Below are 115,343 nucleotides of genomic sequence, written 5' to 3'. Positions count from 1 at the left end.
CATAAATGTTAACCAGTTGTAAATAAGAAAAAGCTCTATTTACATATGCTTGTGCCAATATTGATTCTTTCTCTTGTTCAGACCCTCTTTCACTATCTAAAACACCATTAATTACAACATTTGAATAGTATATGGCTAGATACAGGGAATTCCAATCAGTATCACTTGGAGCATCATTGAATATTTCATCTTGCCACGTATACGAATTCTTCCAGATATTATTGGATAAGCTAGTGGCAAAAGACTCTGTAAATTCAGTATCCTCTGAAGATATGCTATACATACCACCGGCAAAGGAAGTAACTTCATAATTATTTACTAAACCATGATAGTCTGAGGTATATTTTAGTACGCGATTATTGCCTACAGGTTCAACTTCTACATAATCTCGACATCCAATTACGGATACCATAAGAATGGTACTATAAATTATTTTTTGTAAAATTTTCATATGATTTTTTTAGAAACTACAACTTAATTGAAAAGTATATGAACGCTGTGGTGGCAACGTATTGTAATTATTTGTGGACAAATAAATAGGGTCAATATCAAGTTTATTCTTTGTCCAGATAAGTCCAATATTTCGGGCAGCGATGTTTAAGTTTATAGATTTTATAAAATTATTTTTTAACCATTTGCTAGGTATATTGTATCCCAGCGATAGTTGCTGCAAACGAATATTATCTGCTGGTAAAATATTAATATCTGATTGCTGATACCTACTTAAACTAGTATAATTTATATTTTGTAATCCGGGAACGTTTGTATTTAACTCATCTCCAGGCTTTCTCCACCTATCCGCAATAGTTTCATCTTTTCCTATTGCTCCATAATAAACCCCACTATTAGAAGGATAGTTTTGCAACACAGTATTACGAAATACATGACCAAAATAATAAGTAATCTGAACTCCTAAAGAAATTCCTTTATAGCTAAAGTTATTCATAAATCCACCAAAATAAGGTGCATTAACAGTGCCTACATATTTTAAATCTTCTTTTTCTATGTCATACACTCCTACTGAAGAGTCTATTGTATTTCCATCCTTATCATAAATTAAACTTTGACCTGTATCATCCAGACCTGCCCATTTATAAGCATAAATGCTTCCTAACGGCTTATTTAATATCTGACTTGTAGTTAATAACTGAGTAGCATTTGTAACTTCAAATCTAGTGTCAGTGATTTTATTGTTTGTATACGCAAAATTAAGAGAACTTCTCCATTTAAAGTCTTCACTATTTATGATAGAGCCATTTAAAGCTAGATCAACTCCATTACCTTCCATAGTCCCGGTATTATATTGAAGATAAGAAAACCCATAAGTAGGATTAAAAGGGAAAGTGCTTAAAATATCCTTAGTTTTTTTAGTATAAACATCAAAATTACCAGAAAGTCTTCCATGTAAAATGGAGAAATCTAGCCCTAAATTTAAAGTACTTGTAGTTTGCCACTTCAATTCGGAATTTGCTGGCAAACTTATAGATGCAATAGGTAGCTGCGTATTATCATCTTTATTATCTACTGCAATAATTGCATTTTTATTACCAAAGCCACCTGCCGGAGCCGCTCCAGATTTTCCATAACTTAATCTAAAAGAACTATTATCGATCCAATTAATATTTTCCATGAAATTTTCTTTACTTAAATCCCATTTACCTCCTATAGACCATAAAGGTGCAGCTCTATTGGATCTAGAGGCTCCCAGTAAATTATAATCATCCAGACGAAAACTTCCTGTTAAATAATAGCGACTATTAAAATTATAGGACAATAAACTATAATAGGACAAATACCTATCCCTATACTTTTTAATACTATTATTAGAACTTCCTATACGTGTTTTCCAACCATACATACTCTTATAAAAACCATTTTCATCAACATCTTCAGACGTATTCGTATCAACATCATAACCATACCAATTTCTTCCGGTTGCCTTTCTTCTCTCTTCCCTAATCTCAGCCCCAGCTAAAAAATCTATAGTATGTTTTTCCCAAAGTTTTTTATTAATATTAGTTTGAAGTCTCATACTTTGAGTTTCATTTTTTTGTCTTCCAGTATTTAAATAAGCTCCTTTAGGTATTTTAGGTTTTTCTAATTCACCAGTGATTGGATTTATAGAGTCAGCGGTAGATTCGTTTATAAGAATACGTGTATAATAACTTTCTAATTCATTTAAAGTATTAGTCTCATTAATAACTGAGGTATACATTCCTGATCCTTCTATATTCAACCAATCGGTAATAGTTGCTGTTAATTTAGCATTAATTCGAATGTTTTTACCTTCACTATTGACGTTTGAAAAATTTAACTCATCCAAATAATTGTATGTAAATGGCAAGTATCCTTTATTTTCAAAGGCTTTAGCTGTATCTTTACAAAAGATAAAATATTTATTTAGCCCATTCCCATTCTCGTCTACGATATAGTCATAAGGTCTTAGAGCAGTTTCTGACACATTAGAAAGAGCAGAATTAGCTGTTGTATTTTCTTGATATTTGGTAGACACATAATTAACACCTGTTTCCAGTTGAAGAAAATCCCTTAATTTAAATGTATTATTTATAGTTATATTATAAGAATTTGATCCATTCGACTTCATTGCTGCATCATCTTCATTATATCCTGCCGATATAAAATAGGTGTTTAAATTATTTCCGCCTGATACTGAAACATCGTATTGCTTGGTTACCGAATTCTGTAATAAATACTTATTAATTTGGCCTAAATTATTTCTACTTGAAAGATCTGCCAAAATATTATCTCTTTGACTTGCAGTAATTTCTCCTCTTTGAAATTGAAAAAAGGCATTTTGTAAAGCACTCGGATTTTTTCTAGATTTCCAATTACTACTATCGTCAATCAGAAAACCATTGGTTATTAAATCTGATTCAAAATCTACATATTGTTCAGCATTCATTACTCTTAATTTATCCAAATTTATTTTATCACCATATGTAATTGCTGAACTAATATTTACGGTTGGATCTGAAGGTTTTCCTTGTTTGGTAGTAATTACAATAACTCCATTTGCTGCCCTAGAACCCCAAATTGCAGCAGCCGAAGCATCTTTTAATACCGTAATACTTTTTATATCTTCAGGATTTAGATAACTTAGTATAGAGCTACCAGAAACGCTTCTTTTACTAAGCTTAAAATCTTCTAAAGGCATAGGAAAACCATCGATCACTATTAATGGTTTATCATTACCACTGTAACTGGTTATACCACGTATTTTCAAATTCCCCGTTCTAGGATCAACTTTAAGACCAGGTACTTTACCTTCTAAACGTTGATTAAGATCTACAGTTGGTATTTCCTCTATTTCTTCATTACCTATTACTGTTAAAGCTCCTGTAGAACGTTCTTTAGGAATTTTTGCATATCCATTAGAACCTACAAGATTTACCTGACCTAATTGAGTTATATCATCTTCTAAAACAACATTTAATTTTCTTTTTCCTTTTAATGCTATTTTTTGAGTTTTAAAGCCTAGGTATCTAAAAATAAGGGTATCATTAGGATAAACATCTATTTCGTAATCGCCATCCTCTGAAGTTATAATCCAATTATTTGTCCCTTTAATAAAAACATTGACACCTAGTAAAGGATTCTCATAAACATCTGTAACTCTTCCATTTAAACGATACATTTTTTGTTGCCTATCTTTTTTACGTTTTAGTATAACCTGATTATCGATAATACTATATCCAATAGTAGAGTTTTTAAATGCTTTATTTAATAAAGCTTCTAAAGGAGCCTCCATATTAATAGTAATGGGGTTAGCTGTTTGAGCAATATTATCACTATATAAGAAGACATAGTCACTTTTAGTTTCTAACTGATTTAGAAACTGAACTAAAGAAATGTTCTTTACATTTACCTCAATTAAAGGTTGAAATTGATTTGCAAATGAATTAGCAGTACAAACTTTTAATAAAAATAATACAAGAAAATATTTTAGGAATTGCATACGAAATCCCTTAGGGCACTTTTCCGAAACGAAAGTGCCACTATTATGGTTTTTATTCATAATTTTGTTATTAGGTTTTACGAGTAATTGTATTTTCAATTACAGCTTTAAGCAACCAAAAGATGTTGGCGCATCTTTTGGTTTTATTTAAAAAATAAAAAGAGAGTTGAAATCTAAATCATAAATCAATTATTTTTAGGGGTTTATATTTATTATTCTATTATAATAGTTTTATTTTCAGAATCTAAATAACAGTAATGGTCTGTTATTGTTGTAAGTGTTTTTGCTACATGCAAAATATTATCGTTCAAATAAAAAGATCCAGAATATTTTACATTTTTATTTATTTTTCCGCTTTTATAAAATTTTATATTGTAATACCTAGATAATTTATCTAAAATTTCTTCTAAAGGTTTACTTTTAAAATTAACATATCCTTTTTGCCAAGCCATAATATTAGCAACTTCTGCAGGCTTCACTTTTATAGTATCACTCCCTTTTAAATAGATTGCCTTGTTACCAGGTATTAAATCTTTTTGAATTTTTTTGCTTCTGAACAAACGCTTTTTTAAATGGCTAATTCTTACTTTACCTCTAGCTAAAGTTGTTTCTACAGTTTTATCTTCCGGATAAGCTCTAACATTAAACAGCGTTCCTAAAACTTCTACGCGACAATCTTTAGTTTTTACAAGAAAAGGCTGATTTTCCTTATGCTCAATATCAAAAATAGCTTCTCCTTCCAAAAAAACTTCTCTAAGATTTCCTCTAAACTTATTGGGATATATTAATTTTGAGCCTGCATTTAACCATACTTTAGAACCATCTGCCAATTGCAATTCAGCACGCTTACCAAATGGAACAGTTAACGTATTAAAAAGTATTTTATCTTCAGTTTTAATTTCTGAAACTTCTTTTTTTGCTAATAACTTCAAAGAACTACCTGATGAGTTATAGGCTATTGTTATACTATCCTCTAATTTTAATTTTTGACTATCCGACAAGGTTAGTTCAATTTTATTGCTTTTTAAATACGCTCCACTACTATTTGTTTTTACATAATTATCTAGAGTAGTTGAATTAGAACTATCAAAATAATTAAATAGCCCAATAGAAATTAAAAAAACAAGACTTGCTGCAACACCTAAAAATAGCTGTTTTTTTATTGCATTTCTTTTTTCCTTTTTTCGCAACAAATAAATATTATTAAGTGTATTATTCCTTAATTCTTGTTCTCTTTGTTGAGAAATGTTATCAAAATTAATATTCAAGTTTAAATTTTTTCAATCTCAATAGTATAGAGAAATAATTAGTATATGTATAGACAAAAAAAATTATTTTTTTTTAAAGTTTTTTTCTAATTTCTTTTAAAGACCTATAAATAAGGGTTCTTGCTGAACTTATCGATATCTCTAAAAGATCCGAAAGTTCTTCGTAAGATCGATTTTCGTTGAAGCGGAGGTATAAAGCTTTTCGTTGTTTTTCCGTAAGGGTTGTTAAGGTATAAGCTAGTTGAATTTTTTGCTCTGTAAGTGTTTCTTCTCCTATCATTTTTTCTTCAGAAGAAGGCTCTCTATCAACAAGCCGGTCTCGAAATTCTAAATTATAAACATTTTTGTTTTTTTGAATTTTCTTATAGACATCTCTACGCATTGCTGTAAATAAGTAATTTCTTAAGTTCGATATCGTACTTAATTTACTCCTATACTTATATAAATTTATAAAAACATCTTGTAAAGAATCTTCTACTAAACTTTTATCTGAAGTGTATTGTAGCGCAAAAGAAATTAACACAGAAGAATATTCATCATACAGCTTTTGGAAAGCATCTACTTTACCTTTTTTTATTTGCTGCCATAAAATATGATCTTTTTTCGCTTCACCCTTCATGAGTGATATATTAAGTTTATGTTAATTAGAGGCAAATCTAAAAATTTTAAAATTACGGTATGGCTTGAAAATTATTTTAATAAAAAATATTATTAAAATTATATTAATAATCAACTAAAATTAGTTAATTATTAATTTTAGTTGATTATTTTTCAAAAAATACATTTCAAACCTAAAATATAGAAGAAAATTAAATTACTAATTTAAAATGGTTTATTTCTTTGAGACTGTACAAATACCAATAAATTACCAAATTCGAATGTTACTTTAGCAACATCTTCGGTAATTGTGTTCCGCGTTCCAATCCTATCGGTTATTGCTAAATCTTCATTATATAATGGATATTTTACACCTTCAGAATATATATTTTTGGCTTCAGGAAATGGGAAAAGAGAAATTATTTCCCGTTTAAATCCGTGAATTTCAGTAAGCTTTTCAGCAAAAAAATAACAGCCAAAATCATCGAAACACCGTATGCTAATTTCATTATAATGATGAAGCATCGAATTCAAATTTCCTAAAAAATGATCTTGTTCTAAACCACTACATCCATAAACTGCTACACTTTTATATCCTTCTTCAATAATAATTCGTAAAGATTTCTCAAAATCGGTAGCATTTTGATCCGGTGTTTCTATAACCTTAACCGATATTGCTATTTTATGCTGATTAACCGAATCAAAATCACCCGAAACCACATTAGGTTGTATTTTCAAATCACTCAGCTTATCGTATGCACCATCGGTACAATATATCTTTTTAAAACTATCAAGATTAGGAACTTTTTTGGGGAATTGCCCATTTATAAATAAAACAACTTGAGCTTCTGTTTTATACGTTTCTCTGGTAAGCTTCATTTAATGGCGACCTTCTAATACTTTAGCTACATCCTTTAAACTATATCCTTTAGCTTTCAGTAAAATTAAATAGTGAAATAACAAATCGGCACTTTCATTTAAGAAAAGATTTTCATCATTATCTTTTGCTTCAATAACAACTTCAACGGCCTCTTCTCCCACTTTTTGGGCAATTTTATTCATCCCTTTATCAAAAAGAGATACTACATACGAGTTTTTGTCTTCGCGTAACTCAGGTTCCACTTCACTCATTTTTTTACGCTGTGCGATGACGCCTTCCAATTCTGATAAAAAACCATACGATGCTTCGTTATCTTCCGCCCAACAAGTATCAGTACCTTTGTGGCACGTTGGTCCTTGCGGATTTACCATCACTAAAAGCGTATCATTATCGCAATCATTTTTAATAGAAACAAGGTTTAAAAAATTACCACTTTCTTCACCTTTGGTCCATAATCGCTTTTTTGTACGACTGTAAAAAGTAACTTTTTTGGTCTCGTTGGTTTTTAAATATGCTTCCTCATTCATATATCCAAGCATCAACACTTTTTTAGTAACTGAATCCTGAACTATCGCTGGTACTAATCCGTCGTTATTTTTATCAAAATCGATATTCATTATTGTATTTTTTATTGAATCTTTTTTCTGCTATTATATTTTTCCTCGCAAATTAATTTGAATCCTTCTTTTTTTAAAAATCAAAAGAAAAGCAATTAACTACACAAACAATTTACGGCTTTACGTCTCGTTTATAAAATTTAAAAAATTATAACCTAACCGGAATTCCTTGTTTTACGAGTTCTTTTTTAAGATCAGGAATTTCTATTTCTTTAAAATGAAAAATACTTGCTGCTAATGCTGCATCTGCCTTTCCATCTTCAAAAGCATCTACAAAATGCTGAATATTTCCTGCTCCTCCTGAAGCAATTATCGGAATATTTAGATCGTCAGATAATTTTGCTAGTGCAATATTAGCAAAACCATTTTTAGTACCATCATTATTCATAGAGGTAAACAAAATTTCTCCCGCACCACGCTTCTCGACTTCTTTTGCCCATTCAAATAAATCCAATTCCGTTGGCTCTTTACCACCTACCAAATGAACGATCCACTGCCCCATCACCTGTTTTGCATCGATAGCTACGGTGATACATTGAGCACCAAATTTTTGAGAAAGCTCATTAATTAAATCCGGATTTTTTACTGCGGAAGAGTTTATAGATATCTTATCGGCTCCATTTTTAAGCAAAATATCGACATCTTCTACAGAAGAAATTCCTCCGCCCACTGTAAATGGAATATTTACTTTTTCAGCAACTCGTAATACCAAATTCGCTAAAGTTCTACGACGTTCCTCTGTAGCTGAAATATCTAGAAAAACAAGTTCATCTGCTCCGGTTTCTGCATATTTTGCTGCCAACTCTACCGGATCACCCGCATCCCGTAAATCAACAAAATTGACTCCTTTTACAGTTCTTCCGTTTTTTATATCCAGGCAGGGTATTATTCTTTTTGTTAGCATTTTTTTAATTTTCTAGTGTAGGGTTTAAAGTTCTCAGCATTTTTCTTATCCAAAAATTGAGTATTTAAAGTAAATATCGCCGTATTTCTCTTTATTTTAGCTCTTTAAATTATCAAATTAGGACATTTTTCAAATTTTTCTATTCTCTCATAGCAATCAGTTCTAATTACTGTTTTGCATTCAGAATATAATTCTCTAATTGTTTTAGAGTAATTCGGCCCTCGTAAATAGCTTTTCCGATAATCGTGCCTTCGCATCCTAAATCAGAAAGTTCTAATAATTCATCGAATTTCGATATTCCCCCAGAAGCAATCAATTTAATTTCAGGGTTTTCAGCTAAGATACGATCATACAAATCGAAAGCTGGCCCCTGCAACATTCCATCTTTAGAAATATCGGTACAGATCACGTATTCCACGCCTCCTTTTTGATATTCTGTAATAAAAGGAATTAATTCTTTCTCTGATTCTTCCTGCCAGCCACTTACGGCCACCTTCTCATCATTGGCATCGGCTCCCAAAATAATCTTTCCCGGACCAAATTTATCCAGCCAGCTTTTAAAAGTTTCGGGGTCTTTTACCGCAATGCTTCCACCGGTAATTTGTTTTGCACCGCATTCAAAAGCAATTTCTAAATCTTTATCGGTTTTAAGTCCGCCACCAAAATCGATCTTTAGATTAGTTTTAGAAGCAATAGTTTCTAAGATTTTATGATTTACGATGTGCTTTGATTTTGCACCATCAAGATCTACTAAATGTAAATATTCGATACCATGAGCTTCAAAAGATTTTGCAACCTCTAGTGGATTCTCATTGTATATTTTTTTGGTATTATAATCACCTTTAGAAAGTCTTACACACTTCCCGTCTATTATGTCTATAGCTGGTATTAAACGCATTTTTATTTTCTGTTTTTTAGCTGTCAGCTTTTAATTCAAAATTCAGCATTCAAAATTTTGAATCATTACTCACTAATCTTTTTTCTATATTCTAACTTCTAAAGCGAAATGATCTGTTTTATAGATTCTAACTCTCTAACTTCAAAAAGTTATCTAAAATCTTTTCCCCGGCCTTGCTACTTTTTTCCGGGTGAAATTGGACTCCATAAAAGTTATTCTTTTTAATAGCTGATGTATATTCTACTCCGTATTCCGTAGAACAAATTGTTTCTTCGCATTCTTTTACATAAAAACTATGCACCAGATAAACATATTCCTTTTCATTTACTCCTTCAAACAAATCTGATTTCAAATCATAAATCTGATTCCAGCCAATTTGCGGCACTTTCACAGAATTATCGAACTTAACCACTTTAGCATCGAAAATCGACAATCCTGTGGTGTCTCCTTCTTCACAGTACTCGCACATCAGTTGCATTCCAAGGCAAATTCCTAAAACCGGTTCTGTTAACTGCGGAATTACTTTATCCAGTCCGGTAGACTTCAACATCTTCATGGCGCTACTCGCCTCTCCCACTCCTGGAAAAATTACTTTATCGGCTGCTTTAATTTCCGCTGCATCATCAGTTAAAACGGCATCGTAACCTAAACGTTTTATGGCAAATTTGATACTTTGAATATTTCCTGCGCCATAATCTATAATTGCTATTTTCATTTCTGTAGTAGTTAGTGGTTAGAATTGAGTTTGGTTTTTAACTACTCAATTCTTCTAAAGCATTCCTTTAGTTGACGGTAAAATCATTTTCTCGGTATCTCTTTTTACAGCCATTTTTATCGCTTTAGCAAAGGCTTTAAAGATTGCTTCGATTTTATGATGCTCGTTAGTGCCTTCCGCTTTTACGTTCAGATTAGCTTTGGCGCCATCAGTAAAAGACTTAAAGAAATGATAGAACATTTCTGTTGGCATTTTCCCAACCATTTCACGCTTAAAATCGGCTTCCCAAACCAGCCAGTTTCGTCCTCCAAAATCAATTGCAACCTGCGCTAAACAATCGTCCATTGGCAGGCAAAAACCATATCTTTCAATTCCCAATTTATTACCTAAAGCTTTTGCGTAGACTTCACCTAAAGCAATTGCGGTATCTTCTATGGTATGATGCTCATCAACGTCAAGATCGCCATCCACTTTCACCTCTAAATCCATTTGTCCGTGACGCGCGATCTGATCTAACATATGATCGAAAAAGGCGATTCCTGTTGAGATTTCAGCTTTTCCTGTTCCATCAAGATTTAGTTTAATCTTAATATCAGTTTCGTTAGTTTTTCTTGCAATTTCGGCGGTACGATCTTTCAGTTTTAAAAACTCATAAATAGTCTTCCAGCTTGAGGTTTTTAATGCAATCGTTTCTTTCAGTTTTGAAATATCATTTTTTAATTCGTCTGTCGCTAAATCTTCGTGGGTATCGATAAAAATCCCTTTTCCGCCGAAATTATAGGCAAATTCAATATCCGTCATACGATCTCCAATCATAATCGAATTGGTCATATCATAAGCTTCAGAATTCAGGTATTTTCTTTCCAACAAGCCTGTATTTGGTTTTCGTGTAGGCTCATTATCCTTTGCAAAAGTTCTATCGATCAAGATATCGCTGAATTTAATACCCTCATTTTCGAAAGTTTTCACCACAAAATTCTGAATTGGCCAAAATTGATCTTCAGGATAAACTTCGGTTCCTAAACCATCCTGATTGGTCACCATTACCAATTCGTAATCTAATTCTTTGGCAATTTTCGACAAATAAAACAAAGCTTCCGGATAAAACTCCAGTTTTTCTAATTTGTCAACCTGATAATCTTCCGGTTCCAAAATAATCGTTCCGTCACGATCTATAAATAAAACTTTTTGCATTTTAATTAGGTTAGGCTCTTTAAAGCAGCAATTAATTTTTGATTTTCTTGAGTGGTTCCTACGGTTAAACGCAGGGTATTTTCACAAAGTGGTTGTGTAGTTCTATTTCTAATTACAATTCCTTTTTCGATCAATTGATGGTATCTGGTCGTAGCATCATCGACTTTCACTAAAATGAAATTCGCATCTGAAGGGTAAATTTTCTCAACATAAGAAACTTCCTGCAACACCTTAAAAAGTTCGTCTCTACCTTCTAAAATATCAGCAACTTCGGTCTTTACATTTTCAACATCCAGAATTCGGTTTAAAGCACGTTGCTGCGTTAATTCATTGACATTATATGGAGGTTTGATTTTCTTTAAAATCTCGATAATTTCTTCGGAAGCACAACAGATTCCCAAACGAATTCCTGCCATGCCGTAAGCTTTAGAAAGAGTTTGTGTAATCACCAAATTTGGATATTCCTGAAGCCTGTTTAACCAGCTTTCTTTTCCTGAAAAATCAATGTACGCCTCGTCTATAATTACCAGTCCGTTGAATTTTTGAAGTAATTCTTCTACTTTTTCTTCTGAAAATGTATTTCCCGTAGGATTGTTTGGCGAACAAAGGAAAAGCAATTTAGAATTAGCATCAGATTTATCTAATATCGCTGAAACCTGAGGCTCAAAATCCTCAGAAAGTAGCACTTCCCTATTCTCGATATTATTGATTTCTGAAAGCACTTTATACATTCCATACGTTGGTGGAAGCGTGATCACATTATCTTTTCCCGGTTCACAAAATGCCCTGAACAACAAATCCAAAACCTCATCACTGCCATTCCCCAACAGAATTTGCTCTGGCTTTATCCCTTTAATTTTTGCGAGTTCATCCTTTACGTTACGTTGATGTGGGTCGGGATAGCGATTTACATCGGTTTGATAAGGATTTTCATTCGCATCCAGAAAAACCATCTCGGTTCCTGTAGCTTTGTATTCATCGCGAGCGGAAGAATAAGGTTTCAATTTCTTCACGTTCTCACGAACAAGGGTTTGTATATTAGTTTTAGTTGGCATTTTTTTAGCTTTCAGCTGTCAGCTTTTAGGCTTTAGCTATTTTAATCATTATTCTCAATATTCTTTTCTTTTTTCCATTGCCGAAAAAAGAAACAAAAAAGTCTAGGCTTACGAAACTTGATCTAAATTCTTCATTCCGAAGCTAAATTTTAGAAACTCGCTACGCTCAAACAGCCTAAAATTTAAACGCTTCTCTCATTTCGAATTTTACGACCAATTTTCGATAGGCCGTTTTTTCAATTTAAATTTGCTATAAACGTTTATCTATTAATGGTTTTCGGCTTTTTTCATTCAAAAATCAACATTTAGCATTCAAAATAAGTCCTAATTCCTGACTCTTGTTTCTTAAGTCTCTTCTCTATTCTCTATAGTCTATAATAGTCTAATAGCAAATCATTCAATCTAAGTGTCACTGCATTTTTATGTGCTTGTAAACCTTCTGCTTCTGCCATTAATTCAATAGCAGGGCCTATACTTTTTATTCCTTCTTCTGAAATTTGCTGAAATGTCATACTCTTCATAAAACTATCCAGATTTACACCACTATATTGTTTGGCATAACCATTAGTCGGTAACGTATGATTAGTTCCTGAAGCGTAATCTCCGGCACTTTCAGGTGTGTAATTACCAATGAACACCGAACCTGCATTGATAATTCCTTCCGTATAAAAATCGTTATTTTCTGTAGAAACTATAAAGTGTTCAGGGCCATATTCGTTAATTAAATCAAGTGAGATTTCATCATTCTCTACATAAATTAATTTTGAATTCTCAATAGCCTTTTCAGCAATAGATTTTCTTGGTAATTTTTCAAGTTGACTTTCTACTTCTACTTCTACTTCATCCAAAAATGCTTTTGAAGTCGATACTAAAATTACCTGGCTATCAGCGCCATGTTCAGCCTGACTCAACAAATCTGAAGCTACGTAAGCGGCATTAGCCGAATCGTCTGCCACTACCAATAATTCTGAAGGACCCGCTGGCATATCAATCGAAACATTATGGCGAGTTGCCAATTGTTTTGCTACCGTTACAAACTGATTTCCAGGGCCAAAAATTTTATACACTTTAGGAACTGTTTCGGTCCCAAAAGTCAACGCTGCAATCGCCTGAATCCCTCCAATCTTATTGATTTTTGTTACTCCGCATAAATTAGCCGTGTATAAAATTGCAGGATGAACTTTGCCTTCTTTGTTGGGAGGCGTGCAAAGCACAATTTCTTTACAACCTGCAATTGCCGCGGGTACTGCTAACATTAAGATTGTTGAAAATAAGGGCGCACTTCCGCCGGGAATATATAATCCGATTTTTTGAATCGGTCTTTTTTCCTGCCAACATTTTACGCCACTAGTAGTTTCTACTTCAACTTTGGTAGTTTTCTGAGCGGCATGAAATTTTTCAATATTCTTTTTTGCTAAAAGAATGGCCGATTTTAATTCTTCTGATATTTCAGCCTCAGCTTTTTTTATTTCTTCTGAAGTTACTAAAGTGTTTTCAAGCTTAATACCATCAAACATATCGGTGTATTTTGCTACTGCATCATCTCCTTTAGCTTTAACTTCAGCAAAAATTTGGTTTACCGTGTCTTCAATATCATCTACCGTTTTAGTCGGGCGTTTTAAAACAACTTCCCATTCCGGTTTTGAAGGGTTATATATTTTGTTCATTTTTTTAAGTTTACGGTTTACAGTGTTGGTTTTATAAATCAGCTTTGAGTTTTATGATTTCGAGCGTAGGGAAAAGAAGTATAAAAATTTGATCATCAATCATTAAAAATCAACATTTAAAATTTAAACTATCGTCTTTTCTATATTCTAACTTCTAGCAGCGAAGCGATCTAAAATCTAATTCTAAAGCACCATTTTTTCAATTGGCACCACTAGTAAACCTTCGGCACCTAATTTTTTCAATTCATCGATAACATCCCAAAAACGTTCTTCGTTAATCACGGTGTGAATAGAACTCCATCCTTTTTCTGCCAATGGCAATACCGTTGGAGAGCGCATTCCCGGTAACAAATTAATAATGTCGTCTAACTTGTCGTTAGGGGCATTCAATAAAATATATTTTGAAGTTCTGGCATTTAAAACCGATTTCAATCTAAACTGTAACTGATCTAATATCTGCTGGCGCTCTTCAGAAATCTTTGGAGAAATCGCTAATATCGCCTCGCTTTTTAGCATTACTTCAGCTTCTTTCAAATTGTTTTTAAAAAGCGTGCTTCCGCTAGAAACAATATCACAAATCGCATCGGCCAGTCCGATATTTGGAGCAATTTCAACAGAACCATTAATGATGTGCAAATCGGCCGTGATTCCTTTTTCTGCTAAATATTCTTTAACCGTATTTGGATAACTAGTGGCTATTTTCTTTCCTTCCAGATCCTGAATCCCGTTATATTTTACCGATTTTGGAACGGCAAGGGAAACCCGACATTTAGAGAAACCAAGTTTTTCTCCACGAATAATATCTTTACCTTTCTCTATAAGCACATTTTCACCTAAAATAGCAACATCTACAACACCATCTCGAAGATATTGAGGGATATCGCCGTTACGTAGGTATAACACTTCTACAGGAAAATTACGAGCCGAGGCTTTTAATTGTTCCTTACCATTATCAATAGAAATTCCGGTATCTTTTAGTATTTTAAGGGAATCTTCGTTTAATCGTCCAGATTTTTGAATCGCAATTCTTAATTTTTCTTCTTTCATCAGAAAAAGTATTTATTTTTTAGCTTTAGTTGTTCAATTTTCAAATTTATACCAATAAAAAACCCGTTTGAGCTACTCAAACGGGTTTAAAAATATGTTTAACATTACCACATATCAAATTTACCTCGCATGAGCGCAGTAGTAAATATGATGATGGTGATGTAATTGTATCGTTTTCATTGTTAAAGCAAATCTAAGTATTAATTTTAAAAATAAAAATTAGAATTAAACAATTTTGAGTTTAATTTTAATTTTTACCTAAAATTATTGGTAATCCATCTTTACCAGAACCAATAATTACTGTTTTAGCATTTCCGGACTTTGCGAGTTCTAGTGTAGCTTGAATTCCTTTTTCCTGTAGAATTTTTTCGGTTAAGGATTCACTTAAAATACGGTTAGCACGTGCTTTACCTTCAGCATCAATACGCTGACGCTCCGCTTCCTGTTCGGCTTTTGTTAATCTGTATTCATACTCTAAAGATTCCTGCTCTTGTCTCAATTTACGTTCAATCGCATCTTTAATGGTTGATGGTAATGAAACATCACGCACTAAAACTTCGTTTACCTGAACGTACTGTTCTTTTAAAAGAATTTGAGTTTCTTCTAAAATTTCTTCCTGAATAGCTTCTCTTTTACTTGAATATAATTGTTCCGGATTATAACGTCCAACCACTGCTCTGGTAGCCGATCGTAATGCTGGTTTGAGCAAACGTTCAATATAGGCTTCACTTTTTTCCTTATGTAATTTTCCTAAATCTTTATAAGAAGGTTGAAACCAAACTGAAGCATCCAGTTTAATCTCTAACCCGTTAGAAGAAAGTACTGTCATTTTTTCATCTAAAGACTGTTGTCTTACTTCGTAAACAAAAACTCGATTCCAGGGTGCAACAAGGTGAAATCCTTCATTTAATGGTGGTTCATCGGTTACTACACCATTGCCAAAAGTTTTATATAAAACACCGGCTTCTCCTGAACCAATAGTAACTGTTGATTTTGAAATAAAAATGATAAGAAAAACTACACCGATAAAAATTGGTATGGCTACTTTAGGTAATCTATCCATTGTATATAGTTATATTAATCTATTAAATTTAATATTGAAATTAGACAGTTAGAAAAAACCATCCTAATAAAAAGTTAATATTCCTGATTAATCAAATATCGTGTTTTTTTATTGTCTTTCCTAAATAATAAAAATCAATCTTTTAATTGAATTGTTTATTTAAAATATATGAATTAAAAACGTATTATTTTGATGTATTTATAAGAATACAATAAAAACTAAAGATCAAAACCTCATCTGTAATTCATAAAAAACAGTTACAAAACTATACACAGAAAATAGTTCGTTCGAGCTGATAGTAGTTTTTTAAATAAAAAACCCAATGTAATTACTCACACCGGGTTCTTTACGTTTCTCTATAAAATATTAGGTTAGCATACCGCCATCTACATTAATAACTTGTCCTGTAATATATGCGCTAAGATCACTTCCTAAAAATACGCAAGCATTTGCAATATCTCCTGGAGATCCTCCGCGTTTTAATGGAATGTTATCTCGCCATCCTTGTACAACTTTCTCATCCAATTTCTCAGTCATTTCCGTTTCGATAAAACCTGGAGCAATTACATTAGTACGGATATTACGTGAACCAAGCTCTAAGGCCATCGATTTACTAAAACCTATAATTCCGGCTTTAGAAGCTGCATAATTTGCTTGTCCTGCATTTCCTTTCACACCAACTACAGAACTCATATTGATAATACTACCTTTGCGTTGTTTAAGCATTGTACGTTGTACAGCTTTGGTCATGTTAAAGATTGATTTTAAATTTACTTCGATTACTCGATCAAAATCTTCTTCACTCATTCGCATTAGCAAGTTATCTTTTGTGATCCCTGCATTATTCACCAAAATATCGATAGTTCCAAAATCTTCAATAACATTTTTAATTAATTCCTGAGCTTGCTCAAAATCTGCAGCATTAGATTTATATCCTTTCGCTTTTATTCCTGTTTCAGAAAGTTCTTTTTCTAGCTCTTTTGCTGCTTCTTCAGAAGAATTATATGTGAATGCAACATTAGCTCCATTTTCTGCAAATACCTTTGCTATACCTCTACCAATACCACGGCTTCCACCAGTAACAATAGCATTTTTACCTTCTAATAATTTCATATGTATTATAGTAAGTTATATTATCAATTTCAAATATACTAATTACGTTTTTTTTAAATAAAAAAGTCCGAAACCTTTTACAGCTACGGACTTTTTTATAAATCAGATTTGGATTAGCCCAAAACTTCTTTTACTTTTTTTCCTATTTCAGCAGGAGAATCTACTACATATACTCCGTTTTCTTTCAATATTGCTTTTTTAGCTTGTGCTGTATCCTCGCTACCACCTACAATTGCTCCAGCATGTCCCATTGTTCTACCAGCTGGTGCTGTTTCTCCTGCAATGAATCCGATAACTGGCTTTTTATTTCCAGTTTCTTTAATCCATTTTGCAGCATCTGCTTCTAATTGACCACCAATTTCACCAATCATTACAATGGCTTCCGTTTCATCATCATTCATAAAAAGTTCTACAGCTTCTTTAGTAGTAGTCCCAATTATAGGGTCTCCTCCAATTCCTATTGCAGTAGAAATACCTAAACCTTGTTTTACAACTTGATCGGCTGCTTCGTAAGTTAATGTTCCTGATTTAGAAACAATACCAATTTTGCCTTTTTTGAATACAAATCCTGGCATAATACCAACTTTTGCTTCTTCAGGAGTAATTACACCTGGACAGTTTGGACCTATTAAACGACAAGCTTTATTTTTAATATAAGTTGAAGCTTTAATCATATCAGCTACAGGGATACCTTCGGTTATAGTAATAATTACTTTGATTCCCGCATCGGCAGCTTCCATAATAGCATCGGCTGCAAAAGCTGGTGGTACAAAAATAATACTTACATCGGCTCCTGTTTTTTCAACAGCATCAGAAACTGTATTAAAAACCGGTTTGTCTAAATGTGTTTGACCACCTTTACCAGGAGTTACTCCTCCAACAACGTTGGTTCCGTACTCTATCATTTGTTCGGCATGAAAAGTCCCTTCGCTACCGGTAAACCCCTGCACTATTATCTTAGAATCTTTATTTACTAAAACGCTCATAATTCTTTTTTGATATTTGCTACGCAAAAATAGTTTTTTATAGATAAAACCTAAAGTCTTTTTTAAAGTTTATTACACTAATAACAGGCTTTAGGAAAATTTTATAATTATTTTTAAAAATAGTATTAGTCTTTTTAATTAAAATCGGAATCCAAATCCAAATGAAAATCGCCATCCTTCATCTCCTTTAAACAAATTGAAAGTTCCGTTTACAGCTTCAGCACTATTAATCCAAATTCCGCCACCATAGCTATTATGCCAATTTTCGCGAGTATCGATATCTGTCCAAACTCGTCCTACATCGTAACCTCCAAAAACTCCTATTTGAAATGGTAAAAATGATGTTTTAAATTTATTAAAACTATATCGTAAATCTCCTCCTGCTGCAAATGCACTTTGTCCGGTAAAACGCTGTAAACGATACCCTCGTAAACCTCTTTGACTACCTAAAGTTGCTGCTTGATAAAACTCGTACGAATTTCCTAGATTTATCTGGGTTTGCACATGTGATTTTAGAACAAGTTTTCGGCTTCTAACTAAACTATTATAAAATCCTAAATAGGATTTAAAATATCCATAATACCTATCGGTATTTGCAGTATTTAGTTTTCCTCCAAGATTAGCTTCAAACTTCATTCCGCGGGTTGGATTTAAAATATCGTCATAACTTTCATACTTATACAGTGCATCTAATCCGGCAAAATATTTTCTATCGAAAAAATCAGTTGAATTTTCAGAAACAAATTCATCTATAAAACGGCCTTGTGTACGGTCAACTTCTATAGCTTCAAAATTAGCTTTGTAACTAAAATAACTACCAAAAGGCGTTTCGTTTACTAAACCTACATTTACACCTATTTTACTAATTTTTACACGGTTAAAATCTAATGTACGTTCATCGTCCATATTTTTAGTTCCATTTCCATATCCAAAGAAGTTTCTGGAAAAATTAGGACTTGTAAACCGCGCTCCTATCTCTAAGTTATAATCTCCAACAATTGTTGCAAATCTTCCGCTATAGGCAAGATCGAATCCCTCTGTAGCAAAATAAAATCCTGCATTTAATTCGTGTTGTGAAGTATATGGATTTCTTTTAAAATTATTAACTGTGTAGAGCGCTTTAAAACCAATTTTAAATCCGTCATCCGGATTATAACCAATTCCCGGAACTATCGTGGTTGCAGTAAATACCTTTTTATCTTTATCGTATAAATTTAGATTATAATCATCTGTAAATCTAAACTTGGCTTTACTTCCTTCTTCTATAGTATTGGGTTTTGATTTATGATCGTAAATCTTAAGTTTCTTTTTATTTTTTATACGATAAATATCGTTATTCTGTCCACCAATAATTCGTACATAAATAAGATTATCGCCTTCTCCATCAACGGTAATTATATCGTCATCATCTAAAGCGTATAACCATATATTTTTAGTGTATTTTTTATCGTACACAAAATCGCTTACTATATCTGCTCGTTTTCCTTTTTTGTTTCTGAAAATAGCTACTCGTGTTTTTCCATCTGGTAATCTATGCACATCAACAAAATCATCTTTATCGGTACCAGTGATAATGGCTAATTTTGCATAATAATCATAGTATCTTTTTGCTATTGAAACTAAATTATCCCGACGTCCTTTTAACTTTTCGATTAAATTTTTAGTGATTTCTCCCTGTGTTTCTTTAGGTAATTTAGAAAAAGCTTTCTCTATTATCGCATCAGATAAATTATTTTGAATATATTCTGCCTGATTAATCCAAGCTTCTCGACCGGTATTTTGAAGAATAGAACGATCTAAACCAATTGCTGCTATATTAAACCACTGTACATTTGGTAATTTTTCACCATATACTGCAAATTGATTTGTTAATCCTACCAATCCTCTTAATGTTCCGAAAAAAGCACCATCAAAATTTGAAAAAGCTTGATCCCTATCCCTAGGAATGGGTTTAAAAACATGCGTTCCATCTTTGTTTTCAATTTCAGCCCAACGCCATTGATCAGAATGCCTATCCCAATCACCAATTAACATATCGAATAATCTTGCTTTAACATAGGCTTCTTCATCTACACTATATTTTTCATCACGGCGCAAACGTTCAAACATACCGGATGTACTTTCTATATCATGATTTGGAGAATGGAAGCTTTTTTTACCTAACCAATGCTCTTCGGGACGTTCCACAATCATATAAATATCATCTCCGTGCTCATCATTTAAATCCTCAAGTTTGTCTTGCTTTGGAAGATATACTAACTTTGGATTAGTATGGGCAACTCCAACAGCTTCGGATAATGTTGGTATAACTAAAAATGCAAATGGATGCGCCGATGTGTAAAAATCATTAATAATATTTTCCGCAGCAGTATTTTTAAATTGTTCTTCTACCGCTTTTCTTTTATAAGCAACAGTTTGCAAAAACTGAACTGCATTTTTTCGAATTCGTCTAATATTATACTCTCTGTTTAAACTATCTTTTACACGTATAGATACTGTTTGATGGCCACCTCCTGCTAACAAAGGTTGTAATCCGCCATAAAGCGTATCTAAATCGGCTACTTCCAATTCTATATCAGTCCCGTATAATTTACGATAGCGCTCTCCCCAAACGGTTTCATAAAATTCACTTACATCGGTATCTTCTTTTGGATAGACCGAAGTAGTTACTGTTTTAGGAAAATGATTTGGAAATGTACCTGATTTGTACTCCTTTGGTTTCGGAAAAACTTCTTTACTGTACATTAAATCAGGTTTATTATTTTTATTCCGATAATAACTTACCCAAGAAGAACCATCTTTAAAAACTTCATAAACCGCAAACCCTTGTAGCGAATAAGCAAATAAGCCATCTGTCCCTAAGGCAACATAATTTTCTTTAGAACCGGAACCAGAAATTATTTGCTTAATCCCGTCATGATCGATGTATTGCAAAGTATGCTCATGCCCAGAAACAAAAATTACCCGTTCTTTGTTTTTAACTAAAGTTTGAAGCCTATCTGAAAATGATTTGTAGCGTTCGTTTTGTAAATCTTGAATGGAAACTCCTCCAGAAGTTCTAATAAGCATTGCCAAAGAACCTAATATTGGGATTGGGATTTTCTTTTGAGTAGGATACAAATGACGGTTAAAGTTATATTGCCCACCATGAATTCCATTTGAAAAAACGGGATGATGCAAAGCAATAATAATGGTTTTATCTTGATTTTTTTTCAGTTCACTTTCAATTTCAGTAAACAAATCTTCACGAGTTCGTATCTCACCACAATCATCATTAACCGTAGGACTTTTATCCCAATCCTCTAAGTACCATTGAGAATCAATTAAAATCATTTCTATATCGTCAGAAATTTCTTTTACCTCTAACCCACAACCAGTTGGTGGCACCCAATCTAAATTTTTACCAAATTTTTCTATCAAATATTCTTCTTGACGTTCTAAACCATCGATACGCTCACTATACCAATCGTGATTCCCAGGTATGTAAATAACTTTACCATTATAATTTTCTAAAGCATCTAACTGAGCATCTAATCTATATTCTGCTTGCTCACGCCCTTCATCGTCCTTTGGAGGCATCCCGACTGGATAAACATTATCGCCAAGAAAAATAGCATAATCATCATCTGTTTTTCTTTCTTTTAAAAATTCCTTAAAAACGATTAATGCTTTTGAGGTTCCTCCCTCAGGAGAATATCCTCCATCTCCCAATAAATAAAAAGTTTTTTCTACTTCTTTATTGGTTGGATAGCCAAAATCTGTAGTGGGTTCTCCTTTTCTATACTTTGGAGCTGTGCTCGTGCATGAATAGATAAGCGTTAAAAATATTACAAAAGGCAGGTAGTAATCTCTTTTCATAAAAATTGTTAGTCAAATTTTTGTAATTTGGCTGCTCTACTAACAACTATTACTTTATATGAATAATCTCGTTGAGAAAGCAGAACAATACGTTTTAAATCTTTTTAAAGAAAAGCTTCCGAGTACTTTTTTGTATCATAACTATAAGCATTCAGAGCGAGTATTTAAAAGTACAGAAGAATTAATTGAGAATTCCGAAATTAATGTTAAAGAAGCTGAAGCATTAAGACTTGCTGCTTGGTTCCACGATACAGGCTATATTAAAATCTATAAAGGTCATGAAGAAGAAAGTGTAAAAATAGCTGATGTTTTTCTCGACGAAAATAATGCTACTCCAGAGTTAAAAAAGTTAGTAGAACGATTTATTTTGGCCACAAAATTCAACTCTAAACCGGAAGGTATCGGGGAAGAAATTATAAAAGATGCAGATTCTTCGCATGTTGCAAAAGAGTATTATGAAGAAACTAGTGAGTTACTTCGGCAAGAATTAGAACTTCATAATTTAAAAAATTATACTTCTTCTGAGTGGATTACAGAGAACATAAAGATGTTTACTCAAAAACACCAATTTTATACCGATTATGCTACTAGAGAATGGGAAACGGCTAAAGAAGAAAATTTATTAAATCTTGTTGCTAAGCAAAACAAAAGAGAGAAAAAGCTTGATAAAGAAGAACATAAAGCACGCTTAAAAGCAAAATATAAAAATGATAATCCAGAACGTAGTATACAAACATTGTTTCGTGTTACTCTTAGAAACCATATTAAACTAAGTGATATAGCAGATACTAAAGCAAACATATTACTGTCGGTTAATGCTATTATTATATCATTAGCAATATCTAATTTAATTCCAAAATTAGATGCGATAAGCAACCGGCATTTATTAATACCTACACTTGTTTTAGTACTTTTTAGCGTTGCCTCTATTATTTTATCGATTATGTCTACTCGACCAAATGTTACGAGTGGAGAGTTCACTAAAGAACAAGTAAAAAACAGAGATGTAAATTTATTATTCTTTGGAAATTTCCATAAAATGCCATTCGATTTATTTAAATGGGGCATTAATGAAATGATAAAAGATAAAGATTATGTATACGAATCTCTAATGTTAGATCTTCATTTATTAGGTAAAGTGTTACATCGAAAATATTTATTACTAAGGCTTACTTACACCGTATTTATGTTAGGAATTGTAGTTTCTGTTATCGCTTTTGTTATCGCTTTTTATTTAATGTAACTCTTGCATTAAATTTTCATAATTAACTGGATTTTCGTTTTCTTCATTTTCTGAAGTATATAGAATATTGACACGGATAGCTTTTAAACCTATTACTCCTTGTACATCTTCTAAATCTAAAACCTCTGTTTCTTCCCCCAAATATTTCTTTTGCTGAAGATATTTTACATAGCGTAAGTATTCTTGTTCATCTGATTTTTGACTGTATATAATGACTAATTTCCCTTTTTTAGTTATACGCTCTTCAGTATTTTTTATAAAAGCTTTATCAATTCGCTTCTTTATAATTTCATAACGAGCATTATAAGTTCCATCGACATCAAACTTTTTCTCATCCATTCGGTAACGGATAGAAAGTGTACTATTATAAACTAAAATTAATGAGGCAGCATCTAAAGACATTGGTGCCTTATCTTGCAAATGGTAAAACCTATTTTCCATTTGGATCATGGTTTTCATTTGCCATAATCTTAAATTATAGAGATATACTTTATTAAAACATTTATTTTTAGTTAATGCAGCACCTATATACATGTTATGATCTACACCATCGGTTTTATACCTTTCAAAATAGTGCGGATAAATTTCTTGTGCTTCTAATTGCCTTTTATCTAGATATCGAGACATCGTTCTATTAATTTGTTGTACCGTATCATCATAATCTTTTCGGTAATTATAGACTATACCTGTCTCAGGATTCAATTGCTGTTTATAATTAGCTACTTTTTCACTTATCTCGCCATCTTTATTTTCTAGATGATCCATTAGAGGGTTTACCTCTTTCCGTAATAAGTTTATTATTTTCTGTTCACTGCTGGCATTTAAATGTTCTGCTATATCATCTCTAAATTCTTTTACTCTAAACTCTACCTGTTCGTAAATTGGTAAGTTTTCGATTTGAAAAGCAGAATCAATTATTTCCAAAATTAAATCTAACTGACTTAAAATATCCTTTTGAATTGCTTCGTTTCGAGAATCACTACTAGCTACAATATCTATTTGCCCATATAGAGGATAAACATCTTTAAATACAATATCCTTGAAAGAGGCTAATCCATCTGAATCGTAATCCTGTATATATTTTTTTGCCTCTCGTTCAAAAATCCATAATACACTTGGGTGAATTGAAGTGCATTCACTCTGTATAACCGCTTTAACTCTATTCTCAAAATCAGTAACTCCACGATCAGCTGCTGTTACTATATAGGGTAAAATCTCATCTAACTTTATAGCATTAATTCGGTTTAATTCATTTTTTCTTTTAGAAACCAATTCTAAAATTCCAATAAGCTTTCCGTTTTTTGCTAATGGTGCTAATATGCAACTTTTAATATCATTTTCTTTTAGATTATTAGCAAGCACATTATCATATTTACGAAGATAAGCATCTACATTAGTTATACTAAACTTCTTTTTTTGTTCAATTAATGTATCAAAGCTTTCCCTACAAATTCCATTACGGCAATTATTCATTGTTTGACCATTCATAATGAAACTAGAGCCTATATGTTCTGGTAAATTTTCAAAAGTTTGATCTTCCTGATTATATCCTGTAAAACCAACACGCAAATCAGGTATTTTATAAATTGACCTGAATATATTTTGCAACTTTTCAAATTGATCGTTATTGTTAGGCTTTTGATATAACAAAGCAGTTTTTAGCTCAGAAATGGCATCATCTATAGTTACATCTGTTAAATTAACAATAATAAAACCTTTTAATTGCCAACTTCCGGGTGGGAATTTAGTTTTCCAAAGTTCTATATCATCAACATTTTGTAATAAAAGATCTACGTCTTCCTGAGAAATCTCTTTAGCCGATTCTTTAGGAAAAAGACTAATAAAATCTCCATTTTGAGTTACCCTATAGTGTTTTACAATTCCATTTTCGTCCGGAATTTCATAGTAAGGAGGTTTACTAAAATCGATGTCGTATCCGTAATAAGAATTTAAAATTTGAATACAAGCATCTACATACACATAATGTTCATCTATATGCTTCAATTTCAATTCAAAATCTTTCCCTGCATTCTCTATCAATTTCTTTAACCGATTAGACATGTTAAATAATTGGCTGTGATAAGGTACTGCAACAGCCTTAATTTCATTATTACTTAAAACACCAGGAAAAAGATCATCTAATAATACTTTTACAGGCGTTCTATACTTAGATAAGTTTGATATATCACAAATTCCCTCAATCAATTGCGGATAGTCCTCTACATATTCTAAAACTTCTTTTATATAATTTTTGGCAATAGTATTCTCTTCTTCCGGTAACCGATTTTTATATTGTTCAATTACTTTATGGAAGCTAATTTCTATATCAAAAGGAAGTTCTTGTTTTTGCTCTTTCATTAACAATTGCTTAAAATACCACAAAATCTCATTAAAAAAGTCAAATTACGAAACTTTTCTAACATTGGCTACGCTTTCCAAAGGGAGTTCCTTACTTTTGCAAAAAAATTAATATTTTATTATGCGAAAATTAATTGGAATAGCTAGCTTGATGCTTGTTTTTGCCGGATGCCAAAATAACCAGGGATATTCTGTTTCGGGTACAGCTAAAGGTATAGAAAATGGAAAAAAAGTATACGTATCTGAACTTTCAGAACTAGGAAAACGTCCGGAACGGACTGATTCTACAACCGTAGAGAATGGTAAATTCCAAATAAATCTTGGTAAAGCAGAAACCCCTAATTTAAGTTACCTTGAATTTGAAGGTAAAAATGGAAGTGTTTTATATATAGCTGAAAATGAAAATATAGAATTTACAGTTTATAAGGACAGCTTACAAGCTTCTACCAGAGATGGAGGAAAACAAAATGAGCTTTTAAACGAGTATTTACAAAATCTTAAAGATACGAATAAAGAAATTCTTAGCTTAAGAAAGGAAATGGGTGAAGCTTATCAAAAACAAGATACTGCCACATTAAATACATTACAAGATACTCAACAGGAAATAATAGATAATGCCAACTTATTTAAAAAACAAATTGCTAAAGAGAATAAAGATGCATTTGTTTCTGTTATGGCGGTAATAGATCTTTTAAAAGCAGGAGATTCTATTTCTGAATTACAAGAAATCTTCGATTCTTTAAATGAAAATATTAAACAGACTGCTCTTGGTAAAAAAGTAGGTGAACAGCTTACACAAGCTAATGCAACTAAAATTGGAAATAAAGCTCCCTCTTTTAGTGCTCCAACACCAGAAGGCGAAGAGCTTGCACTAGAAGATGTTTTAGGAGAAGTTACAATTGTAGATTTTTGGGCATCTTGGTGTAAACCTTGTAGAAAAGAGAATCCAAATTTTGTGAAATTATATAAAAAATATCACGATAAAGGATTAAACATGATAAGTATCTCGTTAGACCAACCTAACCAAAAAGAGAAATGGGTTGAAGCTATTGAAGAAGATGGACTAGGAGAATGGAATCATATTTCTAATCTTAAATACTGGCAAGATCCAATTGCTAGAAAATATAATATTCAAGGTATACCTGCTACTTTTATTTTAGATAAAAATGGAATTATTGTAGATAAAGATCTTAGAGGTGAAGAATTAGATGCAAAAATAGGTGAACTATTAGGCGAAAAAAGCTAATTAATTTATAATCTCTCATTTACTAAATAAAAAAGAGGCTGTAAAAAGCCTCTTTTTTATTTAGTAAATGTAGATAGTTGTTATTCTAAATCGTCGGAAAAGTGCCCTCCATGCTTTCCTTTTGAAAATTTCTGCCGATTAAAATGTGTAGATTGATTTTTAGGAATACTTAGTTCCTTCCATTTTTCACTGATAATCATTTTTCCTAAAAACACAAGTTGACCAATATGATACGAATAATGAGCTAATTGCCGATTTATAGCTTCAATTATAGAATGACGTTGATTTCTAATATAAATTTCTTGCTGAAAATGCTTACTCTCAATTTTATTTAATGCATCAAACAAAATAGCCCAACCTTCTTCCCAAGCTAAAAGAACTTCTTTCCTTGTATTGAGAACAGCTTCAAATTCTAAATCCCGATTTCGCCACTGCTTTTCTCCATCCGAAGTTAAAAAATCCGTCCATCGAGATTTCATATTTCCCGATAAATGATTGATAAGTATTGCTACCGAGTTAGACTCTTTATTGTATTGCCAAAACAATTCATCATCTTCTAATTGCTCAATAGTTTTCTCACCCAAGCTTTTATAATATACAAATTCGTTTTGTATACTTTTTAAATAATTAGTTTCTGTATTCATCTGTATAGCGCATAAAGACTAAAGATATTAACTTCTTAAAGATAAGTATTACATACTATCAATTTAAAATTTATAGCACTAATAAGGAGTTTATGTTTTTTCTTTGAATTCAGACCAAAAAAAATCTCGGAAAAACCGAGATTCTTTAATTATAACTATACTTTTTAGCTTAGTACAACTGAAAACTTATCTGCACATTGGCTGTAACTTCCATCTCTCCAGGAGCAATGGTTTGTTGATCTGCATTAGCGCTAGACAACTTCATAGCTTCCATTCGCATAACCGGAAAAGAACTACTTCCATTTTCAGAAATCATTAAAGCTTTTCCAATTTCCTGACCTAATGGCGCTACTAATTCCTCTGCTTTTTGCTTAGCATTTAAAACAGCTTTTCTTCGAGCCTCTTTTTCATATTCTGCTGTTTTAGAAGATGAAAATTGTACACTATTTATACGGTTAAGCCCATTTTTCAGTAATCCTTGCATAATTTCTTCGTAATTCGCTAAATCGTCTAATTTTATTGAAATGGCCTGATTTGCCACATACGTTTCTTTTTTTGTTTGGTAATCGGTTCGTTTATTCAAATTCACATACTCCGTTTGTATGTTTTTTTCTGAAATACCTTCTTTTTTTAAGAATTTGAATAATTGGTTTACCAATTTATCATTTTCTTTCTTTACTGATGCCGGATCTAATCCTTCTGTTTCAACTCTAGCATTAATAGTTACCTCGTCCGGAACCACTTTAACAGTACCTTCTCCACTTACAGATACTACATTTGGGGTTGCTGGGTTGTTTTGTGCAAATGTGGCCACACTAGCGAACATTAGCATTACGATCATTATTTTTTTCATAAGATTGATTTTTCAATAGTAAGTAGGCAAATATGATACCAAATTATAATTTGCCTTCTCGGTGCAACCAAAACAGGACAATTATTGGAGCCGCTAACAAGAGGACCATTAGTAAATGCTCTTTAAAGACCCAAGGTTGTATAATCAATGTTGCTAAATAACCACCAACAGCGCCTCCAAAATGAGCATCGTGCCCTATATTATCTTGTCGTTTACGCATCGCATAAATAGTGTAGAACATATATCCAATTCCAAAAATATACGCAGGTATAGGGACAATAAAAAATAAGCCTAACATCATATCCGGATTTAGCAAAATAGCAGCATATAAAACTCCTGTTACTGCCCCACTTGCTCCTACAGCCGTGTAGTTCCACTCATTTTTATGAAAATATAACGAACTTAAATTTCCTAAAATCAAACTAACCAAATAAACCACTACAAAGCCTAAATTTCCTAAATAATATAAAACTGGATTTGCAAAAAAGTATAAGGTTAACATATTTACAAACAAATGCCCATAATCGGCATGTAAAAATCCGGAAGTAAGAATTTGATATTTTTTACCGCTACGAATATCTCCTACATTAAATTTGTAGCGATGAAAAAATGATAAATCATTAAATCCTTTAAACGAAATAATTACATTTGCAGCTATAATTACTATGGTTAGTAGCGCTAAATCTCCCATTTTCTTCGAATGTTTAGTGCCAAATATACCATATATTTGCTGAAATTTTTTATATGCAAGGATTAGTTTTTTGGTTGGTTTATCCACTATTGTGGCTTATTTCTATTTTACCATTTAGGCTTTTTTATATCTTATCTGATTTTGTTTTTATCGTTATTTATCATTTGGTAGGTTACCGAAAAAAAACAGTTGTGAAAAATTTAAAGTTATGCTTTCCGGATAAAAGTGAAAAAGATCGGAAACAAATTGAAAGAAAATTCTATAGGCATATGTGCGATATGTTTTTAGAAACTATAAAAACACTTAACATATCTAAAAAAGAATTAAAACGCCGTTTTACTTTTAATACAGATGATATTGAAAAAATAAATAATCTCGATAAAAGTACATTATTAATGTGCGGGCACTATGCCAGTTACGAATGGATGGTTTCTATGGAATTATACGGCTTAAAGCCGAAAAGTTATGGTGTTTATAAACGAATTAGAAATACAAAATTAGATAAACTTATTCGTGGGATTCGCGAAAAATTTAATACTGAATTAATAGAATCTCATCAAGCAGTTCGAACCATTATTCGCAATCAACAGCAACAACAACTCTCTATTTACGGGATGATTGCCGACCAAAGTCCGAAACTTCATAAAGCAAATTTTTGGACTGATTTTATGGGAGTAACCATACCCTTTTTTACTGCTTCTGAAAAAATGGCCACACAGTTCGATATGGCCGTAGTATACTTAGAAGTTAAAAAAGTAAAACGAGGTTTTTATGAAGCTCGCCTAAAACCAATTAGTATTGAACCTAGAAATGAAGCTGAATTTAATATAACCAAAAAATACGTATCTTTTTTAGAGCAGCAAATACAAGAGCAACCTGAATTTTATTTATGGACACATAAACGCTGGAAACACAAAAATGCCAAAGTGCCTAAACATGCAGTAATTTCTCATCGGAATTCCTAAAAACTGCATACAAATTCATAGAAATTGGATAATTTGCTTACTTATTTTAAATCTTTTTTAAGTACTTTCCAAACATTATTTGCCAGAATTTGTTGCCCTTCGGCGGTGGGATGAATACCATCTTCCTGATTTAATTTTGGATCCCCGGCAACACCTTCCAGTAAAAAAGGAATAAGCTCTAAATTATATTCTTTGGCTAAATTAGGAAAAAGCGATCTAAATTCAGAGGTATATTCCTCTCCCATATTTGGCGGAATTTGCATTCCAGCCAAAATAATTTTTACTTCAGGATTTTTCTCCCTTGCCGTATTGATAATCTGTTCTAAATTAGTTTTGGTTTCCTTTAGCAACACTCCACGTAAACCATCATTGGCTCCAAGTTCAATGACCAAAACATCCACATTCTGCTTAAAAACCCAATCGAGTCGGTTTAACCCACTTGCGGTGGTTTCGCCACTTAATCCTGCATTCACCACACTATAATCCATCCCCAATGAATCGATTTTTTTCTGAATCAGCGCCGGATATGCTTCTGTAGTATCCAAGCCTAAACCTGCAGTTAAACTAGTCCCGAAAAATAAGACTACAGGAACTTCTTCAGCTTTATCTTCTTCAGAAGCCGTTTCAGCAGAAACTTTATCAGTAGAAGATTCCAACTGCTTTTCTTCGTTTTTGCAAGAATTAAAAAAAGTAAGGCAAAAAATCGCTAATATCAGGTTACTAAGGTTGGCTAATTTCATGGTCAATTTTATTTTTTAGTTTCATATGCAAGATAGGATAAGGTTTTCCCAATCCATCCTTTTCAGAGCGTTCAACGACTTTAAAACCCATTTTGGTATAAAATCCCAGTGCCTGTTCATTATCTTCGTTTACGTCTACCTTTTCGATATCAAATTCGGCTATGGCGAATTCAACTAAGACCTTACCAATCCCCTGCCCACGATATTCAGGAGCCAAAAACAACATTTCGATCCCTTTATCAGCACAACCTATAAAACCGGTGATTTTTCCGTTTTCAGCTTTCGTACAACGCAAGTGTACGGCATCAAAATACGTATTCAAAATTAAGGGTTTAAAATACGCAATATCGTCCTCTTTTAAAAAGTGATGCGTGGCTCTAACCGAGTCTTCCCAGACTTTTATAAGTTCTGGATAATCACATTTTGAAACCTTAAATATCTCTATCATTCTGTTGCCACGTTAGTAAGTTTATTCGATAAACTTTATTGGTCTTAAAATCATTTCTTATTTTGTACGTTCTTCAATATTTCGTTTTTAGAAATACTGAATTAAATGCTAACATCTAATCTTACAGCCCCACAGCGTACAATGACAAAGATATTAAACCTTACCAACCTAGAGAAGAGCTACGATAGCGGAAGTAAAAAACTGCAGATTTTATATGATATTAATTTTGAAGTCGAAGCTAGGGAAACCTTTGCGATTGTTGGGCCTTCTGGTAGCGGAAAAACGACATTATTAGGACTTTGTGCCGGTTTAGACCAAATTGACAAGGGTGAAATCGAATTATGTGGCATACAATTAAGCAGCCTTTCTGAAGATAACCTGGCCTCGCTACGGAATCAGAAAGTGGGATTTGTTTTTCAAAATTTTCAATTATTACCCACACTTACCGCATTAGAAAATGTAGCTGTTCCGTTAGAATTACAAGGAAACAAACAGGCTACAGAAAAAGCCAAATCGCTATTAAAGAAAGTAGGCTTAGACCACCGAATGAATCATTATCCTTCACAACTTTCTGGCGGAGAGCAACAACGAGTAGCCTTGGCAAGAGCTTTTTCTAACGATCCTGAAATTCTTTTTGCTGATGAACCTACCGGAAATCTGGATGCTGAAACCGGGAAAAAAGTAATTCAGCTATTATTTGATTTAAATGCCGAGCTAGGCACCACCTTGGTGATTGTAACTCATGATATGGAATTGGCCAAAATGACCCAGCATATTTTAGAAATTAAGGGTGGGAAAATAGTATCTGACCAGAAAACAGGGATTTAAATGCAGCAAATTAAGACTCAACAACCTGGATTTTCCTGGTTGCTAAAAATGGCCTGGAGAGATGGAAAAGCCAGTAAACGCAAGCTTTTGCTTTTTATGGCTTCTATTGTTTTAGGAATTGCTGCCGTAGTTTCTATTCAATCTTTTGGAGAAAATTTACAGGATAATATTGCGCTACAATCTAAATCATTGATGGGTGCCGATTATACCATCGATATGAATAATCCGCCAAGCGAGCGGGTAACTGAAATCATGGATTCTCTGGGTATCGATTCACGCGAAATTAGTTTTGCCTCCATGGCTGCTTTTCCTAACAAGACAGGAACAAAATTTGTAAGTGTTCGTGGTATTGATAAGGGGTTTCCTTTTTATGGAGAACTGGAAACCACACCTAAATCTGCAGCTTCAGACTACCAAAATAAAAATGGCGCTTTAGTAGATGCTACTGTGATGCTTCAGCTCAACATTGCTGTAGGTGATAGTATTAAAATTGGCGAAATCACATTCCCTATTTTAGGAGAATTAAAGCAGGCTCCCGGTAGTTCTTCACTTTTTGGAGCGATAGCGCCACCGGTTATTATTCCGTATAAATTTATAGAGCAAACCGGACTCATACAAACCGGAAGCCGTATTAATTACGACTATTATTTTGTAGCCGATAAAAAGACCAATCTTGAACTTTTAGATGAAAAAATTTCCCCTCAATTAAAGCAAGAAGATGCCGATCTTGATACCCACTTATCAACCAGCGAAAGATTGGGAAAACGCTATGAAAATTTTGGAAAGTTCCTGAATCTTGTTGCTTTTATTGCTTTATTATTGGGCTGTGTAGGAATTGCCAGCGCGATTAATATTTACATCAAGGAAAAATTGAAATCGGTTGCGGTGCTAAAATGTCTGGGGGCTTCCAGAAAACAAAGTTTTTTAATCTTCTTGATTCAGGTTGCTTTTATAGGATTTTTAAGCGGAATTTTAGGAAGTATTCTGGGCGTAATTTTACAATATGCTTTTCCGATAATTTTAGAAGGTTTACTCCCGGTAAAAATAGCTTTATCGATCTCCCCTAGAGTAATTTTAGCCGGAATCGTATTGGGTATTTTAATGTCTGTTTTATTTGCGTTGTACCCTCTTGTAGGTACACTTTACGTATCACCGCTTCAAGTTTTACGTGTTCAGGAAAATACGAGTTCAAAATCACGAAAAGCACTTTTAGGAATTTCAATATTGATTATTTTATTTTTATTCCTCTTCTCGTTTTGGCTCCTTAGAAACTGGCAATATGCATTATCATTCATTGGAGGGGTATTAGTCACTTTTGCAATTTTAGCCGGTATTGCTAAGATCTTTATGAATCTTATCCGAAAATTTTTTCCGGAATCGTGGAGTTTTGTTTCACGACAATCGCTACGGAATTTATTTAGACCACAAAACCAGACCTTGATCCTGATTTTGGCAATTGGCATTGGTACTTTTTTAATCAGTACACTTTACTTTAGTAAAGATTTATTACTGGCACAGGCCACTTTAGAGAACAATAACACCAGCGCGAATATGATCCTGCTGGATGTACAAACAGGCCAGAATAAAAACGTATCCAAAACTATAGCTTCGCAAGATTTACCTGTAATCGAAGATATTCCAATCGTTACGATGCGTGTGCAAAATATTAAGGGAAGATCGGTAAATGAGATTCGGGAAGACAGCACTTCTACCATTAACGGGTGGATTTTAAGCCATGAGTTTCGTGTGACCTACCGGGACTCTTTAATTGCTTCGGAAAGTATCGAAAATGGAGAGTGGATTGCTGAAGTTGAAAACCCTGAAATTATCCCGATATCGGTAAGTACAAATTTTGCTGAAGATGCGCAGGTTGAAGTTGGCGATCAGCTCACTTTTAATGTACAGGGTGTTTTAATGAAAACGAAAATTGCCAGTACCCGACTGGTCGATTGGGGACGTATGCAGACTAACTTTTCTATTGTTTTCCCAAAAGGAGTTTTGGAGCAGGCTCCACAATTTCATGTTATAACGACCAAGGTTCCCGATGCACAAAAGTCGGCTGAAATTCAGCAATTATTAGTCAAAAATTATCCAAATATTTCGATTTTAGATTTACGCCAGGTATTGAGCATAATCGAAGGATTACTGGACAAAATAAGTTGGATCATCAATTTTATGGCTTTTTTTAGTATTCTTACAGGAATCATTGTTCTATTAGGTGCGGTTAGAACCAGTAAATATCAACGCATTAAAGAGAGTGTCCTTCTTAGAACAATTGGTGCTAAAAGCAATCAGATTTTAAAAATCGCAGCTTTAGAATATATTTATTTAGGCGTTTTAGGCAGTTTAAGCGGAATTTTACTCTCCCTAATCAGCAGTTTACTATTAGCCTGGCTAGCTTTTGAAACCACATTTATCCCTTCTTGGGTTCCTTTTGGTATTTTGTTCCCGGGGATTACTTTATTGGTTTTAGTTATAGGCTTGGCAAATAGCCGTAGTGTAATAAAAAACCCGCCGCTACAAGTATTGCGACGGGAGAGTGTTTAACTGAAATATTCTTAAAATGAATTTATTTTTTATTCTAAACGTTTTGTTGAATAATTTCCGGTAGGTGCTGTTTCTATCCATTTTCCTTCAATTACTTTTTCTTCATTTGTTCTATTATTCGTTAAATGTAATAGATATGAAACCTGACGTTTACGGAATTCTATTTTAGTTAAAAATTCAGATTCTCCGGAAGGTATTTCCAGAGTTTCCATGATATCAAAACCGTGTGGTTTTATGGTAACTGTTGACTTATATTCGCTCTTTTCTCCACTAAAATAAATTTCATCTTCATAAATGCTTGCTGGCACTTCTACGCTTATCGAATCATTTTTCAACCAAATAAAAGCATCATTTTCACCACTTTGAAATTGAGAATTTCTTTGAATATCAAATCCTCCAAAAGGCGAAAATGACATGCTTTGAGAATTAGGTATATCAAATTTCCGTCTCATTCCATTTCTAAAAAACAAGGAATCCCTATCTTCTTCTTTTAATAAGAATTCAATTTTATTAAATGTATAGCCTTTAGATACTTTCTGAGTAATGTTGATTTCTTTTGTTTCCTCTCCGGAATTTAAGACCAAAACAAAATTAAAGGCTTCATCTCTACTATTTTCATGCAAATGAATTTTTAAAACATCTGGTGTTTCTCGACTAATACTAAAACCGCGATCGCTCCAATTCAACCTCAGTTTTCCCAAATTTTCTAAGGCTAAAACAGTATTTTCTCTAACAATAGTGCCATCTTCAGCATAGATATCCCCATGCATGCTAACATCTCCATTTTTATTAATTACTTCAGCAATATTCCAGTCATTATTGGAAAAAGATATTTCAGCATCGCCACCTTCAGCTTCCATTTCAATAAAAGTGGTTGATGGTTGTATTCGTGAAGTTTCATTATCATCATCACTACAGGAAAAGAAGAAAACCGCTAAAATTGCAAATAGGAAATAATTATTTTTCATTATATTTTAATTAGATGATATCTATTTTAAGGTGAGTCTAAGAATCTTTCAATCCCAAAAACTTAATGTATAACGGTTATAGTTGAAAAAAATTATTTTGTAACCAATGATAATATTGGTCGTCTTATTTACAGACATTTAATAAAAAGCCTGTGTGGCTTTTCTTAAACCATCAATCATGAAAAAACAGTACGCATTCATCTTTTTGTCTTTTATTCTGAATTTAAATCCATTATTTGCTCAACAAAAATTGAAACCATATCAACCAATCTCAGCACAATTAGAAACTTCAGAAGATTCTAAATCCTTTACGATAGCGTTGGATTCTGCTTACTTTGTTTACGGTAAAATCGACCAAAACAGTGTTGACGGTGTTGTTAAACTATATTCTGAAGAGAATAAATTGATAGAAGAATTCGATGAAACCGGAAAAGGCCCGGACTTCTTCAGTTTTACCACTACTAAAAAAGGCGATTATCGTTTGGAAGTAGCTCCCTTTAAAAAAGATTCTGGTGCCTTTAGCATAGAGATCTTAACAGCCGAGCCCCTAGCCAAAACACCAGAGGGGAAAGTAGATCAATTACTTATTGGTTATACCGGTAATGTTCCCGGGGCCGAAGTTTTGGTATTGAAAGACGGTAAAACACTTTTAGAAAAAGCCTACGGAATGTCGAATCTTAGCTATCAGATTCCGTTTGAAACCTCAACGCCAACAAATATAGGATCTACTTCTAAGCAATTTACCGCCATGGCTATTATGCTGTTGCAGCAGCAGGGAAAATTAAATATTGATGATGATATTCGAAAATATATCCCTGAATTGCCCGAATTTGAACAGAAAGTGACGCTGCGTAACTTCTTAACCCATACCAACGGATATCGTGAATATTTAAATCTTTTTAGTCTTACCGGGAGTGATCTTACCCTCCCGATTAGTGAAGAACAGATTATCAGAAGTATCCAGCATCAACCAAGATTACAAAACGAGCCGGGAAAAAAATTCAATTACAACAACACCGGTTTTATTTTACTTAGCCTGGTAGTAGAGAAAGTTACCGATACGCCTTTTCCACAATGGATGAAAGAAAATATCTTTGAACCGTTGAATATGAAGGATACCCGTGTTAGAGCTTCTAATGACGAAATTATTCCAAATCGAGCAGCTGGTTATAAAATTGGAGACTCTGGTAAATATGTAGAAGTTGAAGATTTACAGTATTCGCGTGGAGCAGGTGGTATTTACACCACCCTACCAGATTTAAAAAATTGGATAATGAACTTTAAATCGCATCAATTAGGAGGAGAAAAAATTTATAAAGCCATGACCACACCTTTTGTTCTAAAAAATGGAGATACCTTAGACTATGGATTTGGGCTTTCTATTGATCAATATAATAAAAAGACAAGAATTCATCACGGGGGCGCCGATGCTGCACACCGATCGATGCTTATGTATTTCCCAGAATTTGATGCTGCTGTAATTACTGAAAGTAATAATGCATCCTTCAGTAGTGCAGGCATAGCTAATAAAATAGCCGATATTTATTTTGAAGATGAGTTTAATGATGCCAAAAAAATAAAAGACGGTGAATATGATATTGCAAAGTTTGAAAAACTATTAGGTGAATATGCCCTAGATGAAGCACCAGATTTTATCCTAAATTTCATGAAAGAAGGTGATAGAATTTATACACAGGCTACCGGACAGCCAGAAATAGATCTTATTGCCGAATCTGATTCGGTTTTTAAAATTAAAGGTATAGAAGCTCGTGTGAAATTTAACCTGAATGAAGATGGCACCGCTAATAGTTTAACGCTTATGCAAAATGGTATTCATACCGCAACCAAGATCTCTTCAGATAAAAACTCAGAAGATTTTGTCTACGAAACCTCAAAATTCGATAAACTTTTGGGCAAATATGCTTTAGAAGAAATGAAATCTTTTGTCATGACTTTTATGAAAGATGAAGACCAAATTTATACTCAGGCTACGGGACAACCGAAATTAGATCTTATTGCCGAATCGGACTCGTTATTCAAAATAAAAGGAGTTAATGCTCGGGTTAAATTTCATCTAAATGATAATGGAACGGCAGATTCATTAACCTTAATCCAAAACGGATTGCATAAAGCGAAAAAAATAAAAACTTCCGAAAATGTAGACCTGAAAAATTTCACAGGAAGTTTTTACAGTAGCGAAATTGAAACCGTTTACCACATCAATCTAAAAGACGATCAATTAGAAATTTTGAGCTTTTTGTTTCCTGAAAATTTAAAATTAGAATATACCACCGAAGATACTTTTGCCACCGGATCGCCCGTGCAGGCCTTAAAATTTATAAGAAACAATAAAGATGAAATTATTGGATTTGAAGTCGATAATGGCAGAACCAATGGCGTAAGATTCGATAAAATGAATGAAGAGTTTTTAATGCAAAAAACTCAGTAACAATTTAAAATAGGCTATAAAAAAAGAATTTAGAGCCTCTTTTTTTATAGCTTATTTATCGGATTTATTTTGCTTTCTAAAACAGTTGAAAAAAACCAAAAAACTAAACTGAAGTTATCAATTCAAGCTTATTATAATTAAAAAATAAATTCAGTTTTTAAGGAATTTCGATATAGTGCTTGCTTATTAATTGATGAATATAAAAAATAAAAGCTAGTTTATCAATTCTCAAACGAACAATAACGTCATCTATAATATTAATTTTAATCGCTAATGTTAGCACTCTGTCGTTTAAAAAATTGTCTAGAAATAGGCATTAACATTAATCCGGCGATTAGAAATATCAAAAATGCAAATCTTAATCCTATTAATTCGCCTAGATATCCTATTATTGCAGGTCCCAATAACATTCCTGTTACATTATAAGTAGTTACTATAGATACTGCCATCCCAGCACTATATTTAGGAGATTTACCTGCCAAACCTATCGTCATAGGCATTACTGATGCTACGCCCAAGCCTACAATACTAAAGCCAATTAATGCCGGCCAAAAATAGGGGAAAACTACTACTATTATTACTCCTAGTACTACCATACATGAACTAATAATATAGTTTTTTTTCATTCCTATCTTTTCGATAATAAAATCTGAAAAAAACCTAGAAAGCGCCATAAAAACCATAAAGGTCAAATAGCCTAAAGTAAATATTTCTTCTTTTACAACATCTTTAAAATATACACCGCTCCAATCGAACATTCCTCCTTCACATATTGATGCAAAGAAGGCTAAAATTCCTAAAATAAAAATATACCCATTAGGTTTACCTAATTTTAATTTTGCGCCTTTAACAGCTTTATCTCCTTTTAATAAAAACCGAAAAAAAATTCCGATTAATACCAGAATAGAAAATCCTACAATACTTAAATGTATTCCCATTCCAATATTATAACGAACCATAACTGTTGATACCGCTACACCTGCAATGCCACCACAACTCCAAGCAGCATGAAAAGAACCTATTATTTTACGCAAAAATGATTGTTGTACACTAATAGATTGAGTATTCATGGCTATATTCATAATACGAACCGAAAACGCATAGAAAAATAAACAAACAATTAAAGTATAGATATTTGTAGACCATCCAATACCTGCCAAGCTTATTGCAATCAATATAATACCAGCTAGCAAAGGATTTCGACTATCAAATTTAGAAACTAACCATCCAGAGATTGGGAGTCCTACAATATTTCCTATTGGCAAAACCAATAATAAACTACCTAGTTGTGCTTCATTTAAATCAAATAATTCTTTTACAGAAGGAATTCTAGAAGCCCAAGTAGAAAAAGACAGACCACTAATAAAAAAACAAATGCTGAGTGCTAATCGTTGTTGGTGTTTTACTTGCATAATAATTTAGTAGAAGTTGCAAATATCACTGTTATATCTAACTTCAGCAACGTGAATAAGATTAAAATATCAGAAAAATATAATCCGAAATCTATCCAATTTCTTTACATAAAATGAGGATTCTTAATACGAAATCAACTTTTTTTGGACAATAAGTAAAAAAACACTCTATCCTGACAAATATCATATTTTAAAATTACCTCCTCTTATATTTTTGTTACCAAATAATAATCCCTCGAAATCATGACAGTTTATACAAAAATTAACGAAGAGTTTAGCCATAATTATCTGGGCTACTCAGCTTTAGCAATGATTGTTTCTACCTGCCTTGGTGGTATAGCAATAATGACAACAGTAATGCATGGACATCAAGCTATGCAGATGTTTTTTGTATTTTTAAGTGTAGCTATTTGTAGTGCTCATAATGCTTCTATACTTACAGTACAAAAAGCACCAGTAGTATTAAAATTATTTATTAGTAGTGTTCTTATAAATTCATTACTAATATTAACAAATACATTAAGCTTGTAAGAACCATGCAGACTAATCTTATAAGAAAATATAATGTAGCCGGCCCTAGGTACACTAGCTATCCAACCGTTCCGTATTGGGAAGATTCTTCTTTTAGTTTACATGCATGGAAAGAACGATTGAGAAGAAGCTATGTTGAAAGCAAGCACAACGGTATAAGCCTTTACATACACCTTCCTTATTGCGAAAGTATGTGTACCTTTTGCGGCTGCAATAAACGTATTACCAAAAATCATTTGGTAGAGATACCGTATATAAAAACCTTACTAATTGAATGGGATTTATATACAGCATTATTTGATGAAGTTCCTGTGGTGAAAGAAGTACATTTAGGAGGAGGTACTCCTACTTTTTTTTCTCCCGAAAACTTAAGATTACTTTTAGAAGGACTCTTTAGAGATAAATCTCAACGAGCTGAAGCTAAATTAAGTTTTGAGGGCCATCCGAATAATACAACCTCCAAACATTTAAAAACTTTAGCCGATCTAGGTTTTAAACGAGTTAGTTTTGGTGTACAAGATTATAATGAAAAAGTGCAAAAAGCTATTCATAGGGTACAACCTTTCGAAAATGTAGCTAATGCTACTCGTTTAGCACGAGAAAATGGTTTTTCTTCAGTAGGGCACGATATTATTTTCGGGCTTCCATTTCAAACCACAAAAGATATTGAACATACTATAGCATTAACTAAAAAAATGATGCCGGAACGTATCGCCTTTTATAGTTATGCCCATGTACCGTGGATTAAAGGAAACGGACAACGTGGTTTTAAAGATGAAGATTTACCAAAACCAGAAGAAAAAAAGGCTCAGTTTGAGCTTGGGAAACAATTACTATTAGAAGCAGGTTATCAAGAAATTGGTATGGATCATTTTGCGTTACCTAAAGATGAACTTGCAAAAAATCAACATACCAAAAAAATTCATCGGAATTTTATGGGATATACTACAGAGACTACTCAAATTATGATTGGTCTTGGTGTATCTGCAATTGGCGATTCTTGGTACGGATTTGGCCAAAATGTAAAAAATATTGAAGAGTATAAAAATTTTGTAGAACGTGGCTCTTTTCCGATTTATCGTGGTCATATTCTAAATGATGAAGACTTGGTAATTCGCCGCCATATACTCAATTTAATGTGCAAATTAGAAACCAGTTGGCAAGACGAAAAACTATTATTTCCAGAACTCCCCGATGTGCTTATTAAGCTAAAAGAAATGGAAAATGATGGTATTCTAAAAATTGGTGATAAAAATATAACTATAACCGAAAAAGGTCGTGCTTTTGTACGAAATGTATGTATGGCTTTCGATTTACGGTTGCAAAGAAATAAACCCGAAACAAAACTTTTTTCTATGACTATTTAAATTCTGTCTTCTTTTTTATTTAAGGGGCTTTCTAACACATCTAATACCTTTTCCATGAGATTTCGGGGATTTTCTGATTGGGAGGTGATGTTACAGAGGGCCTCTTTTTTTTAATTTTCAAAAAAATATACTAACAATATTGAATTATATTTTCAATTATCTAAGAAAGCTATTTCAGTTAAAAATTAATAAGCACTGATTTTAACCCGATTTTTTACGCACGAATTTCTATCAAATTCGAGTACTTCCTCTTCTAAAATTAGAATTGTTTTATCAGACTGTAATAATAAATAACACCTATTAACTTGATAGGTCATACAAAACTCACCAAACAATTGATTTACAACCTTTTTCTTTTATCGCTCCTCTTGCTCTATTATCAACAGCTCAAAATAGCCACTGTTTTGAGTTTACAACAATTCCTTTCTCAAAATATTGATATCATTAAAAAAATATCAATTAATTCTTCTACCAATAAAATACATACTATTCATTTTCTTTTTTAGAATAAAATAATCTTACAGAAACTGTAAACAAATAAACTATTTGATAAAATTAAGATTTAACATAATACATAAAACCACTTTAGTTCTGATGTCTCTATTAAATCAGGGAGCTAATGCAACTAAAAAATAACAAGAAAATGTACTACTTTTTTTCACAAGTATATAGAATTTCATTAGTTCTATTATTTTCCTGATCATATTCGTTAGACTCTTCATTAGATAATTCTTTAATTAAATTACCCTTACAATCATAGAAAAAATAATGTGTTTGAGTATAACATAATGGATCTGTAATGGCTTTATAGTACACAGTTTCATTATTATAAGTTCCTTTTAGTATCGAGGTTTCACAGCTACAACTAGTTATACTCTCTTTTAGTTCTGCAAAAAATTGAGGATCAATTGTACCGTTGCAAGTGTTAGAATTATCATCATCACTAGAACATGCAAAAAATAATAACCCCAAAAACAATAAATATAGTTTTTTCATGAATTTGATTTTTAATAAGATACAATAACTACAGAAAGGTTGCGTACAAAAAAAAGCCACTGAAAAATCAGTGGCTTTTTTTAGGATTTATAATTAAAAAGCTTATTTCACTTCTTCGAAATCTACATCTTCTACATCATCTCCGCCTTTAGCTTCACCGCCTCCGGCTTGTGCACCTTCTGCTCCAGAAGCTCCTTGTTGAGCACCTCCTTGAGCTTCAGCTTGTGCTTTATACATTTCTTCAGAAGCTGTTTTCCAAGCTTCATTCAATTTGTCTAACGCTGGCTGAATAGTTTCTACTTCTTTAGTTTCGTAAGCTTTTTTAAGCTCTGCTAAAGCATCTTCAATTGGCTTTTTCTTATCGTCAGAAAGCTTATCACCAAACTCTTTCAATTGCTTTTCAGTTTGGAAGATCATTCCATCTGCTTCGTTAAGCTTATCGATTTTTTCTTTGGCTTGTTTATCGGCATCCGCATTTGCTTCTGCTTCTTGTTTCATTTTCTCGATTTCTTCTTCAGTTAATCCAGAAGAAGCTTCAATACGAATGTCTTGAGATTTACCAGTTGCCTTATCAGTAGCACTTACCTTAATAATACCATTAGCATCGATATCAAAAGAAACTTCAATTTGAGGTGTTCCTCTTGGTGCTGGTGGAATACCATCTAAATGGAATCTACCAATAGTTTTATTATCGGCTGCCATTGGTCGTTCCCCTTGTAACACATGGATTTCTACAGAAGGCTGATTATCGGCCGCGGTAGAGAATGTTTGTGATTTTTTAGTTGGGATTGTTGTATTAGCCTCTATAAGTTTTGTGTTAACACCACCCATAGTTTCAATACCTAAAGAAAGTGGAGTTACATCTAATAACAATACATCTTTAACATCTCCAGTTAATACACCACCTTGAATTGCTGCTCCAATAGATACAACCTCATCTGGGTTAACTCCTTTAGAAGGTTTTTTTCCGAAGAAACTTTCTACTTCTTCCTGAATTTTAGGAATACGTGTAGAACCACCTACTAAGATTACCTCATCAATATCGCTCTTAGTTAAATCTGCATCTTGAAGTGCTTTTTTAACAGGATCCATAGATCTAGTTACTAATTCTGCAGCTAATTGCTCAAATTTAGATCTTGTTAAAGTTTCTACTAAGTGTTTTGGTCCACTTGAAGTCGCTGTAACATAAGGCAAGTTAATTTCTGTTTGAGAAGAAGAAGATAATTCTATCTTAGCTTTTTCTGCCGCTTCTTTTAAACGTTGTAATGCCATTGGATCTTTTCTAAGATCGATGTCTTCTGCTTTCTGGAAAGTCTCTGCTAACCAATCGATAATTACTTCGTCAAAATCGTCTCCACCAAGGTGTGTATCTCCATTTGTAGACAATACTTCAAATACACCATCTCCTAATTCTAGAATAGAAATATCGAATGTACCTCCACCAAGGTCATACACAGCAATTTTTTGATCGCTAGATTTTTTATCTAAACCGTAAGCTAAAGCAGCTGCTGTTGGTTCGTTTATAATTCTTCGAACTTTAAGACCTGAAATCTCACCAGCTTCTTTAGTTGCTTGACGTTGAGAATCGTTAAAGTAAGCAGGTACAGTAATTACTGCTTCTGTTACATCTTGTCCTAAATAATCTTCTGCTGTTTTCTTCATTTTTTGAAGAATCATAGCTGAAAGTTCTTGAGGAGTATAAAGACGCCCATCTATATCTACACGTGGTGTATCATTATCTCCTTTTACTACTTTATACGCTACACGTCCTGCTTCTCTTGAAGATTCTGAGAATTTGTTCCCCATAAATCGTTTTACAGAAGCAATTGTTTTTTCTGGATTTGTTACCGCCTGTCTTTTAGCCGGATCTCCTACTTTTATTTCGCCACCTTCCACAAATGCAATTACAGAAGGAGTTGTTCTTTTACCTTCGGCATTCGGGATTACCGTTGGCTCGTTACCTTCCATAACTGAAACGCAAGAGTTGGTAGTACCTAAGTCAATTCCAATTATCTTACTCATAACTTTATACAGTTGATTTTAATGTTTTATATTCAATTTTACGTTCAGTAAAAGTCAATCTTTATGCCAGCTAAATTCTTATGACAGGTTGTCACAAAAAAGACAAATTAATCCTACTTATCTGCAATTTTTACCTTTTTATGATTAAAAGTTCACTCCATTGGGTAGTATATCGGGCACTTCTACTTTCTTTTATTAATTCCCATTTATTTTTTCGAGTGCCGGTGGTGGCAGATGCAACTGTAGATTTTCCGTATTTAGTATTGATCTGATCGAAAATTTTCATTAAACGTGAATCTGATAGCTTGGAATCTTGAATAAATAAATTGCCCTGTACATATTCTTGAGGAATAATACCACTTAGGTTAACTCCTACTTTTTTATACCGATATCCTCTTTTAAATATATAATGTAAAGCCTTTTTTGCTTCAGCTATTAGATAAAATGTATTGTTGGAGGGAATTGCCAAAGTAACTGTATGGCTATTGAAATATTGCTTATCTATATTACTATGGTAATTAGTTTGGAGAAAAACCTGAACATAGGTAGCGCAACTTTGTTGTGCCCGAAGTACTTCGCTTACTTCACTAATGTAATAGGCACAAGCTTCTTCTATAAGATCTAAATCTTCCATACGTTTTCCAAAAGATTTTGCTGTTCCTATTGCTTTTTTTGGCTCTGGTATAGTCGTAAAATCTAAGCATCTTTTCCCTTGTAATTCTCTCCACAAACGTTCGCCAACTACCGTCATTTCTTTACGAACTTGTTCACCACTCATTTTAGTAATAAAATCGAATGCTGTAACTATTCGTTTTTCTGTTAATCGTTGTGTATGTTTTCGGCCAATCCCCCAAACGTCTTTTATTTTAGTTCTCTTTAATGTTTCCATTCGTTTAGCATCTGAATCGATTACATAAACGTGTTGATGTTGTATTTCTTTTTTGGCTATTTTATTAGCAACTTTGGCCAAAACTTTTGTGGGAGCTATGCCTACTCCTACCGGTAAGCCCGTTAATTGGTATATTTCATCTTTAATTCTTTTTCCATATTCCACCAAATCTTTTTGCGGTATACCTTCTAATTCGATAAATGCTTCATCAATACTATATACTTCTACTAATGGAGAGAAAGTCCGTAAAATATTCATGACTCGTTGCGACATTTCTCCATATAAAGTATAATTAGAAGAAAAAAAGGTGACTTTATTTTTTTGAAGAATATCCCTTATTTTAAAAACAGGCTCAAACATCGGGATATGAGCTAAGTTTTTTGTTTCCTTATTGGCGGCTATAATACATCCATCGTTATTGCTTAAAACAACAACGGGTTTCCCCCACAAATCAGGTCTGAAAACCTGTTCACAAGATGCATAAAAGCTATTACAGTCTACCATCGCAATCATAACATATTATGTATTATAAAAGTAATAATACCCCATACTTGTATTTCTTCTTTTTTATAATTGGTATTGAAATTTATAATATCAAATTCGCCTTCTTTTACTATTAGTGCAAGCCTATTTTTCTGCAGTTTAAAAGAACGATCGATAATTAACACATCATGATGATAAATATTGAAATCAACCCAATTTTCTCCCACAATTCGTACAAAAAAAGTAGCATCTTGATTATATATTAACTCTTTGTGCAAATCTATAGGAGCTTCCTGATAATGTGTTGCAGCACTAGGAAACCCCGTTTGCTGTGAAACTTCGGGAGCATGACGATTTCCTGCTTTTGCTATTTTTCCTCCAATAAAATTTTCCATATTTCAAAATTATGGAAAATTTCCTATTTAAAGATGGAATTTTTCCTAAAAATATTCTATAATTTATGAATAAAAACAAAATCGACAGATTTATAATCTGATATCAAAACCTACAATTAGTACTTCTAGCGCTTTTTTTGTGCTAACAAAAGGCTTTGAGCAACTTATGCCGGAAACTTTCCGTTAAAAAGCAGTAATAATCTTTTTTCTTATTATGAATCTTAGCAAAACTGCATACTCTGGGTTTCTTTTATTTCTGTATTTGTACTTATATCTATACATTTGCCTGCATAATTTTTCAGAATGGAGTGTATTAGCGTGTTCGATATGTTAAAAATTGGTGTGGGCCCATCGAGTTCACACACATTAGGGCCATGGCGTGCTGCGCAACGATGGGTTGCCGAACTAAAAGCTAAAGCTATTTTCGATCAGGTGGAAAAAATCCATATCGATTTGTACGGATCTTTATCCTTAACCGGAAAAGGACATGCTACAGATATTGCCACATTACTTGGATTATCTGGGTATGATCCGGTTACAATGGATATTTCAAAAATAGATACAGAAATAGCAAGTATTGAAAATAATAACCTATTGTATCTTAATCAAGAAATTAAAATTCCGTTTCATAAAGAAACCAATATAAAATTCAACAGAAAATTTCTTGACTTTCATCCAAACGGAATGATCTTTAGAGCCACACTAAAAAATGGCAAAAATCGATCTTCTTCATTCTTCTCGATTGGTGGTGGATTTGTTGTAAAAAAAGCACGAAAAAATGCTAAAAAGAAACAAGATAAATTTGATGAATTTCCGTTTCCAGTAGAAAATGCAAACCAATTATTAGCATATTGTAAAAAAGAAAATCTTAGTATTTCTAACCTAGTGTTACAAAACGAGCGCTCGCTTAGAACCGATGATCAAATAGATAGCGGTTTACAAAAAATCTGGGATGTTATGCTAGAATCGATGTATATTGGTTCCCATACCGAAGGTATATTACCCGGTGGATTGCAAGTAAAACGCCGATCTTTTGAAATACATCAACGTCTTATAGGAGATCAAAAATACCAATGTCCGGAAACTTGGATTACAGCTATTAGAAATACAGAAGTTAAATTTCGGCAAATTTTAAAATGGGTAACTTGTTTTGCTTTAAGTGTTAACGAGGTTAATGCTAGTTTAGGAAGAGTAGTTACTGCCCCTACAAATGGAAGTGCCGGAACAGTTCCTGCTGTATTAATGTACTATATTGTCATTGAAAACCATAAAGCTACTTTTGACGATATTAAACGATTTATGCTTGTAGCCGGAGAAATCGGTAGTCTATTTAAAAAAGGAGCTACTATATCTGCCGCTATGGGAGGTTGTCAAGCCGAAATTGGCGTATCTTCTGCAATGGCTGCCGGCGGATTAACAGAACTTTTAGGCGGAACACCCGAACAAGTTTTAATGGCTAGCGAGATTGCAATGGAACATCATCTAGGTTTAACCTGCGATCCTATTGCCGGGCTGGTACAAGTACCTTGTATTGAACGTAATGCAATGGGTGCTATTAAAGCAATTAATGCTGCAGAAATTGCTTTAGAAAGCGATGCTACAAAGGCAAAAGTGCCATTAGATAAAGTAATAGCAACTATGTGGGATACCGCAAAAGATATGAATTCTAAATACAAAGAAACTAGCAAAGGTGGCCTTGCCGTTAAAGTGAGCCTTAGTGATTGTTAACCTACATATAGCTTGAATACACTTAGCCCAATATCAAAAATAAAAAATTTACTACGTCATTATATTTATACAATGATAAGTTATTTTTTGTTTTTTATGCTGCTAGGTGGATTAAACGAATTTTTTCCACAATTAGATTTTGATAAATACGAACAGACTGAAATTTTTGAGATGATGACGGATAATCCGGTACTGTTTTTTATACTTGCCGTAATTATCGCTCCTATTTTAGAAGAAAGCTTATTCCGAAGCTTAATTAAACCTTCTAAAAATGAAATTTTAATTTTTTGTTGCTCTTGGCTATTCTTTTTTGGGTTATTTTTTATTCCTGTAGAAGCAAATATCTTTCTGAAATATGGCCTACTAATACTCTCTGGATTTATCATTTTCTTATTTCTAAAATCGGCTATTCCTGAAAAATTACTATCTAAAATTCAATGTTTTCTTACCAAATACTACAGAGTGGTCTGGGTTGTTTCTGCCATTATTTTTGGATATGTACATGTTTGGAATTATGTCTCGAATTTTGAATTTAATTTAATCCTATTCTTTCTTATCTTTCCTCGTATTATAGCAGGATATTTCTTCGGAAGGCTAAAAGTTCAAAATAAAGAGTTGTATTGGCCCATTTTACTTCATGCCATTAACAACGGCATGGTTATTCTTTTAACATCTCAAGCAGATAAAGTTACCGATCTATTTATTTAACAAACACTTACAAAAATTACTTCTTCAATTTTGTAAATTCAGCAGTAAAAAACTAGAACTTAAAACAAGCTAGTAGTAAATTCATCGTTTAAATATCCTTTTTTAATTAGTAAAAAACATTTGAGTAGCACCACAATTTTAAACTTATAGCAGTTATAATCTCTCCTTAAAATCTTAATTTTACAAATTCTTAAAAATAATAGAATGTCTGTTGCAAAAAAAGAATATAAAAGAGTTACCGTAAAATCTCTTGTAGATATGAAACGTCGTGGAGAAAAAGTCTCCATGCTTACAGCTTACGATTATTCAATGGCGAAAATTATGGATGGCGCTGGCGTAGATGCCATTTTAGTGGGCGATTCTGCCAGTAACACTATGGCAGGTTACGAAACCACTTTACCCATGACGCTAGACCACATGATTTATCATGCTACAAGTGTAGTAAATGCGATTAACCGATCTTTAGTGGTTGTAGATTTACCATTTGGAACGTACCAAAGTGATCCAAAAGAAGCTTTACGATCTTCTATAAGAATTATGAAAGAAAGTGGAGCCCACGCTATTAAATTAGAAGGTGGTAAAGAAATAAAAGAGTCGATTAAACGGATTTTAAATGCTGGAATTCCAGTAATGGGTCATTTAGGATTAACGCCACAATCTATCTATAAATTTGGAACGTATACCGTAAGAGCAAAAGATGAAGAAGAAGCCGAAAAATTAAAATCGGATGCTAAATTACTAGAAAAGTTAGGTTGTTTTGCTGTAGTACTAGAAAAAGTACCTGCTAAATTAGCCAAAGAAGTTGCCGAAAGTATAAGCATTCCGGTAATTGGTATTGGTGCCGGAAACGGATGCGATGGGCAAGTATTGGTAGTTCACGATATGTTAGGAATGACTAAAGAATTCCATCCTAGATTTTTACGCCGCTATTTAGATTTACACACCGAAATGACAAATGCCTTCAAAGCATATACTAAAGATGTAAAAAGTGGTGATTTCCCTTCTGAAAACGAACAATACTAATTACTAAACAAGTCTTATAAATAGATATTGAAAAAAATATCCAATTAGTTTTTTTATTGACTTCAGAAAAATAAAGAGGAGATCCAATATTTTTATAGCGGTTCTCCTCTACTTTTATATATAATTCGTCACAATCTGCTTTCCAAAAAAACTTATTAATAAAATTTAGATAGCTTCAATATAATTAGCTCTAAAAAATATATTCTCTTATTTCGATAGCATATTCAATAGCTAGAAATTGAAAATTGATTATTTTTACCCTTAATTTTTAAAATTCACTTTTTGGACAATAAGCAATATTCCACTAAAAATAATTTGCAAATACTGCATGAAGATAACCATATAATTGTGGTTAATAAACGCGTTGGCGATATTGTACAAGGCGATAAAACGGGAGACAAACCATTAAGCGAAGTTGTAAAACTGTATATTAAAGAACGAGATAATAAGCCGGGAAATGTTTATTTAGGAGTAGTACACCGTTTAGACAGACCAACTAGTGGTATTGTATTATTTTCAAAAACTTCAAAATCTTTACCTAGGCTTAATAAATTATTTCAGGAAAAAGAAGCTAAAAAAACTTATTGGGCGGTGGTTAAAAACCGTCCACCTAAAGATCAGGATACCCTTGTCCATTATCTTAAAAGAAATCAGAAACAAAATAAGTCTTACGCCAATACAAAAGAAGTTCCTGATAGTAAAAAAGCCATTTTAGAATATCGTATTTTAAAAGAATTAGATAATTATTTTTTATTAGAAATCGATTTACAAACCGGCAGACATCACCAAATAAGAAGTCAGCTTTCTGCTATTGGTTGTCCAATTAAAGGTGATTTAAAATATGGTTTCGATAGAAGTAATAAAGATGCTGGTATTCATTTACACGCTCGTAAATTAGAATTTATTCATCCGGTAAAAAAAGAAGCTATAACTATTGTTGCTGATGTTCCTAACGAACCACTATGGCAAGCTTGTATGAAGTAGAATAAGCTTGAAATAAATTATTTCAGCTAATTTATTTTTTTAAACGTTCTAAAAATTTCAGTAAAAACGGCGGCAGCAATCAAACTACCGCCAATTATTGTATTTACTGAAGGTATTTCTTTCAGAATAAAATATCCTAATAAAATGCCATAAATAGGTTGTGCGCTACTTATTATACTCGCAGTAGTAACCGAAAAATAACGGAAACTAGTAACTAGCATTGTATGCCCAACTGAAGTAGTTAGTAGCCCCAAAATTAACAGAGGTGCCCATTGTGAAGGTACCTGCGATAAATCAAATAAAAACAATACGGGAATTAATACCGTAGTTACTACAAGCATTTGTACCATCATTAAGAATGATCCGTTATATTTTTCCGATTGTTCTTTTATTAAAATATTCCGAAGCGAATAAATAAATGCAGAGCCGACTCCAAAACATACGGCAAGTGTTTTTTGATTTTCAAAACTAAATTCGGGCACTAAAAAATACACACCTACTACTACGAAAATTGCTAATACGGCATGAATTTTATTAAATCCTGTTTTTCGAATAATAGGTTCTAAAAATGTTGTAATTACAGGATGCGTATATATGGCTAACATCCCAATAGCTACACTCGATAATTTTAATGCTTGAAAATAGGTGAGCCAATACACCGCCATCAATAAGCCGATACCTATTACTTTTTTAGCATCTTTTTTATTTGGAAATACTAAAGAAACCCCTCTAATTTTACAAAAAATAAACAAGGCTAAAAAAGCAATAAGTGCTCGTAAAAAAATAATTAAAAATGGACTTAAATCAATATACCTTCCTAGCGTTCCCGATGTGCTTATAAAAATTACAGCAAGATTGAGTTCTAGTAAGGGTAATATGCCATTTTGTTCTTTCTTCAAAAATAAAATTTAGCGTGCTTTAAGTTTTAATTTATTTTGAATTACTTCAGCTACCGGTTTGTTTTCTATTTTACTTTCTAACCAAGAAATTATATCTAAATATAAAAATGCTCGCCGTTCGAATGGATGGTTTTCATAGACTTTTAATGTGGCATGTAACTTTCTAAATTCATCTTTAATATCTAACGGACTAACGTCGGGTAGGTTTCTTAAAAATTTAATCATTTCTTTTTGAACTTCGTGCAAGTCGTTCATTTTGATTAAAAATTTGTAGGTCGATTTTATTAAACGTTCTAAATGGTAATCCATTCCAGCTTCGTAATGAGCTACTAAACTTAATATTCTTGAAAAGCACATTAAATCTTCACGCATCTCTAAGGATTTATTATGAATAATTTTTCGTAGATATTCTATACATTCTTTATTCTTACCATCGCCAAAATATAACGAAGCAATTTTATAGTAAAAAACCATAATATGATGCTCATCAATTTTACTTTTAAAGCGTTTAATTTTCTGGTCTATTTTACCAACTAATGTTTCTCCGGAATGAAACTCAGCTTTCATAAACCGAAGATTTAATTTATTCTCGTACAAATAAAGAAAAGATAAAGATGCAATATTATCATCATCTGGAATATTAGGATTCTTTAAAGTATCTTCAAACCGATGTAACACTTTCTCAAAAGTTGAGGTATGGTTTAAGTAGAATAAAGATTCTAATAAATAATGATTTCCTTTTAGGTAAAATACAGGATGTACCGGAATTAAATGCTGATTTTCATTAAAAAGATCGATCCATTTAGAAGCGTATTTAAACGCATTCAAAAAATTTTGTGTAATAAAACTATACCATAAATGCGCTTGGTATAACCATAACTTTTCCTTAAATCCTAAATCTGAAAATTTATATTTCGGTAAATTATTTTCAAAATAATTATGGATCTCTATTGCTTCATCTTCCGTTCTGGCATAACCCATTTTAAGAAAAGTTCCATATAACTGTAAGGAAAGATTAGAGAGTTTACTCGAAATTTCGCTTAAATGCGTAAGTTCTTCAGTTTGCTTTACCAAAGTCTCTGCACGATTTTCTATACTTCGAGTTATATATTGAGATTCTATAATTTTCTCTAGCTCTAAAATTTCATATGCCAAGTTCTTCTCTTCGTAAGCTAATGCCGTAGTTTTTGTTTTATCTAAAAGTTTTAAACTTTGCTTGTACAAACCTTTTCGATAAAGAATGATTCCAAAATCTAATTGCTCTCGAATTTGAATAGGAATACTTTGGTGAGCAGGATTTAAACGTAAACTAATTAAAATTTGCTTATAAAGATGCGCCTTTATATTTGAGAGTTGTTGCTTAGTAATATTGGTGTTTTTAAGCACCAATTCTTCATTATATTTTTTCTGTTTACTTAGTACTTTAAAAAGATTTAAAAATTTGCTGTCAGAATTCACTCCAATTCTTCCAACATATAGCGAAAACTGTCTCTTTTCTGAGGGAGAAAGTGACTTAATTAAAGAAAATAAGTTATCAGTTAAATCATTAGTCATTGTAAAAGAATAGTTTTTAAAAACCTGATAATCAGATATATTAAAGCAATAAAACTAATTTAATTATCGTAACGCATTGCAAAACTTGTTGGGGCAATATTACTCTTTATTATAATTTAGATAAAGATAAAGTAAAAAAATACTCTTATGAGCGCAGAAAAGGTAGAAATTTTTGACACAACTTTGAGAGACGGAGAGCAAGTTCCGGGCTGTAAATTAAACACAGAACAGAAATTAAAAATTGCGGCAAGACTCGATGAGCTAGGTGTAGATGTTATTGAAGCTGGTTTCCCTGTATCTAGTCCTGGAGATTTTAGATCGGTTACCGAAATTTCAAAAATAGTAAAAAATGCTACTGTTTGTGGACTCACAAGAGCTGTGAAAAAAGATATTGAAGTAGCTGCTGAAGCCTTAAAATATGCAAAAAAGCCGCGTATACATACCGGTATAGGAACTTCCGATTCTCACATTAAATACAAATTTAACGCTACTCCTGAACAAATTATAGAACGTGCAGTAGAAGCTGTTGCTTATGCGAAAAATTTTGCGGATGATGTTGAATTTTATGCAGAAGATGCCGGAAGAACCGATAACGAATTTCTTGCTCAAGTCTGCCAAGAGGTCGTCAACGCAGGAGCTACTGTTTTAAATATTCCGGACACTACGGGTTATTGTCTTCCTGAAGAATACGGTAAAAAAATAAAATACCTTAAAGATAATATAGTAGGGATAGAAAATGTTATTATATCTTGCCATTGCCATAACGATTTAGGCTTAGCAACAGCAAATTCTATTTCCGGTATTACAAACGGCGCACGACAAATTGAATGTACTATTAATGGAATTGGTGAACGTGCAGGAAATACAGCTTTAGAAGAAGTTGTAATGATTCTTAGACAGCACCCAACTTTAAATTTAAATACCGATATTAATCCCAAATTATTGTTTGAAATTAGTAAAATGGTTTCTAGAGAAATGGGAATGTTTGTACAACCTAATAAAGCAATTGTTGGCGCAAATGCATTTGCTCATAGTTCAGGAATACACCAAGATGGTGTAATTAAAAACCGCGAAACTTACGAGATTATGGCACCAGAAGATGTAGGTGTAACCGAGTCTGCAATTGTTCTTACTGCTAGAAGTGGCCGTGCAGCCCTAGCTTATAAAGCTAAAAAAGTAGGCTACGAGCTTACTAAATTAGAATTAGATACCGTTTATGCAGAATTTCTTAATTATGCAGATATGAAAAAAGAGGTATTAGATAACGATATCCATGAAATTATGGAACGTTCTAAAAGAAGAAATAAAGCAATAGCATAACATTAAATAGTTTCATAAATGCGCAATTATTTGCGCATTTTCTTTGAAACAAAATTGAAAATACATGAAAAAGACCCTTTTCGATAAAATTTGGGATGCACACGTGGTCGAATCTATTCCTGATGGTCCCGATATTTTATATATCGATCAACACTTAATTCATGAAGTTACAAGCCCTCAAGCTTTTAATGAATTAAAAGAACGAGAAATTCCTGTTTTTCGTCCCAATAAGATCGTTGCTACGGCCGATCATAACACCCCGACCGAAAATCAACATTTACCGGTTAAAGATTTACTTTCAAGAAAACAATTAAAAGAATTATCGCAAAACTGCGAAGAAAATAATATAACCCTTTACGGTTTAGGGCATCCCTATAATGGTATTGTTCACGTAATGGCTCCGGAATTAGGAATTACTCAACCTGGAAAAACAATGGTTTGTGGAGATAGCCACACTTCTACGCATGGCGCTTTTGGTGCTATTGCTTTTGGCATTGGTACAAGTCAGGTTACTCAAGTTTTTGCTTCTCAATGTTTATTAGTAGAGAAACCTAAACGCTTACGAGTTAATGTAAATGGAAAATTAAAAAAAGGGGTAACACCAAAAGATGTTATTCTTTATGTAATTAGCAAATTAGGAACCAATTCTGGGACTGGATATTTTTGTGAATACGCTGGCGATGTTTTTGAAAACATGTCGATGGAAGGCCGTATGACGGTTTGTAATATGAGTATTGAAATGGGTGCTCGTGGCGGACTTATAGCGCCAGATCAAACAACTTACGATTATGTTGAAGGAAGAGAGTTTGCTCCGAAAGGAGAAGAATTCGATAAACTGAAGGCATATTGGGAAACACTTAAAACCGATGAAGGCGCAGCATTCGACCAAGAATATTCGTTTGAAGCTGAGGATATCGAACCTATGATTACCTACGGAACCAATCCGGGAATGGGAATTAAAATTACAGAGTCTATTCCTGTTGAAGGTGGAAAAAGTGATGCAAAAGCACTAAGCTATATGGGTTTTAAAGCCGGCGAAAGTTTAATAGATAAACCTATTAATTATATTTTCATTGGTAGTTGTACCAATTCTAGAATTGAAGATTTCAGAATGGCTGCAAGCTATATTAAAGGAAAGAAAAAAGCAGAAAATGTAAATGCTTTAATTGTTCCGGGAAGTAGGCAAGTTGCCGCACAAATTCAAGAAGAAGGATTAGATAAAGTTTTCGAAGAAGCAGGGTTTAGATTAAGACAACCGGGATGTTCTGCTTGTCTTGCTATGAACGACGATAAAATACCTGAAGGAGAATATTGTGTATCTACTAGTAACAGAAATTTTGAAGGTAGACAAGGACAAGGTTCTAGAACAATATTAGCAAGTCCGCTTACAGCAGCAGCAACTGCAGTAGCCGGAAAAATAACCGACTTTACAAAAAGTTTGAATTAATGGAAAAATTCACCACACTACAAGATACAGCCGTCCCATTAGAGGTCGAAAATATAGATACCGATCAAATAATTCCTGCTCGTTTCCTTAAGGCAACCGATAAAGCAGGTTTTGGAGAAAACCTTTTTAAAGATTGGCGTTTTGATAAAGAAGGAAAACCGGTAGAAGATTTTTCGCTAAATCAGAAACAGTATTCCGGACAAATTTTAATCTCAGGAAACAATTTTGGCTGTGGTTCAAGTAGAGAGCATGCTGCTTGGGCTTTAAAAGCTTACGGATTTAAAGTTGTTGTTTCTAGTTATTTTGCTGATATTTTTAAAGGAAATGCACTAAATAACGGATTGTTACCTGTACAGGTTTCTCCTGAATTTTTGGATGAATTGTTCCTAGCAATCAAAAAAAATAATAAAGAAACATTTAAAGTTGATCTTGAAAATCAAAAAATTGAAATTTCAAGCACAGGGAAGTCTGAGAATTTTGCAATCGACCCTTATAAAAAAACATGTTTAATTAATGGTTTTGATGATATTGATTTTTTAGTGAGTAAATTAGATGCCATTAAGAAATTTGAAGAAAAGCAAGCTCATATTCATGAAGCTGCAATTCAAGAATAAAATTTCTTCAAACTGAATTAAAAACTTTAAGAGAAGAAAAAACATTTATGAAATTAAAAATAGCCGTATTAGCCGGGGACGGAATTGGTCCTGAAATTACTCAACAATCTATAAAAGTTCTTAAAGCTATTGCAGATCGTTTTGATCATGAATTTGAGTTTGAAGAAGCTATTGTTGGAGCTGCTGCTATAGATTTATTAGAGAATCCGCTTCCGGATGCTACTTTAGATCTTTGTAAAAAATCGGATGCTGTTTTATTTGGAGCTATTGGACATCCTAAATACGACAATAATCCTGATGCTAAAGTTAGACCCGAACAAGGTCTTCTAAAATTAAGAAAAGAACTTGGTTTATTTGCTAATATTAGACCGGTAACCACATACCCTAAATTAATAGATCAGTCTCCCTTACGTCCTGAAAGAATTGAAGGAGCAGATTTAACCATTTTTAGAGAATTAACTGGTGGAATTTATTTTGGAGAAAAAAGCCAAAGCGAAGACGGACAAAGCGCAACTGACGTTTGCACCTATTCTGTCACAGAAATTGAAAGGATGGCGCATTTAGCTTTTAAAGCCGCTCAACAGCGACGTAAGAAGTTAACATTAGTAGATAAAGCAAATGTTTTAGAAACTTCTCGCCTTTGGAGAAAAACGGTTAAAAAAATTGCTGAAGAATATCAAGATGTAGAATTAGATTTCTTGTTTGTTGATAATGCTGCGATGCAAATGATTTTGAATCCAAAACAATTTGATGTTATCCTTACTGAAAATATGTTTGGTGATATTATTTCTGATGAAGCAAGTGTTATTGGTGGAAGCATTGGTTTATTAGCTTCAGCTTCAGTTGGTGGAAAAAATGCGATGTTTGAACCTATTCACGGTTCTTATCCGCAAGCTACCGGAAAAGGAATTGCTAACCCTGTAGCTTCTATCCTTTCCGCAGCAATGCTTTTAGAGCATTTTGGACTAATAGAAGAAGCAAATACTATTAAAAAAGCAATTTCAACTAGTATACAATTAAATGTGTGTACGGAAGATATTAATAAAGATAATCCTTATAGTACCGAAAAAGTTGGTGATTTTTTAGAAGGCTTGATTAGCGAATCTGAAAATAACATTAATGACGAGAACCTTAATTTTGGCCAAATGACCATTATTTAATTTTAGATTTATATTTTATAAAGAAGCCTGTTAGAAAAAATTCCAACAGGCTTTTTTTATTCAAAAAATTATAATATTAGTTAATTTTTTTCATGAATTCTGGAAGTTGCTTCACATAAGCTAATTCTTTTAATTTAGCTCTCACTTCTCTAGCTGGTGTTCCCCAATATACTTTACTCTCTAAAGATTTAGTTGCTCCACTTTGCGCCATTAGAACAGTACCCTTTTTAATAGTTACATCACTAATAATTCCTACTTGTCCCCATAAAGTAACTTCATCTTCAATAATTACACAACCAGCAATACCTACTTGTGAAGCAATTAAGCATTTTTTTCCGATTACAGTATCATGCCCAATTTGAATAAGGTTATCTAATTTAGTTCCTTCTTTAATTGTAGTATCTCCACTTACACCGCGATCTATAGTACAATTACATCCAATTTCTACATTATCCTCTATAACTACTCGTCCGCTAGATAATAATCTATCAAACCCTTCAGGCCTATTTTTATAATAAAAAGCATCGCCTCCTAATACAGTTCCTGACTGAATAATTACATTATCTCCTATAACAGTATGATCGTTAATACTAACATTGGCTCCAATTCGGCAATTGTCACCAATTTTCACATGATTTCCGATAAAAGCTGTTGGCTGGATAAAAGTATTCTCTCCTATTTGTGCTGTCTCGGTTATTCTATTTTCAGCTTTTTCAAAAGGCTTAAAATATTTCGTTAATTTATTAAAATCACGAAATGGATCATCTGAAATTAATAATGCTTTGCCCTCCGGACAATCAACTTTTTTATTTATTAAAATTATAGTTGCTGCAGATTGTAGTGCTTTATTATAATATTTAGGATGATCTACAAAAACAATATCTCCCGGAGTAACCACATGAATTTCGTTAATTCCTTCTACAGGGAAATTTTTATCTCCTACATAATCACAGGAAATAATAGTTGCTATTTGTTCTAATGTATGTGTTTGAGGAAATTTCATCTTCTGAATTTTTATTCGATTATCGATTCTATATATTTGAATTTATATGTTAAAAAGATAACTTATAAATTCAAATAATTAATAAACAGAAATAATATAGTATAAAAAAAGGAAAGATAAATATCTTTCCTTTTTGTCGAAAATCGATTATTCTTTGATTCGTTCTTTATAAGTGCCTTTTTCAGTTTCAATCCGAATTTTATCCCCTTCATTTATAAATAAAGGAACGTTTACCTCTGCTCCTGTTTCAACAGTTGCAGGTTTGGTAGCATTTGTTGCTGTATTACCTTTTACGCCTGGCTCTGTATGAGTAATCTCTAAAACTACGGTAGCTGGCATTTCTGTAGAAAGCGGTAAATTATCTTCAGTATTAATTAAAACAGTTAATACTTCACCTTCTTTTAGAAGTTGTGGCATATCTAGTGCACTTTCTATTAACCGAATTTGTGTATAGTCATCTACATGCATAAAATGGTAAAATTCTCCATCTTGATACAAAAACTGATATTTATGAGTTTCTACTCGAACATCTTCAATTTTATGACCGGCAGAAAAAGTATTATCAACGACTTTACCAGTAGTTACACTTTTTAATTTAGTACGTACAAACGCTGGGCCTTTCCCTGGTTTAACGTGTAAAAATTCTATGATTTTATAAATATCATTACTGTATCGGATACATAATCCTTTTCTAATATCACTTGTACTTGCCATTTTTTGTTGTATTAATTTGAACTAAAGTATCCTTTCATGATACCTCGCTGTGTATTTTTAATAAATTCTAAAATTTCGTCTCGCTCAGCAGTGGCTTCCATTTCAGCTTCAATAATAGCTGCAGCTTGTGTATTATTATAGTTTTTTTGATATAAAATTCGATATATATCTTGAATCTCTCTTATTTTCTCTGTTGAATATCCACGACGGCGTAAACCTATAGAATTAATACCAACATAAGAAAGAGGCTCTCTCCCTGCTTTAACAAAAGGAGGAACATCTTTACGCACTAAAGATCCACCTGTTACAAACGCATGTTTACCAATACTACAAAACTGTTGTATGGCTGCCATTCCGGCTAAAACAACATGTTCTCCAACATTAATATGTCCTGCTAGTGTACTATTATTTGAAAAAATACAGTGGTCGCCTACTACACAGTCGTGCGCAATATGGCAATAAGCCATTATCCAACAGTTTTCTCCAATAACTGTTTTCATCCTGTCGCTAGTGCCTCTGTTTATAGTAACACATTCCCTAATTGTAGTATTGTCCCCAATTATTGTAAGAGTCTCTTCGTTATTGAACTTTTTATCTTGAGGAACTGCTGAAATTACTGCTCCAGGAAAAATATTACAATTTTTTCCAATTCGAGCACCTTCCATTATGGTAACATTAGAACCAATCCAGGTCCCCTCACCAATTACTACATTGTTATGTATAGTAGTAAAAGGTTCTATTACTACATTCTTAGCAATTTTTGCTCCGGGGTGCACGTATGCTAAAGGTTGATTCATTCTTTCTTATTTTGATTTTACAATTTGTGCCATTAACTCTGCCTCTGTAGCCAATTTACCATTAGCATAAGCATAACCCTGCATTTGGCATATTCCTCGTCTAATAGGTGCCAATAACTCTAACTTAAAGATTAATGTATCACCAGGCAAAACTTGACGCTTAAATCTTACATTATCGATTTTCATAAAAAAAGTAAGATAATTTTCTGGGTCTGGAACCGATTTTAAAGCTAATATCCCTCCAGTTTGTGCCATTGCCTCTACTTGCAATACTCCAGGCATCACGGGCTTTCCAGGAAAATGTCCTTGAAAAAAAGGCTCATTCATGGTCACATTCTTTACGCCAACTACCGAATCGTCCGTTAACTCATATATTTTATCTACCAACAACATCGGTGGTCGATGGGGTAAAATATTCATAATATCGTTAATATTCATTAACGGTTCTGAGTTTAGATCTACTTTCGGAACTTTATTTCGTCTTTCTTCTTTAATAACTTTTGCCAGTTTTTTTGCAAATTGTGTATTTGTAAAATGTCCTGGTTTAGTAGCTATAATTTTTCCACGAATACGAGTACCTACTAATGCCAAATCCCCCATTACATCTAGTAATTTATGCCTAGCTGCTTCGTTAGGATAATGTAATGTTAAGTTATCTAGTATTCCGTTAGCTTTTACAGAAATATCATCTTTATTAAATGCTTTACGTAAACGCTGTAGCGTTTCTTCTCCAATTTCTTTGTCTACATAAACTATTGCATTATTCAAATCACCACCTTTTATTAGGCCATGGTGCAAAAGCGTTTCTAGTTCATGTAAAAAGCTGAATGTCCTAGCATTAGCAATTTCTTTTTTAAATTCTGAAACATGCTCTATAGCAGCATTTTGAGTACCTAAAACTTTTGTACCAAAATCTACCATTGTAGTAATTTTGTAATGATCTGAAGGCATTACTAAAATCTCACTACCCGACTGTTCATCTTTATAAGAAATAACATGATCTACTACATATTCTTCTTTTTCGGCTTCTTGTTCTTTAATTCCTGCCGCTTCTAATGCTTCTACAAAATATTTTGAAGAACCATCCATAATTGGTGGTTCTGAAGCATTAATTTCTATAATAACATTATCTATTTCTAGACCTACACAAGCAGCTAAAACATGTTCTGAAGTTTGAATTCTAACTCCATTTTTTTCTAAATTAGTTCCTCGCTGTGTATCTACAACGTAACTTACATTAGCTTCGATAAGTGGTTCTCCTTCTAAATCTACTCGTTTAAATACATATCCTGTATTTTCCGGAGCCGGTTTAAAAGTTAAATGTACTTGTTGTCCTGTATGAAGACCTACACCGCTTAAAGAGATTTCATTCTGAATAGTTTGCTGCTTCAGTATTTTCTCAACCATTCTTATTTATTTTTTTTTCTAACTGATATAAAAGATCAATATTCTTTGGAAGATTTTTAAAATGTATAAAGGATTTACTATAATCAGCATATTTTATTGCTGGAGAACCTTGAAGTGTTTCACCATCTTTCACATTTCTATTAATTCCGCTTTGAGCTTGAATTCTCACACGATCCCCAATAGTAATATGGCCTACAATACCTACTTGGCCACCAATTATACAGTTTTTTCCGATTTTAGTAGAACCTGCTATACCCGTTTGGGCTGCTATAACTGTATTTTCTCCAATCTCTACATTATGGGCTATTTGAATTTGGTTATCCAATTTAACTCCTTTGCGAATAATGGTAGAGCCTAAAGTTGCACGATCTATAGTGGTACCAGAACCTATATCTACTTTATCTTCTATTATTACATTTCCTATTTGAGGAACTTTTGAATATTCTCCTTTTTCATTGGGACTAAAACCGAAACCATCGGCTCCAATAATAGCACCTCCATGAATAGTACAATTGTTTCCTATAGTTGTTTCTGAATAAATCTTAACACCTGCAAAAATTGTAGTATTATCGGCTATTTTTGAATTATCACCAATATATGAATATGGATATATTTTTACGTTATCTCCTATTTGTACATTTTCACCTAAGTAAGAAAATGCTCCTAGATAAATATTTTCCCCATATGTTGCCGATTCTGAAATATAAACCGGACTTTCTATACCACTTTTACGTAATTTTACTTGATTGTAATAATCAAGCAATGTAGAAAATGCTTTATAAGCATCTTTTACTCTTACCAACGTAGTGGTTATAGGTTTTTCTTTTTCGAAGCCATCATCAACTATCGTTACAGATGCTTCTGTGCTATATATATAGGAAGTGTATTTCGGATTACTTAAAAAAGTAAGCGAACCTTCTTTTCCCTCTTCTATCTTCGTTAGTTCAAAAACCTCAACATCAGGATTACCTTCTACGGTACCTTCTAAGATTTCTGCTATTTGTGATGCTTTAAATTTCATTCTGGCAAAAGTAAAAAAAATGCGTTAATCTTTAGTCTTAGGATAACAGATATAATATTTGGTCACTGTTTTAGTGAGCGCTTTGAGGTTTAATTGGTCGGAAACTTTGATAACATCACTAATTTTCCCGTTTTTATGAAGAATATTGATATTATCTTTTTCTCTTGTGTACGCCAAATTCGATATTTCTCCTGTAAAAACAAAATATTCAGCTTCTTTAGATGATAAATTATAAGTGGTTTTTACAGCATTTAAATGTTTTTCTATCTTTTCTTCTGAAGGCTTTTTCTTTTTTAATTTTACTTTTAATAGATCTCGATTAATAATCATTCTGGACAAATGGCTTAACACAAAATCATCATGGTCTATCCATTCCTTCATGGCCAAAATTATATCATAATCATCTAACTTCGAAAAAGTCTTTAAAACCTCAGTATCAAAATTATCCTTTGTTATTTTATTCGTTAAAAAAAACTGCAAAGCCTTGCTAGCTTTACATTCTATACCTTCGGAAACTAATTCCTTTGCTCGCTTTAATACTCTTATTAATAATTGTTCAGCAACTATCCCTGTTTTATGCAAATAAACTTGCCAATACATTAATCGTCTTGCTACTAAAAATTTCTCTACAGAATAAATAGCTTTAGATTCGATTACCAACTCATCATTTACAACATTAAGCATCGTAATTAATCGGTCGCTATTTATATTACCTTCTGTTGTGCCTGTATAAAAACTGTCACGTTTTAGATAATCTAAACGATCCATGTCTAACTGACTAGTTATTAACTGATGCATAAATTTACGCGGATAATTACCGGTAAAGATTGAAATAGCAAGCGTTAAACTTTGGTTAAAAACTTCATTCAATTGTTGCATAAAAAGCAACGAAATCTCTTCATGTTCTACATTTTCTACAATACTATGTTCCATAGCATGTGAAAATGGACCATGCCCAATATCGTGTAGTAAAATAGCAACTTCTAAAGCTTCAGCTTCTTCATTAGAGATCTCAACACCCTTATATCGAAGCAGTCGCACCGCTTTTTGCATTAAGTGCACACAACCTAAAGCATGATGAAAACGTGTATGATGGGCACCCGGATATACCAAATAAGACAAGCCCATTTGAGAGATTCTTCTCAACCTTTGAAAGTATGGATGTTCAATAATATCGAAAATCTGCTTACTAGGAATTGTAATAAATCCGTAAATTGGATCGTTTAAAATCTTGAGTTTATTTTGTGAAGCCAAGTATAAAATCGTTTTTTGGTGGATACAAAGATACACATAGATTAATAAATCAAAGATTGTAGAACCAGAAAGGAGGTATTAAATTCAAAATACATCTTAAAAAACATAATTGCATGAACATAATAAAGATACTTTGGGTAGATGATGAAATAGATTTACTAAAACCACATATTCTCTTTTTAGAGTCCAGAGACTACCATGTAACCACCTGTAAAAGTGGCACTGAAGCCATTGAAAAATTTGCTGAAGAAAATTTCGATATTGTATTTTTAGATGAAAATATGCCCGGTTTAACTGGTTTAGAAACACTTTCTGAAATTAAGGAGGAAAGAGCTAATATTCCTATTGTTATGATCACTAAAAGTGAAGAAGAATACATTATGGAAGAAGCTATTGGTTCTAAAATTGCAGATTATTTAATCAAACCGGTAAATCCAAATCAAATACTACTTTCAATAAAGAAAAATTTAGATCATTCTCGATTAATTTCAGAAAAAACGACTTCTAATTACCAGCAAGAGTTCCGTAAAATTGCGATGGATTTAATGGAAGTTAATACCTTTGAAGATTGGGCAGACATGTATCAGCGCTTAGTATATTGGGAACTTCAACTTGAAAATATTGAAGATAGCGGAATGTTTGGTATTCTAGAAACCCAAAAACAAGAAGCTAATACACAGTTTTGTAAATTTATCGATAAAAATTACCCGAAATGGTTTTCTAAAAATGCAGAAGCACCGGTAATGTCTCATACTCTATTTAAAAAACGAGTTTTTAAAGAAGTTAGTAAAGAGCAACCTACATTATTACTAGTAGTAGATAATTTACGATTCGACCAATGGAAAGCTTTAGAGCCTACCATATCAAACTACTATAAAAAACAAGAAGAATCTGTTTATTATAGTATTTTACCAACTGCTACGCAATATGCTAGAAATGCAATGTTCGCAGGATTAATGCCTAGTGAAATGGAAAAGCTATTTCCTCAATTCTGGAAAAATGATGTAGATGAAGGTGGTAAAAATCAATATGAATCCGAATTTTTAGCAGAGCAACTTAAGCGTAACGGAAAAGATTATAACTACGAATATCATAAAATAAGTAACTTAAAAGCCGGCAGAAAATTAGTCGAAAATTTTAAAACATTAAAAAATAACGATTTAAACGTAGTAGTATATAATTTTGTGGATATGCTTTCGCATTCTAAAACAGAAATGGAAGTTATAAAAGAATTGGCTTCTAACGATAAGTCATACCGATCGTTAACAGAAAGTTGGTTTAAAAATTCTCCGCTATTAGATATAATTCAGCAAGCGCAACAATTAGGATTTAAATTAATTATTACTACCGATCATGGTACAATAAATGTAAAAAATCCAAGCAAAGTAATTGGTGACAAAAACACCAGTCTAAACTTACGCTATAAAACAGGTAAAAGTCTTACTTATGAAAATAAAGATGTTCTAGCTGCTGAAAACCCCAAGTCTATCCATTTACCAAGTATAAATATGAGTAGCTCATTTATATTTGCTAAAGGAGATTTATTTTTCGCCTATCCAAACAATTATAATCATTACGTAAGTTATTATAGAAATACGTTTCAGCACGGAGGAGTATCATTAGAAGAAATGATTATACCTTATGTAGTATTAACGCCTCGATAGAACTCTTAAACATAACCACTAAAAGAAACCTGATGCATGCATCAGGTTTCTTTTTTATATATTTACAAGCCAAATTTTTTGAAAAATGGAAATAACCTATGAGCTTTCTGAAATTGAGAAAGCAGCAAAATTTATTTTAGAAAATAGTAAAAGTAAAATACTATTATTTTACGGCGACATGGGAACCGGAAAAACAACTTTGATAAAAAGTCTTGTTGCAACATTAGGTATACAAGATCGTGTTTCTAGCCCAACATTTGCATTAGTAAATGAATATAGTTCCAAGGAAATTAAAGTATTTCATTTTGATTTTTATCGTTTAGAAGATGAAATGGAAGCTTATGATATAGGATTTGAAGATTATATAAACACTCCAGCTTATAAGTTTATTGAATGGCCTGAGAAAATACCTAATTTAATACCTGAAAACTACCAAAAAATCGATATTTCAAAAAAAGATGAAACCACAAGGTTGTTAAAATTAAGTTAATTATATGTTAAAACAATAAGAAATTAAACCATTTACTGCGATAATTACAAACGCTTATTATACAATATAACTTACATTTTTTTACATAAAACCGTTAAATAATAATTTTTAACTAAAAATGATAGTTTTTTTCTAAAATTTTAAAACAATATCACTTTTTTTCACAAAACCCTCTAAAAATCCGCAAAAGTACAATTAATGTAGTTGCCTTTACAGTGTAATCTTGATGTAGGTTTGTATTAGAAATCAAACGGAAAACAAGACATAAACTTAAAAAAATTTACATTATGAAACTTAAAGCATTAATTTTTGGAGCAGCTATCTTTGGAGCATCAATTTTTGTAACTTCAACCTCAAATAACGATCATGAAAAAGAACCTATCCAAAAACAAGCCGTTCTTAGGTCAAAAATCAAAGTACCTGCTGCTGGGTAGTATTATTGCTATACTTATAGCATTTTCACCTTATATTTTTTATTTATATGAAATTTTCCCAAGCGCTCCTGTTTGGGAAAATTCTTTTTTCACCTATGAAAGTAGATACTATGAAGATGTACTAACAGCAGCTTGGACCTATTTAGGAAAAATAACACCATTGTTTTTATTATTTATTTGGTTTTTCACCTGTAAACATTGGTGGTACCATGTTATATTAATTCCTATTTGTATGTATTCATTTCAACTTATCATTGCTTTTTATCAAGATGTATACCTTAATATTGATCCGATGGATACCGATCAGTTAATCTATCTGGCTCCATTTTTTATTGGTATTATCTGTATTGTTTATTTAATCAGAATTAAAATTTTTGATAAAATTTACGGGATCGATATTGGCGAAATAGAAGAAACTAATATCTCCCTTTTCTCCCCCATTTCCGAAAAAGATCTCAAAGAAATGGAAGATCTTAAAAATCAGCCTGAGGAAGAAGATTATTATTCAAAATTGTAAATTTTAGTTATTCCTTTTTCTTTCTAAAAATAATTGTAATTTACCTGTTCCTAACTTTAACCATGTGTGCGATGATGTCGAAACAGGTTTCGCCTTTTAGCAGAGAGGAACTAATTCCGCAAGAAGAAAAATTAGAAATTCTTAAAAACAAAGGAGAATTATTTATTGGTATTCCCAAAGAGACTTCCTATCAAGAAAAACGCATTTGCTTAAGTCCTGATGCGGTTGCTGCAATTACAGCACATGGGCATCGAGTACTTATCGAATCGGGAGCCGGAAATTATGCTCATTTTAAAGACAAAGATTATTCTGAAGCTGGTGCTGAAGTTACAAAAGACACACATAAAGTATTTTCTTGCCCAACTATTTTAAAAGTTGAACCGCCTTCTTTACAAGAGTTAGATATGATGAATCCGCAAACCATTCTCATTTCTGCGGTTCAAATAAAAACACAAACTAAAGCTTATTTTCAAAAATTAGCTTCCAAACGTATTACAGCACTTGGTTTTGAATTTATTAAGGATAATGAAGGGCATTATCCTATAGTAAATGCGCTTAGTGAAATTACGGGTACTGCTTCGGTTTTAATTGCTTCTGAAATATTAAGCAATAATGGGAATGGTAACGGACTTTTATTTGGTAATATAAGCGGAGTTCCGCCTATTGAAGTAGTTATTTTAGGTGCTGGAACTGTGGGGCATTTTGCTGCACGAGCTGCCTTAGGTTTAGGAGCCAATATTAAAGTATTTGATAGTTCGCTAACAAAACTCAGAAAAATTCAAGTTGGCTTAGGGCAATCTTTTTACACCAGCACTATACAGCCTAAAAATCTTGTTAAAGCACTAAAACGCTGCGATGTATTAATTGGTGCTGTTCGAGGTAATAATCGATCTCCTATATTAGTTTCAGAAGAAATGGTATCTACCATGAAACCTGGAGCAGTTGCTATAGATGTAAGTATTGATGTAGGAGGTTGCATCGAAACTAGTGAAATTACATCGCATGAACATCCAATTTTTATTAAAAATGATGTTATTCATTATGGAGTGCCAAATATTCCATCTAGATATGCGCGAACTAGTTCCCTTTCATTAAGTAATATTTTCACTCCTTACTTATTACATATAGGTGAAGAAGGCGGTTTAGAAAATACTTTACGTTTTGATAGAGGTTTACGAAATGGTTTGTATTTTTACCACGGAATTTTAACAAACAAATCGGTTGCCGATTGGTTCGACCTTTCTTACCGAGATATCAATTTGTTGATTTTTTAAGCAAATAAAAAGCTACTCTAGACTTTTAATTTTATATGAATTTACTTCAGCGGTTTGGATATTTCTCCATCGGTTTATTTTTTGGAATTGTAATTTTAATTTTTTTCTTAAGCGGAAAAAACACAAGTTGTTCTTACTTTCCGAATGCAAGAGTTTTATCGAAAATAAGTTCTAAACATCGTGCTTACACACCAGAAGCACTTAAATTTTTACATACTCATAATATAGATACCACTGCTGTTTCTAAAATTTTAAAAAATGGAGAAGTAGATTTTGGAAACAGCATAACCGATCGGGATTCTTGTAATTTATATAGTATTTCTGGAAAAACACCAGATACAATTATACAGTTTAAAGTTGAAAATTGCGACAGTATAGCTACTATTCAAAACATCAACTTCTTCAAAGAAGAATAATAAAAAAGAGTTATATAAAAAAGGCTAATCGAAATTAATAATTTCGATTAGCCTTTTTTATAGTATTACTCTAAAATTAAAGAATTTGAGCGGCGTGTTCTTTAGTTTTTACTTTACCTATTACTTCTTCAATTTTTCCTTCTTCATCAATTATAAAAGTAGTTCGATGGATGCCTTCATATTCTTTACCCATAAACTTTTTAGGTCCCCAAACTCCATAAGCCTCAATTACTTCTTTATTCTCGTCAGCTAGTAATGGAAATGGTAATTCATTTTTGGCTTTAAAATTGGTCTGGCGGCGCTTACTATCGGCACTTACTCCTAAAATAGCATATCCTTTTTCTTGAAATACTTCCCAATTATCTCGAAGATTACAAGCCTCTGCAGTACAACCTGGCGTACTTGCTTTCGGATAGAAAAATAACACCAGTTTTTTACCTTTAAAATCAGTTAATTTTACCAAATTCCCATCTTGATCTTCAACTGAAAAATCGGGTGCTTTATCTCCTGCTTTTAATATCGTCATAATTCTTATTTTTGCTTAAAATTAAAGCTTTATGAACAAACAGCAAAAAGTACAATTTGTTATTGATACTTTAGAAGAAATTTATCCCGAAATTCCTATCCCTCTAGACCATAAAGATCCATACACACTTCTTATTGCCGTATTACTTTCTGCACAAAGCACTGATGTAAAGGTTAACCAAATTACTCCTTTATTATTTGAAATTGCAGACACTCCACAAAAAATGGTTCGTCTTTCTATAGAAGAAATTAAGGATATTATTAAACCCTGTGGTTTATCACCTATGAAGTCAAAAGGAATTCATGGTCTATCTGAGATTCTTTTGGAAAAATATAATGGAAAAGTACCAGCAGATTTTGAAGCACTGGAGAGTTTACCAGCTGTAGGCCATAAAACAGCTAGTGTTGTAATGTCACAAGCTTTTAAAATTCCTGCATTCCCAGTAGATACTCATATACACCGATTAATGTATCGATGGAACTTAAGTAATGGTAAAAATGTTGTACAAACCGAAAAAGATGCAAAACGTCTATTTCCAATAGATTTATGGAATAAATTGCATCTTCAATTTATTTGGTATGGTCGTCAATATTCTCCGGCTAGAGGTTGGGATTTAGAAAAAGACATTATCACTAAAACAATAGGTCGTAAATCGGTTATCCAAGAATATTACAAGAAAAAAAGAGCTAAAAAATAATAGGAGTGCTTTTAGTAAAAGTACTCCTATTTATAAAACATGGAATATGTTCCTTATCAATTATTTAATTTTTTCTGCGATTTGTAGTGTTCGCTTTACTTGAAATTGTATTGCTTCACGACCTTTAAGGCTTAATTCGTTTCCTGCCGTCATACTAAAACCGTAAGGGTTACCACCTGTTTCAAATATAACAGGATTTGCATAACCCGGTGCTGCAACTATTGCCCCCCAATGCATCATAGATTTGTAAAGACTCATTAATGTGCCTTCTTGTCCTCCATTTGGATTTCCTGCACTTGTCATACCGCTTACTACTTTATTCACTAACTTTCCGGATTGCCATAACGGACCAGTAGTATCTATAAAACTACTAAATTGAGAAGGTAAATTTCCGTAACGAGTAGGTGCCGAGAAAATTATTGCATCTGCCCACTCCAAATCATCTGCTGATGCTGTAGGTAGATCTTTAATACTATTATGCGTCTTTATCCAATCTTCGTTCTTCTTCATTATTTCTTTAGGTACTTTTTCTTCAATTCTAAGCAACTTCACATTTTTCACACCTAAATCTTTTGCTGCTTTCTCTGCTTCCTGTGCCATAGCATAGTTAGTACCCGTTGCACTATAAAATATCACGGCTAAATTAAGATTTTCCATTTTATTTAGTTTTTGTCCTAAATTAATGGTTTCCTATAGTCAAAACGAATTACAAAAATTAAAGTTTTAATAATTTTAGCTAAAATCATGTGAATAGTAAAGACTTACACAACTATAGTAATATAAAAAAGCCTGTTTTAAACAGGCTTTTCAATTTAATTTGCGAACATTTCAAAATTTTCATTCTTTCCCGAAACTATTTTTAAAGCAGCTGAATAGTTTAGTAGAAACTGTATAGTTTCTTTTTTAGGATTTAGAGATGAAAATTTATCTTTTTCAAATGCATTTTCTGTGTAAAATTTCCTCATTAATTGCTGTTTTTAGATTCTATTCTAAAAACGGAAAGAAATAAGGAATATTGTATGTCTAGTTTGTTAAAACTAGATTATGCTTTTCGATTATTTTTCTCAAATTTATCAATGCATAGCGCATTCTTCCTAAAGCAGTATTAATACTTACTCCAGTTTGGTCAGCTATCTCTTTAAAACTCATTTCTTTATAAATTCTCATGGTAAGCACTTCTAACTGATCGTCTGGTAATTCTTTAATAACAGATCGTAAATCGCTTTCTATTTGAGACTGCATAATTTGCGCTTCAGCATTTAAACCTGAATCGCTTATTACAGAAAAAATATTAAAATCTCCTTTGTTATCGAATTTTGGCATCCTTTTATTTCTACGGAAATGATCGATTACCAAATTATGCGAAATACGCATTACCCAAGGTAAAAATTTTCCTTCTTCATTATATTTTCCACGCTTAAGAGTATGAATCACTTTTATAAAAGTATCCTGAAAAATATCTTCAGTAATATCTTTATCGAAAACTTTAGAATAAATAAAACTATAAATACGCTGTTGATGGCGCTGTATTAATTCGGAAAGTGCAAGCTCGTTACCATTTATATAATCTTTAACCAGAGCTGCATCTGCTATCTTAGTTTTTTCCATACTAGTTACTTTAATAAATAAAAACCCTCTATAAGGGAATATGTTTGGTTATGTAGTTTGTTTAAAGTAACTGTATGCTATAGGCTGTGTATAAAAATTAGTAGTTCAAATATAGCAACTATTTATTTAGAAAAGCAAACAAATATTTAATTTTTTAACAATACTATAAGGTTTTACAGTTTTTAAACACCCAACAAGTTTGAGTACCTTTGCTTGTATAATAGATAGAGCTAATGGAAATTGATATTGAGAGAGTAGACCCAAAAAAAAATATAATTATAAAAGGTGCAAAACTTCATAATTTAAAAAATATTGATGTTGTTATTCCTAGGAATAAATTAATTGTAATTACTGGGCTTTCTGGTTCCGGTAAATCTAGTTTAGCGTTCGATACTTTATATGCTGAAGGGCAACGCCGTTATGTAGAAAGTTTATCATCGTATGCTCGGCAATTCTTAGGTAGACTTAATAAACCTAAAGTAGATTCTATAAAAGGTATTGCTCCAGCTATTGCTATAGAGCAAAAGGTAAACTCTACAAACCCAAGATCTACTGTAGGAACTTCCACAGAAATTTATGATTATCTAAAATTACTATATGCTAGAATTGGTCGGACTTTTTCGCCAGTTTCTGGTAGAGAAGTAAAAAAAGATACAGTAACAGATGTCATTAATTTTATAAAAGAATTTCCTGAGCGTACTAAATTATTACTACTTGCTCCTATCTATGTTGAAGAAGGAAGGTCGATTACTGAAAAAATTAAAATTTTAGCTCAACAAGGCTATAGCCGTATTAAAATAAACGATAATGTTGTTCGTATTGATGAAGCTAATTTGGAAGAAGCTACTCACGAAAACACCATTTTAGTTGTAGACCGAGTTATTACAAAAGATGATGAAGATTTCTTCAATCGATTGGCCGACTCTATTGAAGCTGCTTTTTTTGAAGGAAAAGACGAATTATACGTTGAAACACTATCCGACAAGAAACTACATCATTTCAGTAATAAATTTGAATTAGATGATATTCATTTTTTAGAACCTAATGTCCATCTTTTTAGTTTCAATAATCCGTATGGAGCGTGCCCTAAATGCGAAGGTTACGGAGATGTAATTGGTATTGATGAAGAATTAGTAATACCTAACACCGGTTTATCGATTTACGATAATGCTATACATCCTTGGCGTGGCGAAAGCATGAGTTGGTATAAAAATCAGCTTATTAATAATGCTAATAAATTCGATTTCCCTATCCACAAACCTTATTTTGAACTTTCTGAAGAACAAAAAGCCTTAGTTTGGAATGGAAATGAATTTTTTGAAGGTTTACATCAATTTTTTGAGTTCTTAGAAAGTAAAGCTTATAAAATTCAGAATAGAGTAATGCTTTCTCGATATAGAGGGAAAACAAAATGCACAACTTGTAACGGAAAACGCTTACGACCAGAAGCTGAATACGTAAAAATTAATGGTAAAAGCATTACCGATTTAGTAATACAACCACTTCATAAAGTACGTGCCTTTTTTAAAGAATTAGAGTTAAACAGCTACGAGCAGCAAATTGCAAAACGATTGCTTACAGAAATTAATAATCGTCTTCAGTTTTTATCGGAAGTTGGTTTAGATTATTTAACGCTAAATCGAAAATCGAATTCACTTTCGGGTGGGGAATCGCAACGTATAAATTTAGCCACTTCCTTAGGAAGTAGTTTAGTAGGATCAATGTATATTTTAGATGAACCTTCTATTGGCCTGCACCCTAGAGATAGTGAACGATTAATTAAGGTTTTAAAAAATCTTAGAGATATCGGGAATACGGTTATTGTAGTAGAGCATGATGAAGAAATTATGCGCGAAGCTGATGAAATTATCGATATTGGCCCTGAAGCTGGTACAAATGGTGGTTATGTTGTGGCTACCGGAACCTTAAAAGAAATTTTAAAGTCAGATTCGCTAACTGCTCAATACCTAACTAATAAACTAACAATAGATGTTCCCGAGAAAAGGCGTACTTCTAAAAAGTATATTCAAGTAATAGGAGCTCGAGAAAACAATTTAAAAAATATCGATGTAAAAATACCTTTAGGGGTGTTTACAGCAATAACTGGTGTTTCGGGTAGTGGTAAAAGTACGTTAGTTAAAAAAATTGTATATCCGGCATTACAAAAACAATTAGGAGGATATGGTGAAAAAGCTGGTCAATTCTCAGAGTTAAAAGGTGATTTCAAAAATATAAGTTCGGTAGAATTTGTAGATCAAAACCCAATTGGGCGTTCCTCTAGATCTAACCCTGTAACTTATATAAAAGCTTACGATGATATTCGTTCACTTTTCGCTAACCAGAAACTATCTAAAATAAGAGGTTATAAACCTAAACATTTCTCATTTAATGTAGATGGTGGCCGCTGTGAAACTTGTAAAGGTGAAGGTGAAGTAACTATAGAAATGCAGTTTATGGCCGATGTACACTTAAAATGTGAGGCTTGTGATGGGAAACGTTTCAAAAAAGAAATTTTAGAAGTAAACTTTGAAAATAAAAACATCGATGATATTTTAAATATGACCATCGATAGTGCAATAGAATTTTTCAGTACTAATAAACAAGAAAAAATAGCCAATAAATTGCAGCCTTTACAAGATGTCGGTTTAGGCTATGTTCAGTTAGGACAAAGTTCTTCTACGCTATCTGGTGGAGAAGCACAGCGAATAAAATTAGCTTCATTTTTAACAAAAGGAAATACAAAAAACAAAACATTATTTATTTTTGATGAGCCAACCACCGGACTTCATTTCCACGACATAAAAAAACTATTAAAATCATTTGAAGCCTTAATAGATAAAGGCCATTCTGTAGTAGTAATTGAACACAATATGGATTTAGTAAAATGTGCCGATTATATAATCGATTTGGGAGCTGAAGGAGGTGAAGAAGGCGGCTATTTAGTTGCGGAAGGAACTCCAGAAGAAATTATAAAAAATAAAAAATCGTATACAGCAACGTATTTAAAAGATAAAATAAAATAGACTTAAAACATTGATTTTTAATTATTTAAAACTAAAACAAAGAGAGCTAAATTAGCTCTCTTTGTTTTTTGGCATACCCTTTGGTATCTATTAAATATACTTCTCAAAACTTAATACTATGAAAAATATAATAACCATTCTATTCATACTTTTTGGTATGGTAGCTAGTACTCAGGCTAAAAATAGCAGTTACAGGAATTATTATCCAAACGCTGTTATTTTTTTAGAAAACGATGTAGAATTTGCCATATATCCAAATGGAGAATTCGATTTCTATTACAATCCACAATTTAGAAGAAATAATATAGTTGAGATTAGGACACCTCATGTAAATATTAGTTACAATTCAGGTTACAATTACGATCCATATATTCAGTATGATGATTTTGGAGCTGTAATTCAAATTGAAAACACACCGATTTATTATGATTATTACGGAAGAATAAGTCAAGCCGGCAATGTAGTTATCAATTACAATCGTTTTGGAAGATTGGCCAGTGTTGGTAATTTATTTGTAGGATATAACTCTAATTTAGTAATTACATCATATAGAGGTTTTATAAACACACGGAATACTCGTTATATACCACGCCCATGGCACCAATATTACAGAAGACCAACAACTAGCATTGTATACTCAAGACCTTACAGAACGTATTATAGACCAAATCGAATAGTCTTTAGAAAGTATAGAAAACGATACAGAAACAATCACTACAGTCATAAAAAAGATTTTTACAGACCAGGACAAAAAGTAAGAAGTTATAATAGAGGCGTTAGAACAACACAAAGAAGAAAAATACGATCTAACAGAAGCGAACGATATAGCAGAAATTCTGCTATTACAAGGAGTAATAGAACAAAAAAAGAAAATAGAACTCCTGCTTATTCTACTAGAACAAGAGAAAATCATCGTATTATTTCTACTCGAAAATCGGCTCCTAAAACTAGATCTAGCAGAAGCAGAGCTAGCAGAACAGTTTCTCAAAAAAACAACAAAAATAATAAGGCAAGAGCTAATAACACCTCCAGAAGAAATGAAAGTATTTCTAGAAGTACTAAAAATTCAAGAAAAAGTGTAAGGTCTAGTAGACAAACACAACAAAATAATAGAACAACAACAGGATCTAGTCGAAGTTCAAGAAGCTCTTCTAGGAGTACAAGAGGAAATTAAAACGGCAGTGATCTATGCTTTAGGAATAATTTTTATAAAAAAATAATATACAAATCTCTGGTTATCAAATAAAAATAATTTTCGGCATAGATTATGCAGTATTAGTTTTAGAGTTCATAATTTAATTTTTTGGTTGGTTAGTTGGAAACCCCTTTGTTGTAAAAACACAAAGGGGTTTTTGTTTTTATATTACTTAATACGTTTTATAACTAGCGAAATCATATTATTAATCTCTTCTGAATAATTGAATTTATAGATTATAAAAATATAAATAACTCCTATAATCAAACTTTTTAAGGCAATAGCTAAAATAGGATACATATCAAATTCCCAACCGTAAAATAAAAGCGTCCCTACAATTGTTATTAGTAACACGTAAATAGTTTTTTTAGAAAATGGCTGTATACCAAACTTTTTATAAACCAATATAATTTTAGAGGTATTGTAAATTACAAAAGCAATAAAAGTTGCTATTGCCGCTCCTTCAATTCCAAAATTAGGTATAAAGTATAAATTCAGTAAAAAGGCTAAAATAACTAGCCCTACTCCTATTGCTAATACCAAACGATAATAATCAGAATTAAATAAAATACTGTTATTATTTCCTAACAGATTATCGTAAAGCTTCACTAAAGAAACTAATAAAACTACCCAAATACTTAAACTATATTCTTTAGGAATTAACTGGTAAAGACTATGAACATTCGTAATAATTAAAATGAAAATAAGCGCACTAACTATTAAAAGGTTAATAGAGCTTTTTTTGTACAAACTCGCTAACTTTCCAAAATCTCGAGTATTTAAATAGCTGGCTGTAATAGGGTTTGTAATTTGGTGCATAGCCTTTTGTGGAACCGATATTACCGTAGCCATATAAATCCCTATACCATAAATAGCAACATTTTCTATCGGCAGAAAAGATTCTATCATTACTTTATCTAAATCCAATAAAGCTGTTGCAACCGATGCTGCTATTAAAATTAATGAAGTATATTTTAAAATCCGTATTAAATTAGCCGGAAATGAAAACCGAATAGTAGGCCGGTGCAATTTAAAGGCATAAATTCCCATTAACAATACACGCATTCCAAAAACTACTACCACTCCGTAAATAAACTCTTGTAAATTTATCCATTCAGCATATACCAGAAACAGTAAAAATGTAATCCCCAAACGATGCACTACTTCTTTCATAAAATTGCCTAAAACGCTTTTATAATAGATTTTTGCCCAGGCAAAAAATATTTCGAAGTAGGCAGTCATTAAAGCTAATACGTATATAATCCAAACATATGGTTTTACAAAATCGTTCCCATCAGAAAAATAATTCAGGAAAAAATAATAGGTAAAATGGCCAACTAAACCTATAATTAAACTTATGCCTAACGGAAGTAACAAAGCTAAATTCAATAATTTATCTTGCTCTTCCTTCGTTTTATAATAACTGAAAAATTTAACAATTGTACTATGTACTCCAAAAGCCATAAATGGCCACAAAAGATTAGACGCCGACAATAAAAAGCTTAGCAAGCCATAAAATTTGGGTTCTAAAAAATGTGTATATAGAAAAAGCGTATTTATTGCTCCTAGACCAAAACCAATATAAGTGGTCAATAAATTTTTGACCGACTGATTTATAATAACGCCCATACGCTAATGTTTTATTAATTTGGCAAGCTTCTCTGTTAGATTTTTACGATGATAATTTTGAATATTTACACTATTGGAAATTAATTGGTTTTCTTGATATTTTTGATAAGAATTGAGAATATATTTTTTCAGCTTTTTTGAGTCTTCATATAAAAAACTTTCTCCCGATTTAGTTTCAGTAATAATTTTAGAAACATCCCATTTTGCAGGACCAATAGCCAAAATAGGCCGTTTTGCTATTAAATATTCAAATAACTTTCCAGCAATAATCCCACGAGTTTCTTCAGAATTAATTTCAATTAAAAGCAGTAATTGTGTTTTATGCTGTACCGATAATGCATCTTTATGGCTAATGTACCCTCCTAAATCTAGTTCTTCTTCTAAACCATTACTTGTTATAGACTCGATTACCTCGTTACTTACAGCGCCATATAGTTGCAATCGAAAATCGGCTTTAAACTGTTTATTTTCTTTACAAATTTCAGCTAAAACTTTCCATAAAACTTCAGGATTTCTACCAGAAAGTAACGACCCTATATGTGAAATTGTGAATTTTTCATCCAAATCCACATTTTTCGGTTCAGCATCAAAACCATTAGTAATAACTTCAATTGGTGTTGTTGTTTTTTGCTGAAATTCAGCTTTTGTTGTAAAACTTGTCGTTATTATTTGGTCTGCTTGCTGTAAAACTTCTTTTTCGAGCTGAATATGTTTTGCTGCTGAAGATTTAGTCAGCTTTAACTCTTTATGATAGCCTATTTGCGTCCATGGATCGCGAAAATCAGCTATCCATCTTACAGATAATTGTTCTTTTAAATGAAATCCGATTAAATGCAAACTATGTGGAGGCCCAGTTGTAATAATTGTATCGATATTTGAAGATTTTAAATACGATTTTAAAAACTTCACCGATGGCTTAACCCAATATTTTCGAGCATCAGGAATAAAAAAATTACCCCGAATATATAACATTAACTTCTGAATAAATCCTTGCTTATTTTTCTGTTGAATAATACCAGAACTTATTGTTTTAGTGTCCTTTTTCGATAAAAAAGAAGCTAATTTATAAGGTTCAAAAATAGGTTGTTTTAAGATTTCTAAATTATCCGGTACCTCAGATTCAAAAGAAGCATCGAGCAACGGATAATTTGGATTTTCTGGAATATACACTATTGGTTTTACTCCAAAATCTTCTAAATATTTTACAAATTTTAACCAGCGCTGTACTCCTGGTCCTCCGGCAGGTGGCCAATAGTAAGTAACAATCAGCACTTTTTTCATAACTTATTTTTTCGATAAGCAAAAAAGAAACCACCACCAATTAACACTATCAATAAAATTGAACTAGCCATTGCAATAGTTCCTCCGGTTTGAATTACCTGAGGTTCAAATTTAAAGGTTACGGTATGGGTTCCTTCCGGAATATTCATAGCTCGTAACACATAATCGGCTCTAGCATGCGGAACTTCTTTCCCATCTAAATATGCTTGCCATCCCGGCTGATAATACATTTCTGAAAAAACAGCTAACTGACGAATAGAAGCTTGAGTTTTATAAACCAGTTTATTAGGCTGATGACTTACCAATTCAATTTTCCCAATTTCATCATAAACAAAATCGGTTTTAATATCATCTTTAAAGCGAGAATCGATAATAGCAGCATCTTTTAAATCGGTATCTTTTAAGGCTTTAATTTCTTCGTTTGCATTGGCTACCCATTTTACATCTCTAACAAACCAAGCATCTCCATAAACTCCCGGGTTTTGTTGAACTTGTAATCCTTTTTCAGCAGGAATAATAAAATACTTCACATTCAGCATGTTTAGTATTTTCATATTGTTTTTTGAAATATAGAAATCGTATAAATCCTGCATTCTTCCCGGTTTTGCAGCATGATATCCTCCAATACTATTATGGAAATAAGAAGCTCTAGCGCTGTTAAAAGGACTAGCACTAAGATCGTATACTCGATATCGAGTAGTGTCTTTCATGATTTGCTTATCGGCTGCATTTGCCTGATAAGGCTTTTGCATTTGTCTCGGATTCACAAAATCACTATTATTTACATAGCGACGTGCTACAGGTACCAAATCGGCTAAAAATAAAATAGCAAATCCACCAATAATCAATTTTTTAGAAATTTTTTCTTGAATAAAGAACCAAATTAAAGCAATGCTTAAGGCTACAAAAATAAAGCTACGTATGGCATCGTTGGTTAACATCGCTTGGCGATCTTCTTTTAAAGCACGCATTAAATCTAAGCCTAATTGCTGTTGTAAGCCTGCATCTCTAGCTCCGCTGAAATCGAATAAAAAAGAATTAAAGAGTATTAATACTAAGGCTAAACCAGCTGTAACTATAGTACTCCACTTTAAAGCTTCTATTTTCTCTTCTTTAGTATGCTTGTTTCCAAATACACAACTTAAGCCCACAATAGCCAGTAACGGAACACATAATTCAATGAGAACCTGTATTGAAGAAACAGCCCTAAATTTATTGTAGAATGGTACATAATCAATAAAAAACTCAGTAAAGAAACCAAAATTTTTACCCCAAGAAAGTAATAATGCTAAAATTGAGCCTCCAACAACCCACCATTTTAATCGGCCACGAATTAAAAATAATGCGAAAACAAATAAAAATAATAATGTTGCTCCTATATAAGCCGGTCCAGCAACAATAGGTTGATCCCCCCAATAAGTTGGTGCATTCTCAACAAAACTTTTGGCTTGAACAGGAGAAGCTCCTATTTTCATTAATTCAGAATATAATGCTGAATTTTCACCTACATTTTCAGCTCCACTCCCACCCATAAATCCAGGCACGAATAAATCGAGTGTTTCTAAAATCCCGTAGCTATATGTAGTAATATAATCGTAAGTTAAACCTGCTTCAGGCTTTTGCTCTCCATCTGGTGTAATGGTTAGTCCTGTATCTCCACGTGTACTATGTGAAGTATATTCTTGCGTAGCAATAAGGTTGGTTGCATTAGTCCCTATCGCTAAAATAACTGCAACAAGCATAACTCCCAAAGCTTTAAAATACTGCGGAAGTTTTTTATTTTTAAAAGCATCAATTAAATAAACAATTCCTAACACTATTACTAACAATAGCAAATAATATGTCATCTGGAAGTGATTAGCTTGAATCTCGAGGGCCATAGCAACTGCCAAAAGACTAAAACCTCCTACTAGTTTCTGACGAAAAGTTAAAATTATCCCACCTAAAACCATTGGCATATAAGCAATAGCATGGGCTTTGGCATTATGGCCAACACCTAAGATAATGATAAAATAAGTTGAAAATCCAAACGCAATTGCCCCTAAAAAAGCAAGCTTATAATCGATCTTTAAGCAAAGTAATAAAATATAAAATCCTATAAAATATAAAAAAAGATAATCGGCAGGACGAGGCAAAAATCGTAATACCGAATCTAATTTCTTAACATAATTATGTGGATAGTGCGCTCCTAATTGATATGTTGGCATTCCTCCAAACGCAGCATCTGTCCAATAAGGTTCTTGGCCGGTAGCTTCCCTAAATTGAGATTGTTGGTTAGACATCCCAATATATTGAACAATGTCACTCTGAAAAATTTCTTTTCCCTTTAAAACCGGATTAAAATAGCATAAAGCTATTATTACAAACCCCAGTAAAACCAAGATATGCGGTAAAAATTGTTTAATTTTAGCCATAAAAGCTCGCTTATTTTTGCCTATTATAAAAAAGTAAAATTATAAGAAACCCGAAATTAATCAATTTCTTCATAATCGATATACTCTCCTACTTCTTTATTTGATTTTCTATTCTTTTGAGGACACTTATCTATAGAAACTTTACCTTCTTTTTCTTTCTCTGAAGCATACGTATTTGCCTGCTGAGAATTGAATTGTTGGTTAAACTGACTTTGAAATTTTTTACCCATCTTCTTCATAGCATACTTTAGCAAAATAGGACCAAAGTATTTAAAAAATATTTTTAATCCGAAATACACAAGCAACACGATTAAAAGTGTTCGTATAATTCCAGAAAAATCTGCTTGATACATAGTTTTATTTTTTACAAAAATAGAAATTACACATTACAATGTTAAAGGTGACATTCCTAAATAAACAATTATTTAAATTATATTTGAGTTTAAAAAAGTGATTATGTTCTATCAAAAGGTATTCCTTTTTAGCGTTTTTACGCTTTTATGTATGATTAGTCATGCGCAATATACTGAAACTATAAATTCAAATTTACCCGGCCGTTCACAAGGAGCTTATTCTGTAGGAGTTGGTGTTTATCAATTAGAAGCTGCCGGATTTTATGAAGAAACCGATCATGATCTATTAAAACAAACTCAAGATATATATGGCAGTAATTATGCTTTAAGAATTGGGGTATTAACCGACATATTAGAAATAAGCTTACAAGGGAACTATACTTCACAAACCACCTCATATATCCAAGGAGGAGAAAAAAAGGAAGAAAAATTAAAGAATTTTAAATATAATACTCTCGGTATTAAATTTATGGTTTACGACCCATATAAAAATAACGATATTGGTCGAAAAATTAATGTTAGAAGCTGGAAAGCCAATCAGAAATTCGATTGGAGCCTATTAATACCTGCCATTTCAGTTTATGGAGGTGCAAATATTGAATTACAAAACAATAATCCGTTCCGTTATGAAGGAGAATCTAAATATTCTCCTAAAGCAGCCATAATAACTCAAAATAATTGGGGTAAGTGGGTTTTTGTGATGAATTTTATTGCTGATAAATTTACTCAAGAATATCCTTCTTATACTGGTATTGCAACACTTACCCACAGTTTTAATCCAAAATGGGCAGTTTTTGGAGAATATCAAGGGATTATAAGTGATATTTATGCTGATGATCTTTTTAGAGTTGGTGGTGCCTACTTATTAAACAAAGATTTACAATTAGATGTTTCTGGAGCAATGAGTACTAAAAACACACCTTCTAGGTGGCATGCTGAAGTTGGTTTTTCGTATCGTTTAGATTTTCATAAAGACAATGAGTTTGTAAAAAAACAAGATGGTCTAAATAGAAAGACTGGAAAAAATTATTAATTGATTATCTAAAATTTCTACCTATACACTAGTTTGAATTTACTTCAGAATAGCCATTAATTTTTCAAAGAATTCGAGATCTTATTTTTGAAATAAAGCCGGATTATTTATATTTTAAGAAGTCGTTCATCGAATAAAAATTAATTTCTTTTATGAAATCAGATAAATCGGCAGCACTATTTATTGGTGTATTGTCTGACTTGTTTTTTGCGGTAACTTTTGTATTTAACCGATTAATGTCTGTAGATGGCGGACATTGGGTATGGAGCTCTTCACTTCGTTTCTTTTGGATGATTACTCCACTGTTATTTGCTTTAGTGTACTTTAGAAAAAACCTTAAAACTTTACTAGGGGAAATGAATTAAAATCCTTTACAATGGATACTTTGGAGTAACATTGGTTTTGGTATTTCTTATGCACCATTAACATTTTCAGATACTTATGACCCATATTAGTTAGTAGCAAGTACATGGCAAATAACTATTCTAGCAGGCATGTTGTTATCTCCTAATATAAATAAAACTAATTACAAAAAATTTATATCATTTCAATCCTTAGTTTTTTCTTTAATTATTCTTTTAGGAATATTAATAATGTAAATATATCAGGCTAAATCTATTTCTATAAATCAACTTTTATTAGACACTATTACTGTTTTAATTGCTGCTTTTGCTTACCCTCTTGGTAACCGAAAAATGATGTAGCTTTCTAATTACAACTTAAATGCTATACAAAGAACCTTAGCTATGACTATTGCTAGTTTACCTTTTTGGATATTACTATCGGTATACGGAGTTGTTATTGACAAGTTTCCAAGCGATCCACAGGTTTACCAAACACTAATTGTTGCTATTTGCTCCGGTGTTATTGCAACTGTTTTATTTTTTATGGCTACCGATAAAGTTCAAAATGATGAAAAAGCTCTAGCTTCATTAGAAGCAAGCCAATCAGCCGAAGTCGTTTTTGCTTTGCTTGGTAAGATTCTAATTTTAAAAGCTAATTTACCGGATATATTCTATATAGGAATTGGTTTGGTTATCCTCGGAATGCTTTTACATAGCTTTAAAAAGGGTAGTATAAAAGCCTATAAAAAAAGTAATAATTAAAAGATTAGAACACAATTTAATTTCAAAAAAATTGATATATGAATTTAATTCAAATAAAAAAGGTGCTTTAAAAAAAGCACCTTTTTTATAGTAATAGTCCTAATTATATCTATTTATTTGCCATTGCTGAAGCTACAGAAGCAGATAATCTTTTATAAGTTCCGTTCTCTAAACGTTCTCTAATAGCAGAAAAAGCTTCTAATGTTAATTCGATATCTTCCATTGTATGAGATGCTGTAGGAATCATACGTAATAAGATTAATCCTTTAGGAATTACAGGATAAACAACAATTGAACAGAAAATACCGTGATTTTCACGTAAATCTTTTACAAGTGCCATTGCTTCTGGAATACTTCCTTTTAAATAAACCGGAGTTACACAACTTTGCGTAGTACCAATATCGAAACCATTCTCTTTTAGTCCGTTTTGTAATGCATTTACATTTTCCCAAAGCTTTTGTTTCAGATCAGGATTAGTTCGTAGCATTTCTAAACGTTTTAGTGCTCCAATCACCAACTGCATTTGCAACGATTTTGCAAACATTTGAGATCTTAAATTATATTTTAAATAATCGATAATCTCTTTATCAGCCGCAATAAAAGCTCCTGTAGATGCCATAGATTTTGCAAAAGTAGCAAAATAAACATCTATATCATCTTGTACGCCTTGCTCTTCACCAGTACCAGCACCTGTTTTACCCAAAGTACCAAAACCATGTGCATCGTCTACTAATAATCTGAAATTATATTTTTTCTTAAGCGCAACAATTTCTTTCAGTCTTCCTTGCTCTCCACGCATACCAAAAACTCCTTCAGAAATCAATAAAATTCCTCCTCCGGTAGTTTCTGTTATTTTAACTGCACGTTGTAAATTTTTCTCGATACTTTCAAGGTCGTTATGCTTGTAGGTAAAACGTTGTCCTAAGTGTAAACGCACACCATCGATAATACAAGCATGAGCATCTACATCGTATACAATAACATCTTGTTTAGATACTAATGCATCGATAGTAGAAACCATTCCTTGATAACCGAAATTAAGCAAATAAGCCGACTGTTTGTGTACGAAAGACGCCAATTCGTCTTGAAGTTTTTCGTGCAGACTAGTATGCCCACTCATCATTCTTGCTCCCATTGGATATGCTGAACCCCACTCTGCTGCAGCTTCTGCATCTACTTTTCTTACTTCTGGGTGGTTAGCTAAGCCTAAATAATCGTTTACACTCCAAGTGATAATATCTCTTCCCCTAAACTTCATCCGATTAGAGATAGGCCCTTCAAGCTTCGGAAAAACAAAATATCCTTCAGCTTGTTCTGCCCATTTTCCTAACGGCCCCTTATCTTTATAAATTTTATCAAACAGATCTCTCATTAGATGTATTTTAATGTATATGCAAAATTACAGTTTTTTACCACAATTTCACAAAGTATTAGGATTCTTTTCTAAAAACGAAAGCATCCCGAACAAATCGAGATGCTTTAATTTTATATAATAAAAATAGTTTTATTATTTAATAAACTCTATAGTTTTGGCGTTTACTTCATTTTTAGTATCAAAAAAACCTTGATCTTCCATCCACTTATCGCTATAAATTTTACTCATATAACGGCTACCATGATCTGGGAAAATAAGCACTACTTTACTATTTTCATCAAACTCTCCCTGTTCTGCAAGTTGTTTAACTCCTTGTGTAGCTGCACCACTTGTATAACCAACCAACATACCTTCGGTTTTAGCTATTTCTCTAGCAGTATGAGCACTTTCTTCATCAGTAACTTTAATAAATTTATCAATCACATCAAAATCTGTAGCTGTTGGGATTAAATTTTTCCCTAAACCTTCTATTCGATATGGATAAATTTCATCTGAGTCAAATTCGCGAGTTTCATGATATTTTTTTAGAACTGATCCATAAGCATCAATTCCTATAATATTAACGTTTGGATTTTGCTCTTTTAAATAGCGTGCCGTACCTGAAATTGTCCCTCCTGTACCACTACATGCTATTAAGTGAGTAATTTTACCTTCTGTTTGTTTCCAAATTTCTGGACCAGTAGATCGGTAATGAGCTTCTATATTTAGCTCATTAAAATACTGGTTAATATAAACAGATCCTTTAATTTCTTGATTTAAACGCTTAGCAACTTCATAATAAGAACGAGGATCGTCTGCAGCTACATGAGCCGGACAAACATACACCTTTGCCCCCATAGTGCGAAGCATATCTATTTTATCTTTAGAAGACTTAGAGCTTACTGCCAAGATGCAGTTATACCCCTTTATAATACTAACCATAGCAATACTAAAACCTGTATTCCCTGAAGTTGTTTCTATTATTGTGTCTCCCTTTTTAAGTAAGCCTTTACGTTCTGCTTCTTCAATAATATAAAGTGCTATTCTATCTTTTGAAGAGTGCCCCGGATTATAGGCTTCTAATTTGGCAAAAAATTCTCCTTTAAAATCTTCTGTTATTTTGTTTAACTGTATTAGCGGTGTGTTGCCTACAAGTTGAAGCAAACTATCGTACACCTGCAAATCTTCTTTCATAAGTGAAGTTCTTTTTAAGCTTGGCTGCTATTATCCAAAAATGTTTTAAAAACTTTTCAAAGTTAATAGATTTTTTTCGTTTTTACTCGTTTATTCCTACCAAATCGAATAAGAAAGCGTATTCTTCTGCTACTTCTTTTAATGCTTCAAATCTTCCTGATGCACCTCCATGGCCTGCATCCATATTTGTATGTAACAATAAAAGATTCGTATCGGTTTTTAATTCTCGCAATTTAGCTACCCATTTTGCAGGTTCCCAGTACTGAACTTGCGAATCATGCAAACCTGTTGTCACCAACATGTTAGGATAATCTTGAGCAATTACATTATCGTATGGAGAATATGACAACATATAATCGTAGTATTCTTTATCATTAGGATTTCCCCATTCATCATACTCACCTGTGGTAAGAGGAATACTATCATCTAACATTGTTGTTACAACATCTACAAATGGAACAGCCGCAATTACTCCTTTATAAAGATGCGGAGCCATATTAATAACAGTCCCCATTAATAATCCACCGGCAGAACCTCCCATTGCAAATAATTTCTCTGAAGATGTATAATTATTAGCTATTAAATGTTTGGAAACATCGATATAATCTGTAAATGTATTGCGTTTAGTAAATAATTTGCCATCCTCATACCAATTTCTACCTAAATATTCTCCACCACGAATATGTGCAATAGCATAAATAAATCCGCGATCTAATAAACTTAATCTAACTGTAGAAAAATAAGGATCTATTGTAGCTCCATAAGATCCATAAGCGTATTGTAATAATGGATTTGTACCATCTTTTTGAATCCCTTTTTTATACACTAAAGAAACAGGAATTTTTGTTCCATCTGCTGCAGTAGCCCAAATTCGCTCAGAAGTATAGTTCTCTTTATCAAATTTACTTCCTAACACTTCCTGCTCTTTTAAAACCGTTTTTTCTTTAGTAATCATATTGAAATCGATCACTGAAGTTGGTGTCGTCATGGAATTATACGTATATCGTAAAATATCAGTATCAAAATCCGGATTTATAGAGGTAAAAGCTGTATACGTTTCATTATCAAACGGAATAAAATAATCTTCTTTTTGATCCCATCTAATTATACGGATTTCATTTAGTCCATTTTTTCGTTCTCCAACTACTAAATAGTCTTTAAAAATATCGATATCTTCTAATAAAACATCTTCACGATGCGGAATAACATCTATCCAATTCTCTTGTGTTGTATTATGAATTGGCGTTTTCATCAATTTAAAATTGAAAGCTTTATCTTTATTAGTAAGAATATAAAAATGTTCTCCGAAATGAGTTATACTATATTCTAGCCCCCGTTCTCTAGATTGAATAACTCTAAAATTGCCAGTAGGGTTATCAGCCTCTAAAATTCGATATTCGGTAGTAAGTGTACTATTTGAACCTATTACCAAATATTTTTTAGATTTCGACTTATAAACATAGGTATTAAATGTTTCATCATCTTCTTGATACACTAACATGTCATCTTCAGGATTAGTTCCTAATACATGTTTATATATTTGATGGCTCCGTAAGGTTTGTTCATCCTTTTTAGTATAGTACAGTGTTTTATTATCGTTAGCCCAAGTAGAGCCTCCTGTAGTATTTTCTATTTTTTCAGGATATAATTCTCCGGTTTCCAAATTTTTAATTTGGATGGTATATTTTCTTCTACTTACTGTATCTACACCAAATGCTATCATTTTATTATTCGGGCTTACATTTAAGCCTCCCAAACGATAGTATTCGTAACCTTCTGCTAAAAGATTCACATTGAACAAGATTTCTTCAGCGGCTTCTAGGCTATCTTTTTTTCTGGAATAAATAGGATAATCGCCTCCTTTTTCAAACTTGGTGATATACCAATATCCATTTAATCGATAAGGAACTGATTCATCGTCTTCCTTAATTCGACCTTTCATTTCTTCAAATAAAGCTTTCTGAAATTCTTCAGTATGTGCCGTTTGCTGCTTGTTATAGTCATTTTCGGCATTTAAATACTCAATTACTTCCGGATTTTCTCGATCGTTCATCCAGTAGTAATTATCAATTCTCACATCTCCGTGAATTTCTAACTCCTTTTTTATCTTGTTTGCCTTTGGCGGTTGCAGTTCTTTATTCAAAATACATATTTTTAACGATTGCAAAGGTACAGCTTCCATTTAGAATTAGTAAAGAGATTCTTTATTTCATCTTGTAAATTACATTACATTAAACTTAATAATCGTTTATTCATAGAACAGCTATCTATTTAAAATAGAATATAAATTATCGAGTAATATTTAAAATTAGAATTTACTAAATTTGCCTTCTTAACTTGAAAAAAGAAAAATATGTTTGGAGATATGATGGGCATGATGAGTAAAATAAAAGAAGCCCAAGAAAATGTAGAAAAAACGAAAGAACGCTTAAAAACTGTTCTGATAGATGAACAAACCACCGATGGTTTATTAAAAGTAACCGTAACAGCTGCCAGAGAAGTAAAAAGCATTAATGTTGCAGATGAACTTTTAGAAGATAAAGAACAATTGGAAGATTATTTAGTGCTAACGTTAAATAAAGCATTAACTAAAGCTGGAGAAATAAACGAACGTGAATTAGGTGCGGCTGCTAAAGATGGTATGCCTAATATTCCTGGGCTAGATAATATGTTTAAATAAGATTTTAAAATCTTACTTAGAAAAGACACTAAAAAACCTGCAATATCGATATTGCAGGTTTTTATTGAGCTTTTATATTCTGTTAATTATTAAAGTTGAATACTTTTTAAAATTTGTAAAAATTCTTGATGCATTTCTTCAGTATAATCTAAATGAGTTACAATTCTAAGGGTTTGCTTCCCTAACTGACTAATTTTACAATTTTTAGCTTGCAGTAACTTTAAAAATTTAGTCTCATTTTCTTCATTTTTCAATGAGAAAATAACAATATTAGTTTCAACAGGCTCTACTTTTTCAACATAAGTTAACGTTTTTAATGTCTCTGCTATTTCTGCTGCACGTTTGTTATCTTCTGCTAATCGTTCTATATTATTTTCTAAAGCATATAGTCCGGCTGCTCCCATAAAACCAACTTGGCGCATCCCTCCTCCTAATACTTTTCGAACTCGTAAAGCATTTTTCATAATCGATTTATTGCCAACTAAAACGGAACCCATTGGTGTTCCTAATCCTTTAGATAGGCAAATAGAAATTGTATCGAATAATTCTCCATAAACTTTAGGATTTTCTCCTTTAGCCACTAACGCATTAAACAATCGGGCCCCATCTAAATGCAATCCTAATCCGTGCGTAGTACAAACTTGTTTGATTTTTTTTATTTCTTCAATATCATAACAAGCTCCTCCACCTTTATTAGTGGTGTTTTCAAGGCAAACTAAAGTAGTAAGTGGACTATGGTAAAAATCAGGCGGATTAATATGCTCTTCTACTTGGGCTGCAGTAATCATTCCTCGATTTCCATCTATCAATTTACAACTCACGCCACTATTAAAACTAACTCCTCCACCTTCATAATTATAAACATGTGCCCATTTATCACAAATAAGCTGCTCTGCAGCTTTTGTGTGTAACTTTATAGCAGCTTGGTTTGCCATACTTCCAGTAGGAAAAAATAATGCTTCATCTTTACCAAACAAGGTCGTCAATTTAGCTTCTAATGCATTTATAGATGGATCTTCTTTATACACATCATCCCCAACTTCAGCATTCATCATAGCCTCCAACATGCCTTGTCCCGGTTTTGTAATAGTATCGCTTCTAAGATCGATAAATCTCATAACTGTTAAGTAATTTTTAATTTTTGGAAAAAATACAAAATTGCAATCTTATTTATGAAATATTAGTCGTTTAAAACGAAAAACTAATTTTAAAAATCTACTTTCTAAAAGTAGCTTATAGTAAGGTATAATTTCAAATGTTTACCTTTGCGGCTATTACTATATTTTATAAGAATTATTGAAATTGTGAAAGCTTTTTTCAGAAAAAAATAATTAACAAAATCTTCAATAATTATATTTTTAAAAAAAGCTAAACTGCGATAAATTGGACCGTATGATAAGTACCGATCAGGTAAAAGATATAACACAAAGAATCAATATTTTATATACGCATCTAGGCATAGAACAAAAGCGTATTGAGATTCAAAATGAAGAGGAAAAAACGTTCGATCCTAATTTTTGGGATAATCCTAACGAAGCAGAAGCTTTTATGAAAAAACTAAAAGCTAAGAAAAAATGGGTAGAAGACTATAATTTAGCCCAAAACGGATTGGAAGAATTACAAGTTTTGATTGAATTTTATAATGAAGGTGAAGCTGATGAAAAAGATGTAAAGAAACAATACGATCTAATTCTTAAAAGAATTGAAGAATTAGAATTTAAAAATATGCTATCTGAAGAAGGCGACGATTTAAGTGCTATTCTACAAATAACTGCAGGTGCAGGTGGAACTGAAAGTTGCGACTGGGCAGAAATGCTAATGCGCATGTACCTAATGTGGAGCGAGAAAAAAGGATTTAAAATTAAAGAATTAAACTATCAGGCTGGTGATGTTGCCGGAATAAAAACAGTAACTTTAGAAATTAACGGTGAATATGCTTTTGGATGGTTAAAAGGTGAAAATGGCGTACACCGATTAGTACGAATTTCCCCATTTGACAGTAATGCGAAGCGGCATACTTCATTTGCTTCTGTTTACGTATACCCTATGGTAGACGATACTATAGAAATAGATATCAATCCGGCAGATATTGAAATAACCACTGCACGTTCCAGCGGTGCCGGAGGACAAAATGTTAACAAAGTAGAAACTAAAGTACAACTGGTGCACCATCCTACAGGAATTCAAATTTCGTGTTCCGAAACACGCTCACAACATGAGAATAGGCAACGTGCCATGCAAATGTTACGATCTCAGCTTTATGAAATTGAACTTCAAAAACAACGAGAACAACGAGAAGATATAGAGGCTAGCAAGAAAAAAATTGAATGGGGCTCCCAAATAAGAAATTATGTAATGCATCCTTATAAACTTGTTAAAGATGTTAGGACAGCTGAAGAAACTGGTAATGTAGATAGTGTAATGGATGGCGATTTAGACCAGTTCCTGAAAGCTTATTTAATGATGATGGGGCAGCAAAATAATACCTCCCCTTCATTATAAAAAACAAAGAATACAACTTTATTATTCTGAAAAAAAGACTATTTTGTAACTAAAGAGCAATTAAATAATGATTACTATATATCACAACCCAAGATGCCAAAAATCCAGAGAAGGTTTAGCTATAGTTGAAGCTTCTGGCAAAGAATTTGAAATAAGAAAATATTTAAACGATACATTATCAGAAGCAGAATTAAAAAATTTACTACTAAAGTTAGATATAAAACCTATCCAACTTGTTAGGAAAAAGGAAAAAATATGGAAAGAGAACTTTAAAGATAAAGATTTAAGTGAGAAAGAAATAATCCAAATACTATCAGAAAATCCCAAATTAATAGAACGCCCTATTGTAGAAACCGAAAATAAGGCTGTAATAGGAAGACCTCCGGAAGTAATAGAAAAATTATTTACCTAGATGTTTTTCAATAAAAACAATTGTTATGAAACTAACTCTTAATCAACGAATATCACTTATAAGTTTAGCTGGTGCGCTAGTTACAGGTTTTGTGTTTACACAAATATACATGAACCGAAGAAGCCGTGAAGAGATAAAAGATATTGCAGAAGAACTAGCTCTTTTATGGAAAGAACGCCTTAATTTAAATGAAGAGCAGACAGATTCTATGCTAGACAATATTATAGAATACACTTTAAAAAAGAACGAAATTATAGATAGTAGCATGAATCCGATTGCTCAAGTTCGAAAACTTAAAGCAATTCAAAAAACAGAGCATAAAAAACTAAAACAGTTTTTAACAGATTATCAATTCGAAAATTATGTTTCTATAAATAAAGAATTGAGAAATAAATCTTAAGTTTTTTATATAAGCAGTAAGTTTAAAAAAATTCAATTTAACTATTTTTTAACACATAGCTTTTAAACTATTTTAATAATTGGCGGTCATACAGATACACACATTTTAATAAAACCTTAATGACCGCCAAAATTATTTTTAAAACTAGCCTAGCAGCTTTGTTTCTTATTTTTTCTTGCACGCTACTGCAAGCCCAAGATCAGAAATTTCGAATTTCAGGAAAAGTAATCGATGAAGATTTACAAGTCCCTTTAGAATATGCAACTATAAGCATTACTGATGTTAATAATTCCAAAAAGGTAATTGGAGACGTAACAAACGATAAAGGTAAATTTTCTATAAAAGTAGCTCCCGGAACCTACACTATTGAAGTAGACTTTATTTCTTACGAGAAAAAAACATTCAAAAACAAAACTATAAATGGAAATCTAAACATAGGAACTATTCCAATGGGAATAAGTTCTAATAATTTAGATGAAGTCGTGGTTCGTGCAGAAACTACACAAGTAGATGTTCGTCTAGATAAAAAAATCTATAATATCGGTAAAGATTTAACTACCTCGGGCGGTACCGTTACGGATGCTTTAAGCAATGTTCCATCGGTATCTGTAGATGTAGAAGGAGCTATTAGCCTTCGTGGGAACGAAAATGTCCGTATTTTAATTAATGGCAAACCCTCTGCAATGGCAGGTTTTGGTTCTACCGATGTTTTAAAACAATTACCGGCCGATGCTATTGAAAAAGTAGAAGTTATTTCTTCTCCTTCAGCACGATACGATGCCGAAGGTACAGCAGGTATTATCAATATTATTTTAAGAAAAGAGAGCACCTTAGGTTTTAATGGTTCTGTAAATTTAGTAGGTGGAGATCCCACTAATGCCAGTGCCAATGTAAACTTAAATTATCGTACCGATAAGTATAATTTGTTTACTACTACCGGATATCGTTATAACAAAGCGCCTGGAAATGCATTTTTCGAAACCAATTATAATGAAATAAGAGACGACTCGTATATTGAGGATCTTCTATTCGATTATAATGTGGAAGATCGCGATATGGATCGGGAACGAAAAAACTTCAACACCAATATTGGTATTGAATACTATCTTTCAGAAATGTCTTCTGTTACAGGATCTATTTTCTATCGAAATAGTGACAAAGAAGATTTAACAACAAACGTAAGTGATTACCGCTTAGATGGAGTCGATCAACTGGGAACTACTCGTAAAGAACTAGAAAAAGAAAAGGACAACACCTATCAATTTTCATTAAATTATATAAATAAATTTAATGATAAAGGACATCAATTAACAGCAGATTTACAATTTAGTCGAGATGAAGAAGATCAGCCTACCTTCATTTCTGAAGACATTCGATTCAATAACACTGATATTTCAGATATTTTTATTCCTAGAGAACAAGTAAGCTCTAATGAAGAAAAAAAAGAATATTTAGCACAGGCCGATTATGTGCTTCCATTAGGAAAAGATTCACAATTTGAAGCAGGATATCGTGGAACCTTTGAAAATCAATTAACGAATTATGTACTACAGCAAGAAACTCCAGAAGGTAATTTGCTAATCAATAATACACAATCTAACGTTTTTGATTATACACAAAATGTAAATGCATTATATTCTCAATTTGGAAGTAAATTTGGAGATTTTAGCTTTCTATTAGGTTTACGACTTGAAAGTACTAAGTTAAAAGGTAAAATAGATTCTGAACTTACTGAAGCTGAGTTACAAGAAGAATTTGGCTTTTCTATAGATACCGATTTTGATAAAGATTATTTAGGCCTATTCCCTACTGTCAATTTAACGTATGAATTAGCGGAAAATGAGAATATAACATTAGGCTACAATCGTAGAATTAACAGACCTAATGGATGGTTTTTAAACCCATTCCCGTCAAGAAGTAGTCGAATTAATATTTTTCAGGGAAATCCAAATTTAGACCCAGCCTATTCTAATGCATTCGATTTGGGATATTTAAAACGTTGGGAAAAATTAACCTTAAATGCTTCGGTATATTATCAAAAAGAAAAGGATGCTTTCCAACGTGTACAAGATGAAGTAACTATTTCGGGTTCTGTAGATGACGAAACTCCTGAAAACCCTACTGGAGAAGGTAATAATTTTAGTGTATTTAGACGCTTACCGGTAAACCTTTCTACTAATAAACGTATTGGCGGAGAATTAGGGATTTTATACAACCCGTTAAAGTGGTTACGATTAAATGGTAGTTTTAACTTTTTCCAATTCGATATTAACGGAGAGTTTGAAGGCGTTGATTACAGCCAAAAAAATACAAGCTATTTTGCCCGATTTAGCTCTAAAGTCTCTTTACCTTGGAAAATCGATTGGCAAACCAATGCTTTTTACATGGGGCCTCAAGATGAAATTCAAGGAGACCGAGAAGGTATGCTATCTATAAATGTAGCTTTAAGTAAAGATATTTTAAACGATAATGCTACCATATCGGTAAATGCTCAGGATTTATTTAATTCCAGAAAATTTACCGGGAATACGGTTACTAAGGCATCTAGTCAATACAGCGAATTTCAATGGAGACAGCGACAAATAAATCTATCCTTTATTTATCGTTTCAACCAACAGAAAAACCAACAACGTAAACAAAGAACACCTAATACAGGTGATGATGGCGATATGGAAGGAGGATTTTAAAAATCTTCTTCCTTATAGAATACTTATTGTGTACAAAAAAAGGGACTTTAAAAGTCCCTTTTTTTATACGTTTTGTTCTTGAGCTGCTTTTTTCTTCGCTTTTCGTTCTTTAAGTAAATCTTTAATAGAACCTCCAAGCCAATAAGGCACAATAACCGCGGTTAAAAAAATCATTAACCAAAATCCCATGGTAAGAATGGTTAAGAATGCCAAAAACCCTAAAAACTGATCGAATTCGAACATCATAATTTTGAATATTTGGATAGCAACAAATATATAAACTCTAAAATGCTTATCACAATTAATTTAATACTTTTTAATAATGAATTTTTAAAATCTTTTTATATTCAATTATCCGCTAAATTCCGAGAAAATAGTAGCCCTTTAAATCGGAAATCAACTACCTAAATCTTAAATTTGTAGGAACAATCAATAGTATTAAATTATGGATTATAGAATCGAAAAAGATACCATGGGGGAAATTAAAGTCCCTGCTGAAAAACTTTGGGGCGCACAAACCGAACGTTCCCGTAATAACTTTAAAATTGGACCTTCTGCAAGCATGCCTATAGAAATTATATATGGTTTTGCTTATTTAAAAAAAGCTGCTGCTATTACAAATTTTGAATTAGGAGTTCTTGCTGAAGAAAAAAAAGATCATATTGCTAAAGTTTGTGATGAAATTTTAGAAGGTAAGCTTGATGACCAATTTCCGCTAGTAATTTGGCAAACCGGAAGTGGCACACAGTCAAACATGAATGTTAATGAAGTAATAGCTAACCGAGCCCATCAATTAGCTGGGAAAAAAATAGGCGAAGGCGAAAAAACCTTACAGCCAAACGATGATGTAAATAAATCGCAGTCTTCTAACGATACATTTCCTACCGGAATGCACATTGCGGCTTATAAAAAAATAGTTGAAGTTACATTACCAGGTGTAAAACAACTTCGAGATACCTTGAAAAAGAAATCTCAAGATTTTAAAGACGTTGTGAAAATTGGACGTACCCATTTTATGGATGCTACTCCATTAACCCTAGGTCAAGAATTTAGTGGTTATGCTTCTCAATTAGATCATGGTATTAAATCCTTAGAAAATACGCTTCCTCATTTAGGAGAACTTGCCTTAGGAGGAACTGCAGTAGGAACCGGATTAAACACTCCGAATGGATATTCTGAAAAAGTAGCTGCTCAAATAGCTGAACTTACCGGCCTTCCATTTACCTCTGCTGAAAATAAATTTGAAGCACTTGCTGCACACGATGCTTTAGTAGAAACTCATGGAGCATTAAGACAAATTGCCATTTCTTTAAACAAAATTGGAAACGACATTAGAATGATTGCTAGCGGACCTCGTTCTGGAATTGGAGAAATTTTAATTCCTGCTAACGAGCCTGGTTCTTCAATTATGCCTGGAAAAGTAAATCCAACCCAATGTGAAGCTTTAACTATGGTAGCTGCACAAGTAATGGGTAATGATGTTGCTGTAGGAACTGGTGGTTTACAAGGTCAATTTGAATTGAATGTATTTAAACCAGTGATGGCTGCTAATTTATTGCAAAGTGCTCAATTAATTGGAGATGCTTGTGTTTCTTTCGATATAAATTGCGCACAAGGAATTGAACCTAATCATCCTAGAATTCAAGAGCTTTTAAACAATTCATTAATGTTAGTTACTGCATTAAATACTAAAATTGGATATTACAAAGCTGCAGAAATTGCAAATACGGCTCATAAAAACGGAACTACTTTAAAAGAAGAGGCTGTTAATTTGGGCTATACTACTGCTGAACAATTTGACGAGTGGGTAAACCCTAAAGATATGACAGGAAGTTTAAAATAAACTAACCTACATTCATTATAAATGAAAAGAGGCTGTTTTAAAAACAGCCTCTTTTTTTATATCAAATAGTTAAAAATATTAAGAACTATACAATCTCTTCGTTAGATTCTTTAATTTCTTTTTTGGATTTCTTTTTATAGTATATTGAATATCTCCAATACGAAACTGCTCCTAGAACAGCAACTGCTCCTAAAGCATAGTAAATAAAGCTTGGTGTTATTACTTTATCTCCACTAGCATACGAATGTAATCCTGATAGATAGAAATTCACCCCAAAATATGTCATCATAATAGAAGAATAGGCAATAACAGATACAAAATTAAACGTCCATCTACCTCGTAAACCAGGCACCAAACGCATATGTATTACAAAAGCATAAACCATAATACTAATTAATGCCCAAGTTTCTTTAGGATCCCAGCCCCAATAGCGGCCCCAGCTTTCATTAGCCCATTGACCACCTAAAAAGTTACCAATAGTTAACATTACCAACCCAACGGTAAGTGCCATTTCGTTAACCAAAGTAATTTCTCGAATACTTAACTCTATTTTCTTCTTATTCTTTTCGGTAGTTATAATCATTAAAATTAAACTCACTACTCCTAAAATCATTCCCAATGTAAAAGGTCCATAACTACCAACTATTACCGAAACATGAATCATTAACCAATATGAATTTAATACGGGCTGCAAATTTGCAATAGCGGGATCCATCCAGTTCCAATGCGCTATCATTAAAACCATTGATGCGACAAACGTAGTCGAGGCCATAGTTAAATTACTTTTTCTACCAAAAGCTAGCCCGAAAAACATGGTGGCCCAAGCAACATAAATCATCGATTCATAAGCGTCACTCCACGGAGCATGCCCAGAGATGTACCATCTAAAACCTAATCCTGCTGTATGTAGTACAAACAAAACAATAGTAGCTACTGCACATATAGTAGTTAGCAGTTTTAAAATTTTATTCTTTTTAAGAATTTGTACTATTACTAAAACTAACATTACTAAACCTACCAGCATATACATCCAAAATAAATTCCGGAATATATCGTACTTATTATATAAGATTTCGGCATTTATCTTTTTTTGAGAAGGCATTACTTCTTTTCCAAACTTCTTCTGGTAATTTTTTATGCTTCCTAAATACTTTTCGGCTTGTTCATAATCACCGGTTTTTCTGGCTAATTTTAGTGCATTCATATACAGCGGTATAATTTGCTGTGTATACACAGAATCCATTCCTTTTAAATTAGCGTCTTTGGCTTCTTTATAAGAAACCCATTTATTATTTTTATCGCCTGGAACTGGAAATATTCTTAATATGTTTCCATCAAGTGTTTGCCATAATAAATTTACACGCTTATCAGCTTCTATAAAGTCTTTTTGAAATTGATTGGGAACAGGGGCTCTATAGGCTTCTTCTAAATATGGAGAAAGTCTATAATTACCGTCTTCATCCATAAAATCAAGTAAACTCAAGTACTCTTTATCTTCAGGTACTCCTGCAATATGCCGAATACTATCGTTATATTTTTTTACATAAATTAATGGCGCTTCATACCAAACAAAAGGACTCTCAAGCATTGAAAGAAAAACCTGATCGGAATTTAAACCTTTATATTCATCTTTCTTACTGAGTTTCCGAAGCAATTCTGAAGAAAAAGTATTAGCCGGTTTCATACGCCCACCGGCATCTTGAATAACCAATTGGCCAAACTTAGCTGCATGCTCCTTTTTAACTGCATTGGCTTTTATTACAGAATCTAATTGTTGCTGGGTAGTTTCAACATGAATATGATCTGGATTTTCTTGCGCAAAACTTCCAAAACTAATACCCAAAATCACGATTAACGACGCAATTGTTTTCTGTTTTGCTTTTACTTTATCAAGCATTACTTTCAATTTACCGAAGCGAGAACCTTTATCAAATAGAATCCACATTAAACCAAAATACAATAAAAAATAACCAGCGTAAGTTATCCAGGTACCCCAAAAATCATGGTTTACCGATAATATTGTTCCTTGTTCGTTAGGCATAAAACTCGATTGAAAAAATCGGTACCCTTTGTGATCGAGTACATGGTTCATATAAATTTCGTAAGGTTGATTTTCTTTTCCGTCTTCAATAATCTCTATTTTACTTTTAAATGAAGAATAACTATTTTCGGTTCCTGGGTATTTATCAGCAATAAAATCGTTTAGTTTTAAAGAGAATGGTAATTCTCGTTCTATAGATCCGTAATTCAAATACACATCAAGACCGCCTACACTTACTTTTTGAGGTTCATTTACCGTTCCTTGTCCACCTAAAAAAGTAATATTTTTAGTTTCTCCTTCCGAAGATATTTTTAAACTTACTGCATTAGGTTGGTTTTTCTGTTTCTGTTTAGTTTCTACTACTTTGTAATTTCCTTTCACTAACGGGTCGGGAATTACAAATTGCATTTCACCCATTGTATATAACGAACGTAACATTAAATTTTGCGTAGTATCTGCAACTAATTGGCCTTGCATTCTATCTGCCATCCGCATATAAGAAGCACCAAACGGAGATTTAATTGTGTATTCTCCGGCTTTATTAACACCAATATTAATAGCACCTTCAGTAGGTTTATTAAGCGCAAATAGTACATTATGGATATTACTTACTTCTCCTTCTTTTAAATAATGTTCGTGACGTTGGCCACCTCCAGCTTCTACAATTTTTAAGTAATTGTCACCACTTTCATCTTTTACTAACTTTTCTTCTGCGCCAAAAATAAAATCAGTTAATTCAAAATGAATTGGTTGTTCATTATAGTCGGTGTTTAAGCTGTAATTATTTTCGATACCAGGACCAAATAACACGGGTTCTTGAAGAATACGACGGCGAGGTTGTCCATCTATTTCTCCATCTATAAAAAAAGTGAAAAATGTTTTTTGAGAAAGAAATTTATTAGTGGTTTGCCCTTCTATTATCGGCATACTTCCTTCGTAACTAATATATCGGGTAATAAATGCGCCTATTAATATAAAAATAAATGCTAAATGAAGAATTAACGATGACCATTTTTCGCGTTTATATAATTGATAACGCTTTATATTCCCTAAAAAGTTTATCAGGAAAACAATCATGATACCTTCAAACCACCACCTATTATAAATTAAAATACGGGCTGTTTCTATACTATACTCATTTTCGATAAATGTACCGGCTGCCATAGCTATTGCAAAACCTATAAAAAGCACAGCCATTAAACGCGTTGAGAATAAAATTGAAGCAATTTTTTTTTGCATGGAGAGATTTTCTTTTTGAAATGGCTGCAAATTTAATGATTTTGTATTAGTTAATAAATCATTAAAGACACCAATTCTTGTTTAGAAACGTTAATTTTGCTTACGCTAATTTTTTAATAATTTAGCGATATGACAAAAGTAGTGCTTTTAGGTGCAGGAAACTTGGCTTATCACTTATTTCAAGTTATTAATAATACTAATTCTGTAGAGGTTATTCAGGTTTACAACCATCAATCCGAAAAACTAAAACAATTTGAAGGTACTACAGCCATTACTACAGATAAAGATCAAATAAAAGAGGCTGATATTTATCTAATTTCGGTTAAAGATGATGCGATTCCTGAAGTTGCTTCAATTTTAATCTCAAAAGAAGGTTTAGTAGTCCACACAGCAGGTGCAGTAACTATAAATGCCCTATCAAAGAACACGAATTTTGGGGTTTTTTATCCGCTACAAAGCTTTTCAAAAAATAAGAAAGTTGATTTTAAAGAGATACCAATTTGTATTGAAGCAAATTCTAAAGAAAACCTTTCTAAATTAAAGATTTTGGCTTCAAAATTAACTAATTTAGTATATGAAATCTCTTCAGAACAACGGCAAGTTTTGCATGTTGCCGCTGTATTTGCTAATAATTTCAGTAATCATATGCTAGCTACAGCAGATAGTATTTGTGCTAAAAATGAAATCCCTTTTGAGATTTTGAAACCGCTTATTGCTGAAACATTTCAGAAAATTAATAGCATGGCTCCAAAAGAAGCTCAAACCGGACCTGCCATTCGAAATGATAAAAAAACAATGCAAAAACATTTGTCATATTTAACAAACGACCAAAAAAATATATACAAAACATTATCAGAATCTATTTTAAAAAGTAATGGAAAAAAGTTATAAAGAATACCTCAACCAAATTAGCACTTTCATTTTCGATGTAGACGGTGTTTTAACTGATGGTTCTATACAAGTAAGTACAAAAGGAGAATTATTACGAACTATGAACGTAAAAGATGGCTACGCATTAAAACAAGCTTTAAATGCCGGCTATACTGTTTGTATTATATCGGGTGGCACCAATGAAGGCGTTCGTAAACGCTTACGCGATTTAGGTATTACTGATATTTATTTAGGCATTACCGATAAGGTAGAACAACTGGATGAATTTTTCGATATTTATGATATTAAACCTGATGAGGTTTTGTATATGGGAGATGATATTCCGGATATGTATCCCATGAAGATGATTGCTTTACCTACTTGCCCACAAGATGCCGTTCCGGAAGTAAAAGCAGTTTCTAAATATATTTCTCATATAAATGGTGGTAAAGGCTGCGTTAGAGATGTTATAGAACAAGTTATGAAAGTACAAGGAAAGTGGATCGAAAAACAATAATTTTGAAAAAACAACTAGCTTAATGCCCTATTTACGATTAATTAGGTATGGCAACCTTCTATTTATAGCATTATGTTTATTGCTGATTCGGTTTGGGCTGTTTCAGCAATTTTCTGCTACTTGCGCTTTAAGTAATTTTCAATTTATACTATTAATTTTTGCCGTTATTTTTATAGCCGCAGGTGGTTACATAATTAATAATATTATGGATTATGAAGCTGATACAATTAATACACCGAAACGGGTTGTTGTTAACAATAAAATTTCAGAAAAAAACTGCTATTCCCTATTTTTCATATTTACAATTATGGGTGTTGGTTTAGGGTTTTATATAGCCAATAGTATCGGTAAACCAGCACTAGCTTCTATTTTTATTCTTACTTCTGCCCTACTTTACCTCTATGCAACTAATCTAAAACATATTGCTATTGTAGGAAACTTGATTGTAAGTTTTTTAGTAGGAATAGTCGTTTTGCTTCCGGTTGCATTCGATTTATACCCTGAAATCACACCTAATAATATTGAAAATCAATCTTCCCTTTTTAAAATTTTAGGCTATTATGCTTGGTTTGCATTTTTGTTTAATTTTATTCGAGAAGTGATAAAAGATCAAGAAGATATAAATGGAGATTATAGAGTTAAAAGCTTAACTCTCCCACTTTTAATTGGGCAAACAAGAACCAATGCTTTTTTATTTATATTTTGCTTAATCTTATTATTTACCGGCATCTATTTTATAATCGAGTATTTGTACGTTTATACAAAGGCACTAGTGTACACCTTATTATTTATAATTGCACCATTATTGGCTATTTTAGCAAGAATTTTAAAAGCAAAATCAAAAAAAGATTACAAAAAGTTTAGTCTTATTTTAAAATTGATGTTATTCTTTGGATTATTATCTTTAGGATTTCCTGAATTTTTAGCCTCATAATATAATGAAACTGATAATCGCTTTTTTTATACTAATAATATGTCCGAATTATTTAATTGCCCAAGACCTACATCAAAAAGAGTTTGATAAAATTAATGCTGACGTTAAAAACATCATTATATCTATTGAAGATTCAGATGATTTTGTAAAACTTATAGAAAAATTTAATCTATCTGAATCAGCTTCCAACAAAATTGATATAGTAACTCAAAATAATAAAATTACATTTTTAAAAAATAGGCAAGGAAAGAGCCATATTTTACCATTCTATTTTTTAACTGAAAATCCGACTGAATTGAAGTTGACTATTTTTTCACTAACTATGGAACCACAAAGAATAGGAGAAGAATTTCACAGAGGAACGTATCATTTTATTTTAACTTCTAAAATTAAAATTGAAGACGGAAAACCAACTTATAAAGATTCAGAAATAATAATCAATCAAAATTCTATAAATAATTGGTTCTTAAAAGGCTATAAAACCTATTTAGATAAAACAGGGTTAGTTTATAAAAAATTTGGTTACACCCCACCGCCGCCGCCAATACCACCAAATACATTATAGTAAAGCAACTATTAGTAACGGAATAATACAATAGCTACTAAATTTTCTCTAAAAATTTATACCCTTTTTCATACTTATCGCATCACTAAAAACACTTGTATACTTTTCAGACAACTATAAAAACTATTCATGCTACACGATATTTTACAACATAAAGAAATTATTTTAGCTTCCGGATCCCCAAGACGGCAACAGTTTTTTAAAGATTTACTAATCCCATTTACTACTGATGTGCGTCCGGTAATTGAAACATATCCAAATGAATTAAAAGGAACAGAAATTACCGATTATCTTGCCAAACTTAAAGCAACAGTTTTCACAGAACTTACAGCTAAGCAGATACTAATTACTAGCGATACTATTGTGAGCAATAACGGAAAAGCAATGGGTAAACCTAGAACTATTAATGAAGCTAAAGAAATGCTTGTTTCACTTTCCGGAAAAACGCATAGTGTTGAAACGTCGGTTTGTTTTACAACAACATCACAGCAAAAAATTGTACACTCATCCACCCAAGTTACTTTTAAAGTTCTTACCGAAGCAGAAATTGATTTTTATGTAGAAAATTACAAACCTTTCGATAAAGCAGGCGGATATGCTATTCAAGAATGGATAGGTTTTATTGGAATAACGCATATTGAAGGAAGTTACTTTAATGTGGTGGGCTTACCTACTCATTTAGTGTACGAAACTTTAACTGAATTAGCTTCAGTTTAAATTCAATTATTTTATACGTTTTTTAAATTGCTTGTTCTAAAAATTATATGCAAGAAAACAGCATTTCGATTATTTTTACTGAAAATTAATCTTGAAAATGACAATTTTTAACTTTCCATATCTCTCTCAATTAGCGTATACGCTGTTCACGTTATTCGTACTGTTGATTATAAATTTTATACTAAAAAAAGCAGCAAAGCGAATAGGAGAAAAAGGCGAAATTCATACTACTCGAATTCGGCTAATGTTTCGTTATATAAATATTCTAGTGGTTATTTTAGCTGCCTTTTTAATGGCACTTGTTTGGGGAATGAATTTGGGCGATCTTGCTGTAATCTTTTCTTCTGTTTTTGCTATATTGGGTGTAGCGCTATTCGCAATTTGGTCAATTTTAAGTAATATTACTTCCGGAATTATTATGTTTTTTAATTTCCCTTATAAAATTGGCGATAAAATTAAAATTCATGACAAAGATCTTCCTATAGAAGCAGCCATTGAAGATATAAAGGCTTTCCACCTACATTTACGTACCGATGATGGAGAACTTATTACTTACCCTAATAACCTTATTCTTCAAAAAGCAGTTTCTCTTGTTAAAAAGGATGTTTTTTTAGACGAAGGAAAAAATGCGCTATAACTTTTAAAGTATAAAACCTACCAATAGCAGTTTAAAATTTTATATTTGATTTTGTATAAAAATAAAGCAGTTCCATGCGAAAATTACTATTCTTATTAATTTTATATTCAAACCTAGCTATATATGCACAAACTCCTAAAAAACTTAGTGCTACAGAAATTTACGAAAAAATTGAAAAGCTAAATTTTTTAGGTTCAGTTTTATATATTGCAGCCCACCCAGACGATGAAAACACACAACTCATTTCTTATTTTTCTAACGAAAAACATGCAAGAACCGGCTATTTATCGTTAACTCGTGGTGATGGAGGCCAAAATCTTATAGGTTCTGAAATTCGTGAAAAATTAGGAGTAATCCGCACTGAAGAGCTTTTAGCTGCACGCCGTATCGATGGCGGAATGCAATTTTTTAGTAGAGCTAACGATTTTGGTTACTCTAAGAATCCTACAGAAGCATTAAAAACTTGGAATAAAAATGATGTTTTAAGTGATGTAGTATGGGTAATCCGAAAATTTCAGCCCGATGTAATTATTAATCGGTTTGACCACCGAACACCCGGAACTACGCATGGACACCACACTGCTTCTGCCATGTTGAGTGTAGAAGCATTTGATTTAGCAAATAACAAATCAGTATTTCCTGAACAATTAAAATATACTAATAATTGGCAACCTTCCCATCTTTTTTTTAATACCTCGCCTTGGTTTTACAAAAGCAATCAAAAGGCATTTGAAAAAGCTGTCACAAATGGTAATTTTTTAGCTATTTCTACCGGTAATTATTATCCATTAAAAGGGGTTTCTAATCAAGAAATTGCTTCTAAAAGTCGTAGTCAACACCAATCGCAAGGTTTTGGAAGTTTAGGTACGCGTGGAAAACAATTGGAATATTTAGAACCTATAAAAGGAGACTCACTTACTTCTAAAAATCTATTTGAAGGAATTGACACTTCCTGGAACAGAGTAAAAGGGGGACGTGAAATTGGAACTATTTTGAATAACGTTCAGCAAAATTTCGATTTTACAAATCCAAGTGCAAGCCTTCCAAACCTATTATTAGCTTATAAAAAAATTCAGAATTTACAGAATAAACACTGGAAAACGATAAAAACTCAAGAAATTAAAACTATCATTACAGCTTGTGCCGGTTTATTTTTAGAAGCAAGCACAACAACTCCCTATGCATCACCGGGAGATTCTATAGCATTAAAAATAGAAGCTATTAACCGCAGTAATGCCAAAATCGCTTTAGATAAAATTATATTTGAACCGCAGAAAAAATCTAAAAAAATAACTGAAAATCTAACTAATAATACTGATTGGCAAAGAGAATTCATTTATAAAATTCCAGAAAATGCATCGTATACTTCTCCATATTGGCTTAAAAATGAAGGTACAGTTGGTATGTACCGAGTGGACAATCAGGAACTAATTGGAAAACCTGAAACGCCTCATGCTACTAAAATTCGTTTTGAGTTATCGATTAATGGTTATCAAATCCCGATTGACAAGGAAGTAGTCTATAAATTTAAAGATAGAGTTTTAGGTGAAACTTATCAAAACTTTGAAATTATACCTCCTGTTTCAGTTGAATTTGCTGAAGATATTGTTTTGTTTCCGAACAAAAATTCTAAAACAATACAGGTCACTGTAACTTCGAAGAAAGCAAATATTTCGGGAGAACTTCAATTAAATTTATCTTCAGAATGGAAGATTTCGCCAAAGAAACATTTGGTTAATCTTTCAGAAAAAGAAAGCAGCCAAAAATATTCGTTTACAATAACACCTCCATCTGAACAAACAGAAAGTTGGATTACACCAGAAATAACTATAAATGGAGAAATATATAATGAACAGGTAAGTACCATTGCTTACTCACATATTCCTACACAAACACTAGTACTCCCGTCGAAATTAAAATTAGCTAAAATAAATATTCAAAAAAAGGGAGAGAAAATTGCTTATATTTCTGGTGCTGGGGATGTTGTTCCTGCCAGTTTACAACAAATTGGTTATAATGTAACTTTACTTTCTCCAAATGAAATTTCAGCAAAAAAATTAGCTAATTTCGATGCCGTAGTTACCGGTATTCGTGCTTATAATGTTTTAAAAGAACTTCGATTTAAAAATAAAGAATTAATGAAGTACGTTGAAAATGGAGGTACGCTTATTTCACAATATAATAAAGATCGAGATATAAAAGTAGATCAAATAGGTCCGTATCCGTTTACACTCTCGTACGATAGAGTAACTGAAGAAAATGCAAAGGTTACTTTTATTAATCCGGAAGCTCCCATTTTAAATTACCCAAATAAAATAACAGCAAAAGACTTTGAAGGTTGGGTACAAGAGCGCGGTTTATACTTTCCTTCTAGCTGGTCTCCAGAATATGAAACAGTATTAGCCATGCATGATGAAAATGAAGATACAAAAACTGGAAGTCTCTTAATTAGTAAATATGGAAAAGGATATTATGTATATACCGGATTAAGCTTTTTTAGACAATTCCCTGCTGGAGTAGCCGGATCGTTTCGCCTTTTTGCTAACTTGCTTTCTTTAGGAAATTAATAAATGGACGAAAAACCAGACAAATACGAATGGAAATGGCGATATACGCTTATTTTAATTGCTAATGCACTTTATATCCTTACTTTTTATTTTATAATGAAATCGTTCACCTAACATGCAGTTATTAGATTGGATAGTCTTAATAGTCACCATTAGCTCGATAGTAATCTATGGTGTTTATAAATCGCGTGGTAGTAAAAATGTAACCGATTATATTAAAGGAGGTAACGATGCTAGATGGTGGACTATTGGTTTATCGGTAATGGCTACCCAAGCTAGCGCTATTACATTTCTTTCTACACCAGGACAAGCATATAATGACGGCATGAGTTTTATTCAAATTTATTTTGGACTTCCCATTGCTGTAATTATTGTTTGTATTGTTTTTATTCCGATTTATCATCGATTAAAAGTATATACAGCTTACGAGTATTTAGAATCTCGATTCGATCAAAAAACGCGAGTTCTAACAGCTATTTTATTTTTAATTCAGCGTGGTTTAGCTGCAGGACTTACTATTTTTGCTCCTGCAATTATTTTATCGGCAGTATTGGGGTGGAATTTAACAACACTTACTTTTCTTATCGGAATCTTGGTTATTATTTATACTGTTACCGGCGGTACCAAAGCAGTAAGTGTAACCCACAAACAACAAATGGCAGTTATTTTAACAGGGATGGTGGCTACTTTTGTAATTATCTTGTTATCGCTTCCTGAAAATATAACCTTTACCAAAGCGCTAGACATTGCAGGAAGTGAAGGAAAAATGAAGATTCTCGATTTTTCGTTCGATTTTAATAACCGATATACATTTTGGAGCGGAATAATTGGCGGAACATTTTTATCGCTTTCTTATTTTGGAACCGACCAGAGTCAAGTTCAACGCTATCTTACCGGAAAAAGCGTAAAAGAAAGTCAGTTAGGAATGATTTTTAATGGTTTATTAAAAGTTCCGTTACAGTTTTTTATTCTTTTAGTAGGTGTAATGGTTTTTGTTTTTTATCAGTTTAACGACACTCCTCTTAATTTTAATCCATCGGCTACTGAAGCGGTTTTGCATTCGGATTATGCAGAACAATATCGAGATTTAGAGATGGAGCACGAAAAGATTCAGCAAGAAAAAAAAGAATTAACATTAGATTATGCAAAAAACACCAATCAGCTTTCTGAAGATGAAGTAAAGAGCTTTAAAAAGAAACTATCTGCTTTAAATTCTGAAGAAAACAAAACACGGGCTAAAGCCAAAAAATTTATAGATGCTACTGCTCAAAATGTAGAAAGTAACGATAAAGATTATCTTTTTATCCATTTTATTTTGCACAATCTCCCTCGCGGAATTATTGGTTTGTTATTAGCAGTTATATTATGTGCGGCAATGTCTTCAACCGCTTCAGAGTTAAATGCATTAGCTACTACAACCACTATGGATATTTATCGAAGAAATCTAAAAAAAGAAAAAAGTCAAGATCATTATCTAAAAGCTTCACAATGGTTTACCCTTATTTGGGGAATTATTGCCATACTATTTGCTAGTTTTGCCGATTTATTCGATAATCTTATTCAACTTGTAAATATTATTGGTTCTATTTTCTACGGAAATGTATTAGGAATATTTTTATTAGCTTTCTTTATTAAATATGTAAAAAGTAATGCCGTATTTATTGCTGCAATTATTACGCAATTTTTTATAATTGGTATTTACTTTTTAGATGTCTTGCCTTATTTATGGCTAAATGCACTAGGTTGTATTTTAGTAATTGGTATTGCTATATTAATACAGCCTTTTTACAAAAAACTTAAAATTGATTAATTATGAAGACTTCATTTAATTGGGGAATTATAGGTGCCGGTAAAATTGCCAAAAAATTTGCACTAGGATTAGAACATGTTACTGGTGGAAGCTTATATGCAATAGCTAGCCGATCTGAAAATAAAGCACAAGATTTTGCAGCTGATTTTAAAGCTAAAAAGGCTTTTGGAGATTACGAAAGCATGCTACAAGACCCGGAATTAGATGTTGTTTATATTGCTACACCCCATGTTTTTCATTTAGAACATACATTGCTTTGCCTTAAACATAAAAAAGCAGTGCTTTGTGAAAAGCCTTTTGCGATGGACCGTGCTCAAGTTGAAAAAATGATTGATTTTGCACAAAAACAAGATGTTTTTTTGATGGAGGCTATGTGGACACATTTTTTACCACATTTTAGATATGTAGTCGATATTATCAAGGCAGAAACTTACGGTAAAATAACTGCATTAGAAGCCGATTTTGGATTTGAAGCCCCTGTAGATTTTAACAACCGTATTTATAATAAATCGCTAGGCGGCGGAAGTTTATTGGATATCGGAATATACCCCATTTTTGCAGCATTAAGCTTTCTAGGGAAACCTGATAAGATTGAAGCCAAAGCTAAAATGACTAAAACAGAAGTAGATGCACAGTCTGAAATTACATTTTATTATCCAAATAAAGTACAAGCACAATTAGCCAGCTCGATAGATAAAGAAACCTCAACCATTGCTAAAATTCAATTAGAAAAAGCTAAAATTTTAATCAATTCTCGATTTCATGAACCAAGTACCGTAACTATTACTACGGAAAAGGAACAATTCACTAAAGAATTCGGGGTAACGTCTAATGGCTATAATTTTGAAGCTGAACACGTACAACAAATGTTGGCAGAAGGCAGAAAAGAAAGCTCTGAAATGAGTTTTGCAAAGAGCTTAGAGCTTATAGAGATGTTAGATCGAGTTCGTAAAAAAATAGGTTTGAAGTATTAAAAAAGTAAGATAAGCACCTAATAAAAGCCTGTTACTCTTCTGGCCAAAAATCTGGTTTTTCAGGACTTCCTTTTACTCTACAATCAATACAGGAAATAGGAACAAATAAAAAACCCGTTTCATTACTCCCACTAAGGTATTGTGAACCACCTTCTCTTATCAGATTTGGTATTAAAAAAGGAGGTTCGGGAGAAGGTACATATGGATCACAAAATTCTTCTTTACCAGGAAGCTGTGAAATATCGAAAAAATCTGTAAAAGAAAAGAATAACCGCTTTGAAGATTGATTTGCTACTCCAAAATATCCTACCACTTTTTCATCAGGATTATCAACAGCCTGTAAATTACCTATAACAAATCCAGGTTGGTTTTGAGAAAAAACGTTATCAACTCCCGCTAACTTTTGCAAACTATTATAATAATTATAGGCTTTGTTACTAATTACCGTTTGATGAACCAACATACTATAAGCATTAGATATTTTTGAATTATCTATCTTAAAAAATTTCACTAAAAATTTGTTTAAATTAGTTTTTTCTGTTCCTACAGTCGTTGTTAATACACTACGTTTGGATTGTTTTGTTGCATAACAAACTTTTCTCTCTGCAGTAACTTTTCTAAATTCTACTGTAGTCTCTCCTGTTGCTACCAATTTAAAGTCAGACGAATAAGGGGATACTATTTTATATGTTTCTTCAAAACTAAACTTATAATATTGTTGCTCGTTAGAATCTGTTTGATTATTTAAAAATAAACCTACACCTAACTCATCTTTAGTATTTCGACTTTTTTCAGCATAAAAACTTTCAATTTTTGCTTTTCCATTAATACTCTCTTTATCCGACACATATTCTTTTCCATCTTGAAATTTTATTTCTAAATGATAATTTTTGCCAACTTCAGCTTTAAAAGGTTGAATAGATTTATAGGCACCTCCCTCAGCTTGCTCAAATAAATACTCTTCTCCACTATCTTCCACAACTTTAACTTCTGCATTATCAACATAACTTACAGTATCTTGTTCTAATTTATAGGTATAAGCAATATTTACTTCTTGAATAACTAGCTGATCGGTAATAAACCCTTCTACTACTAATAATTTTTCTAGTTCTTCTGTACTATAATTATAAGGCTCTACACATGAAAAAGCCAATAGCAAAGTAATAACAGCAATAAAATAATTTATTTTTAGCTGCTTCATTTTGTTTATTTTACCAAGAAAATTGTAAATCATCATTTATCTCTTACTTCAAAAAATTTCTGAATACTTATTGGTTTGCCTTTATCTGTTAGACCTTCAACTTTAACTTCAAATTTTCCGGTTACATCAGAGGTATAAAAACTGCTATTTGCATCATCAACATTTAAATCTGGATCCCATAATAATTGAATTCTAAAATCAGGCATATGGTCATATTCATTTCCTTTTTTATAAACTTGTTTAAAATATCTCTTATCTGGAAAACCGGTATTTAATGTAAAGTATTTTGCATCTAAATATGAAGAGTTCTCAAAATCATTTTTTATTGTCTCTAACATTATCACCCCCTTATAAATTTTACCTGAAATGAAACATTTATCCCGAATAATTTTTATTTTCTCTATTTTAGACGCAGAATAATTTTGAACGAACATATCTACATTCTGAAGAGGAATTCCATCTACTAAAACTAATGGAGATCCATCAAAATTTTGTTTTGGAAGATAGCCCAATACGGCTAATTCATATTCATTTTTTCTATTAAAAACTTTAGCATAAGGAATGATTTCAATAAAAGTCTCTTCTAACGTTTTAAACCTGGTATAATCATTTAAATTATACTCTACTAGAGAAAAATTTTCAAACAATGAACTTTTCTCTTGTTCTACTATAGTATCTGGTTTTTGACTATAATACGAATTTTCAATCTGATTATAAACACTTCTTTTTCTAATCATTTCTTCAGAACTAGGACTTATAAAAGTATGAGAGAAATTCAATTCTTTTGAATTTATAATATCTCCTAGACTAGTAGTATCTAATTGAATTTCATAATCATCGATTTCATTTTCGGACAAAAGCTGAAAAATAGCCTGTGTATTTTCGAAAGCTTGATCTATATTAGCATAAAACTTACCATCTTCTTTTATTTTCACAAGCTTTATAAATCGATTTTTTTGCCCCATAGAAATCGATAATATTTTATTTTGCAACAAATCTCCTGAATTTGATTTCACAACCCCAGTAACTAATTGCCCATAAATTTCAGGAATCATTTTATCGGTATACTTAGAATCAATAGCTATTTTTTCGTTTTCGTTAAAACTGTCAAAAGATTTTAATTTAGGATGAGATAAATCTTCAAACAAATGAACTGAAATAGAATAAGATCCTTTTGGTAATCTTTGCAAATTAAGTTTAACTTCAGATCTTTTTGAATATACTTTTTTATCTAATAAATCAAATTTAGAAATGGATTCCTTTGGTGGTTTTAAAGATAAAACAGTAGAATCGTTCTTAATATTTTTTTGATTATTTGTATATGGATTTAGAATGAAAATATCTTGACTGAAAAACCTACTTGGTTTATTTATAAGCATCCAATTAGTGTATGCTAAAATTTTGTAATTTCCAGAATCAATAGTAACCGGTAAAAAAACATCTCCATTTCCTTCTCCTTCTCTAAGATCTATATTTTTAGAAATAATTTTTTCTCCATTTTCACTTATAATATCAAAATGTACTATTTTACTAATCTTACTAAACTCAGAATTTTCATTTAAGGAATAAATTTTAAAATATAGATATTCTCCAGTAAATAATAAGCTTGAATTAATGTGTACATATATATTTTCTACAGGAGACGTATGAGGTTTTGACTCAATTATATTTCCGTAGTTTTTATTAACATTAATTATAAAAAATAAAAAAGTGACTATTATAATTTTATATTTCATACTTTTATTTAAATCATTTTTATTTTCTTTTAAAACTTGAAATTGAAACTAATAGAAGGTATTGGAACAGAAAAAATAGAACTTTTTCGCCCCTCAATTTTTCCTTCTTTAGTTACAAAATACACTGAATATGGGTTGTTACGTCCTAACACATTATATACAGAAAAGTTCCAAAAACTATGTCCTATTTTTTTTAGTTTATGATTACCTTCTAAATTAAAACCTAAATCTAATCGATAGTAATCAGGTATTCTAAATTGATTTCTATCACTATATAACACATAATCTGATCCATCGTAGTTATATTTTCCAACTGGATAAGTAATAGGTCTTCCGCTTTGATAGGTGAAATTTCCAGAGAAGCTAAATCTTCTTGTTAATTTATAATTTGCTACTATAGCCAAATTATGAGGTTTATCATAATTTGCAGGAAAATAATCGCCATTATTAACCGTTTCCTCTCTAAAATTGCTTTGAAGTTTTAAATAAGATCTAGAATAGGTGTAACTTAACCATCCATTTAATTTCCCTGTCTTTTTCTTTAATAAAAACTCAACTCCATACGATTTCCCCTCTCCTTGCAAGACCTCCGTTTCTACATAGTCATTTAAAAATAAATTTGCACCAGTTTTAAAATCTAAAGTATTATTTGAAGTTTTATAATACCCTTCTATACTTGTCTCTATGGTATTTTCCTTAAAATTTTTATAGAATCCTAGACTATATTGATTGGCTCTTTGTGGCTTTAAATGATAACCAGATAGCCTATAAGTATCGGTAGGTGAAACTGTTGTGTTATTGGATAATGTGTGTATATATTGTAATGTATTATTATAACTCGCTTTTACTGATGTATCTGGAAGTAAATATAATCTGGCAGATAATCTTACTTCAGGTCCTCCATACGTTTTAATAATTTCATAGTTACTGTATTCTTTTTGATCTACAACAGTATTATTATTTTTTGGTAAGTCTTTATCATATGTTCTTATTGTATCTGAACCAAAGGAAGTGAAAAAAGAATATCTAAGTCCCGCATTAAACGATAATTTATCTGATAGTTCAAAATTATCGGCAAGCCAAACTGCATATTCACCAGCTTTCTCATTTCTTAATATCCTTTCTTTAATACTTGATTCGTTTCCTATAGGTTTTTTATAACCTGGTTTTATTTGATATAATTTACCAGAAATCCCATAATTTAAATTATGTTTTGGAATATATTTATTATTTAGGTCAAGTTTTAAGTTAGTTTCATTTATCTCATATCCTGACTCAAAATTATCCTCAAAGTTACTTTCATATAATATATTAAACTTATAATTGCTATTAGTTGCTATTAAGGTACCTTCGCTTTTATCTGAAAATTTATGATTATAATGAAGTGAGAATAATGCATTATTATAACTATGGACAGAGTCATTAGAAATACTAAAACGATCTTCACTTAAATATCCTGTTGCGCTTATTTTATTTTTATCATTAAACTTATGGTAGTATTTTATAATAGCATCATAAAAAAAGGCAGTACTGTTTTTTAGACTTTCTTCATCTAATTTTTTTAAAATCCAATCTGAATATGTACTCCTAGCTCCTACAATTACACTAGATTTTTCTTTCACTATAGGAACTTCTAATGCTAAATTACTTGTTACAGGTCCTAAAGAAGCTTCTCCTTCAAATTCTTCTGTATTACCATTTTTTGTAGTCAAATCAAACACTGAAGATAATCGCCCTCCATACTTAGCCGGAATATTTCCTTTAAAAATAGTTACGCCCCCTGTTGTAAAAGGATTAACAGCAGAAAATAATCCAAAAAAATGAGAAGGATTATACATAACTGCATCATCTAAAAGTATCAGATTTTGATCTTCTTTACCTCCTCTTACATTGTAACCCGAAGACCCCTCTCCTGCTTTAGAAATTCCAGGTAATGTAGCTGCAACTTTCATAATATCACGCTCGCCCAAGGCTAATGGTATATTTTTAATATTTTCAACATCTATTTTCTCTTCACCAGTATTGGTGTTATTTATGTTTTTATCAAGATTTGTGGTTAACCTTACTTCACTAAGCATCTCGAAACTATCATCTAACCTAAAATCCAAGCTTCCTCCACTATATATTATAATACGTTTGGTAACATTTTCATTAGATAAAGAACGTGTTTTTATAATATTCTCACCAGCTGGCAAACTCAATTCATAATATCCATCCTCATTAGTAACACTTCCTGTTCCCCTACCATCAATTATTAAAGATAAATTAGAAATAGGTTCTTTCGTATTCTTATTTATAACATAACCTGTTAATTTATAAGTTTTTTTAGTGTTTGCACGTTGTTTACCTATTTTTATAGTCTCTATTTGTTTGTTAGATGGATTTGAAGAATAAAATAAAGGTTGAAGAGTGTTTTTTTTATTTGCTTGTTTCGGTAAATCTTGATAGTTTTCAATAGAACTTTTTTCTTGATATTTACCAAAAAAGCCTTCTGGTAGCCGGTCGTAAACCAAATTATTTTTAGTTAAAATTATACTTTTTGAGTTATATAGATAAACATTTAAATTTGTTTCTTCCAGAATCTCATTAAGAATTTCTGTTACCGATTTATGATTAAACTGCCTATTTATTAATTTATCAGGTAGCCACGGTGAAGCATAATATATTTTAATTCCTGTACTATTTTCTATGTCTGAAAAAGCTCCTTCGTAAGTCTGATTATTGAATTTTATACTTATAGTATCATTTAAGGTTTTATAAGATTGTGCTTGCAGTGAAAGTGAAAAAAAAATTAAGGGTATAAAATATTTTAGCATAGATACCAACATATTATAATAATGAATTCAAAAGATTTTTAGCGAAACTATCTGGGTTATCTTTTAAAAGCTGTTTATATTGTTTATAGAATCTTCTAATTTCTTTCTTTTTATCTGGATATAGACTTATCACTTCTTTTTTTGAGTTAAAAGAGTGTAATATCCCTTTTGTTCTCAGAAAAAATAAAGGTTTGTCTGAGTAATACTCGTAATAGACATAATTTTTATCTAACCGCCTAAATTCTTTTTTTTGATATTTCTTAAAAAGAAAAAGCTTATCATTTTTAAATATTTCTTCATAAAAACCTTCGCCAGAATCTTTTTCTAGTCTTTTAAATTTTTTTGATTCAACTTTAAAGCAATCGATATTTTTAGATATGAGTTGAAATATAGAAGAAATATCCTTTCCTGTTTTAATTTTAACGAATACAATATCATCTA

General features: G+C 32.2%; 96 protein-coding genes and 1 pseudogene (1 of these 97 running past the window's edge). 42 read left to right on the top strand and 55 right to left on the bottom strand.

The window, feature by feature from the left end; all coding sequences use genetic code 11:
* The 17 genes from ACN0WI_RS11605 to ACN0WI_RS11525 all read right to left on the bottom strand — a co-directional run.
* Nucleotides 1–451: the beginning of a RagB/SusD family nutrient uptake outer membrane protein gene (locus tag ACN0WI_RS11605; RefSeq protein ID WP_417887023.1), read on the bottom strand. It extends 908 nt beyond the left edge of the window; the window shows 451 of its 1,359 coding nt (coding positions 1–451); it begins with the start codon at nucleotides 449–451; the stop codon falls past the left edge of the window.
* 9 nt (nucleotides 452–460) lie between these two features.
* Nucleotides 461–4,036 carry a SusC/RagA family TonB-linked outer membrane protein gene (locus tag ACN0WI_RS11600; RefSeq protein WP_417887022.1) on the bottom strand — a complete coding sequence of 1,192 codons (3,576 nt, stop codon included), beginning with the start codon at nucleotides 4,034–4,036 and terminating at the stop codon, nucleotides 461–463.
* A 152-nt stretch (nucleotides 4,037–4,188) separates the two neighbouring features.
* The gene (locus tag ACN0WI_RS11595) at nucleotides 4,189–5,244 is read right to left on the bottom strand and encodes a FecR family protein (protein ID WP_417887021.1); all 1,056 of its coding nucleotides are present in this window, start codon (nucleotides 5,242–5,244) and stop codon (nucleotides 4,189–4,191) included.
* 73 nt (nucleotides 5,245–5,317) lie between these two features.
* Nucleotides 5,318–5,863 (bottom strand): RNA polymerase sigma factor, encoded by a 546-nt coding sequence (locus ACN0WI_RS11590; protein WP_417887020.1) that lies wholly within the window; start codon nucleotides 5,861–5,863, stop codon nucleotides 5,318–5,320.
* A gap of 203 nt (nucleotides 5,864–6,066) precedes the next feature.
* Nucleotides 6,067–6,720: a thiamine diphosphokinase gene (locus ACN0WI_RS11585; RefSeq protein ID WP_417887018.1), complete on the bottom strand. Its 654-nt coding sequence runs from the start codon at nucleotides 6,718–6,720 to the stop codon at nucleotides 6,067–6,069.
* The gene (gene hisIE, locus ACN0WI_RS11580; protein ID WP_417887087.1) at nucleotides 6,721–7,341 is read right to left on the bottom strand and encodes a bifunctional phosphoribosyl-AMP cyclohydrolase/phosphoribosyl-ATP diphosphatase HisIE; all 621 of its coding nucleotides are present in this window, start codon (nucleotides 7,339–7,341) and stop codon (nucleotides 6,721–6,723) included. It abuts the gene before it with no gap.
* A gap of 145 nt (nucleotides 7,342–7,486) precedes the next feature.
* On the bottom strand, nucleotides 7,487–8,242 hold the full coding sequence (gene hisF, locus ACN0WI_RS11575) for an imidazole glycerol phosphate synthase subunit HisF (protein ID WP_417887017.1): 756 nt from the start codon (nucleotides 8,240–8,242) through the stop codon (nucleotides 7,487–7,489).
* A gap of 166 nt (nucleotides 8,243–8,408) precedes the next feature.
* Nucleotides 8,409–9,140 (bottom strand): 1-(5-phosphoribosyl)-5-[(5-phosphoribosylamino)methylideneamino]imidazole-4-carboxamide isomerase, encoded by a 732-nt coding sequence (gene hisA / locus ACN0WI_RS11570; protein ID WP_417887016.1) that lies wholly within the window; start codon nucleotides 9,138–9,140, stop codon nucleotides 8,409–8,411.
* 127 nt (nucleotides 9,141–9,267) lie between these two features.
* On the bottom strand, nucleotides 9,268–9,855 hold the full coding sequence (gene hisH / locus ACN0WI_RS11565; RefSeq protein ID WP_417887015.1) for an imidazole glycerol phosphate synthase subunit HisH: 588 nt from the start codon (nucleotides 9,853–9,855) through the stop codon (nucleotides 9,268–9,270).
* A 54-nt stretch (nucleotides 9,856–9,909) separates the two neighbouring features.
* Nucleotides 9,910–11,049 (bottom strand): bifunctional histidinol-phosphatase/imidazoleglycerol-phosphate dehydratase HisB, encoded by a 1,140-nt coding sequence (hisB, locus tag ACN0WI_RS11560; protein WP_417887013.1) that lies wholly within the window; start codon nucleotides 11,047–11,049, stop codon nucleotides 9,910–9,912.
* A 5-nt stretch (nucleotides 11,050–11,054) separates the two neighbouring features.
* Nucleotides 11,055–12,104 carry a histidinol-phosphate transaminase gene (hisC, locus tag ACN0WI_RS11555; RefSeq protein ID WP_417887012.1) on the bottom strand — a complete coding sequence of 350 codons (1,050 nt, stop codon included), beginning with the start codon at nucleotides 12,102–12,104 and terminating at the stop codon, nucleotides 11,055–11,057.
* 365 nt (nucleotides 12,105–12,469) lie between these two features.
* Nucleotides 12,470–13,771 carry a histidinol dehydrogenase gene (gene hisD / locus ACN0WI_RS11550; RefSeq protein WP_417887011.1) on the bottom strand — a complete coding sequence of 434 codons (1,302 nt, stop codon included), beginning with the start codon at nucleotides 13,769–13,771 and terminating at the stop codon, nucleotides 12,470–12,472.
* Nucleotides 13,772–13,954: 183 nt separating this feature from the next.
* The gene (gene hisG / locus ACN0WI_RS11545) at nucleotides 13,955–14,818 is read right to left on the bottom strand and encodes an ATP phosphoribosyltransferase (RefSeq protein ID WP_417887010.1); all 864 of its coding nucleotides are present in this window, start codon (nucleotides 14,816–14,818) and stop codon (nucleotides 13,955–13,957) included.
* A 247-nt stretch (nucleotides 14,819–15,065) separates the two neighbouring features.
* Nucleotides 15,066–15,881 (bottom strand): prohibitin family protein, encoded by an 816-nt coding sequence (locus tag ACN0WI_RS11540; RefSeq protein WP_417887009.1) that lies wholly within the window; start codon nucleotides 15,879–15,881, stop codon nucleotides 15,066–15,068.
* A 366-nt stretch (nucleotides 15,882–16,247) separates the two neighbouring features.
* Nucleotides 16,248–16,994 carry a 3-oxoacyl-[acyl-carrier-protein] reductase gene (gene fabG, locus ACN0WI_RS11535; RefSeq protein ID WP_417887008.1) on the bottom strand — a complete coding sequence of 249 codons (747 nt, stop codon included), beginning with the start codon at nucleotides 16,992–16,994 and terminating at the stop codon, nucleotides 16,248–16,250.
* Nucleotides 16,995–17,107: 113 nt separating this feature from the next.
* The gene (gene sucD / locus ACN0WI_RS11530; RefSeq protein WP_417887006.1) at nucleotides 17,108–17,980 is read right to left on the bottom strand and encodes a succinate--CoA ligase subunit alpha; all 873 of its coding nucleotides are present in this window, start codon (nucleotides 17,978–17,980) and stop codon (nucleotides 17,108–17,110) included.
* Between the two features lie 138 nt (nucleotides 17,981–18,118).
* Entirely contained in the window at nucleotides 18,119–21,838 is a 3,720-nt protein-coding gene (locus ACN0WI_RS11525) for a metallophosphoesterase (RefSeq protein WP_417887005.1), read from the bottom strand.
* Nucleotides 21,839–21,896: 58 nt separating this feature from the next.
* Between ACN0WI_RS11525 and ACN0WI_RS11520 the strand changes: the two genes are divergently transcribed.
* Entirely contained in the window at nucleotides 21,897–23,081 is a 1,185-nt protein-coding gene (locus ACN0WI_RS11520) for a Pycsar system effector family protein (RefSeq protein WP_417887004.1), read from the top strand.
* Here the strand turns inward: ACN0WI_RS11520 and ACN0WI_RS11515 are convergent.
* Nucleotides 23,073–25,439, bottom strand: coding sequence for a GAF domain-containing protein (locus ACN0WI_RS11515; protein WP_417887003.1), 2,367 nt, complete (start codon nucleotides 25,437–25,439; stop codon nucleotides 23,073–23,075). The two genes, ACN0WI_RS11520 and ACN0WI_RS11515, sit on opposite strands and share 9 nt — an antisense overlap.
* 121 nt (nucleotides 25,440–25,560) lie before the next feature.
* Between ACN0WI_RS11515 and ACN0WI_RS11510 the strand changes: the two genes are divergently transcribed.
* The gene (locus tag ACN0WI_RS11510) at nucleotides 25,561–26,685 is read left to right on the top strand and encodes a redoxin domain-containing protein (protein ID WP_417887002.1); all 1,125 of its coding nucleotides are present in this window, start codon (nucleotides 25,561–25,563) and stop codon (nucleotides 26,683–26,685) included.
* A gap of 80 nt (nucleotides 26,686–26,765) precedes the next feature.
* Here ACN0WI_RS11510 and ACN0WI_RS11505 read toward each other — a convergent pair whose 3' ends face one another.
* The 3 genes from ACN0WI_RS11505 to ACN0WI_RS11495 form a co-directional block, all read right to left on the bottom strand.
* Entirely contained in the window at nucleotides 26,766–27,329 is a 564-nt protein-coding gene (locus ACN0WI_RS11505; RefSeq protein ID WP_417887001.1) for a DUF1572 family protein, read from the bottom strand.
* Nucleotides 27,330–27,498: 169 nt separating this feature from the next.
* Complete coding sequence (locus tag ACN0WI_RS11500) at nucleotides 27,499–28,182, bottom strand: SIMPL domain-containing protein (protein ID WP_417887000.1); 684 nt, start codon at nucleotides 28,180–28,182, stop codon at nucleotides 27,499–27,501.
* 43 nt (nucleotides 28,183–28,225) lie between these two features.
* Nucleotides 28,226–28,873, bottom strand: coding sequence for a rhomboid family intramembrane serine protease (locus tag ACN0WI_RS11495; RefSeq protein ID WP_417886999.1), 648 nt, complete (start codon nucleotides 28,871–28,873; stop codon nucleotides 28,226–28,228).
* A 53-nt stretch (nucleotides 28,874–28,926) separates the two neighbouring features.
* Here ACN0WI_RS11495 and ACN0WI_RS11490 point away from each other — a divergent pair, with 53 nt between their 5' ends.
* The gene (locus tag ACN0WI_RS11490; RefSeq protein ID WP_417886997.1) at nucleotides 28,927–29,838 is read left to right on the top strand and encodes a lysophospholipid acyltransferase family protein; all 912 of its coding nucleotides are present in this window, start codon (nucleotides 28,927–28,929) and stop codon (nucleotides 29,836–29,838) included.
* A gap of 41 nt (nucleotides 29,839–29,879) precedes the next feature.
* Here ACN0WI_RS11490 and ACN0WI_RS11485 read toward each other — a convergent pair whose 3' ends face one another.
* Together ACN0WI_RS11485 and ACN0WI_RS11480 are read right to left on the bottom strand one after the other, a co-directional pair.
* Complete coding sequence (locus ACN0WI_RS11485) at nucleotides 29,880–30,578, bottom strand: arylesterase (RefSeq protein WP_417886995.1); 699 nt, start codon at nucleotides 30,576–30,578, stop codon at nucleotides 29,880–29,882.
* Nucleotides 30,559–31,026, bottom strand: coding sequence for a GNAT family N-acetyltransferase (locus ACN0WI_RS11480; RefSeq protein WP_417886994.1), 468 nt, complete (start codon nucleotides 31,024–31,026; stop codon nucleotides 30,559–30,561). The genes ACN0WI_RS11485 and ACN0WI_RS11480 overlap by 20 nt, the downstream gene beginning before the upstream one ends.
* Nucleotides 31,027–31,167: 141 nt before the next feature.
* On the opposite strand from ACN0WI_RS11480, the gene ACN0WI_RS11475 reads away from it, so the two are divergent.
* Complete coding sequence (locus tag ACN0WI_RS11475; RefSeq protein ID WP_417887085.1) at nucleotides 31,168–31,854, top strand: ABC transporter ATP-binding protein; 687 nt, start codon at nucleotides 31,168–31,170, stop codon at nucleotides 31,852–31,854.
* Entirely contained in the window at nucleotides 31,855–34,401 is a 2,547-nt protein-coding gene (locus ACN0WI_RS11470; RefSeq protein ID WP_417886993.1) for an ABC transporter permease, read from the top strand.
* A 29-nt stretch (nucleotides 34,402–34,430) separates the two neighbouring features.
* On the opposite strand, the gene ACN0WI_RS11465 is transcribed toward ACN0WI_RS11470, so the two are convergent.
* A complete protein-coding gene (locus tag ACN0WI_RS11465) occupies nucleotides 34,431–35,369 on the bottom strand; it encodes a hypothetical protein (RefSeq protein ID WP_417886992.1) in 939 nt (312 codons plus the stop codon).
* 178 nt (nucleotides 35,370–35,547) lie between these two features.
* Here ACN0WI_RS11465 and ACN0WI_RS11460 point away from each other — a divergent pair, with 178 nt between their 5' ends.
* Entirely contained in the window at nucleotides 35,548–37,818 is a 2,271-nt protein-coding gene (locus ACN0WI_RS11460; protein WP_417886991.1) for a serine hydrolase domain-containing protein, read from the top strand.
* 263 nt (nucleotides 37,819–38,081) lie between these two features.
* Here ACN0WI_RS11460 and ACN0WI_RS11455 read toward each other — a convergent pair whose 3' ends face one another.
* Entirely contained in the window at nucleotides 38,082–39,230 is a 1,149-nt protein-coding gene (locus tag ACN0WI_RS11455; protein WP_417886990.1) for an MFS transporter, read from the bottom strand.
* A gap of 243 nt (nucleotides 39,231–39,473) precedes the next feature.
* Here ACN0WI_RS11455 and ACN0WI_RS11450 point away from each other — a divergent pair, with 243 nt between their 5' ends.
* Nucleotides 39,474–39,761, top strand: a complete 288-nt coding sequence (locus ACN0WI_RS11450; protein ID WP_417886988.1) for a hypothetical protein — start codon at nucleotides 39,474–39,476, stop codon at nucleotides 39,759–39,761.
* 5 nt (nucleotides 39,762–39,766) lie between these two features.
* On the top strand, nucleotides 39,767–41,128 hold the full coding sequence (gene hemN, locus ACN0WI_RS11445; protein WP_417886987.1) for an oxygen-independent coproporphyrinogen III oxidase: 1,362 nt from the start codon (nucleotides 39,767–39,769) through the stop codon (nucleotides 41,126–41,128).
* A gap of 648 nt (nucleotides 41,129–41,776) precedes the next feature.
* Here hemN and ACN0WI_RS11440 read toward each other — a convergent pair.
* The 4 genes from ACN0WI_RS11440 to ACN0WI_RS11425 form a co-directional block, all read right to left on the bottom strand.
* On the bottom strand, nucleotides 41,777–42,100 hold the full coding sequence (locus ACN0WI_RS11440; RefSeq protein WP_417886985.1) for a hypothetical protein: 324 nt from the start codon (nucleotides 42,098–42,100) through the stop codon (nucleotides 41,777–41,779).
* A gap of 126 nt (nucleotides 42,101–42,226) precedes the next feature.
* A complete protein-coding gene (dnaK, locus tag ACN0WI_RS11435) occupies nucleotides 42,227–44,146 on the bottom strand; it encodes a molecular chaperone DnaK (protein WP_417886984.1) in 1,920 nt (639 codons plus the stop codon).
* Nucleotides 44,147–44,276: 130 nt separating this feature from the next.
* The gene (locus tag ACN0WI_RS11430) at nucleotides 44,277–45,548 is read right to left on the bottom strand and encodes a Y-family DNA polymerase (protein WP_417886982.1); all 1,272 of its coding nucleotides are present in this window, start codon (nucleotides 45,546–45,548) and stop codon (nucleotides 44,277–44,279) included.
* Nucleotides 45,545–45,913, bottom strand: a complete 369-nt coding sequence (locus tag ACN0WI_RS11425) for a S24 family peptidase (RefSeq protein ID WP_417886981.1) — start codon at nucleotides 45,911–45,913, stop codon at nucleotides 45,545–45,547. Before ACN0WI_RS11425 ends, ACN0WI_RS11430 begins: the two co-directional genes overlap by 4 nt.
* Nucleotides 45,914–46,216: 303 nt before the next feature.
* Here ACN0WI_RS11425 and ACN0WI_RS11420 point away from each other — a divergent pair, with 303 nt between their 5' ends.
* The 4 genes from ACN0WI_RS11420 (at nucleotide 46,217) to ACN0WI_RS11405 (ending at nucleotide 50,356) form a co-directional block, all read left to right on the top strand.
* Nucleotides 46,217–47,641 carry an L-serine ammonia-lyase gene (locus ACN0WI_RS11420; RefSeq protein ID WP_417886980.1) on the top strand — a complete coding sequence of 475 codons (1,425 nt, stop codon included), beginning with the start codon at nucleotides 46,217–46,219 and terminating at the stop codon, nucleotides 47,639–47,641.
* A gap of 72 nt (nucleotides 47,642–47,713) precedes the next feature.
* Nucleotides 47,714–48,349 (top strand): type II CAAX prenyl endopeptidase Rce1 family protein, encoded by a 636-nt coding sequence (locus ACN0WI_RS11415; protein ID WP_417886979.1) that lies wholly within the window; start codon nucleotides 47,714–47,716, stop codon nucleotides 48,347–48,349.
* 204 nt (nucleotides 48,350–48,553) lie between these two features.
* Entirely contained in the window at nucleotides 48,554–49,372 is an 819-nt protein-coding gene (gene panB / locus ACN0WI_RS11410; RefSeq protein WP_417886978.1) for a 3-methyl-2-oxobutanoate hydroxymethyltransferase, read from the top strand.
* Between the two features lie 282 nt (nucleotides 49,373–49,654).
* Entirely contained in the window at nucleotides 49,655–50,356 is a 702-nt protein-coding gene (locus ACN0WI_RS11405; RefSeq protein ID WP_417886977.1) for an RluA family pseudouridine synthase, read from the top strand.
* 26 nt (nucleotides 50,357–50,382) lie between these two features.
* Here the strand turns inward: ACN0WI_RS11405 and ACN0WI_RS11400 are convergent, their stop codons facing one another.
* Together ACN0WI_RS11400 and ACN0WI_RS11395 are read right to left on the bottom strand one after the other, a co-directional pair.
* Nucleotides 50,383–51,255 (bottom strand): DMT family transporter, encoded by an 873-nt coding sequence (locus ACN0WI_RS11400; RefSeq protein ID WP_417886976.1) that lies wholly within the window; start codon nucleotides 51,253–51,255, stop codon nucleotides 50,383–50,385.
* Nucleotides 51,256–51,264: 9 nt separating this feature from the next.
* A complete protein-coding gene (locus ACN0WI_RS11395) occupies nucleotides 51,265–52,809 on the bottom strand; it encodes a hypothetical protein (RefSeq protein ID WP_417886975.1) in 1,545 nt (514 codons plus the stop codon).
* Between the two features lie 147 nt (nucleotides 52,810–52,956).
* On the opposite strand from ACN0WI_RS11395, the gene ACN0WI_RS11390 reads away from it, so the two are divergent.
* From ACN0WI_RS11390 to leuB, 4 genes are all read left to right on the top strand, one after another.
* The gene (locus tag ACN0WI_RS11390) at nucleotides 52,957–54,129 is read left to right on the top strand and encodes a 2-isopropylmalate synthase (protein WP_417886973.1); all 1,173 of its coding nucleotides are present in this window, start codon (nucleotides 52,957–52,959) and stop codon (nucleotides 54,127–54,129) included.
* Between the two features lie 64 nt (nucleotides 54,130–54,193).
* Nucleotides 54,194–55,576 (top strand): 3-isopropylmalate dehydratase large subunit, encoded by a 1,383-nt coding sequence (gene leuC, locus ACN0WI_RS11385; protein WP_417886972.1) that lies wholly within the window; start codon nucleotides 54,194–54,196, stop codon nucleotides 55,574–55,576.
* On the top strand, nucleotides 55,576–56,190 hold the full coding sequence (gene leuD, locus ACN0WI_RS11380; RefSeq protein WP_417886971.1) for a 3-isopropylmalate dehydratase small subunit: 615 nt from the start codon (nucleotides 55,576–55,578) through the stop codon (nucleotides 56,188–56,190). The genes leuC and leuD overlap by 1 nt, the downstream gene beginning before the upstream one ends.
* 47 nt (nucleotides 56,191–56,237) lie before the next feature.
* On the top strand, nucleotides 56,238–57,350 hold the full coding sequence (gene leuB / locus ACN0WI_RS11375) for a 3-isopropylmalate dehydrogenase (protein WP_417886970.1): 1,113 nt from the start codon (nucleotides 56,238–56,240) through the stop codon (nucleotides 57,348–57,350).
* 76 nt (nucleotides 57,351–57,426) lie between these two features.
* Here the strand turns inward: leuB and ACN0WI_RS11370 are convergent, their stop codons facing one another.
* The 6 genes from ACN0WI_RS11370 to ACN0WI_RS11345 form a co-directional block, all read right to left on the bottom strand.
* Nucleotides 57,427–58,353, bottom strand: coding sequence for a UDP-3-O-(3-hydroxymyristoyl)glucosamine N-acyltransferase (locus ACN0WI_RS11370; protein ID WP_417886969.1), 927 nt, complete (start codon nucleotides 58,351–58,353; stop codon nucleotides 57,427–57,429).
* Nucleotides 58,354–58,500: 147 nt separating this feature from the next.
* Nucleotides 58,501–59,067, bottom strand: a complete 567-nt coding sequence (efp, locus tag ACN0WI_RS11365) for an elongation factor P (protein WP_417886968.1) — start codon at nucleotides 59,065–59,067, stop codon at nucleotides 58,501–58,503.
* Between the two features lie 11 nt (nucleotides 59,068–59,078).
* Nucleotides 59,079–59,864: an acyl-ACP--UDP-N-acetylglucosamine O-acyltransferase gene (lpxA, locus tag ACN0WI_RS11360; protein WP_417886967.1), complete on the bottom strand. Its 786-nt coding sequence runs from the start codon at nucleotides 59,862–59,864 to the stop codon at nucleotides 59,079–59,081.
* 6 nt (nucleotides 59,865–59,870) lie between these two features.
* Complete coding sequence (locus tag ACN0WI_RS11355) at nucleotides 59,871–61,271, bottom strand: bifunctional UDP-3-O-[3-hydroxymyristoyl] N-acetylglucosamine deacetylase/3-hydroxyacyl-ACP dehydratase (protein ID WP_417886966.1); 1,401 nt, start codon at nucleotides 61,269–61,271, stop codon at nucleotides 59,871–59,873.
* The gene (gene lpxD / locus ACN0WI_RS11350) at nucleotides 61,264–62,292 is read right to left on the bottom strand and encodes a UDP-3-O-(3-hydroxymyristoyl)glucosamine N-acyltransferase (RefSeq protein ID WP_417886965.1); all 1,029 of its coding nucleotides are present in this window, start codon (nucleotides 62,290–62,292) and stop codon (nucleotides 61,264–61,266) included. Before lpxD ends, ACN0WI_RS11355 begins: the two co-directional genes overlap by 8 nt.
* Nucleotides 62,293–62,316: 24 nt before the next feature.
* Nucleotides 62,317–63,546 carry an HD domain-containing protein gene (locus tag ACN0WI_RS11345; protein ID WP_417886964.1) on the bottom strand — a complete coding sequence of 410 codons (1,230 nt, stop codon included), beginning with the start codon at nucleotides 63,544–63,546 and terminating at the stop codon, nucleotides 62,317–62,319.
* 113 nt (nucleotides 63,547–63,659) lie between these two features.
* On the opposite strand from ACN0WI_RS11345, the gene ACN0WI_RS11340 reads away from it, so the two are divergent.
* From ACN0WI_RS11340 to ACN0WI_RS11320, 5 genes are all read left to right on the top strand, one after another.
* The gene (locus ACN0WI_RS11340; RefSeq protein WP_417886963.1) at nucleotides 63,660–65,210 is read left to right on the top strand and encodes a PglZ domain-containing protein; all 1,551 of its coding nucleotides are present in this window, start codon (nucleotides 63,660–63,662) and stop codon (nucleotides 65,208–65,210) included.
* A gap of 85 nt (nucleotides 65,211–65,295) precedes the next feature.
* Complete coding sequence (gene tsaE, locus ACN0WI_RS11335) at nucleotides 65,296–65,700, top strand: tRNA (adenosine(37)-N6)-threonylcarbamoyltransferase complex ATPase subunit type 1 TsaE (RefSeq protein WP_417886962.1); 405 nt, start codon at nucleotides 65,296–65,298, stop codon at nucleotides 65,698–65,700.
* A gap of 366 nt (nucleotides 65,701–66,066) precedes the next feature.
* On the top strand, nucleotides 66,067–66,651 hold the full coding sequence (locus ACN0WI_RS11330; RefSeq protein WP_417886960.1) for a hypothetical protein: 585 nt from the start codon (nucleotides 66,067–66,069) through the stop codon (nucleotides 66,649–66,651).
* Between the two features lie 74 nt (nucleotides 66,652–66,725).
* Nucleotides 66,726–67,925, top strand: a complete 1,200-nt coding sequence (locus ACN0WI_RS11325; RefSeq protein ID WP_417887084.1) for an alanine dehydrogenase — start codon at nucleotides 66,726–66,728, stop codon at nucleotides 67,923–67,925.
* A 35-nt stretch (nucleotides 67,926–67,960) separates the two neighbouring features.
* Nucleotides 67,961–68,341 carry a hypothetical protein gene (locus ACN0WI_RS11320; protein WP_417886959.1) on the top strand — a complete coding sequence of 127 codons (381 nt, stop codon included), beginning with the start codon at nucleotides 67,961–67,963 and terminating at the stop codon, nucleotides 68,339–68,341.
* Nucleotides 68,342–68,417: 76 nt separating this feature from the next.
* On the opposite strand, the gene bcp is transcribed toward ACN0WI_RS11320, so the two are convergent.
* Nucleotides 68,418–68,867 (bottom strand): thioredoxin-dependent thiol peroxidase, encoded by a 450-nt coding sequence (bcp, locus tag ACN0WI_RS11315; protein WP_417886957.1) that lies wholly within the window; start codon nucleotides 68,865–68,867, stop codon nucleotides 68,418–68,420.
* A 31-nt stretch (nucleotides 68,868–68,898) separates the two neighbouring features.
* Between bcp and ACN0WI_RS11310 the strand changes: the two genes are divergently transcribed.
* Complete coding sequence (locus tag ACN0WI_RS11310; protein WP_417886955.1) at nucleotides 68,899–69,564, top strand: endonuclease III domain-containing protein; 666 nt, start codon at nucleotides 68,899–68,901, stop codon at nucleotides 69,562–69,564.
* A 60-nt stretch (nucleotides 69,565–69,624) separates the two neighbouring features.
* On the opposite strand, the gene ACN0WI_RS11305 is transcribed toward ACN0WI_RS11310, so the two are convergent.
* From ACN0WI_RS11305 to ACN0WI_RS11295, 3 genes are all read right to left on the bottom strand, one after another.
* Nucleotides 69,625–70,221 carry an NAD(P)H-dependent oxidoreductase gene (locus ACN0WI_RS11305; RefSeq protein WP_417886953.1) on the bottom strand — a complete coding sequence of 199 codons (597 nt, stop codon included), beginning with the start codon at nucleotides 70,219–70,221 and terminating at the stop codon, nucleotides 69,625–69,627.
* Nucleotides 70,222–70,376: 155 nt separating this feature from the next.
* The gene (locus ACN0WI_RS11300; RefSeq protein WP_417886951.1) at nucleotides 70,377–70,529 is read right to left on the bottom strand and encodes a hypothetical protein; all 153 of its coding nucleotides are present in this window, start codon (nucleotides 70,527–70,529) and stop codon (nucleotides 70,377–70,379) included.
* A gap of 58 nt (nucleotides 70,530–70,587) precedes the next feature.
* Nucleotides 70,588–71,172, bottom strand: coding sequence for an RNA polymerase sigma factor (locus ACN0WI_RS11295; RefSeq protein ID WP_417886950.1), 585 nt, complete (start codon nucleotides 71,170–71,172; stop codon nucleotides 70,588–70,590).
* Between the two features lie 233 nt (nucleotides 71,173–71,405).
* On the opposite strand from ACN0WI_RS11295, the gene uvrA reads away from it, so the two are divergent.
* Both uvrA and ACN0WI_RS11285 read left to right on the top strand, forming a co-directional pair.
* Complete coding sequence (gene uvrA, locus ACN0WI_RS11290; protein ID WP_417886949.1) at nucleotides 71,406–74,195, top strand: excinuclease ABC subunit UvrA; 2,790 nt, start codon at nucleotides 71,406–71,408, stop codon at nucleotides 74,193–74,195.
* A gap of 118 nt (nucleotides 74,196–74,313) precedes the next feature.
* A complete protein-coding gene (locus tag ACN0WI_RS11285) occupies nucleotides 74,314–75,369 on the top strand; it encodes a hypothetical protein (RefSeq protein WP_417886947.1) in 1,056 nt (351 codons plus the stop codon).
* Between the two features lie 189 nt (nucleotides 75,370–75,558).
* On the opposite strand, the gene ACN0WI_RS11280 is transcribed toward ACN0WI_RS11285, so the two are convergent.
* The 4 genes from ACN0WI_RS11280 to ACN0WI_RS11265 are packed head-to-tail and all read right to left on the bottom strand — an operon-like array spanning nucleotide 75,559 to nucleotide 81,067.
* Nucleotides 75,559–77,019: a lipopolysaccharide biosynthesis protein gene (locus ACN0WI_RS11280; protein WP_417886945.1), complete on the bottom strand. Its 1,461-nt coding sequence runs from the start codon at nucleotides 77,017–77,019 to the stop codon at nucleotides 75,559–75,561.
* 3 nt (nucleotides 77,020–77,022) lie between these two features.
* Nucleotides 77,023–78,300 carry a glycosyl transferase family 1 gene (locus tag ACN0WI_RS11275; protein WP_417886944.1) on the bottom strand — a complete coding sequence of 426 codons (1,278 nt, stop codon included), beginning with the start codon at nucleotides 78,298–78,300 and terminating at the stop codon, nucleotides 77,023–77,025.
* Nucleotides 78,297–80,714, bottom strand: coding sequence for a YfhO family protein (locus ACN0WI_RS11270; RefSeq protein WP_417886943.1), 2,418 nt, complete (start codon nucleotides 80,712–80,714; stop codon nucleotides 78,297–78,299). The genes ACN0WI_RS11275 and ACN0WI_RS11270 overlap by 4 nt, the downstream gene beginning before the upstream one ends.
* A 56-nt stretch (nucleotides 80,715–80,770) precedes the next feature.
* Nucleotides 80,771–81,067, bottom strand: coding sequence for a DUF4834 family protein (locus ACN0WI_RS11265; RefSeq protein WP_417886941.1), 297 nt, complete (start codon nucleotides 81,065–81,067; stop codon nucleotides 80,771–80,773).
* 103 nt (nucleotides 81,068–81,170) lie between these two features.
* Between ACN0WI_RS11265 and ACN0WI_RS11260 the strand changes: the two genes are divergently transcribed.
* The 3 genes and pseudogenes from ACN0WI_RS11260 to ACN0WI_RS11250 all read left to right on the top strand — a co-directional run.
* Nucleotides 81,171–82,100 (top strand): transporter, encoded by a 930-nt coding sequence (locus ACN0WI_RS11260; protein WP_417886939.1) that lies wholly within the window; start codon nucleotides 81,171–81,173, stop codon nucleotides 82,098–82,100.
* Between the two features lie 152 nt (nucleotides 82,101–82,252).
* A complete protein-coding gene (locus ACN0WI_RS11255; RefSeq protein ID WP_417886937.1) occupies nucleotides 82,253–82,465 on the top strand; it encodes a hypothetical protein in 213 nt (70 codons plus the stop codon).
* Nucleotides 82,466–82,477: 12 nt separating this feature from the next.
* Nucleotides 82,478–83,206: pseudogene (locus ACN0WI_RS11250) on the top strand (multidrug resistance efflux transporter family protein); the annotation flags it as partial.
* A gap of 109 nt (nucleotides 83,207–83,315) precedes the next feature.
* On the opposite strand, the gene ACN0WI_RS11245 reads toward ACN0WI_RS11250, so the two are convergent.
* From ACN0WI_RS11245 to ACN0WI_RS11235, 3 genes are all read right to left on the bottom strand, one after another.
* A complete protein-coding gene (locus ACN0WI_RS11245) occupies nucleotides 83,316–84,578 on the bottom strand; it encodes an aminotransferase class I/II-fold pyridoxal phosphate-dependent enzyme (protein WP_417886935.1) in 1,263 nt (420 codons plus the stop codon).
* 135 nt (nucleotides 84,579–84,713) lie between these two features.
* A complete protein-coding gene (locus tag ACN0WI_RS11240; protein WP_417886933.1) occupies nucleotides 84,714–85,754 on the bottom strand; it encodes a PLP-dependent cysteine synthase family protein in 1,041 nt (346 codons plus the stop codon).
* Nucleotides 85,755–85,836: 82 nt separating this feature from the next.
* Nucleotides 85,837–87,936 carry a S9 family peptidase gene (locus ACN0WI_RS11235; RefSeq protein ID WP_417886932.1) on the bottom strand — a complete coding sequence of 700 codons (2,100 nt, stop codon included), beginning with the start codon at nucleotides 87,934–87,936 and terminating at the stop codon, nucleotides 85,837–85,839.
* 171 nt (nucleotides 87,937–88,107) lie between these two features.
* On the opposite strand from ACN0WI_RS11235, the gene ACN0WI_RS11230 reads away from it, so the two are divergent.
* Nucleotides 88,108–88,434, top strand: coding sequence for a YbaB/EbfC family nucleoid-associated protein (locus ACN0WI_RS11230; RefSeq protein ID WP_417886930.1), 327 nt, complete (start codon nucleotides 88,108–88,110; stop codon nucleotides 88,432–88,434).
* An 89-nt stretch (nucleotides 88,435–88,523) separates the two neighbouring features.
* Here the strand turns inward: ACN0WI_RS11230 and ACN0WI_RS11225 are convergent, their stop codons facing one another.
* The gene (locus ACN0WI_RS11225) at nucleotides 88,524–89,552 is read right to left on the bottom strand and encodes a threonine aldolase family protein (protein WP_417886928.1); all 1,029 of its coding nucleotides are present in this window, start codon (nucleotides 89,550–89,552) and stop codon (nucleotides 88,524–88,526) included.
* A 274-nt stretch (nucleotides 89,553–89,826) separates the two neighbouring features.
* On the opposite strand from ACN0WI_RS11225, the gene prfB reads away from it, so the two are divergent.
* The 4 genes from prfB to ACN0WI_RS11205 all read left to right on the top strand — a co-directional run bounded on the left by prfB (nucleotide 89,827) and on the right by ACN0WI_RS11205 (nucleotide 94,435).
* A complete protein-coding gene (gene prfB / locus ACN0WI_RS11220) occupies nucleotides 89,827–90,936 on the top strand; it encodes a peptide chain release factor 2 (RefSeq protein WP_417886926.1) in 1,110 nt (369 codons plus the stop codon).
* Between the two features lie 67 nt (nucleotides 90,937–91,003).
* Nucleotides 91,004–91,348: an arsenate reductase (glutaredoxin) gene (arsC, locus tag ACN0WI_RS11215; protein WP_417886924.1), complete on the top strand. Its 345-nt coding sequence runs from the start codon at nucleotides 91,004–91,006 to the stop codon at nucleotides 91,346–91,348.
* 25 nt (nucleotides 91,349–91,373) lie between these two features.
* Nucleotides 91,374–91,748 (top strand): hypothetical protein, encoded by a 375-nt coding sequence (locus tag ACN0WI_RS11210; RefSeq protein WP_417886922.1) that lies wholly within the window; start codon nucleotides 91,374–91,376, stop codon nucleotides 91,746–91,748.
* Between the two features lie 119 nt (nucleotides 91,749–91,867).
* The gene (locus ACN0WI_RS11205; RefSeq protein WP_417886920.1) at nucleotides 91,868–94,435 is read left to right on the top strand and encodes a TonB-dependent receptor domain-containing protein; all 2,568 of its coding nucleotides are present in this window, start codon (nucleotides 91,868–91,870) and stop codon (nucleotides 94,433–94,435) included.
* Between the two features lie 63 nt (nucleotides 94,436–94,498).
* Here the strand turns inward: ACN0WI_RS11205 and ACN0WI_RS11200 are convergent, their stop codons facing one another.
* A complete protein-coding gene (locus ACN0WI_RS11200) occupies nucleotides 94,499–94,678 on the bottom strand; it encodes a hypothetical protein (RefSeq protein ID WP_417887082.1) in 180 nt (59 codons plus the stop codon).
* 202 nt (nucleotides 94,679–94,880) lie between these two features.
* Between ACN0WI_RS11200 and fumC the strand changes: the two genes are divergently transcribed.
* Nucleotides 94,881–96,278, top strand: coding sequence for a class II fumarate hydratase (gene fumC, locus ACN0WI_RS11195; protein ID WP_417886918.1), 1,398 nt, complete (start codon nucleotides 94,881–94,883; stop codon nucleotides 96,276–96,278).
* A gap of 85 nt (nucleotides 96,279–96,363) precedes the next feature.
* Here fumC and ccsA read toward each other — a convergent pair whose 3' ends face one another.
* Nucleotides 96,364–99,558, bottom strand: coding sequence for a cytochrome c biogenesis protein CcsA (ccsA, locus tag ACN0WI_RS11190; RefSeq protein ID WP_417886916.1), 3,195 nt, complete (start codon nucleotides 99,556–99,558; stop codon nucleotides 96,364–96,366).
* Between the two features lie 129 nt (nucleotides 99,559–99,687).
* On the opposite strand from ccsA, the gene ACN0WI_RS11185 reads away from it, so the two are divergent.
* From ACN0WI_RS11185 to ACN0WI_RS11145, 9 genes are all read left to right on the top strand, one after another.
* Nucleotides 99,688–100,449 (top strand): Rossmann-like and DUF2520 domain-containing protein, encoded by a 762-nt coding sequence (locus ACN0WI_RS11185; protein ID WP_417886914.1) that lies wholly within the window; start codon nucleotides 99,688–99,690, stop codon nucleotides 100,447–100,449.
* Nucleotides 100,433–100,945: a KdsC family phosphatase gene (locus tag ACN0WI_RS11180; protein ID WP_417886912.1), complete on the top strand. Its 513-nt coding sequence runs from the start codon at nucleotides 100,433–100,435 to the stop codon at nucleotides 100,943–100,945. The genes ACN0WI_RS11185 and ACN0WI_RS11180 overlap by 17 nt, the downstream gene beginning before the upstream one ends.
* 22 nt (nucleotides 100,946–100,967) lie before the next feature.
* On the top strand, nucleotides 100,968–101,879 hold the full coding sequence (locus tag ACN0WI_RS11175; RefSeq protein ID WP_417886910.1) for a geranylgeranylglycerol-phosphate geranylgeranyltransferase: 912 nt from the start codon (nucleotides 100,968–100,970) through the stop codon (nucleotides 101,877–101,879).
* Between the two features lie 4 nt (nucleotides 101,880–101,883).
* A complete protein-coding gene (locus ACN0WI_RS11170; protein WP_417886908.1) occupies nucleotides 101,884–102,444 on the top strand; it encodes a hypothetical protein in 561 nt (186 codons plus the stop codon).
* A gap of 129 nt (nucleotides 102,445–102,573) precedes the next feature.
* The gene (locus tag ACN0WI_RS11165; protein WP_417886906.1) at nucleotides 102,574–103,161 is read left to right on the top strand and encodes a Maf family nucleotide pyrophosphatase; all 588 of its coding nucleotides are present in this window, start codon (nucleotides 102,574–102,576) and stop codon (nucleotides 103,159–103,161) included.
* A gap of 97 nt (nucleotides 103,162–103,258) precedes the next feature.
* Entirely contained in the window at nucleotides 103,259–103,798 is a 540-nt protein-coding gene (locus tag ACN0WI_RS11160) for a mechanosensitive ion channel family protein (RefSeq protein WP_417886904.1), read from the top strand.
* Nucleotides 103,799–103,872: 74 nt separating this feature from the next.
* A complete protein-coding gene (locus tag ACN0WI_RS11155; RefSeq protein ID WP_417886902.1) occupies nucleotides 103,873–106,365 on the top strand; it encodes a PIG-L family deacetylase in 2,493 nt (830 codons plus the stop codon).
* Nucleotides 106,366–106,480: 115 nt separating this feature from the next.
* A complete protein-coding gene (locus ACN0WI_RS11150; protein WP_417886900.1) occupies nucleotides 106,481–108,175 on the top strand; it encodes a sodium:solute symporter family transporter in 1,695 nt (564 codons plus the stop codon).
* Nucleotides 108,176–108,177: 2 nt separating this feature from the next.
* Nucleotides 108,178–109,149 carry a Gfo/Idh/MocA family protein gene (locus ACN0WI_RS11145; RefSeq protein WP_417886899.1) on the top strand — a complete coding sequence of 324 codons (972 nt, stop codon included), beginning with the start codon at nucleotides 108,178–108,180 and terminating at the stop codon, nucleotides 109,147–109,149.
* Nucleotides 109,150–109,180: 31 nt separating this feature from the next.
* Here the strand turns inward: ACN0WI_RS11145 and ACN0WI_RS11140 are convergent, their stop codons facing one another.
* The 4 genes from ACN0WI_RS11140 to ACN0WI_RS11125 form a co-directional block, all read right to left on the bottom strand.
* Nucleotides 109,181–110,350 (bottom strand): DUF4249 domain-containing protein, encoded by a 1,170-nt coding sequence (locus ACN0WI_RS11140; RefSeq protein ID WP_417886898.1) that lies wholly within the window; start codon nucleotides 110,348–110,350, stop codon nucleotides 109,181–109,183.
* Between the two features lie 32 nt (nucleotides 110,351–110,382).
* Nucleotides 110,383–112,086: a hypothetical protein gene (locus ACN0WI_RS11135; RefSeq protein ID WP_417886897.1), complete on the bottom strand. Its 1,704-nt coding sequence runs from the start codon at nucleotides 112,084–112,086 to the stop codon at nucleotides 110,383–110,385.
* A 29-nt stretch (nucleotides 112,087–112,115) separates the two neighbouring features.
* Nucleotides 112,116–114,902 (bottom strand): TonB-dependent receptor, encoded by a 2,787-nt coding sequence (locus ACN0WI_RS11130; RefSeq protein WP_417886896.1) that lies wholly within the window; start codon nucleotides 114,900–114,902, stop codon nucleotides 112,116–112,118.
* A 13-nt stretch (nucleotides 114,903–114,915) separates the two neighbouring features.
* Nucleotides 114,916–115,343: hypothetical protein (locus tag ACN0WI_RS11125; RefSeq protein WP_417886895.1), on the bottom strand; the 428-nt coding region annotated here is incomplete at its 5' end.

Origin of the sequence: Zunongwangia sp. (assembly GCF_048269745.1) — a bacterium.
Taxonomy (GTDB): domain Bacteria; phylum Bacteroidota; class Bacteroidia; order Flavobacteriales; family Flavobacteriaceae; genus Zunongwangia.
This window is presented reverse-complemented; position numbering and strand designations above follow the sequence as displayed.

Excerpts from the sequence above, each read along its gene's own strand:
- ACN0WI_RS11130 (WP_417886896.1), bottom strand. The coding sequence starts at position 114,902 with ATGCTAAAATATTTTATACCCTTAATTTTTTTTTCACTTTCACTGCAA.
- ACN0WI_RS11285 (WP_417886947.1), top strand. The coding sequence starts at position 74,314 with ATGAAAAATATAATAACCATTCTATTCATACTTTTTGGTATGGTAGCT.
- hemN (WP_417886987.1), top strand. The coding sequence starts at position 39,767 with ATGCAGACTAATCTTATAAGAAAATATAATGTAGCCGGCCCTAGGTAC.
- ACN0WI_RS11370 (WP_417886969.1), bottom strand. The coding sequence starts at position 58,353 with ATGAAATTTCCTCAAACACATACATTAGAACAAATAGCAACTATTATT.
- ACN0WI_RS11210 (WP_417886922.1), top strand. The coding sequence starts at position 91,374 with ATGAAACTAACTCTTAATCAACGAATATCACTTATAAGTTTAGCTGGT.
- ACN0WI_RS11590 (WP_417887020.1), bottom strand. The coding sequence starts at position 5,863 with ATGAAGGGTGAAGCGAAAAAAGATCATATTTTATGGCAGCAAATAAAA.
- ACN0WI_RS11500 (WP_417887000.1), bottom strand. The coding sequence starts at position 28,182 with ATGAAAAAAATAATGATCGTAATGCTAATGTTCGCTAGTGTGGCCACA.
- ACN0WI_RS11305 (WP_417886953.1), bottom strand. The coding sequence starts at position 70,221 with ATGGAAAATCTTAATTTAGCCGTGATATTTTATAGTGCAACGGGTACT.
- prfB (WP_417886926.1), top strand. The coding sequence starts at position 89,827 with ATGATAAGTACCGATCAGGTAAAAGATATAACACAAAGAATCAATATT.
- ACN0WI_RS11455 (WP_417886990.1), bottom strand. The coding sequence starts at position 39,230 with ATGCAAGTAAAACACCAACAACGATTAGCACTCAGCATTTGTTTTTTT.
- ACN0WI_RS11540 (WP_417887009.1), bottom strand. The coding sequence starts at position 15,881 with ATGGATAGATTACCTAAAGTAGCCATACCAATTTTTATCGGTGTAGTT.
- fumC (WP_417886918.1), top strand. The coding sequence starts at position 94,881 with ATGGATTATAGAATCGAAAAAGATACCATGGGGGAAATTAAAGTCCCT.
- ACN0WI_RS11160 (WP_417886904.1), top strand. The coding sequence starts at position 103,259 with ATGACAATTTTTAACTTTCCATATCTCTCTCAATTAGCGTATACGCTG.
- ACN0WI_RS11145 (WP_417886899.1), top strand. The coding sequence starts at position 108,178 with ATGAAGACTTCATTTAATTGGGGAATTATAGGTGCCGGTAAAATTGCC.
- ACN0WI_RS11235 (WP_417886932.1), bottom strand. The coding sequence starts at position 87,936 with ATGGAAGCTGTACCTTTGCAATCGTTAAAAATATGTATTTTGAATAAA.
- ACN0WI_RS11475 (WP_417887085.1), top strand. The coding sequence starts at position 31,168 with ATGACAAAGATATTAAACCTTACCAACCTAGAGAAGAGCTACGATAGC.
- ACN0WI_RS11170 (WP_417886908.1), top strand. The coding sequence starts at position 101,884 with ATGAAACTGATAATCGCTTTTTTTATACTAATAATATGTCCGAATTAT.
- ACN0WI_RS11275 (WP_417886944.1), bottom strand. The coding sequence starts at position 78,300 with ATGAAAAAAGTGCTGATTGTTACTTACTATTGGCCACCTGCCGGAGGA.
- ACN0WI_RS11525 (WP_417887005.1), bottom strand. The coding sequence starts at position 21,838 with ATGAAAAGAGATTACTACCTGCCTTTTGTAATATTTTTAACGCTTATC.
- ACN0WI_RS11295 (WP_417886950.1), bottom strand. The coding sequence starts at position 71,172 with ATGGAAAAAACTAAGATAGCAGATGCAGCTCTGGTTAAAGATTATATA.
- uvrA (WP_417886949.1), top strand. The coding sequence starts at position 71,406 with ATGGAAATTGATATTGAGAGAGTAGACCCAAAAAAAAATATAATTATA.
- ACN0WI_RS11140 (WP_417886898.1), bottom strand. The coding sequence starts at position 110,350 with ATGAAGCAGCTAAAAATAAATTATTTTATTGCTGTTATTACTTTGCTA.
- lpxA (WP_417886967.1), bottom strand. The coding sequence starts at position 59,864 with ATGAATCAACCTTTAGCATACGTGCACCCCGGAGCAAAAATTGCTAAG.
- ACN0WI_RS11300 (WP_417886951.1), bottom strand. The coding sequence starts at position 70,529 with ATGAGGAAATTTTACACAGAAAATGCATTTGAAAAAGATAAATTTTCA.
- ACN0WI_RS11505 (WP_417887001.1), bottom strand. The coding sequence starts at position 27,329 with ATGAATACAGAAACTAATTATTTAAAAAGTATACAAAACGAATTTGTA.
- ACN0WI_RS11205 (WP_417886920.1), top strand. The coding sequence starts at position 91,868 with ATGACCGCCAAAATTATTTTTAAAACTAGCCTAGCAGCTTTGTTTCTT.
- sucD (WP_417887006.1), bottom strand. The coding sequence starts at position 17,980 with ATGAGCGTTTTAGTAAATAAAGATTCTAAGATAATAGTGCAGGGGTTT.
- hisF (WP_417887017.1), bottom strand. The coding sequence starts at position 8,242 with ATGCTAACAAAAAGAATAATACCCTGCCTGGATATAAAAAACGGAAGA.
- ACN0WI_RS11390 (WP_417886973.1), top strand. The coding sequence starts at position 52,957 with ATGAGCGCAGAAAAGGTAGAAATTTTTGACACAACTTTGAGAGACGGA.
- ACN0WI_RS11200 (WP_417887082.1), bottom strand. The coding sequence starts at position 94,678 with ATGTTCGAATTCGATCAGTTTTTAGGGTTTTTGGCATTCTTAACCATT.
- ACN0WI_RS11150 (WP_417886900.1), top strand. The coding sequence starts at position 106,481 with ATGCAGTTATTAGATTGGATAGTCTTAATAGTCACCATTAGCTCGATA.
- ACN0WI_RS11520 (WP_417887004.1), top strand. The coding sequence starts at position 21,897 with ATGAATAATCTCGTTGAGAAAGCAGAACAATACGTTTTAAATCTTTTT.
- hisC (WP_417887012.1), bottom strand. The coding sequence starts at position 12,104 with ATGCCAACTAAAACTAATATACAAACCCTTGTTCGTGAGAACGTGAAG.
- ACN0WI_RS11280 (WP_417886945.1), bottom strand. The coding sequence starts at position 77,019 with ATGGGCGTTATTATAAATCAGTCGGTCAAAAATTTATTGACCACTTAT.
- hisA (WP_417887016.1), bottom strand. The coding sequence starts at position 9,140 with ATGCGTTTAATACCAGCTATAGACATAATAGACGGGAAGTGTGTAAGA.
- bcp (WP_417886957.1), bottom strand. The coding sequence starts at position 68,867 with ATGACGATATTAAAAGCAGGAGATAAAGCACCCGATTTTTCAGTTGAA.
- dnaK (WP_417886984.1), bottom strand. The coding sequence starts at position 44,146 with ATGAGTAAGATAATTGGAATTGACTTAGGTACTACCAACTCTTGCGTT.
- ACN0WI_RS11430 (WP_417886982.1), bottom strand. The coding sequence starts at position 45,548 with ATGATTGCGATGGTAGACTGTAATAGCTTTTATGCATCTTGTGAACAG.
- ACN0WI_RS11465 (WP_417886992.1), bottom strand. The coding sequence starts at position 35,369 with ATGAAAAATAATTATTTCCTATTTGCAATTTTAGCGGTTTTCTTCTTT.
- ACN0WI_RS11460 (WP_417886991.1), top strand. The coding sequence starts at position 35,548 with ATGAAAAAACAGTACGCATTCATCTTTTTGTCTTTTATTCTGAATTTA.
- fabG (WP_417887008.1), bottom strand. The coding sequence starts at position 16,994 with ATGAAATTATTAGAAGGTAAAAATGCTATTGTTACTGGTGGAAGCCGT.
- ACN0WI_RS11510 (WP_417887002.1), top strand. The coding sequence starts at position 25,561 with ATGCGAAAATTAATTGGAATAGCTAGCTTGATGCTTGTTTTTGCCGGA.
- ACN0WI_RS11185 (WP_417886914.1), top strand. The coding sequence starts at position 99,688 with ATGACAAAAGTAGTGCTTTTAGGTGCAGGAAACTTGGCTTATCACTTA.
- hisD (WP_417887011.1), bottom strand. The coding sequence starts at position 13,771 with ATGAACAAAATATATAACCCTTCAAAACCGGAATGGGAAGTTGTTTTA.
- ACN0WI_RS11355 (WP_417886966.1), bottom strand. The coding sequence starts at position 61,271 with ATGGTTGAGAAAATACTGAAGCAGCAAACTATTCAGAATGAAATCTCT.
- ACN0WI_RS11480 (WP_417886994.1), bottom strand. The coding sequence starts at position 31,026 with ATGATAGAGATATTTAAGGTTTCAAAATGTGATTATCCAGAACTTATA.
- ACN0WI_RS11310 (WP_417886955.1), top strand. The coding sequence starts at position 68,899 with ATGAACAAACAGCAAAAAGTACAATTTGTTATTGATACTTTAGAAGAA.
- ACN0WI_RS11515 (WP_417887003.1), bottom strand. The coding sequence starts at position 25,439 with ATGAAAGAGCAAAAACAAGAACTTCCTTTTGATATAGAAATTAGCTTC.
- ccsA (WP_417886916.1), bottom strand. The coding sequence starts at position 99,558 with ATGCAAAAAAAAATTGCTTCAATTTTATTCTCAACGCGTTTAATGGCT.
- ACN0WI_RS11265 (WP_417886941.1), bottom strand. The coding sequence starts at position 81,067 with ATGTATCAAGCAGATTTTTCTGGAATTATACGAACACTTTTAATCGTG.
- tsaE (WP_417886962.1), top strand. The coding sequence starts at position 65,296 with ATGGAAATAACCTATGAGCTTTCTGAAATTGAGAAAGCAGCAAAATTT.
- ACN0WI_RS11225 (WP_417886928.1), bottom strand. The coding sequence starts at position 89,552 with ATGAGATTTATCGATCTTAGAAGCGATACTATTACAAAACCGGGACAA.
- ACN0WI_RS11490 (WP_417886997.1), top strand. The coding sequence starts at position 28,927 with ATGCAAGGATTAGTTTTTTGGTTGGTTTATCCACTATTGTGGCTTATT.
- ACN0WI_RS11180 (WP_417886912.1), top strand. The coding sequence starts at position 100,433 with ATGGAAAAAAGTTATAAAGAATACCTCAACCAAATTAGCACTTTCATT.
- ACN0WI_RS11600 (WP_417887022.1), bottom strand. The coding sequence starts at position 4,036 with ATGAATAAAAACCATAATAGTGGCACTTTCGTTTCGGAAAAGTGCCCT.
- ACN0WI_RS11420 (WP_417886980.1), top strand. The coding sequence starts at position 46,217 with ATGGAGTGTATTAGCGTGTTCGATATGTTAAAAATTGGTGTGGGCCCA.
- ACN0WI_RS11325 (WP_417887084.1), top strand. The coding sequence starts at position 66,726 with ATGTCGAAACAGGTTTCGCCTTTTAGCAGAGAGGAACTAATTCCGCAA.
- ACN0WI_RS11230 (WP_417886930.1), top strand. The coding sequence starts at position 88,108 with ATGTTTGGAGATATGATGGGCATGATGAGTAAAATAAAAGAAGCCCAA.
- ACN0WI_RS11135 (WP_417886897.1), bottom strand. The coding sequence starts at position 112,086 with ATGAAATATAAAATTATAATAGTCACTTTTTTATTTTTTATAATTAAT.
- ACN0WI_RS11175 (WP_417886910.1), top strand. The coding sequence starts at position 100,968 with ATGCCCTATTTACGATTAATTAGGTATGGCAACCTTCTATTTATAGCA.
- ACN0WI_RS11495 (WP_417886999.1), bottom strand. The coding sequence starts at position 28,873 with ATGGGAGATTTAGCGCTACTAACCATAGTAATTATAGCTGCAAATGTA.
- hisH (WP_417887015.1), bottom strand. The coding sequence starts at position 9,855 with ATGAAAATAGCAATTATAGATTATGGCGCAGGAAATATTCAAAGTATC.
- ACN0WI_RS11245 (WP_417886935.1), bottom strand. The coding sequence starts at position 84,578 with ATGAGAGATCTGTTTGATAAAATTTATAAAGATAAGGGGCCGTTAGGA.
- ACN0WI_RS11425 (WP_417886981.1), bottom strand. The coding sequence starts at position 45,913 with ATGGAAAATTTTATTGGAGGAAAAATAGCAAAAGCAGGAAATCGTCAT.
- ACN0WI_RS11485 (WP_417886995.1), bottom strand. The coding sequence starts at position 30,578 with ATGAAATTAGCCAACCTTAGTAACCTGATATTAGCGATTTTTTGCCTT.
- efp (WP_417886968.1), bottom strand. The coding sequence starts at position 59,067 with ATGGCAAGTACAAGTGATATTAGAAAAGGATTATGTATCCGATACAGT.
- leuC (WP_417886972.1), top strand. The coding sequence starts at position 54,194 with ATGAAAAAGACCCTTTTCGATAAAATTTGGGATGCACACGTGGTCGAA.
- hisG (WP_417887010.1), bottom strand. The coding sequence starts at position 14,818 with ATGAAAGAAGAAAAATTAAGAATTGCGATTCAAAAATCTGGACGATTA.
- ACN0WI_RS11255 (WP_417886937.1), top strand. The coding sequence starts at position 82,253 with ATGAAATCAGATAAATCGGCAGCACTATTTATTGGTGTATTGTCTGAC.
- ACN0WI_RS11165 (WP_417886906.1), top strand. The coding sequence starts at position 102,574 with ATGCTACACGATATTTTACAACATAAAGAAATTATTTTAGCTTCCGGA.
- panB (WP_417886978.1), top strand. The coding sequence starts at position 48,554 with ATGTCTGTTGCAAAAAAAGAATATAAAAGAGTTACCGTAAAATCTCTT.
- ACN0WI_RS11240 (WP_417886933.1), bottom strand. The coding sequence starts at position 85,754 with ATGAAAGAAGATTTGCAGGTGTACGATAGTTTGCTTCAACTTGTAGGC.
- leuD (WP_417886971.1), top strand. The coding sequence starts at position 55,576 with ATGGAAAAATTCACCACACTACAAGATACAGCCGTCCCATTAGAGGTC.
- ACN0WI_RS11155 (WP_417886902.1), top strand. The coding sequence starts at position 103,873 with ATGCGAAAATTACTATTCTTATTAATTTTATATTCAAACCTAGCTATA.
- hisB (WP_417887013.1), bottom strand. The coding sequence starts at position 11,049 with ATGCAAAAAGTTTTATTTATAGATCGTGACGGAACGATTATTTTGGAA.
- ACN0WI_RS11470 (WP_417886993.1), top strand. The coding sequence starts at position 31,855 with ATGCAGCAAATTAAGACTCAACAACCTGGATTTTCCTGGTTGCTAAAA.
- ACN0WI_RS11320 (WP_417886959.1), top strand. The coding sequence starts at position 67,961 with ATGAATTTACTTCAGCGGTTTGGATATTTCTCCATCGGTTTATTTTTT.
- ACN0WI_RS11330 (WP_417886960.1), top strand. The coding sequence starts at position 66,067 with ATGAAAAAGAACCTATCCAAAAACAAGCCGTTCTTAGGTCAAAAATCA.
- leuB (WP_417886970.1), top strand. The coding sequence starts at position 56,238 with ATGAAATTAAAAATAGCCGTATTAGCCGGGGACGGAATTGGTCCTGAA.
- ACN0WI_RS11450 (WP_417886988.1), top strand. The coding sequence starts at position 39,474 with ATGACAGTTTATACAAAAATTAACGAAGAGTTTAGCCATAATTATCTG.
- lpxD (WP_417886965.1), bottom strand. The coding sequence starts at position 62,292 with ATGAAATTTAAAGCATCACAAATAGCAGAAATCTTAGAAGGTACCGTA.
- ACN0WI_RS11395 (WP_417886975.1), bottom strand. The coding sequence starts at position 52,809 with ATGACTAATGATTTAACTGATAACTTATTTTCTTTAATTAAGTCACTT.
- ACN0WI_RS11585 (WP_417887018.1), bottom strand. The coding sequence starts at position 6,720 with ATGAAGCTTACCAGAGAAACGTATAAAACAGAAGCTCAAGTTGTTTTA.
- arsC (WP_417886924.1), top strand. The coding sequence starts at position 91,004 with ATGATTACTATATATCACAACCCAAGATGCCAAAAATCCAGAGAAGGT.
- ACN0WI_RS11270 (WP_417886943.1), bottom strand. The coding sequence starts at position 80,714 with ATGGCTAAAATTAAACAATTTTTACCGCATATCTTGGTTTTACTGGGG.
- ACN0WI_RS11415 (WP_417886979.1), top strand. The coding sequence starts at position 47,714 with ATGATAAGTTATTTTTTGTTTTTTATGCTGCTAGGTGGATTAAACGAA.
- ACN0WI_RS11340 (WP_417886963.1), top strand. The coding sequence starts at position 63,660 with ATGAACATAATAAAGATACTTTGGGTAGATGATGAAATAGATTTACTA.
- ACN0WI_RS11260 (WP_417886939.1), top strand. The coding sequence starts at position 81,171 with ATGTTCTATCAAAAGGTATTCCTTTTTAGCGTTTTTACGCTTTTATGT.